Below are 115,343 nucleotides of genomic sequence, written 5' to 3' on the forward strand. Positions count from 1 at the left end.
GGCGTCGGCGCCTCCGTGGTCAACGCGCTCTCGGCGCGTCTGGACGTGGAGGTCGACCGGGGCAGCACCACGCAGGCGATCAGCTTCCGCCGCGGCGTCCCCGGCACGTTCACCGAGCAGGGCCCCGACAGCCCCTTCGACCCGGCCAACGGTCTGCGCAAGGGCAAGCGGATCGCCAAGGGCAAGACGGGCACCCGGATCCGCTACTGGGCCGACCGGCAGATCTTCCTCAAGGACGCCAAGCTCACGCTGGAGACGCTCTACCAGCGCGCCCGCCAGACGGCCTTCCTCGTGCCCGGCCTGACCATCGTGGTCCGCGACGAGCGGGCCCTGGACGGCGCGGGCAAGACCGAGGAGACCTTCCGCTTCGACGGGGGCATCAGCGAGTTCTGCGAGTACCTCGCCCAGGACAAGGCGGCCTGCGACGTCCTGCGCCTGAGTGGCACCGGCACCTTCAAGGAGACCGTCCCGGTCCTCGACGACCGCGGCCACATGACCCCCACCGAGGTCACCCGCGAGCTCGGCGTGGACATCGCCCTGCGCTGGGGCACGGGGTACGAGACGAACGTGAAGTCGTTCGTGAACATCATCGCCACCCCCAAGGGCGGTACCCACGTCTCCGGCTTCGAGCGCTCGGTCACCAAGACCGTGAACGAGGTGCTGCGCTCCGCGAAGCTGCTGCGGGTCGCCGAGGACGACGTGGTCAAGGACGACGCGATGGAGGGCATGACGGCGGTCGTCACCGTCCGCCTCGCCGAGCCGCAGTTCGAGGGGCAGACCAAGGAGGTGCTCGGCACCTCGGCGGCCACCCGGATCGTCGCGGCTGTCGTCGCCAAGGAGCTCAAGGCCTTCCTGACCTCCACCAAGCGCGACGACAAGCAGCAGGCCCGCTCCGTGATGGAGAAGATCGTCGCGGCCGCCCGGACCCGGATCGCGGCCCGCCAGCACAAGGAGGCGCAGCGCCGGAAGACCGCGCTGGAGTCCTCCTCGCTGCCCGCCAAGCTGGCCGACTGCCGCAGCGACGACGTGGAGCGCAGCGAGCTCTTCATCGTCGAGGGCGACTCGGCGCTCGGTACGGCCAAGCTCGCCCGGAACTCCGAGTTCCAGGCCCTGCTGCCCATCCGGGGCAAGATCCTCAACGTCCAGAAGTCCTCGGTCTCGGACATGCTCAAGAACGCCGAGTGCGGGGCGATCATCCAGGTCATAGGAGCCGGCTCGGGCCGGACCTTCGACATCGACGCCGCCCGGTACGGGAAGATCGTCCTGCTCGTGGACGCCGATGTGGACGGCGCGCACATCCGCTGCCTGCTGCTCACGCTCTTCCAGCGCTACATGCGTCCCATGGTCGAGGCGGGCCGGGTCTTCGCCGCGGTGCCGCCGCTGCACCGGATCGAGCTCGTCCAGCCGAAGAAGGGCCAGGACAAGTACGTCTACACGTACTCGGACAACGAGCTGCGCCAGACCCTGCTGGAGTACCAGCGCAAGAACATCCGGTACAAGGACTCGATCCAGCGCTACAAGGGCCTCGGCGAGATGGATGCCGACCAGCTGGCGGAGACCACGATGGATCCCCGGTTCCGCACCCTGCGGCGGATCAACATCGGCGACCTGGACTCGGCCGAGTCGGTGTTCGACCTGCTCATGGGCAACGAGGTGGCTCCGCGCAAGGAGTTCATCACCAGCTCCGCCGCCACTCTGGACCGGTCGCGGATCGACGCCTGACCGGGCACCGACGACGGAAGGGCCACCGGGGGATCTCCGGTGGCACTTCCTCCGCCCTGGCACACCGGTGCTCTTCACTCCATCACCTGATGGAGTGAAGAGCACCGGGACACCAGTCCGGAAACCGGTCCTCCCGCACATCCTTGGGGGCACGCAGCCACTGCGGCGGCGGACAAGGAGAGTTCGGTGGACAAGCACGAAGGTCGTGATGCCGGAACGATCCGGCTGGACGACCCCTGGTACGACGCGCTGGCCGTCGGTTGGGGCGAGGGCGAGGGTGCCGGCGTAGGCGAGGGGCCCGGTGGAGCGGCCGGCGGGGGAGCGGAAACGTCACCGCCGAGTTCCTCCCCCGGTGGCACGCCCCCGCGCGCGGCGTCCGACATCTACCTGGAAGTGCAGCGCAGCGCCGCCTTCCAGGAAGTGCGCGGCCGCTACCGGAGGTTCGTCGTCCCCGCCACCGTCGGCTTCTTCCTCTGGTACGTGGCCTACGTGGTCGTCGCGACCACGGCGCCCGGCATGATGGCCCGGCCGGTGTTCGGGTCCGTCAACGTGGCCCTGCTCGCGGGCCTCGGCCAGTTCCTCAGCACCTTCCTGCTGACCTGGGCCTACGCCCGCCACGCCCGGCTGCGGCGCGACCGCGCGGCGCTGGACCTGCGCTGGACGGTCTTCGAGCAGGAGCAGGTCCGCCGGGCGGACGCCGGGAAGCGCACCCGCGCACGGGGGGCGGGCCGGTGACCACCGAACACCAGACCCTGGCGCTGCTCCTGTTCAGCGTCTTCATCGCCGTCACCCTGGGCATCACCACCTGGGTGAGCCGCAACCGGCACGGTTCGGCAGAGGAGTTCTACGCGGGCGGACGGCTGTTCTCCCCGATGGAGAACGGTTTCGCCATCGCCGGCGACTACATGTCCGCCGCCTCCTTCCTCGGCATCTCCGGCCTCATCGCCCTCTTCGGCTACGACGGCCTGCTGTACTCGGTGGGCTTCCTCGTCGCCTGGCTGGTCGTCCTGTTCCTCGTCGCCGAACTCGTCCGCAACTGCGGCCGGTTCACCCTGGCCGACGTGGTCGCCGCGCGGATGAGCGAGCGGCCCGTGCGGATCGCCGCCGGAACCTCGTCGGTGGTCGTCTCCGTGCTCTACCTCGTCGCGCAGATGGTCGGCGCCGGCAGCCTCGTGGGCCTGCTGCTCGCCGATTCGGGCCGCACCGCACGGACATTGACCGTCATCGGGGTCGGTGCGCTCATGGTGATCTACGTGTCCTTCGGCGGCATGCGGGCCACCACCTGGATCCAGATCGTCAAGGCCGTCCTGCTGATGGGCGGCGCGATCACCCTGACGGTGCTCGTGCTGCTGCGCTTCCACGGGAACTTCGACCAGCTGCTCAGCAGCGCCGCCGAGCGCAGTGGCCACGGCGACCGGTTCCTGGGCCCCGGGCTCAAGTACGGAGGCGACTGGACGGCCCGCTTCGACTTCATGAGCCTCGGGCTCGCCCTGGTCCTGGGCACGGCCGGGCTGCCGCACATCCTGTCCCGCTTCTACACCGTGCCCACGGCTCGGGCGGCCCGCCGGTCGGTGGTGTGGGCGATCGGGCTGATCGGCGGCTTCTACCTGATGACCATCGTGCTCGGCTTCGGTGCGGCGGCGCTGCTCGGGCCGGAGCAGGTCAAGGCCTCCAACGCCTCGGGGAACACCGCGGTGCCGCTGCTCGCCGCCTTCCTGGGCGGCGGGGCCGACACGACCGGCGGCGCGGTGCTGTTCGCCTTCGTGGCGGCCATCGCCTTCGCGACCATCCTCGCGGTGGTCGCGGGGATCACCCTCGCCTCGTCGGCCTCCGTCGCGCACGACCTGTACGCCTCGCTCAAGCGCCGCCACGCCCGGCAGCGCAGCGAGGTGGCGGTGGCCAGGGTGGCGGCGGTCGGGATCGGTGCGGTGGCGATCGCGCTGGGTCTGCTCGCCCAGGACCTGAACGTGGCCTTCCTGGTGGGCCTGGCCTTCGCGGTGGCCGCCTCGGCGAACCTGCCGGTGCTCCTGTACTCGCTGTTCTGGCGCGGGTTCACCACGCGGGGCGCCGTCTGGTCGGTGTACGGCGGGCTGCTGCCCGCGGTGCTGCTGGTGGCCCTGTCCCCGGTGGTCTCCGGCAGCCCCGAATCCCTGTTCCCGGGCGTGGACTTCCAGTTCTTCCCGCTCCAGAACCCGGGCATCGTGTCCATCCCGCTGGGCTTCCTGGCGGGCTGGCTGGGCACCGTGACCTCGGCGGAGGAGCCGGACGAGCGGCGGCACGCGGAGACCGAGGTCCGCGCGTTGACGGGCGCCGGAGCGGTGTAGCGCCGGCCGGTACGGCGGGGAGCGGGACCGGCCGCGGGCCGGAGTCAGCCGGTCGTGGGCGGACGCCAGGCGTAGCGGTGTTCCGGGCGGCCCGTCTCGCCGTACCGGAGGGCGAGGACGACGCGGCCGGCGCGGTCCAGGAGCTTGAGGTAGCGCTGGGCGGTCTGGCGGCTGATGCCCGCGCGGTCGGCGATCTGCTGGGTGGAGAGCGGGCCCTCGGCCGTGCGCAGGATCCCGCGGACCAGGTCGGCGGTGGTGGGGGAGTGGCCCTTGGGGAGGTCGCTCGGGGCGTCGGCGCCGGCCGCGGCGAGGGCTCCGAAGATCCGGTCCACCTCCGCCTGTTCGGCCTCTCCGCCCGTGTCCAGGGTGCGGCGCAGGGCCGCGTAGGCCTCCAGGCGGGTGCGCAGGCCCGCGAAGGTGAAGGGCTTGACCAGGTACTGGAGGGCCCCGAGGCGCATCGCGGCCTGGACGGTGGCCAGGTCGCGGGCGGCCGTCACCATGATCACGTCGGTGTGGTGGCCGCGTTCGCGCAGGCGCCGGACCAGGTCGAGGCCGTTCTCGTCGGGGAGGTAGTGGTCGAGGAGGATCAGGTCCACGGGGCGGGAGTCGAGGAGCGCCAGCGCCTCCGCAGCCGAATGGGCCTGGGCCGACACGCGGAAGCCGGGGACCTTGGCCACGTAGGCCGCGTTGATCCGGGCGACTCTCAGGTCGTCGTCGACGACCAGGACGTCGAAGGTGCTCATCGCAGGGCCTCCGGGAGGACGACGGAGAACTCGGCCCCGCCGTCCGCCGCCTCGCCGGCCCGGACCGTGCCGCCCTGCCGTTCGGCCAGGCGCCGCACCAGGGCGAGGCCGAGTCCGCGGCCGCGGTGGGCGCCGGCCCCGGGCTGCTTGGTCGACCAGCCCTCGGTGAAGATCTCCTCGCGGCGCTCCACCGGGACGCCGGGGCCGCTGTCGCGGACCCGCAGGACCGCCGTGCGGCCGTCGGCCCGGATGTCGACCTCGACCAGCGGTGCGGACGAGCCGACCGCGGCGTCCAGCGCGTTGTCGACCAGGTTCCCGAGGATGGTGACCAGGCCTCCCGGGTCGACGAGGCGGTCGGGAAGCAGTGCGGAGCCGGCCAGCCGCAGGGGGACCCCGCGCTCCGCCGCGACCGTCGCCTTGCCCATCAGCAGGGCGGCGAGCAGCGGGTCGTGCACCTTCTCGGTGACCTGCTCGGCGGTGCTGCGGTGCACCCCGACCACTTCCGTGACGAACTCGACGGCTTCCTCGAACAGGCCCAGTTCCAGCAGACCTAGGAGGGTGTGGAGCCGGTTGGCGTGCTCGTGGTCCTGGGCGCGCAGGGCGTCGATCAGGCCCTTGGTGGAGTCGAGCTCGCGGCCCAGGTGTTCCAGCTCGGTGCGGTCGCGCAGGGTGGCCACGGCCCCGCCGTCCTCGGTGGGCATCCGGTTGGCGACCAGGACCCGGGCGCCCTGGACGGTGACCAGGTCGCGGCCGGTGACCCGGCCGGTGAGGACGTCGGTGGTGCGGCCCGCGCCGAGCACCTCGTCCAGGGCGCGGCCCGTGGCGTCCTCGGCGGCCTCCGGCGCGAGGCCCAGGAGCCGGGCCGCCTCGTCGTTGACCAGCCGGACCCGGCCCGTCCGGTCGAGGGCGATCACGCCTTCGCGGATGGAGTGCAGCATCGCCTCGCGTTCGGCGAGCAGGCCCGCGATATCGGAGAAGGCCAGGTCGCGGGTCTGCCGGTGGATCCGGCGCGAGAGCAGGTAGGCGGCGAGGGCGCCCGCCGCGAGGGCGCCGCCGGCGTACGCGAGCAGGCCCGGGATGGCGCCGAGCAGGCGGTCCTGGACGCTGTCGTAGGAGATGCCGACCGAGACGGCACCGACGATCTCCCCGTCGGCGGCCAGCAGGGGCACCTTGCCGCGCGCCGAGCGGCCCAAGGTGCCCTCGTCGATCTCCATGACCTCGCGGCCGGCCAGGACGTCGCCGGGGTCGGTGGAGACGGGCCGCCCGATGCGGTCGGGGCTCGGGTGCGAGCGGCGGATGCCGTCCAGGTCCATGACCACCACGTACTCGGCGCCGGTGGCCGAGCGGATGCGCTCCGCGGAGACCTGTACCGGGCTGTCCGGCGAGGGAGCCGAGCCGATGAGGCCGGCGGCCAGGGAGGGGTCGGCGGCGGCGCTCTGGGCGATGGCCAGGGCTCGCCGCATGGCCTGGTCGTCGAGCTGCGCGCCCAGCGGGGCCAGGAAGAGGCCGGTGGCCAGGGCGAGGACCCCGGCGGCGATGGCCAGCTGGGTCAGCAGGATCTGCGAGGCGGCCCGTCTGGGCAGCCCGAGGCGCCGAGCGCGCGTGGGGAGGGACCGCAGGGACTGCATAAGTACGAACCGTAGGCCGGTTCGGGTGTAAGCGGAATTCCTCCCCCTCACGCAAGTGGCTTGCGTGATTTGCGCCCAGCTTGCGCAAGTGATGACGACATAAAAGTGCTGTCAGGGATGTAGACGACTCGCCAAAGCTCTGCAACTCTCGCACCGCACACCGCAAATTTCTGTCTCCCATGGTTCAGAAAGTTCATGTCGAGGGACGAGGACATATGAGAAGGCACAACTGGAGATGGCGGACCCTGGCCGCCTTGATCAGCACGGCCCTGCTGATGCTGGGCTGGCCCGCGCTGAGCGCCGTGGCCGCCGGCGGCCCGAGCGTCTCGGCGGGCAGGCCCGCCACCGCGAGCAGTACCAACGGCCAGTACGCGGCCGGCAACGTCACCGACGGCAACCAGTCCTCGTACTGGGAGAGCGCCGGCAGCACCTTCCCGCAATGGGTGCAGACCGACCTCGGAGCCACCACCCGCGTCGACCAGGTGGTGCTCAAGCTCCCCGCCTCCTGGGAGAGCCGCAACCAGACCCTGTCCGTCCAGGGCAGCGCCGACGGCACCAGCTTCAGCACCCTGGTGAGCTCGGCCACCTACACCTTCGGCCAGGGCGCCGGAAACGTGGTCACCATCGGCTTCCCGGCCACCCAGGCCCGGTACGTCCGCATCGATATCACCGCCAACACCGGCTGGCAGGCCGCCCAGCTCTCCGAGCTGGAGGTCCGCGCCCCCGGCGAGTCCGGGACCAACCTGGCCCTCGGCAAGACGCTCACCGCGAGCAGCAACACCCAGGTCTACGTGCCGGGCAACGCCAACGACGGCAACACCGCCAGCTACTGGGAGAGCGTCAACAACGCCATGCCCCAGTGGCTCCAGGCCGACCTGGGCTCCTCCGTGCGCGTGGACCGCGTGGTCCTCAAGCTTCCCGAGAACTGGGGCGCCCGCACCCAGACCCTCAAGATCCAGGGCAGTGCGAACGGCACGGACTACACCGACCTGACGGCGTCCAAGGGGTACGAGTTCAACGCCGCCGGCTCCAACACGGTGAGCATCGCCTTCGACGCCACCACCACCCGCTACGTACGGGTGTGGATCGCGTCCAACTCCGTACAGCCCGGCGGGCAGCTCTCCGAGCTGGAGATCTACGGACCGACCACCGGTGACACCCAGGCCCCGACGGCCCCGGCCGCCCTCGCCTACACGGAGCCCGCGACCGGCCAGATCAAGCTGACCTGGAACGCCTCCACCGACAACACCGGCGTCACCGGCTACGACGTCTACGCCAACAACCAGCTGCGCACCAGCGTCGCGGGCAACGTCACCACCTACACCGACACCCAGCCCGCCTCCGCGAGCGTGACGTACTACGTCCGCGCCAAGGACGCGGCCGGCAACCAGTCGGCCAACAGCAACAGCGTCACCCGCACCGGAGACACCGGTGACACCCAGGCCCCGACCATCCCGGGAGCCCTGGCCTTCACCGAGCCGGCCGCCGGCCAGATCAAGCTGACCTGGCAGGCCTCCACCGACAACACCGGCGTCACCGGATACGAGGTCTTCGCCAACAACGTGCTGCTCACGACGGTCGCGGGCAGCGCCACCAGCTACACCGACACCCAGCCCGCCACCGCCACCGTGAGCTACTTCGTCCGGGCCAAGGACGCGGCGGGCAACCGCTCCGGCGACAGCAACTCCGTGACCCGCAACGGCAGCGGGGGCACGGGCGGCTCCAACCTGGCCGTCGGCAAGCCCATCGAGGGCTCCTCCGTGATCCACACCTTCGTCGCGGAGAACGCCAACGACAACAGCACCTCCACCTACTGGGAGGGGGCGGGCGGCGCCTACCCGAGCACCCTGACCGTCAAGCTCGGCGCCAACGCCGACGTCGACCGCCTGGTCCTCAAGCTCAACCCGGACAGCAGCTGGGGCACCCGCACCCAGAACATCCAGGTCCTCGGCCGCGAACAGAGCGCCTCGGGGGTCACCGGACTGGTGGCCGCCAAGGACTACGTCTTCAACCCGGCCTCCGGCTCCAACACCGTCACCATCCCGCTGAACGCCCGCGTCGCGGACGTGCAGCTGCGCTTCACCTCCAACACCGGTTCCTCCAACGGGCAGATCGCCGAGTTCCAGGTCATCGGCGTCGCGGCGCCCAACCCGGACCTCCAGGTCACCGCGGTGAGCGCCAGCCCGGCCGCCCCGGTCGAGTCGGACTCCGTCACCCTGTCCGCCACCGTCAAGAACAGCGGCCCGGCGCCGGCTCCGGCGACCGCCGTCTCCTTCCAGCTCGGCGGCTCGAAGATCGCCTCCGCCAACGTGCCCGCGCTCGCCGCAGGCGCCTCCGCCACCGTCACCGCCGGCATCGGACCGCGCGACGCGGGCACCTACCCGCTGAGCGCGATCGTCGACGAGGCGAACACGGTCGTCGAGCAGAACGACACCAACAACAGCCTCACCGGCTCGCCGCTGGTGGTCCGCCCGGTCGACAGCTCCGACCTGGTGGCCTCGTCCGTCGGGTGGACGCCGAGCGCACCCTCCGCCGGGCAGACCGTGAACTTCTCCGTCACGGTCCAGAACCAGGGCACCGTCGCCGCCGCCGCAGGCACCCACAACGTCACCCTCACGCTGCTGGACGCGGGCGGCGCGACCGTCCGTACGCAGACGGGCTCCTTCAGCGGCGCGCTCGCGGCCGGTGCCTCCTCGGCGCCGATCCCGCTCGGCAGCTGGACCGCGGCGAACGGCAAGTACACCGTCAAGGTGGTGATCGCCGACGACGCCAACGAACTGCCGGTCAAGCGCGGCAACAACACCTCCGCCAAGCCCTTCTTCGTCGGCCGCGGGGCGAACATGCCCTACGACACCTACGAGGCCGAGGACGGCGTCGTAGGCGGCGGAGCGAACGTCGTCGGCCCCAACCGGACCGTCGGCGACATCGCGGGCGAGGCCTCGGGCCGCAAGGCCGTGAACCTGGACGCGACCGGCGAGTACGTCGAGTTCACCACCCGGGCCGCCACCAACACCCTGGTCACCCGCTTCTCCATCCCGGACGCCCCGGGCGGCGGCGGCATCGACTCCACCATCAACGTCTACGTCAACGGCACCCTCAAGAAGGCCCTGCCGCTGACCTCGAAGTACGCCTGGCTCTACGGGGCCGAGGCGGGCCCGGGCAACTCCCCGAGCGCCGGAGCCCCGCGGCACATCTACGACGAGGCGAACATCCTCCTCGGCGAGACCGTCCCGGCGGGCAGCAAGATCCGCCTCCAGAAGGACGCGGCGAACACCACCACCTACGCGATCGACTTCGTGAGCCTGGAACAGGCCACGGTGATCCCCAACCCCGACCCGGCCACCTACACGGTGCCCGCCGGCTTCACCCACCAGGACGTGCAGAACGCCCTGGACAAGGTCCGCATGGACACCACGGGCAAGCTCGTCGGCGTCTACCTGCCACCGGGCGACTACGCCACGGCGAGCAAGTTCCAGGTGTACGGAAAGGCCGTGCAGGTCGTCGGCGCCGGGCCGTGGTTCACCCGCTTCCTCGCCCCGTCCTCGCAGGACAACACCGACAACGGATGGCGCGCGGAGGGCACCGCCAAGGGCTCGTCCTTCACGGGGTTCGCCTACTTCGGCAACTACACCTCGCGCATCGACGGCCCGGGCAAGGTCTTCGACTTCGCCAACGTGACCGACATGACCATCGACAACATCTGGAACGAACACCAGGTGTGCCTCTACTGGGGCGCCAACACCGACCGGATCACGATCAAGAACTCGCGGATCCGGGACACCTTCGCCGACGGCATCAACATGACCAACGGCAGCACGGACAACCTCGTGACCAACATCGAGGCGCGTTCCACGGGTGACGACAGCTTCGCGCTGTTCTCCGCCATCGACGCGGGCGGCGCGGACATGAAGAACAACGTCTACGAGAACCTGAGCGCCATCCTGACCTGGCGCGCGGCCGGTGTCGCCGTCTACGGCGGCTTCAACAACACCTTCCGCAACATCTACATCGCCGACATCCTGGTCTACTCGGGCATCACCATCAGCTCGCTGGACTTCGGGTATCCGATGAACGGATTCGGGACCGACCCGACGCTCTTCGAGAACATCTCGATCGTCCGGGCCGGAGGCCATTTCTGGGGGGCGCAGACCTTCCCCGGAATCTGGATCTTCTCGGCTTCCAAGGTGTTCCAGGGAATCCGCATCAACAACGTGGACATCGTCGATCCGACCTACAGCGGAATCATGTTCCAGACGCAGTACGTCGGCGGCCAGCCGGTCAATCCCATCAAGGACACCATTCTGAAGGACATCACCATCACGGGGGCGAAGAAGAGCGGGGACGCCTTCGACGCCAAGTCCGGGTTCGGTCTCTGGGCGAACGAGATGCCCGAGGCGGGACAAGGGCCTGCGGTGGGTGAGGTCACCATCCAGAACCTGAGGATGAGCGACAACGCCGTGGACGTGCGGAACACGACCTCGACGTTCAGGATCAACCAGCTGCCGTAGCGGGCGGCGAGCACCGGGAACGAGGGTGGCGGGGCATCCCTTCGGGGTGCCCCGCCACTCGCCGGCATGAGGTCGGCCGGGCCGGTGGGACGCGGGGGGTTCCGCGCCGGTTTCCGATGGGCCAAACTGGCCGTAATCGAACTGCAAGGAACTTGCATTGTTTGCGCTACTCTTGCGTTCATGACGCGACGACTTGCTCAAGTGGCGAAGAAGGTGGGGGTCAGCGAGGCAACGGTCAGCCGGGTGCTCAACGGCAAGCCGGGCGTCTCGGAGACAACCCGCCAGTCCGTGCTCACCGCACTGGACGTCCTCGGCTACGAACGCCCCACCCAGCTGCGCGGCGAACGTGCCCGGCTGGTCGGCCTGGTCCTGCCGGAACTCCAGAACCCGATCTTCCCGGCCTTCGCCGAGGTGATCGGCGGCGCGCTGGCCCAGCAGGGGCTGACCCCGGTGCTCTGCACGCAGACCACCGGCGGGGTCTCCGAGGCGGACTACGTCGAGCTCCTGCTCCAGCAGCAGGTCTCCGGCGTCGTCTTCGCCGGAGGGCTCTTCGCGCAGGCCGACGCCCCGCACGAGCACTACCGGCTGCTCCACGACCGCAAGGTCCCGGTGGTGCTCATCAACGCCTCGATAGAGGACCTCGGCTTCCCGTGCGTCTCCTGCGACGACGCCGTCGCGGTGGAACAGGCCTGGCGCCACCTGGCCTCCCTCGGCCACGAGCGCATCGGGCTGGTGCTGGGCCCGCCCGACCACATCCCCTCCCTGCGCAAGCTGGTGGCCGCCCAGGCGGTCGCCGCGGCGGCCGGCGCCGAGCTGCCCGCGGTGCACGTGGAGCGGGCGCTGTTCTCCCTGGAGGGCGGCCACGCGGCCACGTCGAGGCTGCTGGACCGCGGGGTGACCGGCATCATCTGCGCGAGCGACCCGCTGGCCCTGGGGGCCATCAGGGCGGCCCGCCGGCGCGGGCTGGACGTGCCCGGCCAGGTCTCCGTCGTCGGGTACGACGACTCGGCCTTCATGAACTGCACCGAACCCCCGCTGACCACCGTCCGGCAGCCCATCGAGGCCATGGGCAGGGCGGCCGTGGAGCTGCTCACCGCGCAGATCCAGGGCGCCGCCGTGCAGCCCGGAGAGCTGCTCTTCGAGCCCGAGCTCGTCGTGCGGGGCTCCACCGCGCAGGTTCCGCGCCCCCGTTCGGAGTAGTGCCCCGCCGGGCTCCGCCGAGTCCGCCCCCGGCCACAGGGCCCCGAAGCGTCCCGCTGACGCTTCGGGGCCCTGTTTTGCGTTCAGCCCCCGAGCTCCCCGGCGTTCTGCTGCCAATCTCTTGCGAAATCTGCGCGAGATATTGCGTTCATCTGTCGGTGGTGATTGAGTGTGCCGCGCTCGCCTCCTTACACGCCCCACGCCTCCTGCTCGATGCTCGAAGGGGACCACCGATGAGAACCAACATCCGCCGCACCACCGCGACCGCCCTCGTCTCGGCGCTCGCGCTCACCGTCCTCGCGGCCTGCGGGACGAGCAGCAGCGGGGACGACACCAAGAACCAGCCGTCCGGCGGTTCCACGGACGCCTCCGCCCCGCTCGACCCGAAGACCAAGGTCACCATCTCCATCGACTGCATGCCGCCCGCCGCGAAGGCGCCCGAGCTCAAGCAGTGGAAGGAGGACGTGGCGGCGTTCAACAAGCTCTACCCGAACGTCACGATCGACGGCCGCTCCACCCCCGGCCAGTGCCTGGAGCCCCCGCGCTTCACCGCGATGCTCAAGGCCAAGTCCCAGCCGGACGTGTTCTACGCCTACTTCACCGATCTCCAGCAGGTGCTGGACAACGACGGTGCCGAGGACATCTCGGCGTACGCGACCGCCAAGTCGGTGCCGAGCCTGGACGACATGGACAAGAACGTCACGGGCATCCTCAAGCGCGACGGCAAGGTCTACGGGCTGCCCACCAGCAACTACACGATGGGCCTGCTGATCAACCGCAAGCTCTTCCAGCAGGCGGGGCTCAACCCCGACCAGCCCCCGCGCACCTGGGACGAGGTCCGCGCGGCCGCCAAGAAGATCGCGGCCCTCGGCAACGGCACCGCCGGCTACGGCGAGTACAGCGTCGAGAACACCGGTGGCTGGCACTACACGGCGGCCATGTACGGGATGGGCGGCGACATCGTCGGCGCCGACGGCAAGGCGGCCTTCAACAACCCCACGGGCAAGGCGATCGTCGACAACCTGCACGCCATGCGCTGGGAAGACGACAGCATGGGCAAGACCCAGCTGCTCAAGTGGGGTGACCTGCAGAAGCAGATGGCCTCGGACAAGCTCGGCATGTTCCTGGCCGCGCCCGACGACATCTCCTACATGGTCCAGCAGCTCGGCGCCAAGTACGAGAACTTCGGCATGGGCCCCATCCCGGGCGGCGCGGCCACGCTGGCGGGCGGCAACGGCTACATCATCAAGAAGGGCAGCTCGCCCGACAAGATCAAGGCCGGTATCGCCTGGTTGAACTTCAAGTTCCTCTCCGTCGGCAAGGGCCAGTTCCAGTACGACCGCAACAAGACCGACGGCCTGCCGGTCGGCCTTCCGCAGCCCGCGTTCTTCACCGGCGCCAGCAAGGCCAAGGACGACGAGCTGAAGGCCGCCAGCGCGACGATGCCGGTCGCCAACTTCAAGACCTTCCTGGACAACCCGGTGGCCGGCAAGGGCGAGCCGGCGAAGGCCCAGGAGGTCTACAAGGTCCTCGACAAGGTGATGTCGGGGGTCCTGACCAACAAGGACGCCGACTCGGCGCAGCTCCTCGCAGAGGCCGAGAAGGCCGTCAACCAGGTGCTGGCCAACCAGTAGCGGTCCCGGCCGGGGGAGGTCCGGGCGGCCTCCCCGGCCCGGACCCGCCCGCAGGCCCCGTACCCCGCAAATCGATGGCGACGACCCACCAAGGAGCGAGCGGCGATGTCGGCTCCCACCCTGCCCGGTACCTCTCGTGAGGAATTCCTCCGGGCGTTCAAGCGGAACCTCTCGGCCCACGGCTTTCTGATCGGCGCCGTCCTCTGCTTCTCCTTCTTCTCCTGGTACCCGATGGTCCGGGAGTTCCTGCTGGCCTTCCAGAAGACCGAGGGCGGAGCCGTCCACTGGGTCGGCTGGGACAATTTCCGCTACGTCTTCAACGACCCGACGTTCTGGCAGGCCTGGCGCAACACCCTGCTCTTCAGCGGGCTTGCGCTGGTACTCGGCTTCGCCGTCCCGTTCGTGGTCTCGATCGTGCTCAACGAATTCCGGCACGCACAGGGCTACTTGCGCCTGCTGGTCTACCTCCCGGTGATGCTGCCTCCGGTCGCCTCGATCCTGCTCTTCAAGTACTTCTACGACCCCGGTTACGGGGTCTTCAACAGGATTCTGGAATTCCTGCACCTGCCGGCGCAAGACTGGCTGCAATCCACCGATACCGCGATGCTCTCCGTCGTCATCGCTTCCACGTGGATGAACATGGGCGGCGCGACCCTGATCTACCTGGCAGCCCTCCAGGGCATCCCCGGAGAGCTCTACGAGGCGGCGGAACTCGACGGAGCCGGGGTGCTGCGCAAGATCTGGCACGTCACGATCCCGCAGACCAAGCTCATCCTCTCGCTGATGCTGCTCATGCAGATCATCGCGACGATGCAGGTGTTCGTCGAACCGTTCATGCTCACCGGCGGCGCCGGCCCCGAAGGATCGACCACCACCGTCGTCGTCCTCATCTACCAGTACGCCTTCAGTTTCAACCAGTACGGCGGCGCCGCGGCCCTGGGCCTGTGCCTGCTCGTCCTGCTCGCAGGCTTCTCCGCCGTGTACGTCCGGCTGAGCCGCGACAACGAGAACTGACGGGAGGACCCACATGTCAGAGCGCACGCTGATATCCCCGGCCCAACTCGGCCGCACCCGAGGCAAGATCGCCTACTGGACCGTCCTGGCCGTGGTCGTGATCGGCTTCACGATCGTCTTCCTCGGGCCCCTCTACTGGATGGTGGCCAACGGCCTCAAGACCACCGCGGAGTTCACCCAGGTCCCGCCGACCGTGGTCCCGGGCTCCCTGCACACCGAGAACTACTCGGCCGCCTGGAAGGTCATGGACCTCGCCAAGCTGCTGTTCAACACCCTCTACTACGCGTTCGGCGCCCTGGCCTTCCAGCTCGTCCTCGACGTGGCCGCCGCCTACTCGCTCTCCAAACTCCGGCCGGTCTTCGGCAAGGCCGTCCTCGGCATGATGCTCGCGACGCTGATGATCCCGGCCACCGTCCTCGTCGTACCGCAGTACCTCACGGTCCTGGACATGCCGATCATCGAGCGGAACCTGCTCAACACGCCCTGGGTGATCTGGCTGCCCTCGGTCACGAACGCCTTCAACATCTTCCTTCTGAAACGATTCTTCGACTCCATCCCCGGCGAGATCCTCGATGCCGCCGCCATCGACGGAGCCTCCTCCCTGCGCACCCTGCGCTCCGTGGTCCTGCCGATGTCCCGCCCCGTCCTCGGTGTCGTGTCGATCTTCGCCGTCGTCGGGGTCTGGAAAGACTTCCTCTGGCCCATGCTCACCCTCCCCGACCCGGCCCTGCAGACGCTCAACGTCGGCATCTACTCCCTCGCCAGGGGAGTGCCGGAGAACCATCTCGTCGCCGCGCTCGCCATGGCCTCGGCGCCCACGCTCATCATCTTCCTGATCTTCCAGCGCAACATCATGAGCGGCCTGACGGCAGGCTCCCTCAAGGGGTGAGCACCACCCCGCACCGCCGCCGCACCCGGTCGCCCCCTGCGAAAAGAACGCCGTGAAAGGACCCCTCTCCGTGGCTGACTTTCCCCTGCCCGAAAACGCCGCCGACTGGTGGCGCTCGGCCGCCATCTACCAGGTGTACGTACGGAGCTTCGCCGACGGCGACGGGGACGGCACCGGTGACCTCGCGGGCGTCCGGGCCCGTCTCCCCTACCTCGCCGAACTGGGCGTCGACGCCCTGTGGTTCACCCCCTGGTACCTCTCCCCGCTCGCCGACGGCGGCTACGACGTCGCCGACTACCGCACCATCGACCCCGCCTTCGGCACCCTCGCCGAGGCCGAGAAGCTCATCGCCGAGGCCCGTGAACTGGGCATCCGCACCATTGTCGACATCGTCCCGAACCACGTGTCCGACCAGCACGCCTGGTTCAAGGCCGCCCTCGCCGCCGGCCCCGGCAGCCCCGAACGGGAGCTCTTCCACTTCCGCCCGGGCCGCGGGGAGCACGGCGAACTCCCGCCGGGGGACTGGCCCTCGCAGTTCAACGGAGCCGCCACCTGGACGCAGGTACCGGACGGGGAGTGGTACCTGCACCTCTTCACCCCCGAACAGCCCGACCTCAACTGGGACCACCCCGCCGTCCGCCGGGAGCACGAGGAAGTCCTGCGGTTCTGGTTCGAGCGCGGAGTCTCCGGCGTACGGATCGACTCCGCGGCCCTGCTCGCCAAGGACCCGGCCCTCCCCGACCTGGCAGGCCGCCCGGCCGAACCGTGGCCCGGAGAAGTGCACCCGTACATCGACCGCGACGACCTGCACGCCATCTACCGGTCCTGGCGGGCCATCGCCGACGAGTACGGGGCCGTCTTCGTCGGCGAGGTCTGGCTGCCGGACTCCGAACGGTTCGCACGCTACCTGCGCCCCGACGAGCTGCACACCGCCTTCAACTTCTCCTTCCTCAGCTGCCCGTGGGACGCCGGCCGGCTGCGCACCTCCATCGAGGAGACCCTCGCCGAGCACGCCCCCGTCGGAGCCCCGGCCACCTGGGTGCTGTGCAACCACGACGTGACCCGGACGGTCACCCGCTACGGGCGCGCCGACACCGGCTTCGACTTCGCCACCAAGGCCTTCGGGACCCCCGCGGACCTCGCCCTCGGCACCCGCAGGGCCCGCGCCGCCGCGCTGCTCACCCTCGCCCTCCCCGGCTCCGTCTACGTCTACCAGGGCGAGGAACTGGGGCTTCCCGAGGCCGAGATCCCGCTCGGCCGCATCCAGGACCCCATGCACTTCCGCTCCGGCGGCACCGACCCCGGCCGGGACGGGTGCAGGGTCCCGCTGCCGTGGACCGCCGAGCCGTGGAACGAGCCCTGGCTGCCCCAGCCCGCGGACTGGCCGGCGTACGCCGCGGACCGCCAGGCCGGGGACCCGGACTCGATGCTCACCCTCTACCGGACGGCCCTCGGGCTGCGCCGGGCCGCGGCCGGCTTCGGCGGGGGATCGCTGCAGTGGCTGCCCGCGCCGCCCGGGGTACTCGCCTTCGGCCGCCCCGACGGGCTGGTCTGCGTGGCCAACCTGTCCCCGGAGCCGGTCCCGCTGCCGGCCCACACGAGCCTCCTGCTGAGCAGTTCCGCTCTGGACGCGGACGGGCTGCTCGGACAGGACACGGCGGTCTGGCTGCGGACCTGACGCCGCAGCCGGACCGCCAGGACCACCTGCTTCCCGCGCCCCACCCCGTAGAACCGCCCGTGCACACCCCCCCCGCACCGCATGGAGAGGTCCCACCGTCATGAGCGCAGCAGCACGCATCGCAGCACGCGGGAGGCCGGCCGGCGCACTCGTCGCCGCGCTGGCCACCGCCGCCGTCCTCGGGGCGGCCGCCGCCCTCCCGCTGGTGGCGGCACCGAGCGCGACGGCCGCCCCGGCCGTCCTGTCCCCGCTGGACGTCCCGGGGCGCGGGGCGACGGTGCCCTTCACCGAGCAGGAGGCGGAGCGGGCGGCCACCAACGGCTCGGTGATCGGGCCCGACCGGACCTACACGAGCCTGCCCGCAGAGGCCTCCGGGCGCAGCGCCGTACGGCTGGACGCGGCGGGGGAGTACGTCGAGTTCACGCTGACCAAACCCGCGAACGCGATGAGCGTGCGCTATTCCGTACCGGACAACGCGGCCGGCACGGGAATCAGCGCCCCCGTGGAGCTGAAGCTGGACGGGACCAAGCTGAAGGACCTGGACTTCACCTCCAAGTACAGCTGGTTCTACGGCAGCTACCCCTTCACCAACCAGCCGAACGGCGACAAGCCGCACCACTTCTACGAGGAGACCCGCACCCTCTTCGGGAAGACCCTCCCGGCGGGCTCCAAGGTCCGGCTCACCCTCTCCTCCCTCGGCGCGACCCCGTGGGCGATCGTGGACCTCGCCGACTTCGAGGAGGTCGCACCGCCCGGGACGCGTCCGGCCGGCGCGCTGTCGGTGACCGACTTCGGGGCCGATCCGAACGGCTCCGCCGACTCCACGGCCGCCTTCCAGCAGGCGGTGGACGCGGGCGCGGCGCAGGCGAAGGAGGTGTGGATCCCGCAGGGCACCTTCAAGCTCACCGATCACGTGGTGGTGGACAAGGTGACACTGCGCGGGGCCGGGCCCTGGTACTCCGTCCTCACCGGGCGCCACCCCACCGACCGCAGCCGCGCGGCCGGGATCTACGGGAAGTACGTACAGGGCGGCGGATACGGCGGGCAGATCCGCCCGCACGAGAGCGGCGGGCCGAGCAGAAACGTCACGCTGAAGGACTTCGCGATCATCGGCGAGATCGCCGACCGCATCGACGACGACCAGGTCAACGCCATCGGCGGCGCGATGAGTGACTCCGTCGTCGACAACGTGTGGATGCAGCGGACCAAGGTCGGGGCCTGGATGGACGGCCCGATGGACAACTTCCACATCAGGAACAGCCGGATCCTCGACCAGACGGCGGACGGGGTGAACTTCCACTGGGGCGTCACCCGCTCCTCCGTGGAGAACACCTTCCTGCGCAACCTGGGCGACGACGGCCTCGCCATGTGGGCGGACACCAAGAACAACGTCGCCAACTCCTTCAGCCACAACACCGTCGTCCTGCCGATCCTCGCCAACAACATCGCGATCTACGGCGGCAAGGACATCAGCGTCACCGACAACGTGGCCGCCGAGACCCTGTCCAACGGCGGCGGCCTGCACGTGGGCAACCGCTATCCCGGGGTCACCCCCGGCCAGGGGACGGACGTCTCGGGCACCTTCACGCTGGCCCGCAACACCCTGATCCGGACCGGGAACACCGACTACGGGTGGAACTTCCCGATCGGCGCCGTGTGGTTCGACAGCCGGTCGAGCTCCATCGACAAGGCCACGATCAACGTGACCGACAGCGACATCCTGGACAGCTCCTACGCCGCCATCCACTTCGTGTCCGGCAGCACGAAGGGCGTCCACTTCGACAACGTCACCATCGACAAGACCGGGACGTTCGCGCTCCAGTTCAACGACCCCGCCGAACTGTCCATGAGCAACGTCAGGGCCACCCGCATCGGCTTCGCCGAGCCCGTCTACAGCTGCCTGGGCGCGCAGCTGAAGCTGACGCAGGGCAGCGGGAACTCCGGCTGGAACACCAAGCTGCCGAACACCTACTGCGGGCCGTTCCCCCCGGCGACGGACCAGCCGGGACCGGAACCGACGCCGAGCCCGACGCCCACTCCCACACCCACTCCGAGCCCTACGCCGACTCCGACTCCGACGCCGACTCCGACGCCCACGCCGACCCCGACTCCGGACCCCACCCGCAACCTGGCCCAGGGCCGGCCGGTGTCCGAGTCCTCGCACACCCAGGGCTATGACGCGGCCAAGGCCGTAGACGGAGACCCCCACACTTACTGGGAGAGCCTCAACAACGCCTTCCCGCAGTCGGTGACGGTCGACCTCGGCGCCACCACGGCCGTCAAGCGGCTGGTCCTGAAGCTGCCGCCGCCGGCGGCCTGGGGGGCCAGGACCCAGACCCTGTCGGTCCTGGGGAGCACCGACGGCTCCTCCTTCACCACCGTCGTCGGCCCCCAGGGCCACGTCTTCGACCCGGCGAGCGGGAACAAGGTGACCATCACCCTTCCCGACGGTACGAACCTGCGCCACCTGCGGCTGGCCTTCACCGGCAACACCGGCTGGCCGGCCGGGCAGCTGGGCGAGTTCGAGGCCTACGCCGGCTGAGCCCGGGCACCCCGCCTCGGCGGAGACGGGGAACACCCCGCCCGGTAACACCCCGCCCGTCACGGCAACGGCCGTGGCGGGCGGGGCCCGTGGTACTGCCCGCTCGGTCGCATCCGCAGCGGGCGCTCCTCGTACTCCTCCAGCGCGTGCGCGATCCACCCGGCCGTACGGGCCACCGCGAAGACCGTCTCCCCGGCCTCCGGGGCCATCCCGCAGGAGACCGTCAGCACCGCGAGCGCCAGGTCCACGTTCGGGTACAGGCCGTCGCCGTGCCGGGCCATCACCCCGGCCACCTCGCGCGCCGCGCCCAGCGCCGGACCGGCCTGCGCCAGCGGCTCCAGCCGGGCGAACAGCGCCGTCGCCCGCGGATCCTCGGCCCCGTACAGCCGGTGCCCGAGCCCGGGCACCCTGCGTCCGGCCCGCAGGTACTCCGCCACCACCGGAGCCGCGCCGCCGCGCTCCAGCACCTCCACCAGCATCCGGTGCGCGAGCCGCCCGGCCGCTCCGTGCAGGGGGCCTTCGAGCGCGCCGAGCCCGGCCGAGACCACCGCGTACGGATGTGCGCGCGCCGACGCGGCCACCCGTACGGCCAGGGTCGAGGCGGCCAGGTCGTGGTCCGTCAGCAGGGCCAGGGCCAGGTCCAGGACGGCCAGCGCGTCCGGATCGGGGTCCAGGGCGGAGAGCCGCGGCCACAGCTGCCGGGAGAGGCGGCCGTCCCCGCCCCACTGCGCCGGGCCCACCTCGGGCAGGGCGCCGACCAGGGTGGGGATCAGGGCGCGCGCGGAGCCCAGTACGGAGGGCCCGGACAGGTCGAAGCGCAGCGGGTCCGCGACCGCCGCGGCGGCGACGGCCACCCGCAGCCGGTCGATCGGCCCGCTGTGCTCGGGGAGCGCGGCGACCGCCCGGCGGGCCGCGGCGAGGGACTCCGGGGGAGCGGTGAACCGGGCCCCGCGCACCAGGGTCCCCGTCCAGAGCCACTCGGCGACCTCCTCGTAGCGGTACCGCGAGGCCAGTTCCACGGCGTCCACGCCGCGGAAGTAGTACCGGTCGGACTCGATGAGGGTGAGCGCGGTGCGTACGGAGAGCTCCCCGGCGGAGGCGGCGAACCCGGGGGGACCCGCCGCCTCGCGCCGGCTGCGCCGGGCCAGGGCCTCCACCTCGCGGGCGTCGAAACTGCTGGAGCGTCCGACCGGGTCACGGCGGCTCGTGAGCTGGCCGCGGCTGACGTACGCGTACACGGTCGCGGGCTTCACCCCCAGCAGCCGGGCCGCTTCCCGGGTGCCGATCCTTTGCTCACCGGACTCGTCGTTCATGACGCACACCCTACATATATTGATCCGATCAATATTGACACTGATTCAGTGCATCATGGATGGTCGATCCATGGACACCACCGTCGCACCAGCCGAAACCCCCCGCGGACTCGCGGGAGTCGTGGTCACCGAGACCCAGCTCGGTGACGTGAGAGGCCGTGAGGGCTTCTACCACTACCGCCAGTACTCGGCGGTCGAGCTCGCCGGGAGCCGCACCTTCGAGGACGTGTGGCACCTGATGTTCCGCGGCGCACTGCCCGCCGACACCGCCGAGCGCGCCGCCTTCACCGCCGAGACCGCCCCGCTGCGCCGGCTCCCCGCCGAGGTCCGGGACGCCCTGCCCGCCCTGGCCCGCGCCACCGCCCTGTCCGGCCCGCTCTCCGGGCTGCGCACGGCGCTCTCCCTGCTCGGGGCCTCCGCGGGATTCCGCCCGGTCTACGACCTGACCCCCGAACGCCGCGCCGCCGACGCACTGGCCGCCTGCGCCGCCGTACCGACCCTGCTCACCGCCCTGTACCGGCTCGGCCAGGGTCTGGAGCCGGTGGAGCCGCGGGACGACCTCCCGTACGCGGCCAACTACCTCTACATGCTGACCGGACGGGAACCCGAGCCGGTCAGGGCCCGCGCGGTGGAGCGGTACCTGATCTCCACGATCGACCACGGCTTCAACGCCTCCACCTTCACCGCCCGCGTGATCGCCTCCACCGGCGCCGACGTCGCGGCCTGCCTCACCGGGGCGATCGGCGCACTCTCCGGCCCGCTGCACGGCGGCGCCCCCAGCCGGGCCCTGGACACCCTCGACGCCATCGGAACGGCGGACCGGATCGATCCGTGGATCCGTGAGCGGGTCCTCGCGGGCGACCGGATCATGGGCTTCGGCCACCCCGTCTACCGCACCGAGGACCCGCGCTCGCGGATGCTGCGCGAGATCGCCCTGCAGTTCGGCGGCCCGCTCGTGGACTTCGCCGTGGAGGTGGAGCGGCACGTCGAGGAGATCCTCGCCGAGCTCAAGCCGGGCCGGGAGCTCCACACCAACGTGGAGTTCTACGCGGGCGTGGTCATGGAACTGTGCGGACTGCCGCGCGAGATGTTCACCCCGACCTTCTGCGCGGCCCGCGTGGTCGGCTGGAGCGCGAACGTCCTGGAACAGGCCGCGGACTCGAAGATCATCCGGCCGGCGGCCCGCTACACCGGCCCGACCCCGCCCCGGCCGGTGCCCGCCCTCGGCTGACGCTGGCTACGATCGACCGGGTGAACAGCATCCCCGTCGTCGTCCTCGCCGGATTCCTCGGATCCGGCAAGACGACCGTCCTCAACCACCTCCTCGGCAACCGGGGCGGCACCCGGATCGGGGTCGTCGTCAACGACTTCGGCTCCATCGAGGTCGACGCGATGGCGGTGGCCGGCCAGGTCGGCGACTCGATGGTCTCCCTCGGCGGCGGCTGCCTGTGCTGCGCGGTGGACGGCAGCGAGCTGGACGCCTACCTGGAGAAGCTCGCCGACCCCGTCCACCGCATCGACGTGATCGTCATCGAGGCGAGCGGGCTGGCGGAGCCCCAGGAGATGGTCCGGATGCTCGTCGCCAACGAGAACCCGGCCGTCCGCTACGGCGGCATGGTGCACGTCGTCGACGCGGCGGAGTTCGACGCGACCCGGGCCGCTCACCCCGAGACCGACCGGCACCTGTCCGTCGCCGACCTGGTGGTGCTCAACAAGACCGACCGGGTCGGAACGGGGGAGCGGTCCCGCATCGAGGGCGTACTCGCCACGCTCTGCGCGCCGGGCATCCCGGTGGTGGGCGCGGACCACGGCCGGATCGACCCGGAGCTCCTCTTCGACCGCCGCCCCTGGGCCGAGACGCGCGGCCAGCTGTCCTTCGAGGACCTGCTGTCGGAGGCCGACGACCACGCCCACGACGGCGATCACGCCGGTCACGTGCACGCCGCCTACGCGAGCACCGAGTTCGTGTCCGAGCAGGCGCTCAGCCCGCGCCGCTTCATCGAGTTCCTCGACCGCCGCCCCGCCGGCCTCTACCGGATCAAGGGCTTCGTCTACTTCGGCGTGCCGGGCCACGAGGAGTGCTACGAGATCCACGCGGTCGGCCGCTTCCTCCGCTTCGCCCCGCGGGCCTGGGGCCGGGGCGAGCCGCGCCTCACGCAGCTCGTGATGATCGGCTCCGGCACCGACGGCGAGGCCCTGCTCCGCGAACTGGCCGACTGCCGGGAGGCGGAGCCGGGCCGGGCGGGGCCGGAGACCATGTGGGGCGTCCTGCGGTACGTGCACCGCCCGGCGCAGCCGCCTTCGGACCCCGACCTGGACGCCGACCCCGACCCGGGTCCCGAAGACTTTTAGGGTCAGCAGCCGTACGTGCCCTCAGGCGACCTCGATGCCGAAGTCGGTCAGGAGGGGTTCCAGGCCGCCCGGGTAGCCCTTGCCGCCGAGGACGAAGTCCCAGTCGCCACCGGCACGGCGCCGGAAGGAGCCGAGGACCAGGGCGGTTTCGCCCGCGCGGCCGTCGGAGACCTCCAGCTGTCCCAGCTCCTCGCCGTGCGTGTCCAGCAGCCGGATCCGGGCGTCGGTGAAACCGGTCAGGTCGGCGTGCGGGTCGGCCTCCGGGTCGATCGCGGCGACCAGGACCAGCCGGTCGGCACGGGCCGGCAGCTGCTCGAAGGCGACTGCCAGGGCCGCCTTGTCGGGCGGTGAATGGGGGTGGGTCCGTACCGAACCCTCCGGGGAACTCGGATTGTTGAAGAACACGAAGTGGTCCTCGCTCAGCGCCCGGCCGCCCTCGCAGACCAGCGCGCACACGTCCAGCGCGACCGCTCCCGACCAGGACATGCCGAGTACGTTCCGGTCCTGGTCCGGCTCCGGTTCCCGGGGGGCCGGTACCGGGGCCGCCGGGTCGCCGCCGAGGCGGCCGCGCAGGCCGTGCTGGTGCAGCAGGTCCACGAGCGTGGCCCCGTCGACCAGTTCCAGCGGCTTGCCCTCGGCGAACGCGTACGAGCCGGGGCCGAAGGTCGCGGTGGTGACCAGCACCCCCTTGTTCGCCCCCCGGTCCTGGACCGTTCCGTACAGGTCCCGCACCGCGGTGGGGCTGACCGTCCTGCCGTAGCGCTTGACCTGCACCACGATCCGGCCGCCCCGGATCGGGGCCGGGTCCAGCGCCTCGACGTCCACCCCGCCGTCGCCCGACCGCTGTGTGGTCACCGCCTCCATGCCCATGGCCCGGAACAGCTCGGCCACCAGGTTCTCGAAGGCGATCGGGTCCATCGTGAAGAGGTCCGGGTCCTCGCCGTCGTCCGTCCGGCCGCCGTGGCCGACGACCGTGCCGACCTCGCCGGGCCGGCGTCCGGGGCGTACCGCCGCCAGCTGGTCCGGCTTTGCCGAGAGCTGCCCGCGCAAGCCCTCCACGAGGCAGTCCGCCGCGCTGACCTGGGTCAGCCGGAGCCCCTGGAACGTGGTGCGCGCCGCCGTCACCGTGGCGAGGAAGAACTGCGCCTGCTGTCCCGTCACCGGATCCGGGCAGTCCACGAAGCCGTTCACCAGGACGGAGTCGAGCACCCCGAACTCGTCCGCCGCGTACAGCTCGTGCAGCACCAGCAGTACGCACTGTGCCAGCAGGTCCCGGTACAGTCCCCGCCGCTCCGTGACGGGCCGCGGCTTCACCCGGTACTGGCCGCTGCTCGGCAGGTACTGGACCGACCTGGCCTCCGGTACCACCGGATATCCGGGCAGCTCCCAGTCCAGCACCAGCTGGCGCGCGCCCGGATCGTACGCCGCCGCCACCTGCCTCGGCAGGGACTCGGGCCAGGCCGCGGAGACGTACAGGGCGGCCGAGAAGTACTCGACCACCGCCTCCGGGTCGCCCGCGCGCAGTGCGGCCGTCAGCTCGGCCAGCCCGCCGTTGTGCGCACGGATCCCGGCGAGCTGATCCGCCGCCCAGACGTCGTACTGCTGCCGGTAGGAGGCCAGTTGCTGCTGCCGCTGCAGTTCCGCCGCGTGCGCGGCCTGCCATGCCGCGGTGTACCGGGCGTGCGCGTCCCGCTCCGCCTGTCCCCGCTGTCCCGATCCCAGGGTCCAGCCGCTGCTCTGCTGCTGGAACTGTTCCAGGCGCGGCAGCTCGACCGGGTGCGCCAGGTCTCCCGGGGCGAACGGTTCCAGCTGCTCGGAGCGGACCATGGCCGCCATCCGGAACGCCGGCGCCCGGCATCCCGTGGCCAACAGGACCTGCAGGGCGGCGACCTCGTCGTCGAGCTGTGCGGAACGCCGCTGGGCCTCGGCCTCACGGCGCTGCCGGTCGGCCGCCTGCTGCTCCCGCCGCCCCCGGACCACAGGCTGCGCGGAGTGCTGCGCCTCGCGCTGCTGGACCAGCTGTGTCTGCTGCGTCCGACGCTGGGCCTCGGCCCAGTCCCCGATCGATCCGCCCTGCCGACGACTCATCAGTTCTGTGTCTCCCCAACCCGACCGACGGTGCCACGAGGGAAAACACTAGTCGCCATTCGGGTGGTACGTCCCCGGACGTACCACCCGAATGATCTGCAACCTCCTACAGCGCGGACCCCGCCAGCGCAGCGACCACCGCGGGCAGTGCCGTGCCCGAGCCGTCGCGGCGCGGGTCGACCGCGGGCAGCGCGGCCGGAGTGCCGTTCGCCGCTGCCGCGCGGGCGGGGGAACCGCCCGCCCAGGCCAGCAGCAGGACGTCCTCGCCCTTCAGGAACCGCTGGCAGCGCACGCCGCCGGTGGCCCGGCCCTTGCGCGGGTACTGGTCGAACGGGGTCAGCTTCCCGGACTGCATCGAGTCGTCCAGCGTCCCGTGCGAGCCCGCCACCGTGAACACCACGGCCTCGCGCGCCGGGTCCACCGCCGAGAAATGGATCACCTTGGCGCCGTCCGAGAGCTTGATGCCCGCCATGCCGCCCGCGGGGCGGCCCTGCGGGCGGACCTGGCCCGCCGGGTAGCGCAGCAGCTGGGCGTCGTCGGTGATGAAGACGAGGTCCTCCTCGCCCGTGCGCAGCTCGACCGCGCCGACGATCCGGTCACCGTCCTTGAGGGTGATGACCTCCAGCTCGTCCTTGTTGGCCGGATAGTCCGGCACGACCCGCTTGACCACGCCCTGCTCGGTGCCGAGCGCCAGGCCCTGCCCCGACTCGTCGAGCGAGGTCAGGCAGACGACCTGCTCGTCCGCCTCCAGCCCGGAGAGGAACTCCGAGACCGGGGCGCCGCCCGCCAGGTTCGGCGCGGCGTGGGTGTCCGGCAGCTGCGGCAGGTCGATCACCGACAGCCGCAGGAGCCGCCCGTACGAGGTGACCACGCCGATGTCGGCCCGCGCGGTCGCCGCGACCTGCGAGGCGATCAGGTCGTGCTTGGTGCGTGCTCCGCCCTCCTCCTCGGGGAGCGGCTCAGCGGTGGCGGTGCGGGCGAGCAGGCCGGTGGAGGACAGCAGCACCCGGCACGGGGTGTCCTCGACCTCCAGCGGGACCGCCGCGACGGGCGTCCCCGCCGATTCCAGCAGCACCGTACGGCGCTCCGTGCCGAACTTCTTCGACACCGCGGCCAGTTCCGCCGAGACCAGCTTGCGCAGCTCGCCGTCGGATTCCAGGATCCCGGTCAGCTCGTCGATCTCGCCGGTCAGCCGGTCGCGCTCGGACTCCAGCTCGATCCGGTCGAAGCGGGTGAGCCGGCGCAGCGGGGTGTCCAGGATGTACTGGGTCTGGATCTCGCTCAGCGAGAAACGCTCCATCAGGCGCTCCTTGGCCTGCGCGGAGTTGTCGCTGTCCCGGATGATCCGGATGACCTCGTCGATGTCGAGCAGGGCCACGAGCAGGCCCTCGACGAGGTGCAGCCGGTCGCGCCGCTTGCCGCGGCGGAACTCGCTGCGCCGGCGGACGACCTCGAAGCGGTGGTCGAGGTAGACCTCCAGCAGCTCCTTGAGGCCCAGCGTCAGCGGCTGCCCGTCGACCAGCGCGACGTTGTTGATGCCGAAGGTCTCCTCCATCGGCGTCAGCTTGTACAGCTGCTCCAGCACGGCCTCGGGGTGGAAGCCGTTCTTGATCTCGATGACCAGGCGCAGGCCGTGCGAGCGGTCCGTGAGGTCCTTGACGTCCGCGATGCCCTGGAGCTTCTTCGAGCCGACCAGGTCCTTGATCTTCGCGATGACCTTCTCGGGACCGACCGTGAAGGGCAGTTCGGTGACGACCAGCCCCTTGCGGCGCGGGGTCACGTCCTCCAGGGCCACCGTGGCACGGATCCTGAAGGTTCCGCGGCCGTTCTCGTAGGCGTCCTTGATGCCCGCCAGGCCGACGATCCGGCCGCCCGTGGGCAGGTCGGGACCCGGTACGAAGCGCATCAGCGCCTCCAGGTCCGCCTCGGGGTAGCGGATCAGGTGGCGGGCGGCCGCGATGACCTCGCCGAGGTTGTGCGGGGCCATGTTGGTGGCCATGCCCACCGCGATCCCGGACGCGCCGTTGACCAGCAGGTTCGGGTACGCGGCCGGAAGGACGACCGGTTCGCGCTCCTGGCCGTCGTAGTTCGCGGCGAAGTCGACGGTGTTCTCGTCGATCCCGTCCGTCATCAGCGAGGCGGCGTCGGCCATCCTCGACTCGGTGTACCGCATCGCGGCCGGCGGGTCGTCGTTGCCGAGCGAGCCGAAGTTGCCGTGGCCGTCGACCAGCGGGAGCCGCATGGAGAAGGGCTGCGCCATGCGCACGAGGGCGTCGTAGATCGACGCGTCGCCGTGCGGGTGCAGCTTGCCCATGACCTCGCCGACGACGCGGGCGCACTTCACGTAACCGCGGTCGGGGCGCAGGCCCATCTCGTTCATCTGGTAGACGATGCGCCGGTGCACCGGCTTCATGCCGTCGCGGGCGTCGGGCAGGGCACGGGAGTAGATCACCGAGTACGCGTACTCGAGGAAGGAGCCCTGCATTTCGTCGACGACGTCGATGTCGAGGATCTTCTCCTCGAAATCCTCCGGCGGCGGGGTCTTCGTGCTGCGGCGGGCCATCGCTGCGCGGCTCCTTAACCAAGAATCGGGATGAGCTGAGCTCTCACGGGGTGGGGCGGGGACTGGACTGGGGCGGGGCTGGGGCGGTCGGGCGGGCGGTTTCGGACAAGGGTGCCGCCGACCATTGTGGCCCGAGGCACCGACAACGCCGACTCCGACCCTGGACTGGGCCGGGAACTTCTCCGCGCGCCGACACGCTTGCATACAGTGGCAGGTCTGACAGGAATCTCTGCATCGCGATCGAAGGGACCACATGCCCATGGGTCACACGGCCACCGCTCATGCCGGCTCCGGCGGCCTCACAGCGACCGAGCACCGGCTGGCCAACGGCCTGCGCGTGGTGCTGTCCGAGGACCACCTGACCCCGGTCGCCGCGGTCTGCCTCTGGTACGACGTCGGCTCGCGCCACGAAGTCAAGGGACGTACGGGTCTGGCTCACCTCTTCGAGCACCTGATGTTCCAGGGCTCGAAGAACGTCTCCGGCAACGGCCACTTCGAACTGGTCCAGGGCGCCGGCGGCTCCCTCAACGGGACCACCAGCTTCGAGCGGACCAACTACTTCGAGACGATGCCGACCCACCAGCTGGAGCTCGCGCTGTGGCTGGAAGCGGACCGGATGGGCTCGCTGCTGGCCGCCCTGGACGACGAGTCCATGGAGAACCAGCGCGACGTCGTCAAGAACGAGCGCCGCCAGCGGTACGACAACGTCCCCTACGGCACGGCCTTCGAGAAGCTGACGGCCCTCGCCTACCCGGAGGGCCACCCGTACCACCACACCCCGATCGGGTCCATGGCCGATCTGGACGCCGCGTCCCTGGAGGACGCGCGCGCGTTCTTCCGTACGTACTACGCGCCCAACAACGCGGTGCTCTCGGTCGTCGGCGACATCGACCCCGAGAAGACCCTCGCCTGGGTCGAGAAGTACTTCGGCACCATCCCCGGCCACGACGGCAAGCAGCCGCCGCGCGACGGCTCGCTCCCCGAGATCATGGGCGAGCAGCTGCGCGAAGAGGTCGTCGAGGAGGTGCCGGCCCGCGCGCTGATGGCGGCCTACCGGCTCCCGCACGACGGCACCCGCGAATGCGACGCCGCCGACGTGGCGCTGACCGTCCTGGGCAGCGGCGAGTCCTCCCGGCTCCACAACCGCCTGGTGCGCCGCGACCAGAGCGCCGTCGCCGCGGGCTTCGGCATGCTGCGCCTGGCCGGCGCCCCCTCGCTGGGCTGGCTGGACGTCAAGACCTCCAGCGGTGTCGAGGTGCCCGCCATCGAGGCGGCCGTCGACGAGGAGCTCGCGCGGTTCGCCGCGGAGGGCCCGACGGCCGAGGAGATGGAGCGGGCGCAGGCCCAGCTGGAGCGCGAGTGGCTGGACCGGCTGAGCACGGTGGCCGGCCGCGCCGACGAACTGTGCCGCTTCGCGGTTCTGTTCGGCGACCCGCAGCTCGCCCTGACCGCAGTCCAGCGCGTCCTCGACATCACCGCCGAGGAAGTACAGGCCGTGGCCGCGGCCCGACTGCGCCCGGACAACCGGGCGGTGCTCGTCTACGAGCCGATCGCCGCGGACGACAACGAAGAGACCGACGCGAGCGACGAGAACGAGGGGGCGGAGCAGTGAGCGACACCGCAGCCGTCACGATGACCTTCCACCCGCGCCCCGAGGCCGGCGAGCCGCAGCCGTGGGCCTTCCCGGCCCCCGAGCGCGGGGTCCTGGCCAACGGCCTGACCCTGCTGCGCTGCCACCGTCCGGGCCAGCAGGTGGTCGCGGTCGAGATCAACCTCGCCGCCCCGCTCGACGCGGAGCCCGAGGGCCTCGACGGCGTGGCCACGATCATGGTGCGCGCCCTGTCCGAGGGCACCGACAAGCGCTCCGCCGAGGAGTTCGCCGCCGAGCTGGAGCGCTGCGGCGCCACCCTCGACGCGCACGCCGACCACCCGGGCCTGCGGGTCTCCCTGGAGGTCCCGGCCTCCCGCCTGCACAAGGCGCTGGGACTGGTCGCCGAGGCGCTGCGCACGCCGGCCTTCGCCGACGCCGAGGTCGACCGCCTGGTGCGCAACCGGCTCGACGAGATCCCGCACGAGAGCGCCAACCCGCAGCGCCGCGCCGCCAAGCAGCTCTCGAAGGAGCTCTTCCCGGCCACCCTGCGGATGTCCCGCCCCCGTCAGGGCACCGAGGAGACGGTCGCCCGCATCGACTCGGCGGCCGTACGGGCCTTCTACGAGGCCCACGTGCGCCCCGCGACCGCCACCGCGGTGGTCGTCGGCGACCTGACCGGCATCGACCTGGACGCCGTCCTGGCCGACACCCTGGGCGCGTGGACCGGTGACACCACCGCCCCGCGTCCGGTCCCGCCGATCACCGCCGACGACACGGGCCGCGTGGTCATCGTGGACCGGCCCGGCGCGGTCCAGACGCAGCTGCTGATCGGCCGCATCGGCGCGGACCGGCACGACCGGGTCTGGGCGCCCCAGGTGCTCGGCACGTACTGCCTCGGCGGCACGCTCACCTCCCGGCTGGACAAGGTGCTGCGCGAGGAGAAGGGGTACACCTACGGCGTGCGCGCCTTCGGCCAGGTGCTGCGCTCCACCGCCGACGGCAAGGGCGCCTCGATGCTCGCCATCAGCGGCTCGGTGGACACCCCCAACACCGGCCCGGCCCTGGACGACCTCTGGACGGTGCTGCGCACCCTCGCGGAGGGCGGCCTGACCGACGCCGAACGGGACGTGGCCGTGCAGAACTTGGTGGGGGTTGCCCCGCTGAAGTTCGAGACGGCCGCCTCCGTCGCGGGCACCCTCGCCGACCAGGTCGAGCAGGAGCTGCCGGACGACTACCAGGCGCAGTTGTACGCGCGGCTCGCCGAAACCGGGACGGTGGAGGCCACTTCGGCGGTCGTCAACGCCTTCCCGGTGGACCGTCTGGTCACGGTCCTGGTCGGCGACGCCTCGCAGATCGAGGAGCCGGTGCGGGCCCTCGGGATCGGCGAAGTGACCGTGGTCGGCAACTGATCGTGGTCGTCGACTGACCGTCAGGTGATCTCCGGCGGGCCGTCAACCGGCCTGCCGCCCAAGGGGCTCCGGTGGCTTGTCCATCGGGGCCCCTTTTGTCCTTTATTTGGCCTTTAGTGGTGTGGTTGCTTGTATGCGGTGTGGCGTACGCAACAAAAGGGCGTGTCTGTTTGGCGATTGACTGATGATCCGCCTAGCGTCGGCCGTGCTGTCCGTCAGTTGTAACCGCCGCGTCCGCGGCACCGGGCAGCGATCGCCGAGTCCCCGTCAGGCGCGAGCCTGGGGAGCCGGGGACCCACTTGTGTCCCTGGGGTGAATCGGACCGCCTCGCAAGAGGGGGCCCGTAGGAGACCTTCCTGCTCCGAACCCGTCAGCTAACCCGGTAGGCGAGAGGGAAGGAAAGGATCAGCCCCTTCATGGCGTTTGGCAGTCGCGTTGCCGGCAAGCACCGTGGTTCGAGCCGTCTGAGCCGCAAGACCGCCGGTTATGCCGGTATAGCCGCCCTCGCCACCACCGGTGTCGTCGGCTCCCTGGCCGGTCCCGCGTTCGCCGCGGACCAGTCCCCCTCCATCGAGGACACCGGCAGCCTCAACACCATCGTGGTGGCCGACGAGCTCGCCGGTGACGTCGAGGCCCAGGCCCAGTCCCAGCAGCGGGCCGCCGAGGCCGCCGCCGCCAAGGCGCAGGCCGAGGCCGACGCCAAGCAGCGCGCCGCCGAGGCCAAGGCGAAGGCCGAAGCCCAGGCCAAGGCCGAGCGCGAGGCCGCCGAGCGCGCCGCCCGCGAAGAGGAGCGCAAGCGCCTCAACACCTTCGTGTCCCCGCTCGACGACACCTACGTCAGCACCCAGTACCACGCGGGTGGCGGCATGTGGTCCTCCGGCAGCCACACCGGCATCGACTTCCACGCCGCCTCCGGCACCGAGGTGCACGCCGTGGGCCTCGGCACCGTGGTCGAGGCGGGCTACGGCGGTGCGTACGGCAACAACGTCGTCATCAAGCACGCCGACGGCACGTACACCCAGTACGGCCACATGTCCTCGCTGAGCGTCTCCGTCGGCCAGCAGGTCACCCCGGGCCAGAAGATCGGCCTGTCGGGCTCCACCGGCAACTCCAGCGGCCCGCACCTGCACTTCGAGGCCCGCACCGGCGCCGACTACGGCACGGACATCAACCCGATCACGTACCTGCGCTCGCACGGCGTCACCGTCTGACCCGCTGCGCTGCACGCACCACGCGTCTTCCGCGAAGGCCCCGGCTCTTTGAGAGCCGGGGCCTTCGTCGTGCCACGTGATTCGCGTGTCGCGTTTCGAACTGCGCGATGTGAATGTTTCGCATTCCCGGCCGTCCTCGGAAATTATCGTGTGTTGCAATAGAGTCGCAACGCGCACAGCCATACGAAAAAGGCGGAGGTCCGGTCTTGCGTATTCCCGCGCACACGGTATGCACAGCGATCCGCGACGACATCGTCTCCGGGGTGTTCGGGCCCGGCGCCCGGCTGACCGAGGAGGTGCTGGCCCGCCGGTACGGGGTCTCGCGCGTCCCGGTGCGCGAGGCGCTGCGCACGCTGGAGTCCGAGGGGTTCGTGACCACCCGCCGGCACGCGGGCGCCTGCGTGGCCGAGCCGACCGAGCAGGAGGCCGCCGACCTCCTGGAGGTACGGATGCTCCTGGAGCCCCTCGCGGCGGCCCGGGCGGCCCGGCGGCGCAGCGAGGCCCACCTCAAGGTGCTGCGGGGCCTGGTCCGGCTGGGCCAGGAGCGGGCCAGGAGGGGGCAGGGGGAGGACCTGCGGTCCCTGGGCGGCTGGTTCCACGAGACGCTCTCCCAGGCCTCGGGCAGTCCCGGGCTCATCGCGCTGCTCACCCAGATGCGTCACAAGGTGGCCTGGATGTACGTGGTGGAGGCCCCGGTGCGGCCCGTGGAGTCCTGGGCGGAGCACGGCGCGATCGTGGACGCGGTGGCCCGTGGCGACGCCGAGCGGGCCCGGGCGCTGACCGCGGCGCACGTGGACCGGGCGGCGGGGGCGCACCGGATGCGCGTGAGGACTTTGCAACCTGCCGTAAACACGGCAAGCGTTCAGCATTAACAAACGCCGTATACAAAGGGGGGATATCCGGGGCGGGTAATTCTTTCCGTGTGCCCGGTGTCCCGCACGTCCCGCACGCCATTCCCGCCTGAATTCCGGCTGCCTGAATTCCGGCCGCCTTGATTCCGGCCGCCGGAACGGAGTGTGCCGGAATGGCGTGCGCCGGGAATCGGGTCGCGCCCCGAGGGCGGCGCACGCATGTCCGGCCGGACTCCCGTGCGGAAAGCAGCGAAGCCGTTGCCCCCGACCGTGGTGGTCGGGGGCAACGGCTTCGCCGTGCAAGTCAGGCAAGTCCTGCGGGTCGAACCCGAAGGGATCAGACGGTCTCGGGGAGCTCCTCGAGGCCCTCGGCGACCAGCTTCGCGAGGCGGTCCAGTGCGGCCTCGGCGCCGTCGGCGTCGGACGAGAGGACGATCTCCTCGCCACCCTGGGCGCCCAGGCCCAGGACCGCCAGCATGGAGGCGGCGTTGACGGGGTCGCCGCCGGCCTTCGCGATGGTCACCGGGACGCCGGAAGCGGTCGTCGCGCGGACGAAGATCGAGGCGGGACGAGCGTGCAGGCCCTCGGCCCAGCCGACGTTGACGCGGCGCTCTGCCATGGTGATGCCCTTCAGGTTCTTACGGGTTGTCTAGACCAGTCTCTCACGGCGTCCGGAATGGTCGAACCGACCTTCGGCCCGACTTTCCCGCCGTTCGACCTACCCAGCTTGCCCTGATTCGAGCCAGCTTGCCTGATGCGCCGCGCCCAGGCCACTCGAAGCGTTCGAGCCTTAAGGTGACCCCATGACGACCGCGTCCGACCCCTCGTACCCGGATCACTGGGAAGCCGACGTCGTCCTTCGGGACGGCGGTACCGCCCGGATCCGGCCCATCACGACCGAGGACGCGGGCCGTCTGGTCAGCTTCTACGAGCAGGTCTCGGACGAGTCCAAGTACTACCGGTTCTTCGCCCCCTACCCCCGGCTCTCCGACCGCGACGTCCACCGTTTCACGCACCACGACTACGTGGACCGGGTCGGTCTCGCCGCGATGATCGGCGGCGAGTTCATCGCCACCGTCCGCTACGACCGGATCGGCGCCGACGGCCGCTCGGCCACCGGACCCTCCGACGAGGCCGAGGTCGCCTTCCTCGTCCAGGACGCCCACCAGGGACGCGGGGTCGCCTCCGCCCTCCTCGAACACATCGGGGCGGTCGCCCGCGAACGCGGGATCCGCCGCTTCGCGGCCGAGGTGCTGCCGGCCAACAGCAAGATGATCAAGGTGTTCACCGACGCCGGGTACCAGCAGAAGCGCAGCTTCGAAGACGGCTCCGTCCACCTCACCCTCGACCTCGAACCGACCGCCGAGTCCCTCGCCGTCCAGCGCGCCCGCGAACAGCGCGCCGAGGCCCGCTCCGTCCAGCGACTGCTGTCCCCCGGCTCGGTGGCGGTGATCGGAGTCAGCCGCTCCCTCGCGGGCGTGGGCGCGGCGGCCCTGCGCAACTTGCGCGACAGCGGCTTCCACGGCCACCTCTACGCCGTCAACGAGGCGGTCACCCGAGACCTCCTCGACGGCGTACGGGCCTACCCCTCGCTCGGCGCCGTCGGCGCCCCGGTCGACCTCGCCGTCGTCGCGGTCCCGGCTGACCGGGTCCCGGACGCGGTGGCGGCCTGCGGCGAACACGGGGTGCAGGGGCTGGTCGTGCTCTCCGCCGGATACGGGGAGAGCGGCCCCGAGGGCATGGCCCGCCAGCGCGAACTGGTGCGCCAGGTGCGCTCGTACGGGATGCGGCTGATCGGACCGAACGCCTTCGGGGTGATCAACACGGCCCCCGAGGTGGAGCTGAACGCCTCCCTGGCCCCTGCGCCGGCCCCCGCGCGGGGCAGGGTCGGCCTCTTCACCCAGTCCGGGGCGATCGGCATCGCGCTGCTCTCCGGGCTGCTGCGGCGCGGGGAGGGGCTGTCCTCCTTCGTCTCCGCCGGGAACCGGGCCGACGTCTCCGGCAACGACATCCTCCAGTACTGGTACGACGACGAGGCGACCGACGTCGCGCTCATGTACCTGGAGACCCTGGGCAATCCGAGGAAGTTCACCCGGCTCGCCCGCCGCACCGCGGCCGTCAAGCCCGTGGTCGTCGCCAAGGGAGGCCGGCACACCCCCGCCGGACACGTGGTCCCCGGCACCCGGCTGCCCGAGGCGACGGTCTCGGAGCTGCTGCGGCAGGCCGGCGTCATCCGGGTCGACACGGTGACCGAGCTGGTGGACGTCGGCCTGCTCCTGGCCTCGCAGCCCGTACCGGCCGGCCCGCGGGTGGCCATCCTCGGCAACTCCGAATCGCTGGGAGTCCTCACCTACGACGCCTGCCTGACCGAGGGGCTGCGGCCGCTGCCGCCGCTCGACCTGACGACGGCCGCCTCGCCCGAGGACTTCCGTACGGCCGTCTGCGCCGCGCTGGCCTCGCCGGACACCGACGCCGTCGTCGTCACCGCGATCCCCTGGGTGAGCGAGCACGCACTCGCCGACGACCTCGCGGAGGCCCTGCGGGCGGCCGCCGCCGCGCACCCCGGCAAGCCGGTGGCGGTGGTCCACGTGGAGCTGGGCGCCCTCGCGGAGGCGCTCTCGGCGGCCACGGCACCGGCCGTCGCGGCGGACCTCGCGGACGCACTGCCCGCCACGCTGCCGACGCCCGCGACGGCCCTGGCGGCCCTGGGCTCCGTGCCGGCCGCCGACGCGGAGCCCGCCGCCGAAGCCGCGCCCTCCTCCGATGCGGAGCCCGCCGCCGAAGCCGCGCCCTCCTCCGATGCGGAGCCCGCCGCCGAAGCCGCGCCCGCCGCGGCGGCGCCCTTCCGGCCGGAGCAGGCGGCCGAGGGTCCGGGAGGCGCGGCCGTACCCGCTCCCGGAGCCGCCCGGATCCCGAGCTACCCCGCCGCCGAGCGGGCGGTCAAGGCCGTCGCCGAAGCCGTCCGGTACGGGCAGTGGCGCCGGGGCGTCGCCGAGGTCGGGCAGGTGCCCGAGTTCGAGGACATCGACGAGAGCGGGACCGCCGGGCAGCTCTCCCGCCTGCTGGCCGGCGTAGGGGAGGAGGAGGTGGCCACCCTGGACGACCCCGATGCCCGCGAGCTGCTCGCCCGGTACGGGATCCGGGTGCTCTCCACGCTCCCGGCCCCCAGCGCCGACGCCGCGGTCCGCGCCGCCGGGGTGCTCGGCTACCCCGTGGCGCTCAAGACCACCGCCCCGCACCTGCGCCACCGCGCCGACCTCGGCGGGGTCCGCCTCGACCTCACCACCGAGGCCGAGCTGCGCCGCTCGTACGAGGAGCTCACCCACGTGCTGGGCAAACCGCACGAGCTGCTCCCCGTGGTCCAGTCGATGGTCCCGCGGGGCGTCGACACCGTCATCCGCTCCGTCATCGACCCCGCCGCCGGAGCCGTCCTGTCCTTCGGGCTCTCCGGGGTCGCCTCCGAACTCCTCGGCGACACCGCCCACCGGCTGGTTCCCGCCACGGACAAGGACGCGGCGAGCCTGATCCGCTCGATCCGCACCGCCCCGCTGCTCTTCGGCTGGCGCGGCAGCGACCCCGTGGACACCCACGCCCTGGAGGAACTGCTCCTGCGCCTCTCCCGCCTCGTCGACGACCACCCCGAGGTCGTCGGCGTCGCCCTGGAGCCCGTCGTCGTCGCCACCGAGGGGCTGTCCGTGCTCAGCGCGACGGTCCGCGTCGCCCACCCGCCCGCCCGCGGCGACCTCGGCCCGCGGACCCTGCCCAGCTACTGAGGTCCCGGGCGCGGGTCCCGGGGGCGCGGGTCCCGAGTCGACGGGTCCCGGGGGCGGCCGAGGTGCCCCTTACGGGCCTTAGGATGGACCTCATGGCGAAATCCGGTACGACGACCCAGGGGCTGCGCACGGCGATCGAGCGCAGCGGCTACTACCCGGCCCTCGTGGCCGAGGCCGTGGAGGCCGCGGTGGGCGGCGAGCCGATTTCGTCGTACCTGGTCCACCAGGAGACGACCTTCGACTCCAACGAGGTGCGCCGGCACGTCACCGTGCTGGTCCTGACCGGCAACCGCTTCATCGTCAGCCACACCGACGAGCAGGCCGCCGACGCCGGTTCCCCGTCGCCGTACGCGACCACCTCCACCGAGTCGGTCAAGCTGGCCAGCATCTCCTCCGTCGTCCTCAGCCGCGTCGTGGCCAACCCGGAGTCCTACACCCCCGGCACCCTGCCCCGCGAGGTCGTCCTGACCATCGGCTGGGGCGCGGTCTCGCGCATCGACCTGGAGCCCGCCGCCTGCGGCGACGCCAACTGCGACGCCGACCACGGCTACACCGGCAACTCCACCGCCGACGACCTCAGCCTGCGCGTGAGCGAGGCCGGCGACGGCCCGGAGGCGGTCCGCCAGACCCTGGTCTTCGCGCAGGCACTCAGCGAAGCGACCGCGGCCACGTCCACCCCCGCCCGCTGATGGCGTACTCCGCCGCGCAGGGCTGGCAGGACGAGCCCGAGCTGCTGGACCTGGCCGGTGCCCCGGTGCCGCACTACGGCACCGGCTCGCTCGCCGACCTGCTGCCCACCCTCGTGGCAGGCCAGGGCGTACCCGGCTTCGAGGCCTCCATCGCCGAGCTGACCCCGGCCGACCGGAACTGCGTGTTCCTGGTCGACGGCATGGGCTGGGAACAGATCAAGGCCCACCCGGACGAAGCCCCGTACCTCACCTCCCTCCTCTCCAGCTCGCGCGGCGGCACCGGCCGCCCGATCACCGCGGGCTTCCCGGCGACCACCGCCACCTCGCTGGCCTCCGTCGGCACCGGCCTGCCGCCCGCGCGGCACGGCCTGCCCGGCTACACCGTGCGCAACCCGGCCACAGGCGAACTGATGAACCAGCTCCGCTGGCACCCCTGGACCTCGCCCAAGCCCTGGCAGCCGTACCCGACGGTCTTCCAGCAGGCCGACGCGGCCGGAGTGGCCACGGCGCAGGTGTCCTCGCCCGCCTTCCAGACCACCCCGCTCACCAAGGTCGCGCTGAGCGGCGGTACCTTCCTCGGCCGGATGACCGGCGAGGAGCGCATGGACCTCGCGGCCGAGCGCCTCGCGGCCGGCGACCGCTCGCTCGTGTACACGTACTACAGCGAGCTCGACGGGGCCGGCCACCGGCACGGCGTCGACTCCGACGCCTGGCGCGGCCAGCTCATGTACGTCGACCGCCTCGTGCAGCGCCTCGCCGAACAGCTCCCGCCGCGCACGGCCCTGTACGTGACGGCCGACCACGGCATGGTGGACGTCCCCTTCGACGAGGACTCCCGCATCGACTACGACGACGACTGGGAACTCGGCGCGGGCGTGGCCCTGCTGGGCGGCGAGGGCCGGGCCCGGCACGTGTACGCCGTACCGGGCGCCGAGGCCGACGTCCTGACCGTCTGGCGCGAGGTGCTCGGCGACCGCTTCTGGGTGGCGAGCCGCGAGGAAGCCCTGGAACTGGGCTGGTTCGGGGCACCGGGCGCATGCGACGAGCGGGTCCTCGGCCGCATCGGGGACGTGATCGCGGCCGCCCAGGCCGACGTGGCGATCACCGCCTCGCGCGCCGAGCCCAACGAGTCGGCCCTCGCGGGCATGCACGGCTCGATGACCCCGGCCGAGCAGCTCGTCCCGCTGCTCGAAATCCGCTCCTGACCCACCCGCCGCCGCCCCCACCTCCCCGCACCCTCGCTTCGAAAGGCGCTGTACTCCCCATGCCCGAGCTGGTGTTCTTCTCCGGAACGATGGACTGCGGAAAGAGCACCCTGGCTCTCCAGATCGCCCACAACCGTGACGCGCGGGGCCTGCAGGGCGTGATCTTCACCCGTGACGACCGTGCGGGGGAGGGCAAGCTGTCCTCCCGCCTGGGCCTGGTGACGGAGGCGGTGGAGGCGCCGGAGGGCATGGACCTGTACGCGTACGTGGTGGCCCGGCTCTCGGCGGGCGGCAAGGCGGACTACGTGATCGTGGACGAGGCGCAGTTCCTGGAGCCCGCCCAGATCGACCAGCTGGCGCGCATCGTGGACGACCTCGGCATGGACGTCTTCGCCTTCGGCATCACCACGGACTTCCGCACGAAGCTCTTTCCCGGCTCGCAGCGCCTGATCGAGCTGGCGGACCGCCTGGAGCAGCTCCAGGTGGAGGCCCTGTGCTGGTGCGGGGCCCGCGCCACCCACAACGCCCGCACGGTCGGCGGGGAGATGGTCGTCGAAGGCGCCCAGGTGGTGGTCGGTGACGTGAACCGCCCGGCGGAGGAGATCGGCTACGAGGTCCTGTGCCGCCGCCACCACCGCAAACTGATGACGTCGGCCTCCGCCCACGCGGGCGCGCTGTCCCCGGACGTCCTCCCGGTCAACCACGGCTGATCGTCCGGTGACGTCGGTGACGCTCCTCGTCATCTCGGTCGAGAGCGCTGAAGCCTCACGGGCCGTGTGCGTGGTGCGGAGCCTGTACGGCTCCGCACGCATCTGCCTCGTCGGGTCCGGCGCCGGTGCGCTGAGGGCCGGGCAAGCCCTGGCGGCGCAGGAACCGAGCTGACCGGACCTCCGGATCGGCCGCTCCCGGGAGTCGGCGGATGGCCCACGCGACCTCGTCGTGAGAGGCAGGGAGACTCGGGGGGCCCGGGGGAACCGAAGGCGCTCCCGATAACGTGTTTCTCCAGGACGCTGCCCGGCGCTGGAGGGATGCACGCCATGGAACTGACCGGAGAAATCGCCGCAATACGGGACGGTCGGGGCGATCCGGCCCGGCTGCTCGGTGAGTTCCGTCGGGCGGTGCTGCTCGTTCCGATCCCGGACGGCCCCGGGGGAGGGCTGATGTCAGGCCTGTCGGGCGGCATTCGCTGGATCTACGCGTTCACGGACGAGGAGTCCATGGCGCGGTTCGCGCACGCACGCGGGGAACTCGACCGGGACTGGCCGTACCTGTCGGTACTCGGTGCACGCCTTGTGGACGCGGTGGTTCCCGAGGTGCAGGAGCCGGCAGGGGTGGTGGTGAACGTGGCGGACGATGACGGTTCGATGTTCTTCCCGCCGGTCGGGGGAATCGTTCCGGACGCTGCTGCGGTGGATCTCGTACCTGGTGACGGGGAGGCCGTCTGATGGCGGGTGACGGGGATCTCGAGGTCTCGCCGGCGGCGGTCAAGAACATCCGGGACGGTCTGCGGGCGGCGATCGGGGAGCTGCGGGAGTCCTCGGACGCGGCGGGTGCGTCGCAGGGCGCCGGCTTCTCCGATCTGTCGATGACGGGGATGGAAGCCGGGCACGCGGGCCTGGCCACCGACTTCGAGGACTTCTGCGAGCGCTGGGAGTGGGGCGTGCGGAGCCTGGTGCAGAACGCGAGCGCCCTGGCCGGGAACCTGGGGATCGCTGCGGGCACGGTGTGGGAGGAGGAGCAGTACGTCGAGGGCGCGTTCAAGGTGGTGGCGAACGCGGCGTACGGCAATCCGCACGCGAGCGAGGACGAGATCGAGCAGAAGGGCTGGGGGGACATCTTCTCCGCGGACGTCTACAAGCCCGACTACAGCGCCGAGTCCTTCGAGAAGGGCGCCGAGCAGATGAAGCAGACCTGGTCGGACACGGGGGACCAGCTGACGTCGACGGGGAAGATCGGTTCGTTGAACGACCTGCTGGAGCAGGCGAAGCGTGACGCGGGGGAGCGCTGATGGGCCTGGGGGACTTCGTACCGGATTTCATCGAGGACGGGATCGAGAAGGGCACCGAGAAGGTCGGTGACTTCGTCGAGTGGGCCGGTGACAAGACGGCCGACCTCGCCGAGAACGTCGGTCTGGACGACGCCGGGGACTGGATCCGCGACAAGAGCCGCTCGGCGGCGAACCAGCTCGGTGCGGACGTCTCCGAGATGGAGCTGGGGCAGACCGAGGACCCGAACAAGCTGGTCTACGGCAGTGTGTCGAAGATCCGTGCGCAGGTGTCCCACCTGAACGACTTCAAGGCCTCCTTCGACAAGGTCGGCAACGGTCTGAAGGGGATGGGCGAGCCGGACGGCCTGAAGGGCGCGACGGCGGACTCCTTCCGGGAGGCGGTGTCGAAGGAGCCGCCGCGCTGGTTCAAGGCGGCCGAGGCCTTCGGGAAGGCCGCCGACGCGATGGGCCGGTTCGCGGAGACGGTGGAGTGGGCGCAGGGCCAGGCCAAGGAGGCCCTGGAGGAGTACAACCGGGCGAAGAAGGTCTCCACCGAGGCCCGCAACGCGCACAACAAGCTGGTCGACACCTACAACGACGCACTGAAGGCGAAGCAGGATCCGCTGCCGCCCCGCCCCTCGGAGAAGTTCACCGACCCGGGGACGGCGATCGCGACGGCCGCGCAGGACAAGCTCGACAGCGCCCGCAAGCAGCGCAACGACGTCGCGGAGACGGTCCGTACGGCGGTGCGTGCGGCGCGGGACGCGGCTCCGCCGAAGCCCTCGTACGCGAAGCAGCTCGGCGACGGCATGGACTATCTGGACCTCGCCAAGACGCACCTGGCGGGCGGTGTCCTCAAGGGCACGGCCGGCCTGGCGAACTTCGCGCGTGCGCTGAACCCGATGGACCCGTACAACCTGACGCACCCGGCCGAGTACGTGACCAACCTGAACTCGACGGCCGCGGGCCTGGTCACGATGGTCAACGACCCGCTCGGTGCGGGCAAGCAGATGCTCGACGAGTTCATGAAGGACCCCTCCGAGGGCATCGGCAAGATGATCCCGGAACTCGTCGGCTCCAAGGGGCTGGGAGGTTTGAAGAAGGTCGGCTCGGCCGCCAGGCACGCCGACGACCTCAAGGGTCCGGGCCGCACCGGTCTGGACAAGGACGGGCCGCACCAGCGGGAGAAGCCGGACTGTGAGAAGCGGTGCGACGGTACGGACCCGGTGGACCTGGCGACCGGCCGGATGTTCCTGCCGCAGACCGACATCGTCCTGCCGGGGACCCTGCCCCTGGTCTTCACCCGCCGTGCCGAGTCCGGGTACACGGCCGGCCGCTGGTTCGGCCCGAGCTGGTCCTCCACCGTCGACGAACACCTGGAGATCGACCCCGAGGGCGTCGTCCTGGTCACCGCCGACGGTTTGGTCGTTCCGTACCCGCATCCCGCCCCGGGGGTCCCGGTGTTCGCGACCAGCGGTCCCCGGTGGTCGCTGGACCGCACCCCGGAGGGCGACTACGCCGTCACCGACCCGGCCACGGGGCGTACCCGGTTCTTCACCGTTCCCGTTCCCGCTCCCGCCGACGTCGTGGATCTCGGTGACGTCGGCGGAGACGGACGTGCGGTCATCGACCGCATCGAGGACCGCAACGGCAACACGATCACCTTCGAGTACGACGCCGAGGGCACCCCGCTGGGCATCGCCCACAGCGGCGGCTACCACCTGCGCCTGGACACCGCCGATGGCCGGGTCACTGCCCTCCACCTGACCGGCGGCCCACGCGTGCTCGCGTACGGCTACACCGACGGGAACCTCACCGAAGTCGTCAACTCCTCCGGCCTGCCGCTGCGCCTCGCCTACGACGAGCGCGGCCGCATCACCTCCTGGACCGACACCAACGACCGCCGCTTCACCTACGCGTACGACGACCGGGACCGGTGTGTCGCCGAAGGCGGCGCCGACGGGCAGCTGGCCCTCACCCTCACCTACGACACGGTCGACCCGGGGACCGGGCTGCGCGTCACCACGACCACCACGGGTGAGGGCCACGTCCGCCGGTACCTGATCGACGACGCCTACCGTGTGGTCGCATCGATCGACGCGCTCGGCGCGGTCGCGCGCCATGCGTACGACCGGCGTGGCCTGCCGGTCATGGAGACGGACGCGCTGGGCCGCACCACGCGGCGCTCGTACGACGAGCGCGGTCTGCTCACGGCCCTGGAGCGGCCGGACGGGCGAGTGGGCAGGATGGAGTACAACGACCTCGGTCTCCCCACACGGGTGGTGAACCCGGACGGCCGGGTGTTCCGCCAGACCTACGACGAGCGGGGCAATCGCACGTCGATGACCTCGCCGACCGGTTCGACGACCGTGCTGGAGCACGACGAACGGGGCTCTCTGGTCACGCAGACGAACCCGCTGGGAGCCGTCGTCCGCATCGAATCCGATGCCGCGGGCCTGCCGTACCGGGTGACGGACCCGCTCGGTGCGGTCACTCGCTTCGAACGGGACGCTTTCGGGCGGGTCGTGCGCTTCACGGACCCGCTGGGCACGGTCACCCGGATGGAGTGGACGGTGGAAGGCAAGCCGTCCCGCCGGATCGCCCCGGACGGCACCGAGCAGTCCTGGACGTACGACGGCGAGGGCAACTGCCTCACCCACACGGACGCGGCAGGTGGAACGACGGCGTACGAGTACACCGACTTCGACTTGATGTCGGCGCGCACCACCCAGGACGGGGCGCGGTACGAGTTCGCCTACGACGCCGAACTGCGGCCGGTGCGGGTGACCGCCCCGCACGGTGCCGAGTGGACCTACTCCTACGATGCCGCGGGCCGGCTGGTGTCGGAGACGGACTTCGACGGCCGGACCGTGGGCTCCGTCCACGACGCCGCCGGGCAGCTCTCGTCCCGGACGGACAGCCGCGGCCAGGTGGTGTCCTTCGAGCGCAACGCACTGGGGCAGGTGATCCGCAAGGAGACCTCGGACGGCGTCACGACGTACGAGTTCGACGTCTTCGACGAGGTGGCCGCGGTCACCTCCCCGGACGGTTCCACCCTGGCCAGGCTGCGGGACCGGCACGGCAAACTGCTCTCGGAGACCGTGGACGGCCGGACGCTCTCGTACACCTACGACGAGCTCGGCAGGCGTGTGGGACGCACGACACCCACGGGTTCCCGGAGCCTTTGGACGTTCACCGCCGACGGCCGCCGCGGGGAACTCACCACGTCCGGCCGGACCCTCGCCTTCACGCGCGATGCGGCGGGCCGCGAGGTGAGCCGTACCGTCGGATCGGCCCTCACGGTGGCTCAGCGGTTCGACGAGCAGGGGCGGTTGACCGGACAGCACGTCCTCGGCGGGGACGGCGCCCTCCTCCAGCGCCGTGGGTACGCCTACCGGGGCGACGGGTTCGTGACGGGGATCGAGGACGCCCTGAACGGCGACCGGGCGTTCACCCTCGACGCGACCGGCCGGGTCACGGCGGTGGACGCGGAGGGCTGGTCGGAGCGCTACGCCTACGACGAAGCGGGCAATCAGACCTCGGCGTCCTGGCCGGATGCCCATCCCGGAGAAGAGGCGCGGGGCGACCGCGTGTACACGGGCACCCGGATCACCCGGGCGGGCCGGGTGCGCTACGAGCACGACGAGCGGGGCCGGGTGGTTCTCCGGCAGCGGACCCGGCTGTCCCGCAAGCCGGACACCTGGCGCTACGAGTGGGATGCGGAGGACCGGCTCGCGGCCGTCGTGACCCCGGACGGCACGCGCTGGCGCTACCGCTACGACGCTCTGGGCCGGCGCACGGCCAAGCAGCGCCTCGCGGTGACCGGCGGGGTGCCACACGTCGTGGAGGAGACCCTCTTCACCTGGGACGGAACGACGCTGTGCGAGCAGACGACGGTCGTCGGCGGCCCGGGAACGCCGGCGGTGACCCTTACCTGGAACCACGACGGCCACCACCCGCTCACCCAGACGGAACGCGTGGGAGACGCCTCGCAGGAGGTGGTGGACGAGCGGTTCTTCGCGATCGTCACCGACCTGATCGGCACCCCGAAGGAGCTGGTCGGGGAGGACGGGAAGATCGCCTGGCGCACCCGTGCGACGGTGTGGGGCGCCACCACGTGGAACCGCGACGCGCAGGCCTACACGCCGCTGCGTTTCCCGGGGCAGTACTTCGACGCGGAATCCGGTCTGCACCACAATTTCTTCCGGACGTACGATCCGGAAACCGCCCGCTACCTCTCCCCGGACCCCCTCGGCCTCCGGCCGGCCCCCAATCCCGTCGCCTACGTCGGCAATCCCTTCACCCGCTTCGACCTTCTGGGCCTCGCTCCGGATCCGGATTGCGAAGAGCTCGACGCACAGATCAAGAAGGCGCGCGAGAGCTGGACCAGCCCGGCGAGCCTGAGCCGGCACTACGGTGACCACGGCCGGGACCTGAACATCTACGACGAGGACGACTACGCGATGGCGGCCGACGACTTGATGTCCGGATCGAAGCCGCCGGGCGTCAGGGAGAAGGAGTCCTTGATGGAGGGCAAGGTGTACCGCTGGAATCCGGAGACCAACGAATTCGGAACCAAGGACTTGAAGACCGGAAAGATCATCACCTATTTCGACAGTTCCATCCGGCGTGACGGCACGTCCTCGGACGCCAATGCCAGACGGTACTGGGACGATCAACCAGGACTGGAGTGAGAGTGGCGACAGGCGCATCACCCTGCATCGTCTGCGGGAACCTGACCGTGGGGGTGCAGGGCAACCACGAGATCTGTCCCGTCTGCGGATGGCAGGACGACGGCGGAGACTACCGGGATCCCGACCTGTACGTGGGGGGACCGAACCACGTCACGCTGCGCGAGGCCCGGCGGAACTACGAGGAGTTCGGAGCCAGCGAACGGCGGCGCGTCGGGCGGGTCCGGCCGCCGATGCCCGAGGAGGTCCCTCCCCCGGAGGCCGAGGGTGCCGGGACGCCATCGAGTTGGCTCGACTTCGTCGACAACCCCGAGATCATCCGGGAGGTCTACGGGGAGCAGCCCGTGCCGGAACTCGACGGGGTCACAGTCCGCGAAGTCAGCTGGCACGGGGAGGGGTCGCCGTCGCTCCTCGTCCGCTTCGACCTGGCGACGTACCCCGAGGCTCCGCCCCTCGCATGGGTCCGGAGCCGCTTCGACACGGCCCAGGTGGAACTCCGTCTCCTCGATGCGGCAGCCGCGTTCGAGGCCGGCCAGGACAGCGGTCCCGTCGGGAGCATCACCTTCGACAGGGGGGAGGCGGCCCCGGTCCGTTTCACGCTGGACGCGGAACGGTTCCGTGCCAGGGCGAACGCCCGGCGTGCGGTCATCCACCGCGTGTCCGGGCACCTGGGGAGCGGACCTCGCGAAGAGTAGCCCGCGGCCTTCCCGGGCTTGGCGGTGGATGCCCGCGTGCGCGAGGGAGACGTACGGTGGCGGGAAGTAGTCCGGAAAAGCATCCCGGTTCGGCGGTCCCCACAGCCACACTGACCCCATGACCCGTCGCGACTTCGACGAACTGCCGGACCCGGAGCGGCAGCCGCAGGCAGTCCAGCCGGGCTACGGCTCGGTCTACCGGACGCCACGGCCCGGATCGGGTCCCGTGCCGGGCAATCCCTACGCGCAACCGCCGGTGCAGGCGGCGGACTTCGTACGCCCGCCCGGCCGCGGCCTGCGGGGGAGGACCGGCGTGCTGGTGGCGACCCTGGTCGCGGCCCTGCTCGCCCTCGGCGGCGGCTCGTACGTCCTGCTGCGCGACGGCTCCGGCGACGCCGGGGACGGTGACACCGCCGCCCCCGCCCCCGCCGCGTCCGTGGACCAGGGGGACGGCCAGGGCCCCGGCGGTCCCCCGTTCGTCTTCGACCCCAACGCCGGGATCCAGCCGGGCGAGGGACGGGTCTGGCTGGTGTCGAACCGGACCGAACTGGGCGGCTCCGGTGCCCCGCAGCACGGCCCCTGGCGCGTGGGGGACGCCGTGGTCAAGGCGATGTACAAGGAGGTCACCGCCTACACCGCGACCGACGGCAAGGAGAAGTGGAAGCTTGCCCTCACCACACCGCTGTGCGGAGTCCCGGAGGGTCCCGCCCCGAACGGGAAGATCGTCGTCGGGGTCCGCGAGAAGGACAGCACGACCTCCCAGTGCACCCACCTCCAGCAGGTCGACCTCGCCACGGGCCAGACGGGCTGGAAGCTGGAGATACCGAAGGAGAAGGCCTTCGACCGGGCTCAGGACCTGCGGCTGGCCATCTCGGGGGACACCGTCGCGGTGGCGCGTGCCGCGGTCGTGAGCGGCTTCTCGGTCACCGACGGGCACAAGCTCTTCGGTACGCCGAGCAGCGGCTGCGCCCCCGCGACGGTCGGCGGCGGCGCTGCCAGGCTGGTGCTCGTACGCGACTGCTTCGGCCAGAGCACGGCCGACCGGCAGTCGGTGATCGAGGAGATCGACCCGGCGACCGGCGCCGCCAAGTGGAGCCACACCTACGCGAAGGGCTCGAACCTCGGCCAGATCCTGTCCGTGGACCCGCTCGTCGTCAGCACCTACGCCACACAGGAGAAGGTCTGGAGCATCACGGCCTTCGCCGCTGACGGCACGGTCCGCTCGCAGACCAATGCCGCCTTCGGAGTCGGCAAACGGTGCAACGGCTGGGGCAGCGGCAGCGGCGACCTGCACGACTGCAACGCGGCCGTGGCCGATGCGGACACCCTCTACATCGCGGGCGGCACACCCGACACCACGTACCCGCTGGACGTCGACAAACCCGACGAGGTGATCGCGGTCGACCTCGCCACCGGCCAGGTGAAGTGGCGCACGAAGGAGCCCGACGGCCGCGTCATGTTCCCGCTGGCCATCGAGGAGGGGAAGGTCGTCGTCTACGTCGACACGGGCAAGGGCCTGTCCGCCGCGATGGCGGCCATCCCGACGGGCGGGGGCCCGCCCCAGACGTTCCTGCAGAGCCCGCGGATCGCCAAGGGGCCCGAATCCGCCTTCTACGCCTCCAGCATGCGGCTGTCCTGGGTCGAGGGACGCGTCTTCCTGCTCAACGGGTCCGTCCACAGCCCGGAGCCGAGGAAGGTGGACCACTCACTGCTGTCCTTCGGGAAGTAGGCCGGGGGACACCGGCGGAAGGGGTGGCCGGATCCGCGCACTCCCCGCCCCCGAAGCGTGACGAGCGGCGGCCGCCGCCCTAGTGTTGCGCGCCATGTGGCCAGGACAGCAGACGCCCGCTGGAGACCAGAGCGGCCAGAACCCGGGGCAGAACCCGTACCGGCAGCCGGTTCCCGGACAGCAGGGCGCCCCCACCGGCCCCTACGGACCGGGCGTATCCGGCCGGCCCTGGCAGAGCGCCGCGCCCGGTACGCACCAGCCGTACCCGTCCGGCGCGCCGACTCCGCCTCCCGGACCGGCACCGCGTTCCGCGCCCCGGCGCAAGGCAGTCGTCGCGATGTCGGTGACGGTGGCTGCGGCGGTGGCCGTCGCGGTGACCGCCGCGGTCCTCGTCCGGGACGGCGACGGGCCGGACGGCGCCGGGGGGCCGGCTTCCCCCGTACCCGGCTCCGGTTCCCCGTCCGGCTCCGTGTCTCCGGGAGCCCCGGGCACCGTGAAGCCGACGGTCAAGGGCTGGAAGGCCGTGGTGAATCCGGCGCACGGCACCGCCTTCGACGTACCGCCGGACTGGGAGGTCCTGGAGCCGCAGGTCTTCAGCGGCTTCTCGGACGACAAGGACCCCGACAAGCCGGCGATCGGGCACACCGCGCCCGCCTTCTTCAAGAAGAAGTGGTGCAGCCTGGATGCCAACGGCGACGGCTACGTCAACGACATCGCGCTCGCGTCCACCGGTACGAAGGGCGCCGACGGCGCGAAGACCACCGACGAGGTCGCGGAGAAGACGGCCACGGCCTGGGCGTACTCCGCGTTCGCATCCCCGGACAAGGACGCCGTCACGTGGGACGAGCCCGTGGCCTACACGACCAAGGCCGGGGTCAAGGGGAGTTACGTGAAGGCCCGCACCGAGGGCGCCAAGAAGGACCACAAGTGCGCGGGGGACGGTTGGGCGATCGCCTTCGGATTCAAGAACTCCAAGGGAGACTTCGTCGCCTGGGACTTCTACGGCCGGTCGGGCGTCCCGGGAGCCATCCGCGACGACCTGGTCATGCGCATCCTCAGCACGGTCCGCCTCTCCGGCGATCCGGTCGAGGAAACCGCCCCTTCGTCTCCGTGAACGGGCCCGGCCCGCAGTGCGTACGGGATGCGGCAGCGGCCCCCGGCGGGGATGCCGGGGGCCGCGCGTGCGGAAGTGGTGCGGTCAGAACTTCAGGGTCCAGTGGTCGAGCGTCCCGGAGGAACCGGCCGAGATGTCCTCGACCCGGAGCTTCCAGACCCCGCTCGCCGGGGAAGCGGAGGCGTCCACCGTGTAGATCTGCTGGATCACGCCCTGGCCCTCGTCCTCGACGGACTCCTTGACCGCGTACACCTTGCCGTCCGGGGCGACCAGGTTGACGTCCAGGTCACCGCGCCAGGCGTGGGTGGCGTGCACGTACACCTGGAGGTTCTTCGGCGCGTTGCCCGCGATGCCGGCGACGGTCACCGGGACCTCGACGGTGCCCGGGTCGGGGACCGAGTGCGGGGTCTGCACCTCGTACGCGGGGAACGTCATCGACCAGGCGTTGAGGGTGCCGACGGAGCCGGTGTACGGGTCGGAGACCTTCAGCATCCATGCGCCGTCCGCCGGCGAGGCGGAGGCGTCCACCCGGTAGGTCTCGCGGAGCACCCCGCCGTTCTCGGTGGCGGCGGTGGAGTCGGAACGCAGCGGGTAGGTCCGGCCGTCCGGGGAGAGCAGGTCGATCCGGACGTCGCCGCGCCACTCGTGGGTGATGTCCACGGCGACCTGCAGGGCGGCCGGGGCCTGGCCGCCGATGCCGGCCACCGTGAGGCCGGAGGTGACCGAACCGCCGTCCGGGACACTGAGGTTGCCGGTCATCGCGAAGGGCGTGGGGAAGTCCAGCGACCAGCCGAGGAGGGTGCCCGTGGAGCCGGCCGAGGTGTCCTGCACCTGCAGCTTCCACGTGCCGGAGGCGGGGGAGGCGGAGGCGTCGACGGTGAAGCCGCCGAGCGCGCCGGCCCCCTCGGTGCCGGAGGTGGACTTCAGGCGGTACAGCTTCCCGTCGGGGGCCACCAGGTCGATCTTGAGGTCACCGCGCCAGGGGTGGGTGCCCTCCAGCTCGACCCGGAGCGCCTTGGGCGCGTTGCCGGGTACTCCGGTGACGGTCAGCGGGGCCTCCACGGTGCCCGGGTCCGGGATCGGGCGGTCGGTGTCGTCGAAGACCCGGGAGGGGCGCGGCCGGGCGGCCGGCGCCGGCTCCGGGGCGGGCGTACCGGCGACGGCCTTGCCGAGGTCGGTCCGGGGGGTCACGGCCCCGGTGTACGTGATCGGCGTACCGGTGGTGCCCAGCGTCGCCACCAGGTCCCCGATGCTCTTCGCCGGGTACTTCTGGCGCAGCACCGCGAGGGAACCCGCCACGTGCGGGGCCGCCATCGAGGTGCCGCTCTTCGCCGCGTAGCCGCCGCCCGGGACCGAGGACACCACGGCCGCGCCGGGCGCCATCACGTCGAGCAGCGGGCCGCGGTTGCTGAACGTGGCCACCTGGTCGTCGTTGGTCGTCGCGCCCACCGTCACCGCCGACGGGACGCAGCCGGGGGCGTTGACCGCGTCGCCGTAGCCGTTGTTGCCGGCCGCGACCACCGTCGCCACGCCCACCGCGTACAGGCCGTCGATCGCGGCCTTGCGGGGGTCGGCGGTGCAGGCCGTGGTCCAACGGCCCGCGCCCAGGGACATGTTGGCCGCGACGATGTCCATGCCGGACTGCTTCAGTGCGTAGACCTTCTCCAGCGCCTTGATCTGCGAGCTGGTGAAGCTCAGCACGCAGGGGCTCTTGCCGGCGCCGCAGTAGGCGTCGGAGTTGACGCGGGAGAAGACCTGCATCGCCACGATGTTCGCGCCCGGGGCCACCCCGCGCTTCGGGGCGCCGCTCAAGCCCGTCCCGTTGCCGGCGGCTATGCCCGCCACGTGCGTGCCGTGCGAGCAGCCCGCGCCCAGTTCCGCGCAGCTTCCGGCATCGGCGTCGGCGCTGCCGGCGCCCTCCTGGGCGGCCGTGCCGTTCGGGCAGAGGCTGGTCGCGCCGTAACTCTCGTCGTTCACCGAGAAGCAGGCCTCGGCCGTCACCCGGCCGCTCAGGAAGGGGTGGTTCTTCGCGACACCGGTGTCGATCACCGCGACCGCGGTGCCCGCCCCGGTGGCACCGGCGGCGAACGCCTTGTCCGCGCCGATCCGGACCGTCGAGTCGTCCAGCATCGGGGGCACCGGGACGTCCTCCGTCACGCTCACCACGTCGGGGTTGGAGCGGAGCGCGGTGAGTCCCGCCCGGTCCACCGTGAGGGTGACCATCGGCAGCCGGTCGTACGCCACCTCCGTCTCGCCCGCCGCGGCGGCCGCGGCCACGTCGGAGCGGGTCTGGGTGACCACGTTCACCCGGACCGTGCCGGTGCCGTCGGTCCCGGCCTCCAACGCCGGGTCCACCGGGACCTCTTCGGCCGCTGCCGGGGCCGCCCCGACCAGGGGCACCAGGCCCGCCGGCAGGGCGCCGAGCAGGAGGCCCGCGGCCATCGCGACGGCCACAGCAGATCTCTTCACGACAGGCTCCAGGAAGTAGGCACCGAGCGGGCGGTGCCGCGGCGGCAATGAGGGGGAGAACGGGCAACCCGCCTCGGTCCGCCGTCCCCCGGGGTGGGGGACGGGGCGCGGGCGCCGGTTGCTCGATCAGATTGCCGCAGGTGAAAGGGGTGTTCCAGGGTTCCTGGGTGTCCTGGAATCGACATGTCCTACACAGGACAGAGCGTGCTCGGACGCGTCCGCCGTGGCCTGCCCCGCCCCTTCGTCAGCCCCCTGGCCCGTCCCTTCGCCTGCCCCCTGCCCCGCCCGTTCGCCCGCCCCCGTGCCCGCGCCCGTTCCTACCGTACGGACCTGAGCAGGCCGGCGATCTGCGCGAATCCGCGGCGTTCCGCGTGCTCTAGCGCGGTCACGCCGTCGCCGTCCGGAAGGTGCGGCGCGGCGCCTGCGGTGATGAGCAGTTCCACGATCTCCTGATGCGCGCGGCCGCCGTCGCCGAGGATGACGGCTTCGAGCAGTGCGGTCCAGCCGAGCCGGTTGACGTGGTCGACGTCGATGTCGGTTTCCCGGAGCAGGGCCCGGACGTAGTCGACGTGGCCGCGTTCGGCGGCGGGGATCAGGGCGATGCCGCCGAAGCGGTTGCGCAGGGTGAGGTCGGGGCGGGCCGGGAGCAGGGTGCGCATCATGCGGACGCTGCCGGTGACACCGGTGACCAGCCAGGCGCTGTCGTCGCGGTCGTCCTGGGCGTCCGGGTCGGCGCCGGCGGCGACGAGGATCTCGGCCACCGCCACGTGGTCGTCGAGGGCCGCGAGCAGCAGCGGGGTGCGGCGGTGTTCGTCGCGGGCCTCTATGTCGGCGCCGGCGGCGAGCGCCGCGCTCACGGCATCGGCGTCGCCCTCGGCGGCGGCGGCCAACAGGCCTTTGTCGGCAGCGGGCATGGGGTCCTCCTCGGATGGGTCGGGTCGAGTTGCGCCGTCAGGCTCGCACGGCTACTTGTTCAGCGCCGCGACACCGGCCAGGGCGAACTTCTCGTCCAGGTCGCCGGAGGGCGCGCCCGCGACACCGATGCCCGCGACGGGGGCGTTCTTCGCGGTGACCGGGGCGCCGCCGCCGAGGAAGAGGGTGCCGGGGATGTCCTTCAGGGCCGGCGTCTGGGCGAGGCGGCCGGCGAGCACCGAGGTCGGGGCGTTCCAGGACACGGCGGTGTAGGCCTTGCGCTGGGCGGCGTCGTAGGACTGCGGGCCGGCTCCGTCGCCGCGGAGCGTGACGATGGTGTTGCCGTTGCGGTCCACCACCGCGACGGTGACGCGCTGGTTCTCCTTCTTCGCGGCATCGAGCGCCGTCCGGGCGGCCTTCGTGGCGGCGTCGATGGTCAGGTGCGTCGACTCGGTCAGGTTCTTGTTCTTGGCGTCCGTCTTCGCGTTCGTCTTCGCGTCCGTCGTCGCATCGGCCTGGGCGGCCGGGGCAGGGGCCGCGGCGGGGGCCTGGACCGGGGCCGCGCTGGCGGCGTAGGCACCGAAGCCGCCGAGGGCGAGGGCCGCGACCAGGGCGCCGCCGGTGATCGCACGGGTGCGCTGGGAGACCTTCTTGACCTGCTTCATGGGGACCGGCTCCTCGATGGGGGTGGGGGCCGTCCGTTCCGGTTGCCCCGCTCTGACACCAATCCTGGGTCCGGAGGCGGCCCCGGACCGTCGACTGGGCGGCTGTGCGCGGCGGGCAGGAGGGGGACACGCGGGTCATCCGATCGGTCGACCCCGGCACGGTTCCGCTCGGCGACAATGTCGCTGTTTGCCCAGTTCCGGGACCCTATGTCAAGAGGTGTACGTGCGGCCCGACCCCAGCGCCCCCTCCGGCAGCGATCCTGACGACCGGTGGCTGGCGCTGGTCATGCGCGTCACCTTCTTCGTGCTGATCGGCACCTCGATGGCCCGGTTCGTCCAGCGCCACACCCAGGAAGCCCGCGCCCCCTGGGTGATCGCCCTCGCCGTCGCGCTCGCCGTCCTCTACCTGCTGGGCCCCGCCACCGAGGCCAAGGCGCACCCCGCCCGCGGCCGCGCCCCGTGGCCTGCGGCCCCGCGGCTGGCCTGGCTGGGCATGGTCGTCACCGTGTGGGCCGTCCTCGTCCTCCTCGCGCCCAGCTTCGCGTGGGTCGCGGTCCCCCTCTTCTATTCCGTGCTGCGCACCCTGCCGCCCGTGGCCGCGTACGTCCTCGTCGCCTTCCTCACGCTCCTCGTGATCTTCGCGCAGCTGACGCTGGCCCCCCGCTTCAACCTCGACCTGGTGATCGGACCGGCCGCCGTTTCCGCGCTCACCACCGCCGTCTTCCTCCACATGCAGCGGCAGGCCGCCCGCCAGCACGCCCTCATCGACGACCTGGTCCGCACCCGCCGCGAGCTCGCCGCCACCGAGCGCCGCGAAGGCACCCTCGCCGAACGCCAACGGCTGTCCATGGAGATCCACGACACGCTCGCCCAGGGCCTGTCCAGCCAGCAGATGCTGCTCCAGGCCGCCGACCGGACCTGGGACGCCGACCCGGCCAAGGCCCGCGGCCATGTCCGTGCCGCCGCGTCCATCGCCGAGCTCAACCTCGCCGAGGCCCGCCGCTTCGTGCACGACCTCGCACCCGCCGACCTCGCCCACGGCGGTGGCCTCGACGCCGCGCTGCACGCCCTCGCGGAACGGGAATCCGGAGCCGGACTCACGGTACGGGTCCACATCGACGCGGGCGGGCGGACCGTCCCGCTGCCCGAGCGCGTGCAGTCCGCACTGCTCCGCATCGCCCAGGGCGCGCTGGCCAACGTACGGGAGCACTCCGGCGCCACCGCTGCGGCGCTCACCCTCACCCGGCTGGACGACCAGGTCGTCCTCGACGTGGCCGACAACGGGCACGGGTTCGACCCCACCGCCCTCCCCGAGGCCCCTTCGGGCGTGCGCGGACACGGAGTTCCGGCGATGCGGGCCCGGATGCACCAGCTCGGCGGAACCCTGGCCATCGAGTCGGCCCCCGGAGAGGGCGCCGTCCTGACCGCCGTCGTCCCGCTCCCCGGCCCCTGAGAAGCGAACGGCACCGGCTGGCCGGGAGCTACGGCTCCGCATGCATCGGGACGCTCCGCCTGCGAGGTCGGCCCCGTCGGGTCCGCCCTTTCAGTGGGCGAACACCGGCCCGGCCGAGGGGTCGGGCCGCCCCTCGGGGAGCAGCGTCAGGCCGGCCGCGGCCGCCGTGGCGGCGATGACCGCGCAGGCGGTGAAGGCGCTGCCGAAACCGTCGACCGACGGGGTGGCGCCCTCGAGGCTCGCGCCCGCCACGGCCGCGACCACGGCGATGCCCAGGGAGGCGCCCAGTTCGTGGCAGGTGTTGACCAGGCCGGAGCCCAGCCCCGCGTCCTCGTGCTCGACGCCGTGCAGGGAGCTGGTGACGGCGCAGACGAAGCCGATGCCCAGCCCGAACGAGAGCAGGACGAAGCCGGGCATGACCTGGGTCCACGCGTTGCCGTCCCGCTCCAGGCCGGTCAGCAGGAGCGCCCCGGTCACGGCGCCCGCCATGCCGCCGCCGGCGGTCGCCCGCCATCCCAGCCGTGCCACGGCCTGCGAGCCGAGGTGTGCGCCGACGAGGGTGGCCAGGGCGGCCGGCAGGAACATCAGGCCGGTGCGCAGTGCGCTGAAGCCGAGGACCTGTTGGAGGTAGAGCGAGCAGAGGAAGAACGCCGAGATCAGGACCCCGGACGCGGCGAGCATCAGCAGGCAGCCGCCGATGAGCGAGCGCCGGGCCAGGAACGCAAGCCGTACCAGGGGCGCGGCGGCGGAGCGCTCCGCGACGAAGAACAGCACGGCTCCGGCGAGCGCGCCCAGGAGCGGGAGCCATGCGCCGATGTCGCCGAACCCGTGGTCCCGGGCCTGGGCGAGACCGTAGATGAGCAGGGCGGGGGTGGCCGTCATCGTCAGTGCGCCCGGCAGATCGAATCCGGTGGGGGCCGAGGCGTGCCCGCGCCCATGTCCGTGCCCTCGGCTGGTTCCGTATCCGGCGGCCGTCGTCTCCTTGACGAGGGCGGGAACCGCCACCAGGACGGCAAGGCCGATCGGCACGTTGACGAAGAAGATCGACTCCCAGCCCGGACCGGACACCAGCACCCCGCCCAGCAGGACTCCGACGGCCGCGCCGGTGGCGCCGATCGCGGCCCAGACCCCGAGCGCCCGGTTGCGTTCGGGCCCTTGGAACACCGTCATGACCAGCGCCATGGCCGCGGGCGACAGCACGGCCGCGCCGATGCCCTGCACGGCCCTCGCGGTGATCAGTACGCCACCGCTCTCGGCCAGCCCGGAAGCCAGCGAGGCCGCGGTGAAGAGCGTGAGGCCCAGCAGGAACATCCGGCGGCGGCCGAGCAGGTCGCCGAGTCGGCCACCGAGCAGCAACAGGCTGCCGAAGAACAGCGTGTAGGCGGTGACGACCCAGGTCAGTTCACCGGCGGTCAGACCCAGTTCGCCGCCGATGGTGGGCAGAGCGACGTTCACCACGGTGACGTCGACGATGAGCATGAACTGTGCCGTGCACAGCAGCGCGAGGATCAGCCACCGGCGCGCGGTCGCGGCGCGGGCATGACGTTCCACATTCACCGCACACTCCCTTAAGTTGAACAGTGTTGTCAGGGTTAACGTAGAGCACGTCGCCCGTATTCTGTACAGTGCTGTTCAAGTTGATGGGCATTCAGGGACGTGGAGGCGGTCGGCCGGCACGGAGGAGGGAGGGCGTGACCTGGCGTGCCGCGAAGGAGGTGGCATACCCTCCCACCCATGTCCACGCCGTCGCAGAAAGCCCGCCGCACCCCTGCAGCAGGCCGGGAGGAACCCCGCCGCCGCGCGGATGCGGAGCGGAGCATCGCGGCCATCGTCGCCGCCGCGATCGACTGCTTCCGGCAGGACCCCGGCGTGAGCCTGACCGCCGTCGCCAGTGCGGCCGGGGTCAGCCGGGTCACGCTGTACGCGCACTTCCCGTCCCGCGAGGCCCTGCTCGACGCGGTACTGGACCACTCCGTCGGGCAGGCGGACGCCGCCCTCCAGGCCCAGGGGCTCGACGAGGGCCCGGCGGACGAGGCGTTCTCCCGTCTCGTCCGGTCCGGCTGGCGGATCCTGGAGCGCCACGCGTTCCTGCTCGCCGCCTCCGAGGGGGTCATCACGCCGGCCCGCCGCCGTGCACACCACGAGAGGGTCCTCGCGCGCGTGGAACGGGTCCTGGTCCGCGGCCAGGCGGAGGGCGTGTTCCGTACCGACCTCCCGCTTCCCTGGCTGGTCACCACCTTCTACAGCCTGCTGCACGCGGCGGGCGCCGAGACCGACGCGCGGCACCTCAAGGTCAAGGAGGTCCCCGACATCCTGGACCGCACCCTGTCGTCCATCCTGCGGACGACCCCGCCCTCCTGACGCTCCGTACGGGGCGTCGTCCCGTACGAATCCCAGTTCGTCAGCACCGTGACGGCGCGCGACGCACGTCCGGGTGGTCCTTCCCCGTGCGGGCCCGATCCGGCCGATCGGGCCCGCACGGACGGCGAAGGTGGGGCCATGATCATGGATCCCGATGCCCACGCCGAAACCCCCGAACCGTCCGGAACCCCGGACGGCGGCGCACCGGCGGCCTCCCGCCGGTCTTCCCACCGCCCCTCCCGCCGGACCGTCATCGCCGGCGCTGCCGCCGTCGCCGCGGCCGGCGGGCTGACGGTCGCCGTCACCTCCGCCGAGACCTCGCAGGCCGTCCCCGGCGCCGCGGTCGCCGACTGGGGCACCTGTCTGACGATCGCGCGGGCCGTCCTCGTCCGGGACGAGGAGGACCGGCCGCTCGTACCGCGCTACGCCGACATCCTCCTGAAGAACGGCCTGCCCCGCTCGGGCCGGCCCGGGAAGAAGGTGCTGATCATCGGCGCCGGACCGGCCGGCCTCACCGCCGCACACCTCCTGCGCGAAGCCGGCCACCAGGTCACCGTCATCGAGGCGAACGGCAACCGGGTGGGCGGCCGCATCAAGACCTTCCGTACCGGCGGCCACGAGAAGGCCGCCCAGCCCTTCGCCGACCCGAAGCAGTACGCCGAGGCCGGCGCGATGCGCATCCCCGACAGCCACCCGCTGGTCACCGGCCTGATGGACGACCTCGGCCTCAAGCGCCGGCGCTTCCACCTGGTCGACGTGGACGCCACCGGCCGCCCCGCCTACCGGACGTGGATCTACGTCAACGGCATCCGCGTCCGCCGCGCCGACTACGCGCGCGCCCCGCAGACGCTCAACCGTTCCTTCGGAGTGCCGCAGGCGTACGAGTCCGTACCCGCCTCGAAAATCGTCCGCGAGGCCTTCGCGCCCGTACGCAAGGAGATCGAGGGCAAGAAGGACAAGGAACTCGTCGAGGGCTGGGCACGCGTCATCCAGCGCTTCGGCCACATGTCGATGTACCGCTTCCTCACCGAGGAGGCGGGGCTCGACGAGCGGACCATCGACCTGATCGGAACCGTCGAGAACCTCACCTCCCGCCTGCACCTCGCCTTCGTGCACAGTTTCATCGGCGCCTCCCTGATCAGCCCCGACACCGCCTTCTACGAACTGCCGGGCGGCACCGCCACCTTGGCCGACGCCATGTACGCCCGGGTCAAGGACCTCGTACGGCTCGACCGCCGCGCCACCCGCATCACCCACGGCGAGGGCGAGGTCACCGTCGAGACCGTCTCCGAGGGCCGCGGCGGCAGCCCCGTACGCCGCGAGACCTTCACCGCGGACACCGCCGTCATCACCGTCCCCTTCTCCGGGCTGCGCCACATCCCCATCACCCCCGCGCTCTCCTACGGCAAGCGGCGGGCGGTCACCGAGCTGCACTACGACGCCGCCACCAAGGTGCTGCTCGAATTCAGCCGCCGCTGGTGGGAGTTCGACGAGGACGACTGGAAGCGCGAACTGGAGGCCGTGAAGCCCGGCCTCTACCGGAGCTACCAGGTCGCGAAGACCCCGGCGGACGGGGCCCTGCTCGGAGCCCACCCCTCCGTACCCGACGGCCACATCTCCGAGGCCCAGCGCGCCCATTACGCCGCCAGCCGCGCCGTCACCCGCGACCAGCCCGAGGCGGCCGGAGTCATCGGCGGCGGCTCGGCCACCGACAACCCCAACCGCTTCATGTTCCAGCCCTCCTACCCCGTCGAGGGCAGCGCCGGCGGAGTCGTCCTCGCCTCCTACAGCTGGTCGGACGACGCCCTGAAGTGGGACTCCCTGGACGACGAGGAGCGCTACCCGCGCGCCCTCGCGGGCGTCCAGGAGGTGTTCGGCCAGCGCATCGAGGTGTTCTACACCGGCGTCGGCCGCACCCAGTCCTGGATGCGCGACCCGTACGCCTACGGGGAGGCTTCCGTCCTCCTGCCCGGCCAGCACACCGAGCTCTTCCCCCACGTCCGGAAGGCCGAGGGCAGCCTCCACTTCGCCGGCTGCCACACGTCCATCAAGCCCGCATGGATCGAGGGCGCCCTCGAATCGGCGGTCCGCACCGCCCTGGAAGTCCACACCGCCTAGCGACCGCCCGTGCTACGCCGGCGACTCCGGCGCAGCCCTCAGTACTCGGCCCTCAGTCCTCGGCCCTCAGCTCTCGGCGAGCACGATCACCCAGTCCTCCTCGGAGAACCGGATGCGGTGCCGCTTGTCGGGGTTGATCCGGACCCCGTGGTCGGGGGCCGTGGCGCTCCGAGCGCGCAGGCGGTAGCCGACCGCGCAGGCGCGGCGCCTTCGCGCCGACTCGACGACCGTGGCGAACGAGACCTCGCAGCCGGTCCGGACGTAGTCCGCGGCCGGCTTGAGGTGAAACTCGTGCCCCTCCGCCTTGAACAGCTCCTCGAAGACCTCGGCCAGATAGGGGCTTTCCGAGATCTGGGTCATCAGCAGACTGATCAGCCGGCCGCTCACGATGAAGTCCGCGCCGCCCCGGGCGGGTGCGAGGAGCCGGTTGCCGTCGTCGGACATCTCGGTGGTGAGCGCGAGTTCCCGCTGCGCGGCGTCCCCAATGGCCCGCAGGTGCAGCAGGGTCACCAGGGTCCTGTCGTCCGCCCGTCCCTCAGGATCCGGATCCGGTGCCGGAGGGGGCAGGGCGCCGGGCGTGTCCGGGTCCGCCTGCTCCGTCTCGCCGATCACGATCACACCGTCGTACGAGGGCACGTCCAGCTTGGCCAGGGTGAGCGGGTCGGTGATGTCGCCGGTGTGGAGGGAGACGTCGAGACAGGACCGCGCGGCGGTGACGGACCGGGCGCCGTACGTGGCCGCGTACCCGCCGAGCGCCACGACGTCCAGGGTCGTCCCCGGGCTCACGTACTGGTCGAGCTGCTCGATGACGAGCGGGGCGCGGCGGTTCCAGCCGAGCAGGAGGAGGCGTTCGGCCGGGGCGGGTCCGGGCTCGGCCGACACGATCGCCTCCTCGTCCACCAGGGAGGCCAGGGCGGCCGCGTCCGTCCGTACGGCCGTGTCGTCGTCCCGGGAGATGACGATGATCCGGTCCGCCGGGCCGATCACGGCCTCCGGACCGGGATTGAGGGTGACGCTCCCGTCGGCGTGCAGCAGGCCGACCGCGCAGGACGTGGCGAACGACAGCAGCGCCTCGCCGAAGGTCCGTCCCACGAGGTCCCCGGCGTCGACCGGGTAGAACTCGTCTCCCGCGAAGTCCAGCAACTCCGAGTAGACGAGGGAGAGTCCGGGCTGCCGGGCGGTCTGGACGAGCAGCCGCGCGACGATGTCGTCTACGCACAGGACGTGCCCGGTGGGCCCGGCGGCCAGCCTGGCGGTGACGTGGTTGCGGGAGTCGCGGACGGCGGCGACCACCACCGCATCCCCCTCACCGGAACCGGAACCGGGACCTGGATCGGGCACGGCCGCGTCGAGGGCGAGAAGAGTTTTCACCACGTGGGCGTCGCCGCTGTCCCCGGTGGGAGGCAGCACCAGCACGGCCTTCGCGGTGTGCGGACTCACCCGGCACAGCTCGGTGGGGTCGGTGGTGCTCCCGTTGCGGCAGATGATCCGGGTCCGGCCACTGTCGCCGACGCGGGTGGAGATCTCGGTCTCCATGCCCACCTTGTCCTGCGGGGCGAGCACGGCGATGGCGGACCTGCGCTGGTTCGCGTTCGCGGCCACCAGCTCCCCGATCACCGGGAAGACCTGGTCCGACCAGCCCAGTACGACGGTGTGCCCCGTCTCCACCACGGTGGAGTGGCCGAGGCGCAGCAGCATGATGCGCCGGTTGATGCCCGTGGTGATCAGACTGACCAGCGTCGACACGAAGAGCAGCGCCACGAGTGCGAGGGACACGGAGGCCAGTACGTAGAGCGGGGAGCCCACGGCGCCCCCGATCTTCAGGGTCTGGCCGACGCTGACCCACACGGCGGTGAGCCGGCCGGAGAGCGTGGCCGGAGCGGACCGGTCGGACCAGACCAGGACCGTGCTGGCCGGAACGACGACGATCAGGCAGGCCAGCGCGAACCAGCCGATGAGCGCCGTCGTGCCGCCCGAGACCAGATGGTCGAAGCGGTACCGGAGCCGGAGCCGCAGTGACGTCGTGTGGTGCTGCGCCACGCAAGCTCCCGTACATGAATGAGTCGACACGCCGGTCGGGGCGGCCGCCCGACCACCGGGAGCCACCCTAGGCAGACGGCGGCTCGCCCTCCCTGCGAACCTCACCGACCTCACTCAGAGGTATGAACCGAACCTGCCGGTGAACGCGCCGCCGGGCGCCCCCCGGTCCGCCGCCCCGGGGGCGGCGGACCGGAAAGGACGCCCGGTGCGGGTCGTTCAGGAAGCGGTGGAGCGGGACGAGCCCTTCTCCGTGCAGAGGGCCCAGATGATGAAGACGCCGATGGCGATCGAGATGAGGCCCCAGAGCGGCGTGTAGGGCAGCCACAGGAAGTTGAGGATGATGTCCAGCGCGACGATCACCACACCCGTGGCCCTGGCCCAGAGCGCACCCTTGAGGATGCCGGCGCCGACGACCACGAGCACGATGCCCAGGATCAGGTGGATCCAGCCCCAGGCGGTCGAGTCGAACTTGAAGGTGTAGTCGCCGACCTGCGCGTAGACGTCGTCGTCCGCGATGCCGACGATGCCCTTCAGGATGCCGAGGACGCCTTCCACGAGCATCAGTACGGCGGCGAACACGGCGCCGCTCGCCGCCCACGGGTTCTCGTCGGTGTATCTGCTGCTGGGGGCCCTGCTGGGGGGCGTTGCCTGTGCCACGAGAGGCTCCTTGGTCGGGCGGGACGCCGGAGGTCCTGCGCTGCGCCCAGCGTCCGTGGCGGGGGACCGATGGGACATTCGAGCGCCGCCATTCGGGTGAATCGCATCGGCGGCCCGGCTCAGCCGTGGGCGGCGTGCAGTTCGTCCGTGAAGTGGTGGTGGCTGTGCCGCCACCCCGCACCGGCCCGGCGCGCCCCGCGGAGGTGCGGATGGCCGGGGCTCAGCCCGCGGTGCTCGTGCTCGTGTACGTGGCCCCGGGCCTCCTCGGGCGCCGCCCCGGCCGGCCAGAGGCGGGCGGCGAGGGCCGCGGCGGCGAGCGCGATCGCGCCCAGGGCCGCCGTCGCCCACCCGAGCCCGGCCCTCGCGCCGACCCAGCCCGCGAGCGGATAGGTCAGCAGCCAGGCGGCGTGCGACAGGGAGAACTGGGCGGCGAACACCGCGGTGCGGTCCCCCTCCGGCGCGGCCCGCCGGAGCACCCGGCCGGCGGGCGTGAGCACCATCGAGCATGCGGCCCCGAACACCGCCCACGTGCCCAGCAGCGCGGGCCACCGCCAACCGCCTCCGTGCGCCGAGGTGATGACGCCGAGGGCGCCGAACGCCGCGGGGAGCAGCAGGACACCGGTGAGCATCACCCGCCGGTCCGGGCGGTTCTCCAGGATCCGCGGGAGGGCCAGGGCCACGGACATGGAGCCGGCTCCGTACGCGCCGAGGGCGAGGGCGACGGACTCGGGGGACAGGCCCAGGAAATCCCGTACGTACACGACGGAGTTGACCGTGACCACGGCTCCGGCGGCCGCCACCGCGAGGTTCATGGCCAGCAGGGACCGCAGCTGCGGAGCACCGAGGAACAGGCGCGTCCCCGCGGTGGCCTTGGCGTACGCACCCGGCCCGGCCCCGGCGGCGACCCGTGCCGCCCGGCGGGGCAGGACGGCGGACAGCACGAGCGCGGAGGAGCCGAGGAATCCGGCGGCCGTACCGAGGAACAGCCGGTCGTAGGTGACCACCGACAGCAGTGCGGCCGCGAGCGCCGGGCTGAAGAGGCTCTCCAGGTCGTAGGCGAGCCGGGACAGGGACAGGGCCCGCGTGTAGTCGCGTTCCTCGGGCAGGACCTCGGGGATCAGGGCCTGGAAGGCAGGCGTGAAGGCGGCCGAGGCGGTTTGCAGCAGGAAGATCAGGACGTAGACCTGCCACACCTGGCCCACGAACGGCAGGGAGAGCGCGACCCCCGCCCGGACCAGATCGGAGCCGGCCAGGAGGGCCCGGCGCGGCAGCCGGTCGGCCACCGCGGCGACCGCCGGGGCGATGACCACGTACGCCACCATCTTGATCGCGAGCGCCGTGCCGAGCACCGAACCGGCGTCGGCGCCGGCGAGCTCGTACGCGAGCAGTCCCAGGGCCACGGTGGCCAGGCCCGTACCCGTCAGGGCGACGACCTGGGCGCCGAACAGGAGGCGGTAGGTGCGGTCGCGCAACACGCTCGGCATGCGATCCCTCTCCGGGCGGGTGACGGGGCGGACGGTGGGGCAGGCTTTCAATGTATCCACACATGCGCACTTGCGCACATGTCTGATGGATGTCGACTCGGCCCCCGCCCGAACCCTCCCCGGAGCGGCCTACTCTGTGGGGTATGTCCGCTCGCGAACCCCAGCCACCTGCACCCGATGCGCACCTACGGGATCCCGACAGGGCGCGCCTCGTCGAGGCGACCGAGGTCTTCGCGATGCTGTCGGACGTCACCCGGCTGCACCTCCTGTGGCTGCTCGCCCAGGAGGAGTCGGACGTCGGCTCGCTCGCCGAGCGGTGCGAGGCGTCGAGGACCGCGGTGAGCCAACACCTGGCGAAACTGCGGCTGGCGGGCCTCGTGGACACCCGCCGCGAGGGCCGGCGCATCCACTACAGCCTGCGCGACGGGCATCTGCGGCGACTCGTCCTGGAAGCCCTCAGCCACGCCGACCACCGCGTCAGCGGAACGGCCCCGCACAACTGACCCCCGCGCCGACGGCCGTCCCCGTCGCATCCATCGATTCGATCGATGGGCTCCCGCGTGTCGGACGGCTCCCCTATCCTCAGCGCGTGGATCAGCTGATCGTCGAAGACCCGACCCGTATCGGCCCGTACCGTCTGATCGCCCGGCTGGGGGCCGGCGGCATGGGCCTGGTCTACCTGGGCCGGTCGGAGGGCGGGCGGACCGTCGCCGTGAAGGTCGTCCAGGCCGAGTACGCCGGCAACCCGGAGTTCCGCAGGCGCTTCGCCCGGGAGGTGGCCGCCGCCCGTCGGGTGGACGGGAGTTGGACCGCGGCCGTGCTCGATGCCGACCCCGAGGCCGCCGTGCCCTGGGTGGCGACCCGGTACATCCCGGGGCCCGATCTGCACGCCGTGGTCGCCAGGGACTTCGGGCCGCTGCCCGAGCACTCCGTGCGCACCCTCGCCAACCGGCTCGCCCTCGCCCTGCAGGCCGTGCACGGGGCGGGCCTGATCCACCGCGACCTCAAGCCCTCCAACGTCCTGATCACCGTCGACGGCCCGCGCGTCATCGACTTTGGCATCGCCCGCGCGATGGACAGCCTCGCCGGGGACAGCCTGCTGACCCATACCGGCATGCTGATCGGATCGGCCGGGTTCATGTCGCCGGAGCAGGTCCGCGGCCGCGAACTCACCCCCGCCAGCGACGTCTTCTGCCTCGGAGCCGTCCTCGTCTACGCCGCCACCGGACGGCTCCTCTTCGGCGCCGCGGACGCCGGCCTGAACGCCCACCTCTTCCGGGTCGCGGAGGAGGAGCCGGACCTGACCGGCGTGCCGGAGAGCCTGGTCGGCCTCGTCGGTGCCTGCCTGCACAAGGACCCGGCCCGGCGGCCCACCCCCGAGCAGGTCGCCGAGCGCACGGCCGCCGACCAGCCCGGCGAATGGCTGCCCGGCCAGGTCCTGGCGCAACTCGGCCGCCACGCCGCCCAGTTGCTGGACTTTTCCCCCGAGGTCCGCGAGGAGCCCGCCGAGCCCGCCCCCGAACCGGCGGACCCCCGGATCCCCACGCCCCGACCCCACCCGCTGCCGCCCGCCTACGCCCCGACGGCGGGGGCCGACGCGGCCGGCTTCGGGCCTCCTCCCGGCCGCTCTCCGGAAGCGCCGCAGGACCGTACCGCGAGGGCGGAGCCCGCGCGGGGCCCCGCGCGCCCGGCGTCCCGGCCCGGGCGGGCTCTCGCGGTGGTCTGCCTCGTCCAGCTGATGCTGGCGCTCGTGGTGACGGTCTCCGAACGGTCGTTCTCGGCGGTGCAGAGCGACTTGGGCGTCGAGGCCCTTGCCCTGCATCTGATGATCGTCCTCTACTGGGTCGCCTTCGGGGCCCTGCTGCCGCTCGGCGGGCACCTCGCGGACCTCGTCGGACGCAAGAAGGTCCTGTTCATCGGCCTGGCCGGCTTCGGGGCGGCGTCCGTGCTCGGCGCACTGGCCTGGGGCCCGGGCGCGCTGGTCACGGCCCGCGGCCTGCAAGGAGCCTTCGCGGCGCTGCTGGCCCCGGCGACGCTGTCCCTCCTCGCCACCGGCCACACCGACCCGCGGAAGCGCGGTACGGCCTTCGGGGTCTACGTCGCGCTCACGTGCGGCGGCTCCGCCCTCGGGCTGCTCCTGGGCGGCCCCCTCGTCGAGAACCTCGACTGGCGCGTCGGCCTGTTCGCCCTCGTGGCCTTCGCCGTCGTCGGCCTGCTCCTGACGGCGGCCCTGCCCGCAGACCCCGCGCACCCCGGCGCCCGCTCCGGCCTGCCGGGCGCCCTGCTCGGATCCGGGGGACTGGCGCTCCTGCTCTACGGGCTCTTCCACGGGGGCCTGGCCGACACCTTCACCCCCCTGGACCTGCTCCTGCTCGCCACCGGAGCCCCGCTGACCGGCACGTACCTGTGGCAGCTGAGCCGGGCGTCCGGGCAGGCACCCGCCACCTCCGGCCCCACGGCCCGGGCGCGGGCGGGCTCCTTCCTGACCCTGCTCCTGGCGGGCTGCGCCACGCTGATCCTGTCCGCGTTCCTGACGTTCTCCTTCGTGGACTGGATGGGGTACGGCCCGGCCCAGGCCGGGCTCATGCTCCTCCCGATGGTCGCCGCGATGCTCGTCGGCTCCACCCTCGTGGCCCCCCGGCTCGTCTCCCGGGGCACCCCGGGAGTGCCGGCCGCCGCGGGCCTGGTGGTCCTGGCCGCGGGCCTGATCTTCCTGTTCAACACCCACCAGGGCTTCAACTACGCGGAGGGCGTGCTCCCCGGCACCCTCCTCGCCGGACTCGGCGCCGGCACGGCGCTCGGCTCGCTGCTCGTCACCGCGACGGCCGGCTCCGCCCTGCGCGGAGCCGGGGCCCTCGCGGCGGGCGTGCTCGGCGCCCAGCAGGTGGGCGAGACCCTGACCGTCCTGCCCCTGCTGCGGTCCGCGCAGCCCGAGGGGCTGTGGTGGGGCTTGGGGGCGGCCCTGCTCGCGGCGGTGGCCGCGGCGCTGACCCTCGGCCTCCGGCCGGCCCGGCCGCGCACCGACGCCGTATGAGTGCAGGGGTGCGGGCCCTCCGGCGCACCGGACCGTTGACGCCGGCGGGCCGTGCGCTCAGCCCCGGCCGCACACCAGCGTGAACACCGAGCCCTCCGGGTCCGTGACCACGGCCAGCCGGCCGCTGAGGCCGTCGCGCGGCGGCTGGACGATCCCGCCGCCGAGCCGCTGGACCCGGGCGGCGGCCGCGTCGGTGTCCTCCACCTCGAAGTACGTCATCCAGTGCGGCCCCCGGTCGTGGGGCAGGGAGCGGCCGACCCCGTGCACGGCGGCCACCGGGCGGCCCTGCAGGGACAGGGTGAGGTAGTCGAAGTCTTCACAGGCGTCCGCGTGCGTGCGGGCCTCGTGACCGAAGACGTGCTCGTAGAACTTGCCCACCGTCGAGGTGTCCTGCGTGACCAGCTCGTGCCACACCGGGGTGCCCGGCCCTCCGGCCAGCCGGGTCCCGAGGTGGGACGCCGTCTGCCAGAGCCCGAAGATGGCGCCCAGCGGGTCCGAGCAGATCGCCACCCGTCCCGCGACCCCGGCATCGAGCGGGCCCACCGCGACGGTGCCGCCGCAGGAGCGGATGGACTCGGCCGTCGCGTCGGCGTCGTCCGTGGCGAGGTACGTGGTCCAGGCCACCGGGAGCTGCCGGTCCGGCGGCATCTCGCCGATGCCGGCCACCTCCCGCCCGCCGAGCATGGCCCGGACGTACGGGCCGAGCTGTTCGGGGCCGGGCTCGTACTCCCAGCCGAACAGGTCCGCGTAGAACTCCTCGGTGCTGCCGAGGCCGTGCACCATCAGGCTCGCCCAGCACGGCGTGCCGGGCGTGCGCCGCGTTGCTTCCGATGCCTCGGTCATGTCAGCCGTCTCCTCCGTCGTCACGCTCGTGACCCTTCCCGGAGCTGATGCTTCCACTCCGAAGGGCCCGGCGCGCCCCGACCGGCCGGGTTTTCCGGCAGCCGGGAGAGATGACCGGATCAGTGCGGCCCGGCGGGCCCCGGCGCTGTCCGGCTTGTTACGCGAGGTGCGTGGCGGAGAGCAAAATGGCCCGCATGACTGCGAACCCGCCCCGCTCACCGCTCGTCTCCGCCGCCGACCTGAAGGAGGAGCTGGCCGGCCCGCTGCCCCCGGTGCTCCTCGACGTCCGCTGGCAGCTCGGCGGCCCGAACCTGCGGCCCGCGTACGAGGCCGGACACCTCCCGAACGCGGTCTACGTCGACCTCGACACGGAACTGGCAGGCCGGCCGGGCTCCGGCGGCCGGCACCCGCTGCCGGATCCGGAGGAGTTCGGGGCGGTGATGCGGCGGGCCGGCGTCTCGTCGGACACGCCCGTGGTCGTGTACGACGGCGGGCAGGGCTGGGCGGCGGCGCGCGCGTGGTGGCTGTTGCGCTGGACGGGGCACCCGCGGGTGCGGGTCCTGGACGGGGGACTGGCCGCATGGCAGGCCGGTGACGGTGCGCTGTCGGCCGAGGTCACTCCTGTGAGCGAGGGTGATTTCAAGCCAAATCCGGGTGCCATCGGACTGCTGGACGCGGACGGAGCGGCGGCGCTGGCCCGGACGGGTGTGCTGCTGGACGCACGGGCGGGCGAACGGTACCGGGGCGAGGTCGAGCCGATCGATCCGGTCGGCGGCCACATCCCGGGGGCGCTGTCGGCGCCGACCACCGAGAACACGGGACCGGACGGCCTGCTCCTGGACCGCGACGCCCTGCGGGCCCGCTTCGAAGGCCTGGGCGTGCACGCCGACACCGCCACCCCGGTCGGGGTGTACTGCGGCTCGGGCGTCTCCGGAGCCCACGAGGTCCTCGCGCTGGCGGCGGCGGGAATCCCGGCGGCGCTGTACGCGGGCAGCTGGTCGGAATGGTCGGCGGACCCGGCGCGCGAGGTGGCGGTCGGAGAGCTGCCGGGCTAGGCCGTGCCGGATCCGGTCCGCGGCAGCGGTGTCCGCAGCCGCAGACCGGGGTCCGGAGGTCCGGGGCCCGGAGCTCCGGGGTTACTCCTGCTTCTTGCGGCGGGTGCCGAAGACGATCTCGTCCCAGCTCGGCACCGCCGCGCGGCGCCCGGGGCGGACCCCGTCGGCTTCCGCCTGCCGGTCGGTCGTGCCCGTCAGCCGGTCCCGGTGGCCCGCCACGGTCCGCGGCATCAGGACGTCCGCGTACGCGGAACCCGCGCCGGCCGACGCCGAAGCGGCGGGCGGCTCCTCCACCTCCGGTTCCGCCACCGGCTCCGGGACCACCAGGTCGCCGCGGAAGCTCGGTACCGCCTCCAGCAGTGCCGTCAGCGTGTCCCGCTCTTCCTCCGGCTCCGGCTCCGGCGGGGGAGCGGGCGCGGCATGGCTGGGGGGCCGCTCGATCTGCCGGTCGAGCGCCCGGTCCAGCGGTCGGTCGCGGGGCAGCCGCGCGATCCTCGGCACGAACGGGAAGCTCGGCTCCGGGGTCGCCGGCAGGTCGTCCGATTCGCCGATCAGCGAGCGGGCCTCGTCGTCCACGGCCACGACCAGCCGGCGCGGCGGGTCGTACGTCCAGCTCGCCGAGTGCGGTTCGCCCGCGACCCGGTAGACCAGCAGGACCTCCCAGGTGCCGTCGTCGCGGCGCCAGGAGTCCCACTGGACGGATTCCTTCTCGGCGCCGCGCAGCGAGAGCCGTTCCTGCACGGCCTCGCCGAGCTGGGGTCCGGTGTTCTCGCCGGGCCGGCGCACGGGGGTCTTGCGGGCCCGCTCCGCCATGAACGCGCGCTCGGCGAGCACGGGGCCCTCGAAGCGGCGTACGCGGTCGACGGGGATGCCCGCGAGCTGGGCGACCTCCTCGGCGGAGGCACCGGCTCGTATGCGGGCCTGGATGTCGCGGGGGCGGAGGTGGCTCTCCACCTCGATCTCGATCTGGTTCAGGCGCGCACGGTCGTTGCGCACGGCAGCCCGGAGACGCTCGTCGATCGGAAGCGTGTACTCCGTGCTGTCCGCAGCCTTGAGCACCAGTCGTGTGCCGTCATTGGAGACGGCCACGACACGCAGTTCGGGCATGGGGACCTCCCGGGTGGTGCCTGCCGACGTCACGTGCGTCGCTGCTTCCGCTAGTCGAGTGTGGCCTGCCCGGGTGCAGCCTGCCACTACCTTGCCGAGTTAAACCGGCGTGTCGGGCATGCGCCCTTGATCGCTGTTATGGCACGGTTACCTGTTGGGCACGCACAGTGACCGAATGATTACTGTGCGCAGCAGGATCCCGTGCAATACCGCGGCATCGCCGGTCTCGAGTGCCGTTTTTCCATCAGCCGGCCCCCTCTCCCGAGTCCGGACATCCGAAAGGAAGGACGGCCCCAGGGCTCGCCACAGTACTCCATTCGGGCCACCTGGGTGGACCGCCGCGCCGCCGAACTTGTCCCGGACGGCGGGAGTTGGGCTGCCCGGAATCGGGTCCACATCCGGCCGGACCTGCGCACGCGCCCGTTTTCAGGTGTCTTGCTTCACAGAATCTCCGGAAACGGAACTATCCGTTTCGCTGGTGGGTCAGTAACGGGAGAAGGCGTTGGAGCGCAAGGGGCAGGACACGCAGGGGATGGCGATGGGTCAGAAGACGTTGCTGGACGTGGGACCGGAGCAGGAGAAGGAGAAGAAGAAGCTCGATCTGAGTGCCGCTCAGGTCGCGGGCTCCTCCCTCGCCACGGTCGCCGCGGCCCTGCTCGCCTCGCAGATGGGCGTCTACGGGACCATCCTCGGCGCCGGCGTGGTGAGCGTGGTGGCCACCGCGGGCGGACCCGTGATCCAGCACTTCTTCCGCCGCACCGGCGACCAGCTCCGCGAGACGGCCCGGCCGAAGGCCCGTCAGGTCCCGGTGGACGGGCCCCGGGACACCCCCGCCGGGCGGGCGCCGGACGGAACCATGCTGCTGGGCACCGTGTCCGCCGGCGGGCCGCGGCCCGACGAGGAGTTCAGCGAGGGCACGGTCCACGGCACCCGGATGCGGGGCTGGAAGAGGACGGCGGTGGCCTCGGGCGCGGCCTTCGCCATAGCGCTCGGCGGCCTGGGGACCTACGAGGCGGTGGCCGGGACCTCGGTCAGTGCCGGCGGCGGCACCATCCTCACCGGCGGAGTCGGCAAGGCCCGCGACTACAAGCCCGACCCGCCGCAGGAGCACTCGGGCACGGGCACGGGTGAGAAGGGCGGGAAGACCCCGGGCGCCGGGAACTCCCCGAGCCCTTCGCACTCGAACGGCAAGCAGAGCCCGGAGCCCGACCCGGACCCCTCGGGGTCCCCGGACCCCACTCCGAAGCCGAAGCCGACGCCGACTCCGACGCCCACCCCGAAGCCGACCCCGACCCCCACACCCACGCCGACCCCGACCCCCACGCCGGACACCGGCAAGCACACGCCGGGCCCCGGCGGGGAGTCGCAGGCCCCCTGAGGGCTCAGTCCCCCAGGACCCGCCGCAGGTAGTCGTTGCCGAAGACCCGGTCCGGGTCCAGCCGGTCCCGCAGGGCGGTGAACTCCCCGAAGCGCGGGTACACCCCGGCGAAGTACTCCGCGTCCCGCGTGTGCACCTTGCCCCAGTGCGGACGCCCGCCGTGCTCGGTGAAGATCCGCTCGGCGGCCGTGAAGTAGGCCTGGTACGGGGTGCCCTTGTACATGTGCACCGCGATGTACGCGCTCTCGCGGCCCGAGGCGGTCGACAGGGTGATGTCGTCCGCGGGAGCCGTCCGCACCTCCACCGGGAAGCTGATCCGCAGCGCGGAGCGGTCCACCATGGCCTTCAGCTCCCGCAGCGCCTCGACGACGCGCTCGCGCGGAAGGGCGTACTCCATCTCCACGAACCGCACCCGGCGCGGGCTGGTGAACACCTTGTACGGGATGTCCGTGTAGGTGCGCGCCGACAGGGCGCGGCTCGCGATCCGGGCGATGGAGGGGATGGCCGCCGGGACGGCGCGGCCGAAGGAGTTGACGGCCTGGAAGAGGCCGTTGGACAGCAGCTCGTCCTCGACCCAGGCGGAGACCGCTCCGGGCGGGGCGGCCGGGCCCTGGCTGCGGTTGTTGCGCTTGGTGTTGCAGTTGCCGGTGTGCGGGAACCAGTAGAACTCGAAGTGCTCGTTCTCCGCGTGCAGCTGGTCGAACTCCGCGGTCACCCGGTCGAAGGCCATCGGCTCCTCACGGGCGGTCAGGAAGAAGAGCGGCTCCACGGCGAAGGTGAGGGCGGTGACGACGCCGAGCGCGCCGATGCCCAGCCGGGCCGCCGCGAAGACCTCGGGATTCTCCTTCTCGGAGCAGGACAGAAGCTGTCCGTCGGCCGTGACCAGCTCCAGGCCGCGGATCTGGGCGGCGATGGAGGCCGAGTCGCGGCCGGTGCCGTGGGTGCCGGTGCTGGTGGCGCCCGAGACCGTCTGCTCCATGATGTCGCCCATGTTGGTGAGCGACAGGCCCTCCTGGGCGAGGGCCAGGTTGAGGTCCTTGAGGACCGTGCCCGCCGCCACCGTGACGGTGCCCGCGTCCCGGTCGATCGCCTGTATCCCGGCGAGTGCCTGCGGGCGGATCAGTACGCCGTCGGTCGCGGCGGCCGCGGTGAAGGAGTGGCCGGTACCGACCGCCTTCACCTTCAGCCCGTCCCCGGCGGCCCGGCGGACCGCCTCCTGAAGCTCCCCGACCGATGCCGGGGTGACCACGCGCGCGGGCGTGGCGCTGATGTTGCCCGCCCAGTTATGCCACGCGGCGGTCCGTGTCCCGCCGCTGCCTGCTGTCCCCGTCGTCGCCATCGTCGGTCGGCTCCTCCCCTTGCGCCGGCCTCGTCAGCCGGCGGTAACCCGCGAACGCAACCGCCGCCGCGGCGGCCCCCGCCGAGATGGAGACGACGTACCCGGTCCTCGCGCCGGCGGCGTCGATGACCCAGCCGGCCACGGAGGACCCGAGCGCGACCCCGACCGCGAGCCCGGTGCCCGTCCAGGTCATCCCCTCGGTCAGCTTCGCGCGTGGTACGTGCGCCTCGATCAGGGCCATCGTGGTGATCATCGTGGGAGCGATGGCGAGGCCCGAAACGAAGAGCGCCACGGCCAGAAACGGAAGGTTCCCGGCCAGTAGGAGGGGGATCATACTCACGGCCATCGCACAGATGCCCAGCACCCACCTGCGTTCGGCCCTTCCCTTGAGGTGGAGCAGGCCGAAGACGATGCCGGCGAGGCAGGACCCGACCGCCCAGATCGCCAGGATGAAGCTGGCCCACGCCTTGTGCCCCTGCTCCTCGGCGAAGGCCAGCGTGACCACGTCGATGGAGCCGAAGATGGCCCCGGTGGCCACGAAGGTGGCCACCAGCACCTGGAGTCCGGGGGAGCGCAAGGCCGTGGTCCGGTCGGAGTCCTTGTCGCGCGGGTGCGGGGCGGGCTCGGTGGCGCGCTGAGCGGTCAGCCACCACACGCCCACGAGCAGGCAGACTCCGGCGACCAGCGGGCCCGCCTCGGGGAACCAGGTGGTGGACAGCCCGATGGCGAGGATCGGCCCGAAGATGAAGCAGACCTCGTCCAGGACGGATTCCAGGGAGTACGCCGTGTGCAGTTCGCGCGGAGAGTTCCGGTAGATGGCCGTCCACCGGGCCCGGATCATCGCGCCCACGCTGGGTACGCAGCCCGCGAGCGTGGCGAAGACGAACAGGGTCCAGTCGGGCGCGTTGTTGGCCGCGCACAGCAGCAGCCCGGAGATGGCCGCGGCCGCGAGCAGGCTCGCCGGGCGCAGGACGCGGCGCTGGCCGTACTGGTCGACCAGACGGGAGACCTGCGGGCCGATCCCGGCGGCGGAGAGCGCGAGGGTGGCGGTGAGGGCGCCGGCCAGCGAGTACCGGTCGGTGAGCTCGGAGATCATGGTCAGGATGCCGATGCCGACCATGGAGAGCGGCAGTCGGCCTATGAGGCCGGCCGCGCTGAATCCCCGGCTCCCGGGGGCGGCGAAGATCGCGCGGTAGGGACTGGGCAAGGGGTGCCCTCCGTAAGGGACGTCATTGGCCCATACAGGTTACGACCGCGCACAAGCCGCCCGCGCGGGGAGGAACCGGACAGCGGCCGCAGGCTCCCGCGCCCCGGGCCGGACGGTCGTCGGGCGGTCTCGCGGGCCGGGCCCGTTTTCCGCGGGGCGGCGTCGGGTGGCAGGATTCGAAGCATGTCTGACCAGCTCCGCGCCACCGCCGCCGGCTCGGCCGAAGGCCCCGCCGCCCCCTACGACGCCCTCCTGCTGCTGTCCTTCGGCGGCCCCGAGGGGCCCGACGACGTCGTGCCGTTCCTGGAGAACGTCACGCGCGGCCGCGGCATCCCGCGCGAGCGGCTCAAGGAGGTCGGGCAGCACTACTTCGGCTTCGGCGGCGTCAGCCCGATCAACGGCCAGAACCGCGAGCTGCTGGACGCCCTGCGCAAGGAGTTCGCCGGGCACGGGCTGGACCTGCCGGTCTACTGGGGCAACCGCAACTGGGCGCCGTACCTGAACGACGTGATGCGCGAGATGGCCGCCGACGGGCGCCGCCGCATCGCGGTGCTCGCGACCAGCGCGTACGCCTCGTACTCGGGCTGCCGGCAGTACCGAGAGAACCTCGCGGACGCGCTCGCGCTGCTGGTCGAGGACGGCGTGGCCGAGGCCGACCTCCCGAAGGTCGACAAGCTGCGCCACTACTTCAACCACCCCGGCTTCGTGCAGCCCATGATCGACGGGGTGCTGGCCTCGCTGGCCTCGCTGCCCGAGGAGGTCCGCGCCGGAGCGCACCTGGCCTTCACCACGCACTCCATCCCGAACGCGGCCGCGGACACCTCCGGCCCGGTCGAGGAGCACACGGCGGACGGCGAGGGCGGGGCCTACGTCAAGCAGCACCTGGACGTCGCGAAGGTGATCGCCGACGCGGTCCGCGCCGAGACCGGCACCGAGCTGCCCTGGGAGCTCGTCTACCAGTCGCGCAGCGGCGCCCCGCACATCCCGTGGCTGGAGCCGGACATCTGCGACCACCTGGAGGCCCTGCACACCGCGGGCGCCCCCGCGGTGGTCATGGTGCCGATCGGCTTCGTCTCGGACCACATGGAGGTGCTGTACGACCTCGACACGGAGGCGACGGCGAAGGCCGCCGAGCTGGGCCTGCCCGTCGCCCGCTCGGCCACGGTCGGCGCCGACCCCCGGTTCGCGGCGGCGGTACGGGACCTCGTGCTGGAGCGGGCCGCGGCGGAGCGCGGGGAGACCGTGGAGCGCTGCGCGCTCGGCCTGCTCGGAGCCGGCCACGACCTGTGCGCCGTGGGCTGCTGCCCGGCGCGCGGGCCCCGGCCGGCGGCGGCGGGCGTGGACAGCCCGTACGCGTAGCCCGGTGCGCCCGGTCTGGTGAGCGCAGTCCGGTGTGTGCAGTCCGGTGTGTGCAGTGAAGTCCGCAGAAGTCGATGAACGGGAGCCCGGCGTGATCTCCGAAGAGCTGAAGACCGAACTGCTGGACGTGGCCATGGAGGCGGCCGGCCGGGCGGGCGCGCTGCTGCGGGACGGGCGGCCCGCCGATCTGGCGGTCGCCTCGACCAAGACGAGCCCGATCGACGTGGTGACCGAGATGGACATCGCCGCCGAGAAGCTGATCACCGGCCTCCTCGCGGAGCGGCGCCCCGAGGACGGCCTGCTGGGCGAGGAGGGCTCGGAGTCGGCCGGCACCAGTGGCGTGCGGTGGGTCATCGACCCGCTGGACGGCACGGTGAACTACCTCTACGGACTGCCGACCTGGGGCGTGTCCATCGCGGCCGAGTACCGCGGGGAGACGGTGGCCGGGGTCGTGGCGGCGCCGATGCGCGGGGAGACGTACCACGCGGTGCTGGGGCGCGGCGCCTGGCTGGGCGGGTCCCGCCTCGCCTGCCGGCCGGCCGCGCCGCTGGACCAGGCGCTGATCGGCACCGGTTTCGCATACGTCCAGAGCCGGCGCGCGCACCAGGCGGACGTCGCGCAGCGGATCATCCCGCTGGTACGGGACGTCCGGCGCGGCGGATCGGCGGCCATCGACCTGTGCGACGTGGCCGCCGGAAGGCTGGACGGGTACTGGGAGCGCGGGCTGAACCCCTGGGACCTGGCGGCGGGCGAGCTGATCGCCCGGGAGGCGGGCGCGGTCACGGGCGGCCGTCCCGGCGAGCCCGCCTCGGGCGAGCTGGCGATCGCCGCGACCCCCGCGGTGTTCGCCTCGCTGCGGCCGCTGCTGGAGGAAGCCGGGGCCTGGCACGACTGAGCGGGCGCGTCCGCTCGGCCCGGACGTGAAGGAACCCCGGCGGCCGCATGGCGGCCACCGGGGTCCGGGGTGTGTGCGCGGGCCGGTGGAGGGCCACCGGCGGCTGGAGTCAGCAGGCGGAGACGGTGACCGGAACGCCGTGATCGGCAGCGATGCGCTGGAGGTCTTCCAGCTCCGCCTGTTCCACTTCCACGAGGAAGTCGTCGCCGGTCTCGCGAGCCTGCCTGAGGTCCGACTGCGTGCTCCTGATGCGCTGCAGGAGACCCGCGGTGAATGCGTCCATGGTGGGTTCGCCCCCTCTTCGTGGGTCGGCGGCGGCACGTGGCAGTGCGCCGTCTAGGGAGGTGTTCGGGGTGTGAAGTCGTCCTCCCCGCCGCGTTGGACCCAGAAACCTCGTGAGGCGAGGGAATCCTCACCTCCGTCCCCGCAGTCACCGCCCGAGCACCCGCGCACGGTGCCGCGTGCGGCGTCTTACAGCCGGTTTACCGGCGAAAGGGGCAGGATGGAGGCCACATGACACACCTGCCCTGACGGGCTCTGAGGAAGGAAACGACGTGCGCGTACTCGTCGTCGAGGACGAGCAGCTGCTCGCCGATGCGGTGGCCACCGGACTGCGCCGGGAGGCCATGGCCGTGGACGTCGTGTACGACGGTGCCGCGGCCCTGGAGCGCGTCGGAGTGAACGACTACGACGTGGTCGTGCTCGACCGGGACCTCCCGCTCGTGCACGGCGACGACGTGTGCCGGAAGATCGTCGAGCTCGGCATGCCCACCCGCGTGCTCATGCTGACGGCCTCCGGCGACGTGAGCGACCGGGTCGAGGGCCTGGAGATCGGGGCGGACGACTACCTGCCCAAGCCCTTCGCGTTCACCGAGCTGACCGCCCGGGTACGGGCCCTCGGCCGGCGCACCACGGTCGCGCTGCCCCCCGTGCTGGAGCGTGCGGGGATCAAGCTGGACCCGAACCGGCGCGAGGTGTTCCGCGAGGGCAAGGAGGTGCAGCTGGCGCCGAAGGAGTTCGCGGTGCTGGAGGTCCTCATGCGCAGCGAGGGCACGGTCGTGTCCGCCGAGCAGCTCCTGGAGAAGGCGTGGGACGAGAACACGGATCCCTTCACCAACGTGGTGCGCGTGACGGTGATGACGTTGCGCCGCAAGCTCGGGGAGCCGCCGGTCATCGTGACCGTTCCCGGTTCCGGATACCGGATCTGACGCGGGTGGCCTCGACTCCGGCGCCACCAGCGGCGCCACCGAAACCGACCTGGGACCCCGGCCAGCCCGAGGGTCCTTTCCCTTGGCTGCGGCCGACCATCCGGATACGTCTGACGCTGCTGTACGGCGGGATGTTCCTGATCGCGGGGATCCTGCTGCTGTCGATCATCTACCTGCTGGCGGCCCAGGCGCTGCGGCAGGGGAACGCGCTGCCGTTCACGATCGTGGGCGGCGGCCCGATCCAGGTCACGAGCAGCTGCCCCGGCGTGAGCGGGACGGGCCAGATGCCCGACCAGTTCAACGCCGCGATCAACACCTGCATCCTCGAACAGCGCCGGCACGCGCTGGACGACCTGCTGAGCCGTTCGCTGATGGCGCTGATGGGGCTGAGCATCATCGCCTTCGCCTTCGGCTACGCGATGGCCGGCCGGGTGCTCTCGCCGCTCGGCAAGATCACCCGTACCGCCCGCCGGGTGGTCGGCTCCGACCTGACCCGGCGGATCGAGCTGGACGGTCCGGACGACGAGCTCAAGGAGCTCGCCGACACCTTCGACGAGATGCTCGACCGGCTGGAGCGGGCCTTCACGGCCCAGCAGCGGTTCGTGGCCAACGCCTCGCACGAGCTGAGGACCCCGCTGGCCATCAACCGGACGCTGCTGGAGGTGCACCTGTCCGATCCCGGGGCACCGGTCGAGCTCCAGCAGCTCGGCAAGACCCTGCTCGCCACCAACGAACGCAGCGAGCAGCTGGTCGAGGGCCTGCTGCTGCTGGCCCGCAGCGACAACCAGATCATCGAGCGCAAGCCCGTGGACCTGGCCGAGGTGGCCTCGCGCGCCCTCGACCAGGCGCGCGGGGAGGCGCAGGCCAAGGGCGTGGAGATCCGCGGAGAGCGCGCGCTCGCCGTGGTCCAGGGCAACGGCGTGCTGCTGGAGCGGATCGCGCTCAACCTGGTGCAGAACGCCGTCCGCTACAACGTGCCCGAGGGCGGCTGGGTGGAGGTCACCACCGAGGCCGTGCACGGGCAGGCCGTCCTGCTGGTATCGAACACGGGTCCCGTGGTTCCCGCGTACGAGGTGGACAACCTCTTCGAGCCCTTCAGACGGCTGCGTACGGAGCGCACGGGCAGCGACAAGGGTGTCGGGCTCGGCCTCTCCATCGCGCGCTCCGTGGCGCGCGCACACGGCGGGAGGATCCAGGCGGTCCCGCGCGAGGGCGGTGGCCTCGTGATGCGCGTCACTCTGCCCTTGTGAGGGCGGCCACCCCGTGTTCGCTGTTGGCTGAATGCTTGGGTAATGAAGACAGTGACTTCTGTGCGATCGATCACAGTGTCGAGTGTCCGTCCCTATGCGCTCAGTGACCTTGGCGGGGCCGGAAAGCCCGGGAAGTCCGGGTTTCCGGCCCCCCTAGCGGCGGGAAATACATGGGGTGGCGTTTGTGCAAGACGGCCCCCGGACCGTGTACGGTCCCGGTCGTCATCCCAGCCAATCGCTCTTCCGAATGTGCGGCTGGGTGTCGATTGAGTAACAGACCTTGATGTGAGGCAAAATCTCCGCCTCAGGTCGGGCACAAGTCCGGCCTCTCGCGCGTTACGTGCGCTGAGACACCCGCTAAATCCCAGAGGGGGAGAGCGAACTATGGCAACGGACTACGACACCCCGCGCAAGACCGACGACGACGTAGACAACGACAGCATCGAAGAGCTGAAGGCTCGTCGGAACGAGAAGTCGTCTTCGAACGTCGACCTGGACGAAATCGACAACGCGGAGGGCCTCGACCTGCCCGGCGCAGACCTCTCCAACGAGGAACTGGCCGTACGGGTCCTGCCGAAGCAGGCCGACGAGTTCACCTGCACGAGCTGCTTCCTGGTGCACCACCGCAGCCAGCTGGCGCGCGAGAAGAACGGTCAGCCGATCTGCCGCGAATGCGACTGAGAGGCGTCGGCCGTGACTGGCTCGACACCCTTTCGGAAGCGGCGCTTCCGAAAAGCTGGTGATCCGGCGGTGACGCAGGAGGGAACCGAGGGCCTGGAAACAGGCCCTGGAGCCCCCGGCGTACCCGCCGTGCTCCCCGACACCGCCCCGGCGGTGCCGTCGGCCTCCGAGGCCGGCGAGGGGCCCCGGAAGCACTCCGGGGTCCGTCGGCTGCAAGCCGTCAAGAACGGTGTGCGCAAGGGCGGCGAAAGTGCCAGGGCCGCCGCCCTTTACCTCACCGACCGAGTCATCGAGAACGCACCGCGCGTTCCGGTTCGGGACCTCGCGACCCTGCGCGCGCAGTTCCCGGGCCTCGGGCCCGATCAGCTGGCCGACAAGCTGATCTCGGGCGCCGCCAACGCCACTTCGACGGTCGGCGCCGGGATCGGCGCGGCCGCCATGCTGCCGGTGCCTCCCGCCATGCCGGCCGAACTCGCCGCCGAGATCACCGGGGTCGCCGCGATCGAGCTGAAGCTCATCGCCGAACTCCACGAGGTCTACGGCCTGCGACCGCACGGCAACCTCAAGGAACGCAGCGTCGCCTACCTCACGTCCTGGACGGAGGAGCGCGGGGTCGACCTGACCAAGCCGACCACGCTGAACGCGGCGCTCGGCGGCCAGATGAAGCGCGAACTGCGCCAGCAGATCATGAAGCGGATGTTCCGCAACCTGCCCAACCTGATGCCGTTCATGGTCGGCGCCGCGGTCGGAGCGGTCATGAACCGCCGGGACACCCGCAAACTCGCCGAGAAGGTGCGTGCGGACCTGCGGGCCCGCGCCGTGCCCTGGAACGCGCTGCCGCAGCTCCCGCCCCTGGAGCGGCCCGCCGAGGCCCTTCCCGAGGCCACCAGGGCCGCCGTCGAGGGCCGGGTGTTCGACCCGCGGGCCATCGACCCGAGCGTCGCCGACCCGCGGGCCGTCGACCCCCGCGTCGATCCCCGCGCCGCCGATCCGCGGGACTGAGCCCGGCCGGGGTCAGTCCCGGCCCTGCGCCGCGCGGATGGCCGCCGCCAGGGCCTGCGGCTCGCGGGTGGAGACGTAGACGTACGGGGTCGGGTCGGCCGGGTCGGTGATCTCGACGCGCACCGCCGTCGGCACGTAGCCGCGCAACAGCATGAAGGCGCGGGTGTCGGCCTTGTACGTGCGCCAGGCGCGGGCCTCCTCGGCGTCCAGCACCTCCGGGTCGCCGAGCGCCGCCACCGGGATCCGGGCCTCTCCGGCAGCCAGCGCGCCGCCCACCACGCGCACGCGCTGGGAACCGTACGAACTCACCATCAGCCCCGTCAGCGCGGTGCCCCCGACCAGCCCGGCCAGCAGCGGCAGCGTGCCCAGCGGGAACAGCATGAGCGCGCAGGCCAGGCCGGTGAGGACGGCGATGGCCCACCAGGAACGGGGGGCTGTCAGGCGTTCGTCGTGGTGCGCGGGGGAGAGCTGCATGCGGCCAAGCCTGCCACGAGGCGACCGGCGGGTAGCCGCGCGGGTAAGGTCTGCGGCTGTGAGTGGACGAAACACAGCGTTGACGCCCCCCGCCGATGCCACGGCGCCGGTGCGGCACCCCGATGCCCCGGCCCCCGGCGAACTCCTCGGCGCGCACTACGAGCACTGCTTCGGCTGCGGCGGCGGCCAGCCGCACGGACTCCATCTGGAGGCCCGCGCGGGGGAGGGCGTGCGCGTCACCGCAGAGTTCACCGTCAAGGCGGCCCACCAGGGCGCGCCCGGCCTCGCGCACGGCGGCGTCCTCGCCACGGCGCTCGACGAGACCCTGGGCTCCCTGAACTGGCTGCTGCGCGTCATCGCCGTCACCGGCCGGCTGGAGACGGACTTCGTCCGCCCCGTGCCCGTGGACACCGTGCTGTACCTGGAGGCCGAGGTCACCGCCGTCGCCGGCCGGAAGATCTACTCCAGCGCGGTCGGCCGAATAGGCGGCCCCGAGGGCCCGGTCGCGCTGCGCGCCGACGCCCTCTTCATCGAGGTGAAGGTCGACCACTTCATCGACAACGGACGGCCCGAGGAGATCCGGGCGGCAATGGCCGACCCGGACCAGGTCAGGCGCGCACGCGCCTTCGAGGTGAACCCCTGATGTCTGAGAACAACACCGGCTTGGACGTGGCCATCCGGCGCGTCGACCCGGAGGTGCCGATTCCGGCCTACGGGCACCCCGGCGACGCCGGCTGCGATCTGGTCACCACCGTGGCCGCGGAGCTGGAGCCGGGGGAGCGGGCGGTCCTGCCCACCGGGATCTCCATCGCACTGCCCGAGGGGTACGCGGCGTTCGTGCACCCGCGCTCGGGCCTGGCCGCCCGCTGCGGGATCGCACTCGTGAATGCCCCGGGGACGGTGGATGCCGGGTACCGTGGGGAGATCAAGGTGATCGTGGTCAATCTCGACCCGCGCGAGAGCGTCAGGTTCGAGCGTTTCGACCGCATTGCCCAGCTGGTTGTCCAGCGAGTCGAGCAGGTGCGCTTCCGCGAGGTGGCGCAGCTTCCCGACTCGGCGCGGGCCGAGGGGGGTTTCGGCTCCACCGGTGGTCATGCGGCCGTGGCCGGATCCGGCGCTGGTCAGCAGGGTGGGAATGGCTACGCTTCGGTCGTATCCGACCGGGAAGGACAGTGACGTGTTCGGACGTCGCAAGAAGAACGACTCCGTCAAGGACGGTGGCGCGGCCGAGCAGGTCGTCGACGGCGTCGGTGCCGATGAGCAGGACGGCACGGAGGAGACGGACGCGGCCGCGCCGCGCAGGGTGAACCTGCCGCCGGCTCCGCGTCCCGACGGCCCGTGGGACATCTCCGAGGTCCCCGGCAACCCCGAGGAGGGCCGGGTCGACCTCGGCGGCATCCTCGTACCGGGTGTCGAGGGCATGGAGCTGCGGGTCGAGGTCGCCGGGGACGCGATCGTCGCCGCGACCGTGGTGCTCGGCGACAGTGCCGTGCAGCTGCAGGCCTTCGCGGCCCCCCGCAAGGAGGGCATCTGGGGCGAGGTCCGCGAGGAGATCGCCGAGGGCATCACCAAGCAGGGCGGCATCATCGACGAGGCCGAGGGTCCGCTGGGCTGGGAGCTGCGCGCGCAGGTCCCCGTACCGCTCCCGGACGGGCAGACCGGCGCCCAGCTGGTCCGCTTCGTCGGGGTGGACGGCCCGCGCTGGTTCCTGCGCGGTGTCATCTCCGGCCAGGGCGCGGTGCGTCCCGAGTCGGCCGGGGTGCTCGAGCGGATCTTCCTGGACACCGTCGTGGTCCGCGGCGAGGGCCCGATGGCCCCGCGCGACCCGATCGTCCTGAAGCTGCCGAACGACGCGCAGATGGTGCCGGACGGCGTGCAGACCGACGACGCCGCGGACCAGGAAGGCTCCCGCTTCGGCGGGGGCATGGGCCAGCTGGAGCGCGGCCCGGAGATCACCGAGGTCCGCTGACCCCGGCACGATCCCGTACGCCGGCCGTGGGCCGCACTCCTCCGGGGGTGCGGCCCGCTGCCGTACCCGGCGGCGGTACGTCCCGGCGGGGGGCGTCAGGGAACCGTCAGGGATCGGTCCGCAGCAGGTCATCGGCGCGTGAACGGGCCGGACGTCCCGGAGAATGGCGCCATGGGACGCGGCAAGCTACGGATCTATCTCGGCTCGGCCCCCGGCGTGGGCAAGACGTACGCCATGCTCTCGGAGGGCCACCGCCGGGTCGAGCGCGGCACCGACTGCGTCGTGGGCTTCGTCGAGCACCACGGACGGCCGCGCACCGAGGTCATGCTGCACGGCCTGGAGCAGGTGGAGCGCAAGGAGCTCGTCTACCGGGGCGCAGCCTTCACCGAAATGGACGTGGACTCCCTGCTGGCCCGCAAGCCCGCCATAGCCCTGGTGGACGAACTGGCCCACACCAACGTGCCGGGCTCGCGCAACGCAAAGCGCTGGCAGGACGTGGAGGAGCTGCTGCGGGCCGGGATCGACGTGATCTCCACGGTCAACATCCAGCACCTCGAGTCCCTGGGCGACGTGGTGGAGTCGATCACCGGCGTGCGGCAGCGGGAGACCGTCCCCGACGAGGTGGTGCGCCGCGCCGACCAGGTCGAGCTGGTCGACATGTCCCCGCAGGCCCTGCGCCGGCGCATGGCGCACGGCAACATCTACAAGTCCGACAAGGTCGACGCGGCCCTGTCCAACTACTTCCGCCCCGGGAACCTGACCGCGCTGCGCGAGCTCGCGCTGCTCTGGGTCGCCGACCGGGCCGACGAGTACCTCCAGCAGTACCGCGGCGAGCACAACATCCGCTCCACCTGGCAGGCGCGCGAGCGGATCGTGGTCGGCCTCACCGGCGGCCCCGAGGGGCGCACTCTCATCCGGCGCGCCTCCAGGGTGGCGGCCAAGGGCTCCGGCAGCGAGATCCTGGCCGTCTACATCGCCCGCAGCGACGGGCTGACCGCTGCCTCGCCCAAGGAGCTCGCGGTCCAGCGGACGCTGGTCGAGGACCTCGGCGGAACGTTTCACCATGTGATCGGCGACAACGTCCCCGAGGCGCTCCTCGAATTCGCCCGCGGGGTCAACGCCACCCAGATCGTGCTCGGCTCCAGCCGCCACCGCTCCTGGCGGTACGTGTTCGGCCCCGGGGTCGGCGCCACCGTCGCCCGTGACTCGGGCCCCGACCTCGACGTGCACATCGTCACACACGAGGAGGTCGCCAAGGGCCGCGGCCTGCGGCCCGTGACCCGCTCGGCGTCCCGGCTCGGCCGGACCCGGCTGATCGCCGGCTGGGTGGTCGGGGTGGCCCTGCCGCTGGCCCTGGCGACCCTGCTGACGCACATCGACAACGACCCCGGCCTCGCCAACGAGATGCTCCTGTTCCTGGCGCTGACCGTGGCCGCCGCCCTGCTCGGCGGGCTCTGGCCGGCGCTCGCCTCCGCCGCCGTCGGCTCCCTCCTCCTGAACTACTACTTCGCCCCGCCGCTGCACCGCTTCACCGTCTCGGACCCGAAGAACATCGTGGCCATCGTGGTCTTCTTCGGCGTCGCGGGCTCCGTGGCCTCCGTCGTCGACGCCGCCGCCCGCCGCACCCACCAGGCCGCCCGGCTGCGCGCCGAGTCCGAGATCCTCTCCTTCCTCGCGGGCAGCGTGCTGCGCGGCGAGACCACCCTGGACGCGCTGCTCGAACGGGTCCGCGAGACCTTCGCCATGGAATCCGTGGCCCTGCTGGAACGCGAGAGCGACGTCGAACCCTGGCAGCCGGCCGGCAGCGTCGGCCCGAACCCGGTCACCCGCCCCGAGGACGCCGACGTGGACATGCCGATCGGCGACCACATGGCGCTGGCCCTGTCCGGACGGGTGCTGCCCGCCGAGGACCGGCGCGTGCTCGGCGCCTTCGCCGCCCAGGCCGCCGTCGTGCTCGACCGGCAGCGGCTGGTCGGGGAGGCGGAGGAGGCCCGCCGGATGGCGGAGGGCAACCGGATCCGGACCGCGCTGCTGGCCGCCGTCAGCCATGACCTCCGTACGCCCCTGGCCTCCATCAAGGCCTCCGTGAGCTCCCTGCGCTCCGACGACGTGGAATGGTCCGAGGAGGACCGGGCCGAGCTCCTGGAGGGCATCGAGGACGGCGCCGACCGGCTCGACCACCTGGTGGGGAACCTGCTCGACATGTCGCGGCTCCAGACCGGCACCGTCACCCCGCTGATCCGCGAGATCGACCTCGACGAGGTGGTCCCGATGGCACTGGGCGGCGTACCCGAGGGCAGCGTGCTGCTCGACGTCCCGGAGACCCTGCCCATGGTGGCCGTGGATCCGGGGCTGCTGGAGCGGACCGTGGCCAACGTGGTGGAGAACGCGGTGAAGTACAGCCCGCCGCAGGAACAGGTGCTGGTGGCGGCCAGCTTCCTCGGCGACCGGGTCGAGGTACGGGTCGTGGACCGCGGACCGGGCGTGCCCGACGAGGCCAAGGACCGGATCTTCGCCCCCTTCCAGCGGCACGGCGACGCGCCGCGCGGCGCCGGGGTCGGGCTCGGGCTGGCCGTCGCACGCGGCTTCGCCGAGGCCATGGACGGCACCCTGGAGGCCGAGGACACCCCCGGGGGCGGGCTCACGATGGTGCTCACCCTCCGGGCCCCGACCGGCGGGCGGCCGCAGGTCCCCGTGAGCGTGGACGGCGAGGGGCGCAGCGCGCCCAGTGCACCCAGTGCGCCCAGTGCGCCCGGCGGGTCCCGGGGGCCGGAGCCGGGCGGGGCCGGGGCCGTGGGCCACCCGGCGGACTTCGATCTCGATCCGATACGACAGAAGGCAGGACCTCAATGATGACCCGGGTGCTCGTGGTCGACGACGAACCCCAGATCGTCCGGGCCCTCGTGATCAACCTGAAGGCGCGCAAGTACGAGGTCGACGCGGCCGCCGACGGGGCGAGCGCCCTGGAACTGGCGGCCGCCCGCCACCCCGACGTGGTCGTCCTCGACCTGGGCCTGCCCGACATGGACGGGGTCGAGGTGATCAGGGGGCTGCGCGGCTGGACCCGGGTCCCGATCCTGGTCCTCTCCGCCCGGCACAGCTCCGACGAGAAGGTCGAGGCGCTCGACGCGGGCGCCGACGACTACGTCACCAAGCCCTTCGGCATGGACGAGCTGCTCGCCCGGCTGCGCGCCGCCGTCCGCCGGGCGGAACCGGGCGCCGGGGCCGGCGAGGACGAGGTGGTCGTGGAGACCGAGACCTTCACGGTGGACCTCGCGGCGAAGAAGGCGGTGCGCGACGGCCGGGACGTACGCCTCACGCCCACCGAGTGGCACCTGCTGGAGGTGCTGGTGCGCAACGGCGGCAAACTGGTCAGCCAGAAGCAGCTCCTCCAGGAGGTCTGGGGGCCCTCGTACGGGACCGAGACCAACTACCTGCGGGTCTACATGGCCCAGTTGCGGCGCAAGCTGGAGACCGACCCCTCGCACCCGAGGCACTTCATCACCGAACCGGGCATGGGATACCGCTTCGAGAGGTAGCGGGGGCGCCGGTACGCTTCCTGTATGAGTGCTGAACCGCGTCCCGAGAAGCCCGCGAAGCCGGCGAAGCCCGCCAGGCCGGCGGGCCGGTTCCGCCGGATGATAGAGCGGCTGTCCACCTCGCAGGAGGAGCTGCATTCGGCGGAGCTGCAGGAGGACGCAGAAGCCGCGGGATGCACGCGGATCTGCGACTGCCACGACCGTCAGATAGTGAAGGTGACCGGGACGCTGCGAACCGTCACCCTGCGGCCGCGCGCGGGCGTCCCCGCCCTGGAGGCCGAGCTGTTCGACGGCTCGGCCGCGCTGGACGTCGTCTGGCTCGGACGTCGCTCGATCGTGGGAATCGAACCCGGCCGTCGCATGATCGCCTCCGGGCGGATCTCGATGAGCCACGGCCGTCGGGTGCTCTTCAACCCGAAGTACGAACTCCGACCGCTCGGACAGGAGCACTGACGGTGACGTCACTCGACAAACCGACCACGCCCGCGACGGATCCCGCCACGGAACCGACCGCGGACCAGAAGGCCGTCACGCAGGCCGCCCTCTTCGACGCCTTCGGCGGCATCCGGGGCACCGTGGAGACGATGCTCCCCGGCCTGCTCTTCGTCATGATCTACACGATCAACAAGGACGTGAAGCTGTCCGCCATCGCGGCGGGCGCGGTCGCGGTCCTGCTGGTGATCGTGCGGCTGGCGCGCAAGGACACCGTCAAGCACGCCTTCAGCGGGGTCTTCGGCGTGGGCGTGGGCGTGGCCTTCGCCCTGTTCACGGGCAGCGCGAAGGGCTTCTACCTGCCCGGCATGATCTACGGCGCCGGTCTCGGCGTGGCCTTCACGCTCTCCGCGCTGGTCGGCTTCCCGCTGCTGGGCGTGATCCTGGGACCGGTCTTCAAGGAGAACCTGTCCTGGCGCACGCGCAACCCCGGGCGCAAGAAGGCGTACATCAAGGCCAGCCTGGCCTGGGGCCTGATCTTCCTCGCCAAGTACGCGATCCTCTTCCCGCTGTACTGGTGGGGCGACGCGACGCAGCTCGGCTGGGTGCTGATCGCACTGAAGCTGCCGCCGATGGTGCTCGCCGTGTACTTCACGTGGCTCTTCCTGGCGCAAGCGCCGCCGCCGATCAACGTGATCGCGGAGTGGGAGGCCGAGGAGGCGGCGGAGAAGGCCGCGAAGGCGGCCGCGAAGCGCCAGGGCGCCTGACCCCGCAGCCACCAGGGGCCGCAGCCGCCACGAGCGCGCTGCGGCCCTTCGCGTTACCCGGCCGGCCCTTGGCCTTTCAGCCGTCCGGCGCCCATCCAGCCCCGCCGGCGTTTGAGGCGCGGGGTCTGGGGCGGAGCCCCAGGGGGCTCCGGGCGCAGCCCGGGACCCCCTTCAGCCCGTCCGGCGTTTGAGGACCGGGGTCCGGGCAGAGCCCGGGGAACGGTGGAAGGGCGGGTAGGGGACAGCCCCGTACGGCGGCCCCGCAGGGCCCGGCGCCCGCGCAGCAGGGCCGCGCGCGGAGCCTCGTACACCGGTCGCGACCGGGGCAGGGGGCCGGGACCCCGGATGCGCGAAGGGCGCCGACCAGCCGGTCGGCGCCCTTCGGACGTTCAGCGGGACCGCAGGTCAGTCCGCGGCCTGGAGGAGGTCCTCCAGCTGCTCCTCACGGGCCTGGGCGGCCACGAAGAGGAGCTCGTCGCCCGGCTCCAGGGTCTCCTCGCCGTGCGGCGTGAGCACCCGGTTGCCCCGGATGATCGTGACCAGCGAGGTGTCCTCGGGCCAGCTGATCTCGCTGATCTGCTTGCCCGCGACCTGGGAGTCGGCGGGCAGGGTCAGCTCGACGAGGTTGGCGTCGCCGTGGCTGAAGCGCAGCAGCCGGACCAGGTCGCCGACGCTGACGGCCTCCTCGACCAGCGCCGACATCAGGCGCGGCGTGGACACGGCCACGTCGACGCCCCAGGACTCGTTGAAGAGCCACTCGTTCTTCGGGTTGTTCACGCGGGCCACGACCCGGGGAACTCCGTACTCGGTCTTGGCCAGCAGCGAGACGACCAGGTTCACCTTGTCGTCGCCGGTCGCGGCGATGACCACGTTGCAGCGCTGGAGCGCCGCCTCGTCGAGCGAGGTGATCTCGCAGGCGTCGGCCAGCAGCCACTCGGCCTGCGGGACCCGCTCCACCGAGATGGCGGTCGGGGCCTTGTCGACGAGGAGCACCTCGTGACCGTTCTCCAGGAGCTCGCCCGCGATGGAACGCCCCACCGCGCCGGCTCCGGCGATCGCGACCCTCATGCGTGTGCCTCCTCGGGGCCCTCGGCGAAGGCGGCCTCCACCTTGTCGATCTCGTCCGTGCGCATCATCACGTGGACGAGGTCGCCCTCCTGGAGGACGGTCGCCGACGTCGGCAGCATGGCCTCGCCCAGCCGGGTGAGGAAGGCGACGCGGACGCCGGTCTCCTCCTGCAGCCGGCTGACCTTCTGGCCGATCCAGGCGGTGGAGGTGTGCACCTCCGCGAGCTGGACACCGCCGCTCGGGTCGCGCCACAGCGGCTCGGCGCCCGAGGGCAGCAGCCGGCGGAGCATCTGGTCGGCCGTCCAGCGGACGGTGGCGACGGTGGGGATGCCCAGGCGCTGGTAGACCTCGGCGCGCTTGGGGTCGTAGATGCGGGCGGCGACGTTCTCGACGCCGAACATCTCGCGGGCCACCCGGGCGGCGATGATGTTGGAATTGTCACCACTGCTGACCGCGGCGAAGGCGCCCGCGTCCTCGATGCCGGCCTCGCGCAGCGTGTCCTGGTCGAAGCCGACCCCGGTGACGCGACGGCCGCCGAATCCGGCTCCCAGCCGACGGAATGCGGTGGGGTCCTGGTCGATGACCGCGACCGTATGCCCCTGCTGTTCCAGGGTCTGCGCGAGGGCGGAGCCCACTCTTCCGCAGCCCATAATGACGATGTGCACGGCCGTCCTTCCGGCTGTCAGCGACTCGCTTGGTTCCAGCCTCATTGCTGCTCTGGCTTAACAGGGTCTCAGACCATGGCCCAAGCTACACACGGGCGGTCACCAGTGTGACCATTTGGGCGGCCGCCTGCGTTCCTTTGCCCTGGATGCGGCGCTCCTTGGCCCCGGATGCGGTGGGACTTCACGCCCCATGGGGGTGGGGGGTTCGTCAGGCCGATTTCGAACGCTTACGATCCTCTGCGTGTCCAAACTGACCGACGTGCCCAAACGGATCCTGATCGGCCGGGCGCTACGCAGCGACCGCCTCGGGGAAACACTCCTTCCCAAGCGGATCGCCCTCCCTGTCTTCGCGTCCGACCCGCTCTCCTCGGTGGCATATGCCCCTGGCGAGGTCCTGCTGGTCCTGTCGATCGCAGGCGTGTCGGCGTATCACTTCAGCCCCTGGATCGCCGTCGCGGTCGTCGTGCTGATGTTCACCGTGGTCGCCTCCTACCGGCAGAACGTCCACGCGTACCCCAGCGGCGGCGGCGACTACGAGGTCGCCAACACCAATCTCGGACCCCGGGCCGGTCTCACCGTCGCGAGCGCCCTGCTCGTCGACTACGTCCTCACGGTCGCCGTATCGATCTCCTCCGGGGTCGAGAATCTCGGCTCCGCCGTCGATTTCGTCATCGAGCACAAAGTGCTCTCCGCGATGATCATGATTCTGCTGCTCACGCTGATGAATCTGCGCGGAGTGAAGGAATCCGGGAATCTCTTCGCGATCCCGACCTATGTGTTCGTCGGCGCCGTCTTCGTGATGATCGCCTGGGGCGCCTGGCGCGGACTGGTCATGGGCGACACCATGGAGGCCCCGACGGCCGGCCTGGAGATCAAACCCGAACACCAGGGACTGGCCGGCTTCGCGCTGGTCTTCCTGCTGCTGCGGGCCTTCTCCTCAGGCTGTGCGGCCCTCACGGGCGTCGAGGCCATCAGCAACGGCGTACCCGCCTTCCGCAAGCCCAAGAGCAAGAACGCGGCCACCACGCTCGCCCTCATGGGCGCCCTGGCCGTCACCATGTTCTGCGGGATCATCGGTCTGGCCATGGCCACCGACGTCAAGATGGCCGAGAAGCCGGCCGTCGACCTGCTGGAGAACGGGGTCCCCGTCGGCCCCGGCTACGTCCAGCACCCGGTCATCTCCCAGGTCGCCGAGGCCGTCTTCGGCAACGGCAGTTTCCTCTTCATCGTGCTCGCCGCGGCCACCGCGCTCGTCCTGTTCCTCGCCGCGAACACCGCGTACAACGGCTTCCCGCTGCTCGGCTCGATCCTCGCCCAGGACCGCTACCTGCCGCGCCAGCTGCACACCCGCGGAGACCGCCTCGCCTTCTCCAACGGCATCGTGCTGCTCGCGGGCGCCGCGATGCTGCTGGTGTGGATCTACGACGCCGACTCGACGAAGCTGATCCAGCTCTACATCGTCGGCGTCTTCGTCTCCTTCACGCTGAGCCAGATCGGCATGGTCCGGCACTGGAACCGCCACCTGCGCAAGGAACGCGACCCGGCCGCCCGACGCCGGATGCACCGGTCCCGGGCGATCAACACCTTCGGCGCCTTCTTCACCGGCATGGTGCTGGTGGTCGTCCTGGCCACCAAGTTCACCCACGGCGCCTGGGTCGCCCTGCTCGGCATGGTCATCTTCTACGGAACGATGTCCGCGATCCGCAAGCACTACGACCGGGTCGCCGAGGAGATCGCCGCCGCGGAGGGCCCGAGCGACGACAGCGTGCGCCCCTCCCGGGTCCACTCCATCGTCCTGGTCTCCAAGGTCCACAAGCCCACCCTGCGCGCCCTGGCCTTCGCGAAGCTGACCCGCTCGGACCGGCTGGAGGCGCTCAGCATCAGCGTCGACCCCGTCGAGACCAAGGCCCTGCGCGAGGAGTGGGAGCGGCGCGGCATCAACGTCCCGCTCAAGATCCTCGACTCCCCGTACCGCGAGATCACCCGCCCGGTCGTCGAGTACGTGAAGGGCCTGCGCAGCGAGAACCCGCGCGACGCCGTCAGCGTGTACATCCCCGAGTACGTCGTCGGCCGCTGGTACGAACACCTCCTCCACAACCAGAGCGCACTGCGCCTCAAGGGCCGCCTGCTCTTCACGCCCGGCGTGATGGTCACCTCGGTGCCCTACCAGCTGGAGTCCTCGGAGCTCGCCAAGAAGCGGGCGAAGAAGCGCGCCGAGTGGAACGCCCCGGGCGCCGTGCGCCGCGGACCGGTGGACGCCCCGCGGCCGAAGGACCCGGCGGGGAAGTAGGCCCCGCTCCGGCGTGGTGAACGGCCGGACGAGATCCACGTAAACTGGTGGGTCGGTCGTCCGGCCGTTCCTCTTGCTTTTCCTTTTACCTTCCCCTTGGAGTCTCCCCACCATGACGAGCGTGCAGAACGAGAAGCAGTCACTGGTCGGGGAGGAGTACGAGGTCGAGGTCGGCCCCGTCGCGCACGGCGGGCACTGCATCGCCCGCAACGCCGAGGGCCGCGTCCTGTTCGTCCGGCACACCCTGCCGGGCGAGAAGGTCATCGCCAAGGTCACCGAGGGCGACGTCGACTCCCGCTTCCTGCGCGCCGACGCCATCACCGTCCTGGACCCCTCCAAGGACCGCGTCGAGGCCCCCTGCCCGTACGCGGGACCGGGCGCCTGCGGCGGCTGCGACTGGCAGCACGCCAAGCCGGGCGCCCAGCGCCGGCTCAAGGGCGAGGTCATCGCCGAGCAGCTGCTGCGACTCGCCGGGCTCACCCCGGAGCAGGCCGGCTGGGACGGTACGGTCATGCCGGCCGAGGGCGACAAGGTGCCCGCCGGGCAGGTCCCGCAGTGGCGCACCCGCGTGCAGTACGCGATCGACACGGACGGCGTCGCGGGCCTGCGCAAGCACCGCTCGCACGACATCCAGCCCGTCGACCACTGCATGATCGCGGCCCCCGGCGTCTCGGAACTCGGCATCGAGCAGCAGGACTGGCCCCAGATGGCCACCGTCGAGGCCATCGCCGCCACCGGCTCGGGCGACCGCCAGGTGGTCTTGACCCCCCGCCCGGGCGGCCGCCTGCCCCTCGTCGAGCTCGACAAGCCGGTCTCGGTCCTGCGCGTCGAGGAGAAGGACGGCGGAGTCCACCGCGTCCACGGCCGCCCCTTCGTGCGCGAGCGCGCGGACGGCCGTACGTACCGCGTCGGCATGGGCGGCTTCTGGCAGGTCCACCCCCAGGCCGCCGACACCCTGATCAAGGCCGTCATGCAGGGCCTGATGCCGCGCAAGGGCGAAATGGCCCTCGACCTCTACTGCGGCGTCGGCATCTTCGCGGGCGCCCTGGCGGAGCGCCTCGGCGAAACGGGCGCCGTCCTCGGCATCGAGTCCACGAAGCGCGCGGTCGAGGACGCCCGCCACAACCTCGCCGACTTCCCCCGCGTCCGCATCGAGCAGGGCAAGGTCGAGGCGATCCTCCCGAAGACCGGCATCACCGAATGCGACCTGGTCGTCCTGGACCCGCCCCGCGCGGGCGCGGGCAAGCAGGCGGTCCGCCAGGTGGCCGGCCTCACCCCGCGCCGCATCGCCTACGTCGCCTGCGACCCGGCAGCCCTGGCCCGAGACCTGGGCTACTTCCAGGAGGCCGGCTACAAGCCCCGCACCCTCCGCGCCTTCGACCTCTTCCCGATGACGCACCACGTGGAGTGCGTGGCGATCCTGGAGCCGGTGACGAAGGGCGCCTGACCTGTAGGACGATTCCCTGTTCTCCGAGGTGTCGGACGCCTCGGAGAACGGGTCGTCATTTCTTGAATGTCCGCGCGAGTGGTCGGCCAACGGGCCTGAGTGGGCCCGCCTGGACACGGAGTAGCCGATCGCGGCACTCGCGCAGCGGAACGAGCGCTACGCGCCGGGCGTCTGCGCCGAGGAGCACCTCGCGCCTTGCACGCGTCAAGGCCTGCGGAAGGACGTCGAGCGAACCGCTCGACCAATCGGCGATACCGACACTGTCGACAGGCTCGACGCATCGGAGATCCCAACAGGTCGTGACATCGGGGCCGCTGTGACCCAAACGGCCAGGGGATGCTGCTGGTCGCGCCAAAGGACCATTCGGCCACGACAGCCGGATTCCGGCCGATGCCGGGCCGGTGTTTCTCGTCAGGCGGCCCGTTCCTTAAGATCACCGGTACCGATTGCGGCCCGACGGGCTTCCCTGCGAGGACATGCCCCCACCCGCACGAGTTACTCGTGCCCTGGGGGAACCACCCGTGTCCATGCTTCTGCTGAAGCTTTCGGCGCAAGACCTGCTCACTCTGCATGCACGCCGCCGCATGGTGCCGCACCTCGCGGAGCGCTGGCGGCACTTCCGGGGCTCCGACGCCTCGGTGGGGGAACGCACCGCGTGGGCGGAGAGCCTGATCAGTCTCGCGAACGATCTGGTCGCGGCCGATCGCGGGAACGTGGAGATGGTGGTCGAGTGCGCCGCCTCGCTGGCCAAGGCGGACGGCCCGAACACCTTGCTCGTCGACGTCGTCCTGGTCGGACGGCATCCGCGCGAACACCGACCGTCGGTGCAGCTCGTCGAGCTGAAGCGCTGGTCGACGGTGACCAGGATCGAACGGGCCACCGCGGATCTGGTGCACGTGCCGGACTTCGGCGACAAGAAGCACCCGGCGCTGCAACTGCGTCAGTGCTACGAGGCGTTCACGAGCAGCAAGGGACCTTTCGGGGACGCGGAATTCGAGTGTGGGGGCTTCGCATACCTCCACAACGCCACGGACGACTCCGTGCGTCCGTTGATCGGGGTGGATGCGCCGACAGGTGCTTATGCCCGGGTGTACACGGCCGACCGGCGCGCCCAGTTCCTCGCTGATCTCCGAGGGAACTTCGCCGCCGAGGGAGGGGCCTCGGAGGCGGAGACGATGCTGCGGACCATGGGGCTGCGGAACACATCGCTGCTCGACGCCATGAACTGGTCCCGGGGCGACGACACCGTCTTCGCCTTGCGTGAACGCCAGGAGGATGTCGCCAAGCAGATCCTGGAGGCTGCGGCCAAGGTTCTTCCAGACGCTCACGAGCCCGCGCTGATCCCCGACGAGAGGCGCGTGATCTTCCTGGTGACAGGTGGCGCCGGTACGGGCAAGAGCGCCATCGGCCTGGAGCTCAAGGCACGGTTCGAGGCGCAGGGCCGAACCGTGAAGTACGCCAGCGGGAGCAGGGCCTTCAACGCGGCCATTCAGGAACACGTCGGTTACGGCAACAGGGAGTTCAAGGAGAGCTTCGTCTACTTCAGCAACTTCGTCGAAACCCCGGAACCGCCCCTGGACGTCCTGATCTGCGACGAGGCGCACCGGCTTCGTGACCGTTCGACGAATCGGTTCTGGTCACCGGAGGAGCGGGAGAGGTACGGGAAGGGGCCGCAGGTGGACGAGCTCCTCGACGCATCCCGACTGACGGTGTTCTTCCTGGACGAAGGGCAGTCAGTGCGACCCAAGGAAGTCGGAACCGTCGCGCTGATCAAGGACGCGGCCGATCGCTATGGCGCCGAGCTCCTCGAGTACGGCCTGCGCGAGCAGTACCGGTGTGGCGGTAGTGACGCCTACATCCGCTGGGTCCACACCGTACTTCGTGCTACGGACGAGGAGCCGGAGCCCTGGCGGTCGGATGGGCTGATGCACGTCGAGGTCGTGGACACCCCCGAGGAGCTCGAAGAGATCATCCGGACGGAGGCCCTGACCGGCGCGTCCGCGCGCATGGTCGCCGGCTACTGCTGGCCCTGGACGGATCCGGTGGGCCAGGACAAGCGGCTCGAAGCCGATGTCAGGATCGGCGAGTGGCATCGGCCGTGGAACGCGAAGAGCGAGAGTGTCTGTGCGGACGGGGTGCCGCCGTCGGACATCTGGTCCGTCCACCCCAACGGCCTCGGGCAGATCGGCTGCGTCTACACGGCACAGGGCCTGGAGTGGGACTGGTGCGGTGTGATCCTTGGCGAGGACATGGTGCGGCGAGGCGACAAGTGGGTGTTCCAGCGGGGCAAGGAGCGTAAGGAAGGCCCGGACTCCGACGTCAAGCGTGTCGACCGGCCCGGGTCGTTCGATCCGAAGGTCAGTGCCTCGGGTGTGGGCGATGACGACTTCGCGCGGCTCGTCCGCCAGGCCTATCAGGTGCTACTGACCAGGGCGAGTCGTGCCACGGTGCTGTACTCCCCGGACGAGGAGACCCGCACCTACCTGAAGAAGTGGGCGGGAGAGGTGGAGATCCTCGGGCTCCGTCCCACCTACGCCAACCTTCCGCAGGAGGCCCGTTCCCGGCACCTGCCGCGGGCCAACGGGAGGCGCAACCGCAGGCGACCGAAGGGCGGCTCCGAGCTACGGCTCTTCTAGTACGGAGCCACTGGCGCGGGTAGTGAAGTGGCGGGCTCTCCGGGCCCGCCACACACCTGCGTCAGAAGAGCAGGTTCGCCAGCGCCGTCAGGGCCGTCACCAGAAGACTGGAGACTGCTCCGACGGCGATGTCGATCAGGATCTCGCGAATCCGTTCACGACGCGCAGACTTGTACTCGACCGTGTTCATATGGGCCTTTCAGGTTGGTGAGATCTGAATGGCAGGGGGCGCCCTGCGGGCAGCCACGCTCACGTCGTGTGTCACCACACGACGGGCACAACCATTCGTCGCTCACGGCCTGTTCGGCGTCATGCATGAACCGCAGCCTCGTACCCTCCGGGAAGGTGCGCAGCGAGATCATGGTAACGGGACGGCCGGTGCCATTGCTCAGGAAATGAGCGAGCGGAGCTTCTCGCGGGTTTCGGGATCCGTCGAGTAGACGACCGTTCCGATCATGCCGCGGGTCAGCAGCACCTTGTAGGTGTTGCGGACGAGGCGGTCGATGTCCTCGTCCGGCGTCGCCTTGGTGAACGACGGATCCTTCGAAGCCGCTCGGTCGACCACCCAGCGGTCCGTCCGCCAGACCAGGTCGGGTCCCATGACCACTCCCGACCAGTCGTACTCGAAGCCCTGCGCCGTGTACACGCAGCCGACTTGGCCGAAGCCTGCGGGGTCGGTGGCCCAGAGCGGAGCCGGCGGTGCGCCCAGGAGGGAGCGGTCCCCGAAAAGGTTCCATGGCTTCGACCAGTCGCCGATCACCACGTCGGCGGGCAGTGCCGTCATCGCCGGAGTGACCTTCTTGGTCCACGGCCAGCAGTAGCCGGCGGACAGCCTGGCGCCGTAGCCCTGAGCACGCTTCCCGTCGAGGAAGTCCTCCAGCTCCTGGGGGCTGTCGACCGTCAGCAGCTGCACCTTGCCGTCCGGTTCCCAGCCGATCGGCCCGGCGTCCTCCAGGGACAGGAATCGGGTCACCCAGCGCAGGTAGGCGTCGCTTCCTCCGCATCGGAACTGGCTGTCGAGCTCCACCAGGGTGAAGTCCACCTCCTGCTCCTCCGCGGCCCGGCGGATCTGCTCGACCGTACCCATCTCGCCCGGACGCACCACCTGGTGCTGGTCGAGCAGGAACACCGGAACCCGGGCGGCGTCGATCAGCTCGGCCACCTGTGGGCGCCCGGTGCGCAGGGCGGCTGCGGTGTACCGGTTGGCCGAGGTCTTGCGGAGCCGGTGCGCCTCGTCGCACACCAGCACGTCGATGTCGTTCGGCTCGGCTTCCATGAAGCTGTTGAAGTAGCGGAACAGGCTCTGCACCTCGGGCTTGCGCGCGCCCGCGACCTTGCGCATCGTCTTGGTGAACGACTGCGACCCGGTGGCGTGCAGGGCCGGCACACCTCGCCGGTACAGGTCACCGAGCACGGACAGGGCGATCACGCTCTTGCCGGATCCGGGCCCGCCGGTCACGACGACCACCTGCTTGCGCTTGGACCTGCGGGCCTTGCGCACCGCCGCCATCACTGTCTCGTAGGCGAGCCGCTGCTCGTCGAGCAGGACGAACTGCTCCCGGTTGCGGACCTCGTCGGATGCGACGGCCATCAGTTGCATGGACGGCTTCACCCTGGCCTGCAGGAGGTCGTCCGCCGCAGCGGCGCCGGGCTTCGGGGCCAGCCTCGAGCGCAGGTAGTCCAGGAACGCGCCGCGCTGGTCGCCGGTGAACATCCGGCCCCGGTTGTCCTCCTCGACCTCGCGCAGTCCCGTGACTCCGAACTCGGTCGCGTTGTGGAGGAAGGCCACGCCGACGACGGACTCGGGATTGCGCTCGAGAGCGCCGTTGAACGAGACCAGGTAGTCGCAATAGCCCCTCACCTGCTCGATCGGGTTGAGGACGGGATGCCCGTACGAGGGCACGCGGCACAACAGCGGATCGTCCTCCTCGGGGTGGGCTTCGCTCCACTGCTTGAGTTCCACGACGACGTACGACGGCTCGCCCGAGGCCGGATGGACGCCGGCCAGGACCACGTCCGCGCGCTTGCTGGTCAGCGGCAGCCCGTACTCCAGCAACATCTCGACCTCGCCGAGACCCGCTTCGACCAATGCGTTCGTGAGGGCCGGGACGCTGCGCTCCCAGGACCGGACCTCCGAGGAATGCGGCCGGTGGCCGTGCCTGTGGAGGAAGTTCTCGGCCAGGATTTCCGTCAGCCGTCCCTCGAGACGGGTGCGGTCGGCCAAGGACGCCGCGGACTCACGGAACAGCAAGGAATTGCCCCCAGGCAGCACGGAGTGACTCGTGCGGGTGGGGGCATGTCCTTCGGTCCCTTTGCAGTGGGACGGAAGCCCGGCGGGCCGCTGAGATGGTCCTGGTCATCCTATGGCAGCGCGTGGATCATGCGGCAGGGCGATCGGCTGCCTCAGGGCTGCAGGCCCCAACGGCCGCAGTGGTGCGCGGGCGCTCCTTGGAGGCAGGCCAATCGGATCCGGAGGTTCTGATGCCACTCGGAGACATGGCCGAAAGGGCGCTCTTTCCAGGCCCGGCACGCCTGCCCACCCTGATGGGCGATGGGGTGGGGCGGGCAGTGCCAAAGGGGGAGCTGTCATGTCCGGACTGCTGTACGTTCCCGTCCTACCGGCCCTGCCCCACGCGGCAAACGCCTACGTCCGGCTTCGGCCCGACGTGCAAAACGCACTGGCGCCGGTCTGGAACCTGCTACCGCGCCCTGGTCTCCCGCCGGCCGAACTGGCTGCGAAGATGCGTCAGGATGTGGCTGTGGTGTCCAAAGCCCAGCGGCACCGTCCAGCCTGGTTGGACGCACCCTTCGCGGGCGCGGAGGACGTGGCCGTCCTTGCGGGGTTGATACCGGAAGCCACTGAATACGGGATGCTGCGTCCGGTAACAGGGCCCGGCAGGCCCGAGGCCTTGCAGGCCGTGACGCTGGCGGCTGCCCGGAAGTCCCGCGGCGGGCTCGGCATTCGAGTAGGTGTGCCGGGGGAGTGGGACAGCCGCACCGCCTCTGATGTGCGGAATCTGCTCGAGCGGGTCGACCCTGTCGTCCGGGTCGACCTCCTCCTCGACCTGGGCATGGTGGCCGACGGCAGGCCCGATGCGGGCAAGGAGGCCCTGCGAGCCCCCGTCCGCCGCGCTCCGGCGGTGGGGGTCCCTCGTGGGGCGTTCTGCGTTACACACTCGAAGGAGCCTTCGTACTGGGCAAGATGCGAGCGACGGGCGACGACAGGACCGTGACCAATCGTGCAACGGCCCGGGAGTTCTTGGCGCATCCGGGTTTCCGCGGGCCGGCATTCAGTGGTGGCGAAGGCTGGTTGCGCGACTGTGCGCAAGCCCTGGGCCGCGGCGGAACGGGCAACTTCGGCACGTGGCTGTGGGTCGGCAACGTTCAGCACATGACCTACTCCGTGCGATATCCCTGATCGGTACTTCATCCCGATGGCGCACCACGTGGAGTGCGTGGTGATCCTTGACGCGGCCGCGAAGGGCGCCTGACCTGCAGGTCTAGTGGTGAGTAGCGGATGCCCTGCCCCGCGGGGCCTGGTTGTCGGTCAGGGCCGGCCTCGGCCTCAGGGTCAGTGGCGGGCGGTGGCGACGGTTACGTCGGCAGTGAAGACGAGGGCGCCGTTCTGTTCCGCGCGGATGCGCAGGGTGTCAGTGGAGAGCGGCTCGGCGTGGAGACGGCAGGGCGCGTCGAGTTCGGCGTAGCGGGCGAAGGCCAGGTCCATGGCGACGGGTACGACGGGGCGGGGCGACTTCACCGCCTGTGCGGCCTGGCGTACGGCTTCGATCAGCAGCATGCCGGGGGCGTGGTCCACGGGGTGGTCGAAAAGGATGGGGTGGCCGGTGTCGGCGCGCAGTTCCCAGCAACCGGTGCTGTCGGTCGGGGAGAGCGCCACGTCCCGGTCGCTCTCGCGGCCGACCCGGTGCGGGGCCATCGGGCGGGCAGGGGAGAGGGCGCGGGCGTTGGCCGCGACCATGTCGCCGTACGGGCCGCGCAGGCGCTGGTAGACGGTGGGGTCCTGGATGGTGAACCGGGTCCGTGCGGTGCCCAGCAGAATGCCGTCGCGCAGGGCCTCCACCTCCATGGCGATCGCGGCGGCGCGGTTCTTGCGGTACGTGACCTCGGGGCAGACGATCCGCAGCTCGATCGCGGCGTCCGATCCCTCGGCCCGCAGTGCCGTGGGGTTGAGCTCCCAGGCGAAGGACTGCCAGAGCAGCTGGTGGCCGAGGGGCACCTCGTAGGCGGCGTGGGACAGGAAGGGCAGCGTCTGGCGGATCGTCTCGCTCAGCAGGAGAGGGTCGTGCAGCCCGTTCCGGTCGCGGTAGAAGCTGTGGGAGGCGGGCCAGCGCGCGGTTATCGTGAAGGCGTCGGCGCCCGTCTGCCACCAGGTGGTGAGGAGCACTTCTCCGGGGTTCGATTTGTGCGTGTACGCCTGAGGCACTGCGAGGGGCAGCGGACGGTCGAGTGTGGCAGTCAGGTGCGACAGCATATGAGATCTTCCCTGGTCAGGCAGCAAGCTTGAGGCAGCATGGCTAACATAAAGGGCGTTCTGTTTATTTGTCGACCGAGTTGAGGATCACACTCCCATGGCGCGTCCGCAGCAAGAACGGGCAGTAAGTACACGCGAGACGATCTTGCGTGCAGCCGCACAAGTGTTCGATGAGTGTGGATACTCCGGAGCGGGGATCAACAGCATCCTCGAGCGTGCGGGCACCACCGCGGGCGCGCTCTACTTCCACTTCAAGTCCAAGGAGGGCCTGGCCCGCGCCGTGGTCCTGGAGCAGGCGGCCGACCTGGCCTTCCCCGACGGCGAGGCGGGACTCCAGCAGCTGCTGGACATGACCATGTACCTGGCGACTGAGCTGCAGAACAACATCCTGCTGCGCGCCGGGGTCAAGCTCGCGGTCGAGCAGGGCGAGTCGGGGCTGCGGGAGTTCGCCGTCTATGAGTACTGGGTCGACCAGTTCGCAGCGGAACTCCGCACTGCGCGCGAGATGGGCCAGTTGCTTCCGGACGTGGAGGAGGGGCAGTTCGCCCGGGTCCTCGTGGCCTCGTTCACCGGCACTCAGGTCATGTCCAAGATCTCCACGGGGCACGCGGACCTGCCCGAGCAGATCGCTCTGATGTGGCGCTATCTGCTGCCTGGCGTCGCCACGCCCCAGGCGCTCGCCGAGCTGATCATCGTCCGGGAGGGCGTCGACGCGACGGGCGACGGGGCTGCGCGTGGCGAGGCCGTGGGGCCGGCGTGACGCCGTACCGCATCCTGCTGACGGGGGCGACCGGATTCGTCGGTACGGCGGTCCTCCGCGCACTGCACGGTTCCGTGGCCGAGGACGGGCGCGGCGTCGTCGTACGGGCTCTGACTCGCACCCCGGCACGCAGGGCCCCGGATCCGTCGGGCACGGAGTGGGCCTCCGTGGATGTCACGGACCCGGCTTCCCTGGACGGTGTGGTCGAGGGGGTGGACGCGGTGGTCCACCTCGCATCGCGCATCGACGGAAGCGAGGCCCAGTGCGAGGCCGTCAACGTCCACGGCACACGGACACTGATGCGCGAGGCGCTGCGGGTGGGAGTCGGGCGCATCGTCCACCTCTCCACCTCGGCCGTCTACGGTCCCGGGCCGCACGACGGCATCCGAGAGAACGAGATCGTCCCCGCGCCCGTGTCGCAGGCCAGCCGGACCCGGCTGGTCGGGGAGGCGTACGCCCTCGCGGCCGACGGCGTGGTCCTGCGCCCCGGGCTGATCCTTGGGGCCGGCGACCGGTGGGTGGTGCCGGCGCTGGCCGAACTCCGGCAACGGGTACCGGGCCGGTGGGGCGACGGGCCCGCACGGCTGTCCGTCGTGGACGTCGCCGACCTGGCCCGGCTGATCGCCGCACTGGCGCGCGCGCCCCGAGCCGTCGCCTCCGGCATCTACCACGCGAGCCATCCGGTGCCGGTGCACAGTGCGGAACTGCTGGCGGAGCTCACTGTGTTGGGCGTATTGCCGCCCGTTTCCCGGGAATGGACGTGGGAGCAGTGTCTGGGCCGCCTGCGAGAGACGCCGGGAAGGATGAGCGAGCGGCAGTTCGCCCTGCTCGCCACCGACCACTGGTATCGCAGCGAAGCGATCTGGCGGCTCGCGGAATGCCCTGCCGGGCCCGGCCCGCTGGCCCGGCTGGCCGACTCGGCCCCCTGGTACCGGGCGCATCTCGACGCCCTCGCCGATGCGTAGCACCGAGATACTGCCAAAGTCTTCACGAAATCCCAGTTTTCCTTCCACCCGGACTGTCCCGTGGGTACCTTCCGGTCTGTGGCAAGGCAAGACAGGGCTGAGCTGACGCGGCGTGCCCTCATTGCCGCGGCCTCGGCGGAATTCGACAAGCACGGCTATGCGGGCACCTCGCTGTCCCGGGTCAGCCGCGCGGCCGGGGTCTCCATGGGCGCGCTGACCTTTCACTTCGCAGCCAAGGACGAACTCGCGGCTGTGGTCCAGGCCTGGGGTACGGCCAAGACGAACGCGGCGCTACGGGATCTCCACAAGGAACGCGTTCCCCCGCTACAGGCGGCGATCGACCTGACGCACACGCTGGCGAAGCTGCTGGAGGAGGAGGTCGGTGTCCGGGCGGCAGCCCGCCTCGCCCGGGACGGTGCGAGTACCTCCGGGGATTGGAACGCGGTGTGGATCCCCACCCTCCGGGAGATCCTCTCCCGTGCCGCGGCCGAGGGGGCGCTCGGAGCCGACCCGAAGGACTTCGAGGTCCTGGTCGCTCTGCTCGTCGCGGGAGTGGAGGCGGCGGCTCACACGTACCCGCTGGTCAGTGGGACGTCGCTTGGTCACAGCCTGCGGCAGCAGCTCACCCTGGCGTGGCAGGTGCTGGCCGGCATGTACGGGGTCGCCCGGCCGAACGACGCAGAGCTTCTGCCCGCCGGTACTGCTTGAGGCGAGCCCCCGTGGGGCCCGCCGCCCGCTGGTCGCCTGCCGGTGGCCCCCCTCCCCGCAAAACATAGAGAGCGTTCTGTATTATTGACTGGTCAGCTACGGACCAGCTCACAGGGGGAACCATGTCCGCGCTCCACGCCGAAGCCCGGCACACCCAGGCGACCACCCCGTCTGAAGAAGTGATCGAGGCTCTCTGCGCGGAGCTGTTCTCCTCCTTCCGTAGAGCCGACCACCACGTGAAGGGCCAGCAGTACCTGCGAGGGCTGCTCACCGCTTCCGGACGCAAGTCCATCCAGAACATCGCGCGTTCCCTCGGTGACGAGAGCGCCGCCCAGAGGCTGCACCACTTCATCTGCAACGCACCGTGGAGCTGGAAGCTCGTCAGGCGAGCCCTGGCGCGGCATCTGACGGACCGTGCCCAGCCTGAGGCCTGGGTGGTGCGACGCATGCTCATCCCCAAGACGGGTACCAGCTCCGTCGGGGTGCACCGGCGCTTCGTGCCCGAGAGCGGCCGGGTGGAGAGCGGTCAGCGGGCGCACGGCCTCTGGTACGCCGGGCGAGAGCTGAACACCCCGGTCGACTGGAGTCTGAGCCCGGGCACCATCAGGGCCACTCCGAATTCCCGGGCCGGCCGGCACCCCATCACGGAACAGCTGGACGAAGACGCGCCCCTTCCGGCGCTGCCCGGGGCACCCCTGGTGTGGGACAGCCCCGTGCGCGACGTGGCGGGTCTGCTGCGACTGCTGCCCGTGGAGCGGATGCAGGCCGTGGTGCGGCTCACGCCTGACGCGGTGTTCCGGCCGTTCACGCCTTCGGGGCGGTTCAGTGAGGCCGTCACGCTGCCGGCCGAACGCATCCTGGCCGCCCGTCAGGCTCCCTGGCTCTCCGACGCGGAACCGGCTCCGGGCATGCGGACGGCCACCGCGCGCGTGGCTCTGCCGCCGGCGGGCCGGGCACCGGACGGGTCACCGGTTCAGCCAGGCGGAGGCGCAGGCGCTGAGGGGCAGGGGCTGACTCTCTTCGCGCAATGGCCGAAGCGAAAGCCCGACGCGGTGGAGTTCTGGGTCACTACGAAGCCGTGGGCGGCCCCCACCGACCTGCACCGGCTCACCGTCATCGCCCAGTCGGTCGACCACGACAGCGTACGGACCGGCGCGAAGGTCGGGCTGCGCGATTTCGAAGGGCGGTCCTACGAGGGCTGGCACCGCCACATGACGCTGGCCTCGGCGGCGTACGCGGCACTGATGCTCGGGGACGTCTGAGCAGCCTGGGGCGGGCGGGCCTCAGTTCTCCCGCGGCATCTCATGCGGAGCCGTCAGGATGCACTGTACGTAGAGGGATTCCGCCGCCGACAGGGCATCGTCGTAGGGACCCGTCGAATGAGCTGTGCCCTTCATCAGAGCGAACCAGCCCTCTTCCTGCTGTTGGCGCACTCTTCCGAGGTGCCGCCCGCTGTAGCAGACGACTTGTATCACCTGAGAGGGCGGGCAAAGGGCTTCCAGGGCAAGACCTTCGACGTGGGTGAGGCGGGCCAGGGCAGCTTCTTCCAAGAACTTGAGCTTCGCCCGGTAGATGATTCGCTCGGCCAATTCGATGATCCTGGACAACCAGGGGTCCTTTCTGTGATGGACCCACCAGCGCGGCACCAGACGAACCGAGCCCCGCAGATGAGATACGGGGCTCGGATTCTTCGTGTCAGGTGGACATTTCAGAGCCTAGTCGCGGGTGAGCTTCTTGTAGGTGGCACGGTGCGGACGGGTCGCGTCCGCACCGAGGCGCTCGACCTTGTTCTTCTCGTACGACTCGAAGTTGCCCTCGAACCAGTACCACTTGGACTCGCCCTCGTACGCCAGGATGTGCGTGGCGACTCGGTCCAGGAACCAGCGGTCGTGGGAGATGACCACGGCCGCACCGGGGAATTCGAGGAGCGCGTTCTCGAGCGAGGACAGGGTCTCGACGTCGAGGTCGTTGGTGGGTTCGTCGAGGAGCAGCAGGTTGCCGCCCTCCTTGAGCGTCAGCGCCAGGTTCAGGCGGTTGCGCTCACCACCGGACAGGACCCCGGCCGGCTTCTGCTGGTCCGGGCCCTTGAAGCCGAAGGCGCTGACGTAGGCGCGGGACGGCATCTCGACCTGGCCGACGTTGATGTAGTCCAGCTCGTCCGACACGACGGCCCAGAGGGTCTTCTTGGGGTCGATGTTGGCGCGGCTCTGGTCGACGTACGAGATCTTGACGGTGTCGCCGATCTTGACGGAGCCGGAGTCCGGCTTCTCCAGGCCCTGGATCATCTTGAAGAGCGTGGTCTTGCCGGCGCCGTTGGGGCCGATGATGCCCACGATGCCGTTGCGCGGCAGCGTGAAGGACAGGTCGTCGACGAGGACCTTGTCGCCGAAGGCCTTGGAGAGGTTGTTGACCTCGACCACGATCGAGCCCAGGCGCGGGCCCGGCGGGATCTGGATCTCCTCGAAGTCGAGCTTGCGCATCTTGTCCGCCTCGGCGGCCATCTCCTCGTAGCGGGCGAGGCGGGCCTTGGACTTGGTCTGGCGCCCCTTGGCGTTCGACCGCACCCACTCCAGCTCTTCCTTGAGGCGCTTCTGGCGCTTCTCGTCCTTGCGGCCCTCGACCTTGAGACGCGTGGCCTTCTTCTCCAGGTAGGTGGAGTAGTTGCCCTCGTAGGAGATGGCGCGGCCGCGGTCGAGCTCGAGGATCCACTCGGCGACGTTGTTCAGGAAGTAGCGGTCGTGCGTGACGGCGACGACGGCACCCTTGTACTGCGAAAGGTGCTGCTCCAGCCAGTTCACCGACTCGGCGTCGAGGTGGTTGGTGGGCTCGTCGAGGAGGAGCAGGTCCGGGGCCTCGATCAGCAGCTTGCAGAGCGCGACGCGGCGCTTCTCACCACCGGAGAGGTTGGTGACGGGCCAGTCGCCGGGCGGGCAGCCCAGGGCGTCCATGGCCTGCTCCAGCTGGGCGTCGAGATCCCAGGCGTTGGAGTGGTCCAGGTCGTCCTGGAGCTTGCCCATCTCGTCCATGAGGGCTTCGGTGTACTCGACGCCCATCTGCTCGGCGACCTCGTTGTACCGCCGAACCTTCTTCATGATGTCGGCGGCGCCGTCCTGGACGTTCTCCAGGACCGTCTTCGACTCGTCGAGCTTGGGCTCCTGCATGAGGATGCCGACGGTGAAGCCGGAGGTGAGGTAGGCGTCGCCGTTGGACGGCTGCTCCAAGCCGGCCATGATCTTGAGGACGGTGGACTTGCCGGCCCCGTTGGGGCCGACCACACCGATCTTCGCTCCCGGGAGAAAGGAGAGCGTCGCGTTGTCGAGAATTACCTTGTCGCCGTGCGCCTTGCGAACGTTGCGCATTGCGTAAATCAACTCTGCCATGGTGCAAGCCTATTGGGTGAGTACGGCCGGTTCTACGAGGATGTCGACCGGCGATGGGATTCAGCCAGTTTTCGTCGTCCGGTATTCATTCCCCTGAGAGGAATCGGGATCACCCCGTGCGCAGGGCCCAGCTGTCGCTGACGACGGCGTCCGGAGTGCTGCCGGGCAACGCGATGAGTTCGGGCTTGAACAGCGGGGCGGAGTCCATGGCGGGTTCCCAGGTGGCGAGTTCGTCGTCCTGTGGCACTTCGACCCGACGGCCCTGTGCTAGGTCGTTCACCACGCGCAGGAGCAGGTGCACACCGAGAGGGGCCAGTTGTTCGCGCCACAGGCTCCGGGCGGTGGAGCCGGGAGGGACGAGGACGTGTTCCTGGGCGGCGATCGGGCCGCCGTCGGTGCGTTCCGTGAGGTGGTAGACGGTTCCACCGGCCGCTTTGTCGCCGTCGCGGATGGTCCAGCGGATCGCGTCCCGGCCGCGGTGCAGGGGCAGCAGGCTGGGGTGGTATCCGATGGCGGCCACCTTGGCCCGGGCCCGCGTCTCGCGGCCGATGAACGCGTGGGAATGGGCGGCGAGAATGACGTCGACCGATTCGGGCACGTGACGGGCCCGCAGGGCCTTCGAATCCGTCCAGGGAACGTCCCGGGGAAAGGCCCACGAGCGGAGTCGGTCCCATGACAGGGCGCTGCTCTCGTCGGAGTGCCCGTCACGGAGCGCCGGAGAGGCGACGCCGACCACCTCGTGGCCGGCGTCCACCAGGGCCTCCGCCACCTCCACCGCGAAGAATCCGCGTCCTGATATGTAAATGTTCACTCGTTCCCCTAAGCGCGCGGTGCCGAAGGTGGCAGAACCGAAAGTCATCGTCGTCGATGGGCGGAAAAGAACTTCACCATCCGGGAATTGACCTCCCCGGGTTGCTCCAGATAGCCCAGATGTCCGCTGTCCGCCACCTCCGTGTACTGGCTTCCGGGGATGGCGTCGGCTACCTCCCGCCCGAGGTGGGGCGGGCAGATGACGTCATCGCGGAAGGACATCACGAGCGTGGGGGTCCGGATGCCCGCGTATGCGGAACGGCGGTCCGGGATCCTGTCCAGGGCCAACTGGGCCCGCGCGTCCGGGTGGTACTGCGGTGACATCTCGAAGAGGTCCAGCCAGTCCTTGACCAGAACGTCGTTGTCCTGCGTGCGGGGCGAGAGGTTCTGCAGGACCCGGCTGACCGCATCCTGTTTCGACGGGCGGGTGTGCGCTTCGCACGCGGCGAGATCCGCCTCCGACATCGCCGCTCGCAGCACATCGGTGCGACCGCGCGTGGCGATCAGGACGGCCTGCTCAACCCATTCCGAGTGGGTGGTGAGGAGTTCCTGTGTGATGAACGCCCCGAGCGATACGCCGACCATCCGGCAAGGTGCCAGATCCAGCTTTTCGATGAGCGCCACAGTGTCCCCGACCATATCGTCGAGAGTGAATCGATCGGGTGTCGAAGAAGGAGATATTCCGCGATTGTCGAAGGTGATGGTCCGATATCCGGCCGCATGCAGGGCCGGAACCTGGTGGAGATTCCATACGTGACCGCGGGCGCCCGTGCCCATCACCAACAGGACAGGGTCCCCGGATCCGGATTCCGTGTAGCTGAGATCAATTCCGTTGGCGGATATTACAGCCATTCGATCCTCGTGTGCTCCGGTGGGCGTACTTGCCGAGTCCCGGCCCGGTGCCGGCGGCCGGTGATGCACCTCAACCGACCCGCTGTTGCGGGAGCCGGACCTGCCGACGGGGATATAGAGAAGCCTGTCCGGCGGCTCCTGTCAATTTCATTCGTCGACCACTTCCGCTGCGAGAGAGTGGTCGATTTGCCCCTTATCCGACGTATCTTGCGACCGAAAAAACGTGAATGTTCGTATTGTCGGGAAGATTAGTGACAGAGTGTTCGGCCATGCTGGCCTGATTGTGTGCAGCGGGTTAGATTCTGGACGATCTTGCCCGGTGGGTGCTTTCCCGATGATGCGGTACCCCACCCGTCGGCCTGTTCTCGGCCAATAGGTCAATCATTCGTCCAGTAAGGGGTTGGGGCATTGCCGTCTCCTGTCGGCTATCCGTTCGGTTCGGCGTTCACGGATCACATGGTCATGGCGAACTGGCGCGAGGGGAGTGGTTGGGAATCCCTGAAGCTGTTGCCTCATGCCTCGATACCCATGAGTCCGGCGATGGTCGGCCTGCACTACGGCCAGGTCATCTTCGAAGGGCTCAAGGCATTCCGCCGATCCGACGGCGGACTGGCCGTGTTCCGTCCCGAGGATCACGCTCGTCGATTCCGTGCGTCGGCGCGCCGCATGATGATGCCGGAGATCCCCGATGAGATGTTCCTCGACGCGCTCGACGAGCTGGTGCGTCAGGACCGGGATTTCGTTCCCGCTGAATCTTCGGCCAGTCTCTATCTGCGTCCGCTCATGTTCGCCAGCGAGCCGGACCTGGCCGTACGTCCGGCCCGCGCGTACCAGTTCCTCCTCATCGCCTTCGTCACCGACGGGCTCTTCGGCTCCGAGCCCCGGCCCTTGAAGGTGTGGGTGAACGAGGACCACCCCCGCGCCGCCGCCGGGGGAACCGGAAACGTCAAGTGCGCCGGCAACTACGCGGGGGCCCTTCGTGCCCAGTCCCTGGCTCAGGAAAACGGATGCGATCAAGTGGTGTGGCTGGACCCCGCCGAGCTTCGGTGGGTCGAGGAACTCGGTGCCACGAACCTCTTCTTCGTCCGAAAGTCAGGGGAGTCCCACGAGCTCGTCACCCCGCCGCTGTCGGGAAGTCTGCTGCCCGGGGTGACCCGGGATTCCCTGACCGTCCTGGCCCGGGACATGGGAATGAGCGTCCTGGAAGACCGTGTGTCGGTCGGCGAGTGGCAGGACGACTGCCGGAGCGGGCGGATCACCGAAGTCTTCGCCTCCGGCACCGCCGCAGGCGTCAGGGCCGTCGGACAGGTCCGCTCGGCCGGCGCCTCCTGGCAGATCGGAGACGGGTCCGTCGGTCCGGTCGCCACCGCACTGTCCGAGGCGCTCCAGGGAATTCAGTACGGCCGTCGGCCGGATTCCCACCGATGGCTGCACCTCGTCGACTGACCTCCTGCTGAAGCCCTCGCAGTTCTACGACTCCACTTCTCCGTCCCTTAGTTGACCTCACGTACGACCGGAAGGCGATCTACCGTGTCTGCCCCCGTGGACGGCCACTGGCCGTTGTCCGCTGCCCAGTCCGGCATGTGGTTCGCCCAGCAGCTGGATCCCGACAACCCCATCTTCACGTGGGGCGAGTACCTCGAGATCCGGGGCGAATTCGACACCGAACTCTTCGAGAAGGCGCTTCGGGCCGTCATCGGGGAGGCGGAGACGATGCGGGCGCGCGTGGTCACCGGCTCCGGTGCGGTGGGGCAGGCGGTTCGGCCCGACACGGTCCTGACGCTCCGGCACATAGACGTCAGCGAGGAGGCCGACCCGGCGCTCGCCGCGGAGCAGTGGATGCGCGCGGACCTTTCCTGCCCCATGGACCTCGAGAGTGAAGCCGCTTTCACGCAGGTCCTGTTCAGGGCGGCTCCGGACCGGGTCCTGTGGTACCAGCGCATCCACCACGTGATGATCGACGGCTTCGGTCTCTCCCTGATCGTGCGCCGGGTCGCCGAGGTGTACACCGCGCTGGTTGCCGGAACTCCCTACGAAGACGGGGAGTTCGGCCCGCTCCGGCTGCTGCTCGACGAGGACCGGGACTACCGTGGCTCCGGGGAGCACGAGGCGGACCGGGAGTTCTGGCTGGACCGCGTCGGCGACCTGCCCGAGGTGCCGGTGCTGGCCGAGGGGCCGGCGGTCACGGCGTCCACGTTCATCAGGCGAAGTGCGCATCTCGACGCGGCAGCCGTGGAGGCCCTGGGTGACGCGGCACGCGGGATCGGTGCGAGCTGGCCCAGGCTGGTGATCGCGGCAACGGCGGCCTATATGCACCGGGTGACCGGGGCGACCGACGTCGTCCTGGGGCTCCCGGTGACGGGGCGGGTGAGCGATTCCGCGCGAGCCATTCCCGGCATGGCCTCGAACATCATGCCGTTCCGTCTGACGGTACGGCCGCAGGACACGGTCGCCGAGCTGGTCGCCGCGGTGTCCGCGGAAGTCCGTCAGGTGATGGCCCATCAGCGCTACCGCTACGAGGACCTCCGGCGCGACCTCAAGCAGGTCGGTGACGGCCGTCGGCTGTTCGGCACGATCATCAACGTGATGCGGTTCGGCTACGACCTCCGCTTCGGCGACTGCACGTCGGTCGCGCACAACCTCTCCACCGGGCCCGTTCCCGACCTCTCCGTGGTCGTGCACGACCGCATGGACGGCCGGGGCATACGGATCGACTTCGATGCAAACCCGGAGATGTACACGGCCGACGAGGTCGAGACCCACCGTCGCCGCTTCCTCGCCGTACTGCACGCCATGGCGGCCGACCCGAGCGGCCGCGTCGGTCGCATCGGCCTGCTCGACGAACGGGAACGCGAGCAGGTCCTGGTCGCTGACAACACGACGAGCCGGGATACGGCGGGCCACGCCCGGACCATCGTCGAACGGTTCGCCGAGTTCGTGGCCGCACGTCCGGACGCGCCGGCGCTGCGCTCCCGGGAGGAGCGGCTCAGCTACCGGGAGCTGGACACGCGCGCCAACCGTCTGGCACGGCAGCTCCTGACGATGGGAGTACGAGCCGAGACACCCGTAGCGGTGCTCATGGAGCGCTCGGCCGACCTCGTCGTCGCCACGCTCGCCGTGCTCAAGGCCGGCGGGACGTACGTACCCATCCATCCGAGCTACCCGGCCGCCCGGCGGGAAGTGATCATGGAGGAGACCGCAGCCCCGGTCCTGCTCACCGACCGGGCCCTGCGCGAGGACCGTTTCACGCACGGGGCGAGCGTCCTCGTAGTGGACGAGGACCACCTCTGGGCCGGCACGGACGCGACCGACCCCGGAGTCGTGGTCCACCCCGACCAGCTGGCCTGCGTGATGTACACCTCAGGCTCCACCGGCCGTCCCAAGGGCGCGGCGATAACCCACCTCGACATCGCGCAGCTCTCCCACGACAGCTGGTGGGAGACGGGTGCCACCGCGCGCGTCCTGCTGCACTCACCGCACGCGTGGGACGCTTACACCCTCGAAGCCTGGGTGCCCCTGCTCACGGGCGGAGAGGTCGTCCTGGCGCCTGCCGGAGACCTGGACCTGCCCACCCTGCGCGCGCTCATCGTCGACGAGCGCATCACCGCGCTCTGGCTCACGGCCGGTCTGTTCCACCTGCTGGTCGAGCAGAGCCCGGAATGCTTCCGCGGCGTCCGGGAGGTGTGGACCGGCGGCGACGTGGTCTCGCCGGCGGCGGTACGGGCCGCCCTGGGCGAGAACCCGGAACTGACGGTCGTCAACGGCTACGGCCCCACCGAGACCACGGTCTTCGCCACCCGCAACCCGATCTCGGCGGGCGAGGTACTGGGCGCGGCCGTCCCCATCGGCCGGCCGTTGGACAACATGCGGCTCTACGTCCTCGACGGCGCGATGCTGCCCGTCCCTCCGGGAACCACCGGTGAGCTCTACGTGGCCGGGGCCGGACTGGCACGCGGCTACGCCGGGCGGGCCGGGCTGACCGCCGAGCGGTTCGTCGCCGACCCCTTCGGCGCGGCGGGCTCCCGGATGTACCGCACCGGCGACCTCGTCCGCCGCTGCGACGACGGGGAGCTGGAGTTCGTCGGCCGCTCCGACGACCAGGTCAAGCTGCGCGGCTTCCGCATCGAGCTGGCCGAGATCGAGGAGGCCCTGACCCGACACCCCGGGGTGACCCGGGCCGCCGTCCTCGTGCGGCGCTACCGGGCGGGGGACGACCGGCTGATCGCGTACGTGGTACCGGCGTCGGGTCCCGAGGCGCCCGACGAGGACCGGTTGCGTGAGCACGCCGCCGGCATCCTGCCCGCGTACATGGTCCCGGCCGCCTTCGTACTGCTCGACGGCCTGCCGCTCACGAGCCACGGCAAACTGGACCGTGCCGCGCTGCCGAACCCGGAGTTCGGGCCGACGAGGGTCTCGCGCGGGCCGTCGAATTCCCGCGAAGAGGCGCTGTGTGTGCTCTTCGCGGAGGAACTGGGCCTGCCGTCCGTGGGGGTGGACGACCACTTCTTCGAGATGGGCGGCCATTCGCTCCTGGCGATCCGGCTGATCAACCGGATCCGTACGCAGCTGGGCCTCGAGTTCACACTGCGCTCCTTCTTCGACCAGCCCACCGTCGGCCAGCTCGCGGCGCTGCCTCAGGAGGCCGCCCCCGCCGACCGGCCGGCGCTCGTGGCCCGGCCCCGGCCCGACCTCGTCCCGCTGTCGTACGCACAGCACCGCCTGTGGTTCCTCAACGAGGTGCAGGAGGCGGCGCCCGCCTACAACGTGCCCCTCGTCTTCCGGATCTCCGGCGCGTTCGACCCCGCTGTCCTGCATGCGGCCCTCGGTGATCTCGTGGACCGCCACGAGGTCCTGCGCACCGTGTACCCGGTCCTGGCGGGTGAGCCGTACCAGCGGATCCTGGCTCCCGGCGAGGCCCAGGTGGACGTGCGTCTAGTGGAGACGGACGAGACGGACGAGACCGGCGAGACACGCGCGTCCGGGGCGGCGACGACCGCCGTACTCGCAGAAGCGGCCCGCGCCGCCTTCGAGCTGACCGGCGATCTCCCGTTGCGCGCGACCGTGGCGCGCCGGGGTCCCTCGGAGCACGTCCTGATGCTCCTCTTCCACCACATCGCCGCCGACGGCTGGTCGCTCGGCCCCATCGTGCGCGACCTGTCCGAGGCCTACACCGCGCGCGCCGCCGGCCGCGCGCCGCAGTGGACGGCACTGCCCGTGCAGTATGCCGACTACACCCTCTGGCAGCGGGCCGTCCTCGGCGACATCGACGACCAGGCAAGCCTGGCGGCACGACAGACCGACTTCTGGCGCAAGGAGCTCGAAGGCCTCCCGCACGAACTGGTGCTGCCGAGCGACCGCGGGCGCCCCTCACAGCCGACCCACGGGGTGGAAACCGTCCCCCTGCGGCTGCCGGGAGAACTCCACCAGGAACTCGTGGCCCTCGCCGCCCGGACCGACACCAGTGTCTTCATGGTGCTCCAGGCCGCGCTGGCCGCCCTCCTCACCAGGCTGGGGGCGGGTACGGACATACCGATCGGCACCCCGGTCGCCGGCCGGGGCGACGAGAACCTCCAGGACCTGGTCGGATTCTTCGTCAACACCCTCGTGCTGCGAACCGACACCTCCGGACACCCGACCTTCGAGGACCTGCTCGTCCGCGTCCGCGAAGGCACGCTCGCGGCCTATTCCCACCAGGACGTTCCGTTCGAGCACCTGGTGGAGACCCTCAAGCCGCCGCGCTCCCTGGGCCGCCACCCGCTCTTCCAGGTCATGCTGGCGCTCCAGGGGAACGAGGACGACACGCTCCGCCTCCCCGGCGCGACGAGCCGTTTCGAGCCCATCGAGGCGCAGGCCGCGAAGTTCGACCTCCTCCTCAACCTCACCGAGCGGTACGAGGGCAACGGCACGCCGAGCGGGCTTGTCGGCGGCCTGGAGTACAGCACCGACCTGTTCGAGCGCGGGACGGCCCAGTCCGTCGCCGAGCGGTTCACGCGCCTCCTGCAGGCGGCCGTGGCCGATCCCGCGCGCCGGGTCGCGACCATCGACGTACTGACCGACACCGAGCACCTCCTCCTGGCGACGGCGACGGCGACGGCGACCGAGACGGGGGCGGCGGCGCCCGGCCGCACCCTGACCGAGCTCTTCGAGGCGCAGGTCCGGCGGGCCCCGGATGCCGTCGCGGTCTCGTTCGGCGAGGTCTCCGTGACCTACCGCGAGCTCGACGAGCGGGCCAACCGGCTGGCCCGGCTCCTTGCGGCCCGGGGCGCCCGCCCCGAGCGGGTCGTCGCACTGCTGATGCCGCGCTCGCCCGAGATGATCGTGGCGATCCTGGCGGTGCTGAAGTCCGGAGCCGCTTACCTGCCGATGGACCCCGACTATCCGGCGCAGCGCCTTGCCCTCATGGTCGACGACGCCGTTCCGCTGTGCGCGGTGACGACCTCCGCCGTCGCGCACGCCCTGCCTGACGGAATCGCGGCGATCGTGCTGGACGACGCCGCGGTGGTGGACGAGCTCGCGGGCCAGGCGCCGTGCGACCTCGGGCCCGCGCACCCGTCCGATCCGGCCCGACCGGACAACGCCGCGTACATCATCTACACCTCGGGCTCCACGGGCACGCCCAAGGGGGTCGTGGTCCCGCACCACAACGTCGTCCGCCTGTTCGAGACCACCGAGAGCTCGTTCCGTTTCGACGCGCAGGACGTCTGGCCCCTGTGCCACTCCTACGCGTTCGACTTCTCCGTCTGGGAGATCTGGGGACCGCTCCTGCACGGCGGACGCCTCGTCGTCATCCCACGCGAGATCGTCCGTTCGCCCGCGGACCTCCTCGCCCTGCTGGTCGAGGAGGGGGTCACGATCCTCAACCAGACCCCTTCGGCGTTCTACGAGCTGATGCGCAGCGACCGCGAGAACCCCGGGCTGGGCAGCCGACTCACCCTGCGCCGCGTCGTCTTCGGCGGCGAACAGCTGGACCTGGGGCAGCTCGCGGACTGGTACGGACGCCATGCCGACGACGCCCCGGTCCTGGTCAACATGTACGGCATCACCGAGACCACCGTGCACGTCAGCCACCTCGCCCTCGGGCAGGAGGCCCCCGCCGCCCAGCGCAGCCTGATCGGCGAGGGCCTGCCCGACCTTCGGGTACGACTGCTCGACGAGGCCCTGCAGCCGCTTCCCGCCGGCGTCATCGGAGAGATGTACGTCAGTGGCCCGGGAGTGTCCCGCGGCTACCTCAACAAGCCGGACGTGACCTCCGAACGCTTCGTCGCCGACCCGTTCGGTCCGCCCGGCTCCCGGATGTACCGCACCGGCGACCTGGCCCGCCTGCTCCCCGGCGGCGGATTCGAATTCCTCGGCCGCGCCGATCACCAGGTCCAGGTCCGGGGCTTCCGGATCGAGCCCGGTGAGATCGAGACGGCGCTCACCGAGCACCCGGCCGTCCTGCGCGCGGCAGTCGTGCTGCGGGAGTTCGGCGAGGGCGACCGGCGCCTGGTCGCCTATGTGGTCGCCGACCGGGACGACGAAGCCCCCGGCGCCGGCGAGCTGCGCCGGCACCTGGCCGGCAGACTGCCCGAACACATGGTGCCCGCCGCCTTCGTGACCGTGGACGCCATGCCGATGACGGCCAACGGAAAACTGGACCAGTCGGCGCTGCCCCACCCCGCCCTCGGACAGAGCGCCGAAGCCGGGGACGAGGCCCCCCGCACCCACGAGGAGGAGGTGCTCCTCACCCTCTTCCGGGACGTCCTCGGCGTCAGCGGGACCGGCATTCACGACAGCTTCTTCGAACTGGGCGGCCATTCCCTGCTGGTCACCCGCCTGGTCGGCCGCGTCCGGTCGGCTCTGGGCGTGGAGCTGCCGATGCGGGCGCTCTTCGAGACGCCGACCGTGGCCGGACTGGCCACCCGCATCGCCGGCACACCGCAGGCCCTCCCGGCCCTGCGCCCGGCGGAGCGCCCGGCGGAGCTGCCGCTCTCGTACGCCCAGCGCCGGCTGTGGGTCGTACAGAACCTCGAAGGACCCAGTGCGACCTACAACATCTCCCTCGCGCTCCGGCTGTGCGGAGATCTGGACGTCCCGGCGCTGCGGGCGGCGGTCCAGGACGTGATCGGCCGCCACGAGTCCCTGCGCACGGTTTTCCCAGCACACGACGGGGTGCCGTACCAGAAGGTGCTGCCGGCGACGGACCTGCCGCCGGTCTTCCGGCTCGCCGACGTCGCGGAGGCCGACCTGCCGGCTGCCCTGACCGCGTCTGCGGGGCACGCCTTCGACCTCGCCACCGAACCGCCGCTGCGCGTCGACACGTTCCGCCTGGACGGCGACACCCACGTCCTGCACCTCGTGCTCCACCACATCGCGGGCGACGGCTGGTCCCTCGCACCGCTGGCCGACGACCTGGGCGCCGCCTACCGGGCCCGGACCGCGGGGCAGGAACC

Annotated in this window: 86 protein-coding genes and 1 riboswitch (2 of these 87 only partly in view); of the genes, 58 read left to right on the top strand and 28 right to left on the bottom strand. The window is 71.2% G+C overall.

Going from position 1 to position 115,343, the window contains the following annotated elements; all coding sequences use genetic code 11:
* From ACZ60J_RS27125 to ACZ60J_RS27135, 3 genes are all read left to right on the top strand, one after another.
* Window positions 1–1,722, top strand: partial view of a DNA gyrase/topoisomerase IV subunit B gene (locus ACZ60J_RS27125; protein WP_469685748.1) — the 3' portion only. It extends 399 nt beyond the left edge of the window; the window shows 1,722 of its 2,121 coding nt (coding positions 400–2,121); its start codon lies off the left edge, out of view; the stop codon is at window positions 1,720–1,722.
* Window positions 1,723–1,908: 186 nt separating this feature from the next.
* Window positions 1,909–2,457 (top strand): DUF485 domain-containing protein, encoded by a 549-nt coding sequence (locus ACZ60J_RS27130; protein WP_469685750.1) that lies wholly within the window; start codon window positions 1,909–1,911, stop codon window positions 2,455–2,457.
* Entirely contained in the window at window positions 2,454–4,046 is a 1,593-nt protein-coding gene (locus tag ACZ60J_RS27135) for a solute symporter family protein (RefSeq protein WP_469685752.1), read from the top strand. Before ACZ60J_RS27130 ends, ACZ60J_RS27135 begins: the two co-directional genes overlap by 4 nt.
* 44 nt (window positions 4,047–4,090) lie before the next feature.
* Here ACZ60J_RS27135 and ACZ60J_RS27140 read toward each other — a convergent pair whose 3' ends face one another.
* Window positions 4,091–4,789 carry a response regulator gene (locus ACZ60J_RS27140; protein WP_469685753.1) on the bottom strand — a complete coding sequence of 233 codons (699 nt, stop codon included), beginning with the start codon at window positions 4,787–4,789 and terminating at the stop codon, window positions 4,091–4,093.
* Window positions 4,786–6,417 carry a sensor histidine kinase gene (locus ACZ60J_RS27145; protein ID WP_469685755.1) on the bottom strand — a complete coding sequence of 544 codons (1,632 nt, stop codon included), beginning with the start codon at window positions 6,415–6,417 and terminating at the stop codon, window positions 4,786–4,788. The genes ACZ60J_RS27140 and ACZ60J_RS27145 overlap by 4 nt, the downstream gene beginning before the upstream one ends.
* A 215-nt stretch (window positions 6,418–6,632) precedes the next feature.
* On the opposite strand from ACZ60J_RS27145, the gene ACZ60J_RS27150 reads away from it, so the two are divergent.
* The 7 genes from ACZ60J_RS27150 to ACZ60J_RS27180 all read left to right on the top strand — a co-directional run bounded on the left by ACZ60J_RS27150 (window position 6,633) and on the right by ACZ60J_RS27180 (window position 19,882).
* The gene (locus ACZ60J_RS27150) at window positions 6,633–10,925 is read left to right on the top strand and encodes a galactose-binding domain-containing protein (RefSeq protein ID WP_469685757.1); all 4,293 of its coding nucleotides are present in this window, start codon (window positions 6,633–6,635) and stop codon (window positions 10,923–10,925) included.
* A gap of 180 nt (window positions 10,926–11,105) precedes the next feature.
* Entirely contained in the window at window positions 11,106–12,125 is a 1,020-nt protein-coding gene (locus tag ACZ60J_RS27155) for a LacI family DNA-binding transcriptional regulator (protein WP_469685758.1), read from the top strand.
* Window positions 12,126–12,358: 233 nt separating this feature from the next.
* Complete coding sequence (locus ACZ60J_RS27160) at window positions 12,359–13,759, top strand: ABC transporter substrate-binding protein (RefSeq protein WP_469685759.1); 1,401 nt, start codon at window positions 12,359–12,361, stop codon at window positions 13,757–13,759.
* A 105-nt stretch (window positions 13,760–13,864) separates the two neighbouring features.
* Window positions 13,865–14,773 carry a carbohydrate ABC transporter permease gene (locus ACZ60J_RS27165; RefSeq protein ID WP_469685760.1) on the top strand — a complete coding sequence of 303 codons (909 nt, stop codon included), beginning with the start codon at window positions 13,865–13,867 and terminating at the stop codon, window positions 14,771–14,773.
* Window positions 14,774–14,786: 13 nt separating this feature from the next.
* Entirely contained in the window at window positions 14,787–15,662 is an 876-nt protein-coding gene (locus ACZ60J_RS27170; RefSeq protein ID WP_469685761.1) for a carbohydrate ABC transporter permease, read from the top strand.
* A gap of 70 nt (window positions 15,663–15,732) precedes the next feature.
* Complete coding sequence (locus ACZ60J_RS27175; RefSeq protein ID WP_469685763.1) at window positions 15,733–17,340, top strand: glycoside hydrolase family 13 protein; 1,608 nt, start codon at window positions 15,733–15,735, stop codon at window positions 17,338–17,340.
* 100 nt (window positions 17,341–17,440) lie between these two features.
* Window positions 17,441–19,882 (top strand): discoidin domain-containing protein, encoded by a 2,442-nt coding sequence (locus ACZ60J_RS27180; RefSeq protein ID WP_469685764.1) that lies wholly within the window; start codon window positions 17,441–17,443, stop codon window positions 19,880–19,882.
* 59 nt (window positions 19,883–19,941) lie between these two features.
* Here ACZ60J_RS27180 and ACZ60J_RS27185 read toward each other — a convergent pair whose 3' ends face one another.
* A complete protein-coding gene (locus ACZ60J_RS27185) occupies window positions 19,942–21,195 on the bottom strand; it encodes a citrate synthase (protein WP_469685766.1) in 1,254 nt (417 codons plus the stop codon).
* A 55-nt stretch (window positions 21,196–21,250) separates the two neighbouring features.
* Between ACZ60J_RS27185 and ACZ60J_RS27190 the strand changes: the two genes are divergently transcribed.
* Window positions 21,251–22,426, top strand: coding sequence for a citrate synthase (locus tag ACZ60J_RS27190; RefSeq protein ID WP_469685767.1), 1,176 nt, complete (start codon window positions 21,251–21,253; stop codon window positions 22,424–22,426).
* A gap of 20 nt (window positions 22,427–22,446) precedes the next feature.
* Window positions 22,447–23,547 (top strand): CobW family GTP-binding protein, encoded by a 1,101-nt coding sequence (locus ACZ60J_RS27195; RefSeq protein ID WP_469685768.1) that lies wholly within the window; start codon window positions 22,447–22,449, stop codon window positions 23,545–23,547.
* 21 nt (window positions 23,548–23,568) lie between these two features.
* On the opposite strand, the gene ACZ60J_RS27200 is transcribed toward ACZ60J_RS27195, so the two are convergent.
* Both ACZ60J_RS27200 and ACZ60J_RS27205 read right to left on the bottom strand, forming a co-directional pair.
* Window positions 23,569–25,635, bottom strand: a complete 2,067-nt coding sequence (locus ACZ60J_RS27200; RefSeq protein WP_469685770.1) for a restriction endonuclease — start codon at window positions 25,633–25,635, stop codon at window positions 23,569–23,571.
* A gap of 106 nt (window positions 25,636–25,741) precedes the next feature.
* The gene (locus ACZ60J_RS27205) at window positions 25,742–28,198 is read right to left on the bottom strand and encodes a DNA gyrase/topoisomerase IV subunit A (protein WP_469685772.1); all 2,457 of its coding nucleotides are present in this window, start codon (window positions 28,196–28,198) and stop codon (window positions 25,742–25,744) included.
* A 259-nt stretch (window positions 28,199–28,457) separates the two neighbouring features.
* On the opposite strand from ACZ60J_RS27205, the gene ACZ60J_RS27210 reads away from it, so the two are divergent.
* From ACZ60J_RS27210 to ACZ60J_RS27225, 4 genes are all read left to right on the top strand, one after another.
* Window positions 28,458–29,810 (top strand): M16 family metallopeptidase, encoded by a 1,353-nt coding sequence (locus ACZ60J_RS27210; protein WP_469685774.1) that lies wholly within the window; start codon window positions 28,458–28,460, stop codon window positions 29,808–29,810.
* 20 nt (window positions 29,811–29,830) lie between these two features.
* Window positions 29,831–31,198 carry a M16 family metallopeptidase gene (locus ACZ60J_RS27215; RefSeq protein WP_469686163.1) on the top strand — a complete coding sequence of 456 codons (1,368 nt, stop codon included), beginning with the start codon at window positions 29,831–29,833 and terminating at the stop codon, window positions 31,196–31,198.
* Between the two features lie 244 nt (window positions 31,199–31,442).
* A riboswitch (cyclic di-AMP (ydaO/yuaA leader) is annotated at window positions 31,443–31,602 on the top strand.
* A gap of 12 nt (window positions 31,603–31,614) precedes the next feature.
* Entirely contained in the window at window positions 31,615–32,409 is a 795-nt protein-coding gene (locus tag ACZ60J_RS27220; RefSeq protein WP_469685776.1) for a M23 family metallopeptidase, read from the top strand.
* A gap of 206 nt (window positions 32,410–32,615) precedes the next feature.
* Window positions 32,616–33,281, top strand: coding sequence for a GntR family transcriptional regulator (locus ACZ60J_RS27225; protein WP_469685778.1), 666 nt, complete (start codon window positions 32,616–32,618; stop codon window positions 33,279–33,281).
* A 316-nt stretch (window positions 33,282–33,597) separates the two neighbouring features.
* On the opposite strand, the gene ACZ60J_RS27230 is transcribed toward ACZ60J_RS27225, so the two are convergent.
* Window positions 33,598–33,879 (bottom strand): HPr family phosphocarrier protein, encoded by a 282-nt coding sequence (locus ACZ60J_RS27230; RefSeq protein ID WP_383938072.1) that lies wholly within the window; start codon window positions 33,877–33,879, stop codon window positions 33,598–33,600.
* Window positions 33,880–34,063: 184 nt separating this feature from the next.
* Between ACZ60J_RS27230 and ACZ60J_RS27235 the strand changes: the two genes are divergently transcribed.
* From ACZ60J_RS27235 to ACZ60J_RS27285, 11 genes are all read left to right on the top strand, one after another.
* The gene (locus tag ACZ60J_RS27235; protein WP_469685779.1) at window positions 34,064–37,033 is read left to right on the top strand and encodes a bifunctional acetate--CoA ligase family protein/GNAT family N-acetyltransferase; all 2,970 of its coding nucleotides are present in this window, start codon (window positions 34,064–34,066) and stop codon (window positions 37,031–37,033) included.
* Window positions 37,034–37,125: 92 nt separating this feature from the next.
* Window positions 37,126–37,722 (top strand): DUF5998 family protein, encoded by a 597-nt coding sequence (locus tag ACZ60J_RS27240; protein WP_250746479.1) that lies wholly within the window; start codon window positions 37,126–37,128, stop codon window positions 37,720–37,722.
* On the top strand, window positions 37,722–38,927 hold the full coding sequence (locus ACZ60J_RS27245) for an alkaline phosphatase family protein (protein ID WP_469685781.1): 1,206 nt from the start codon (window positions 37,722–37,724) through the stop codon (window positions 38,925–38,927). The genes ACZ60J_RS27240 and ACZ60J_RS27245 overlap by 1 nt, the downstream gene beginning before the upstream one ends.
* A gap of 59 nt (window positions 38,928–38,986) precedes the next feature.
* Window positions 38,987–39,637, top strand: coding sequence for a thymidine kinase (locus ACZ60J_RS27250; protein ID WP_469685783.1), 651 nt, complete (start codon window positions 38,987–38,989; stop codon window positions 39,635–39,637).
* A gap of 7 nt (window positions 39,638–39,644) precedes the next feature.
* Entirely contained in the window at window positions 39,645–39,809 is a 165-nt protein-coding gene (locus ACZ60J_RS27255) for a hypothetical protein (RefSeq protein ID WP_469685784.1), read from the top strand.
* Window positions 39,810–39,964: 155 nt separating this feature from the next.
* A complete protein-coding gene (locus tag ACZ60J_RS27260; protein WP_469685786.1) occupies window positions 39,965–40,372 on the top strand; it encodes a hypothetical protein in 408 nt (135 codons plus the stop codon).
* Window positions 40,372–40,935: a hypothetical protein gene (locus ACZ60J_RS27265; protein ID WP_469685787.1), complete on the top strand. Its 564-nt coding sequence runs from the start codon at window positions 40,372–40,374 to the stop codon at window positions 40,933–40,935. The genes ACZ60J_RS27260 and ACZ60J_RS27265 overlap by 1 nt, the downstream gene beginning before the upstream one ends.
* Window positions 40,935–45,608, top strand: coding sequence for a putative T7SS-secreted protein (locus ACZ60J_RS27270; protein WP_469685789.1), 4,674 nt, complete (start codon window positions 40,935–40,937; stop codon window positions 45,606–45,608). Before ACZ60J_RS27265 ends, ACZ60J_RS27270 begins: the two co-directional genes overlap by 1 nt.
* A gap of 2 nt (window positions 45,609–45,610) precedes the next feature.
* On the top strand, window positions 45,611–46,300 hold the full coding sequence (locus ACZ60J_RS27275) for a CPCC family cysteine-rich protein (RefSeq protein WP_469685791.1): 690 nt from the start codon (window positions 45,611–45,613) through the stop codon (window positions 46,298–46,300).
* Between the two features lie 118 nt (window positions 46,301–46,418).
* Complete coding sequence (locus ACZ60J_RS27280) at window positions 46,419–48,029, top strand: outer membrane protein assembly factor BamB family protein (RefSeq protein ID WP_469685792.1); 1,611 nt, start codon at window positions 46,419–46,421, stop codon at window positions 48,027–48,029.
* A 94-nt stretch (window positions 48,030–48,123) separates the two neighbouring features.
* Window positions 48,124–49,143, top strand: a complete 1,020-nt coding sequence (locus tag ACZ60J_RS27285; protein WP_469685794.1) for a DUF8017 domain-containing protein — start codon at window positions 48,124–48,126, stop codon at window positions 49,141–49,143.
* A gap of 84 nt (window positions 49,144–49,227) precedes the next feature.
* On the opposite strand, the gene ACZ60J_RS27290 is transcribed toward ACZ60J_RS27285, so the two are convergent.
* The 3 genes from ACZ60J_RS27290 to ACZ60J_RS27300 form a co-directional block, all read right to left on the bottom strand.
* Window positions 49,228–51,612, bottom strand: coding sequence for a proprotein convertase P-domain-containing protein (locus ACZ60J_RS27290; RefSeq protein WP_469685795.1), 2,385 nt, complete (start codon window positions 51,610–51,612; stop codon window positions 49,228–49,230).
* A 317-nt stretch (window positions 51,613–51,929) separates the two neighbouring features.
* A complete protein-coding gene (locus ACZ60J_RS27295) occupies window positions 51,930–52,526 on the bottom strand; it encodes an ankyrin repeat domain-containing protein (protein WP_469685797.1) in 597 nt (198 codons plus the stop codon).
* A 51-nt stretch (window positions 52,527–52,577) separates the two neighbouring features.
* A complete protein-coding gene (locus tag ACZ60J_RS27300; protein WP_469685799.1) occupies window positions 52,578–53,189 on the bottom strand; it encodes a GlcG/HbpS family heme-binding protein in 612 nt (203 codons plus the stop codon).
* Window positions 53,190–53,475: 286 nt separating this feature from the next.
* On the opposite strand from ACZ60J_RS27300, the gene ACZ60J_RS27305 reads away from it, so the two are divergent.
* Window positions 53,476–54,642 carry a sensor histidine kinase gene (locus ACZ60J_RS27305; RefSeq protein WP_469686165.1) on the top strand — a complete coding sequence of 389 codons (1,167 nt, stop codon included), beginning with the start codon at window positions 53,476–53,478 and terminating at the stop codon, window positions 54,640–54,642.
* A gap of 90 nt (window positions 54,643–54,732) precedes the next feature.
* On the opposite strand, the gene ACZ60J_RS27310 is transcribed toward ACZ60J_RS27305, so the two are convergent.
* The gene (locus tag ACZ60J_RS27310; protein WP_469685801.1) at window positions 54,733–56,199 is read right to left on the bottom strand and encodes an MFS transporter; all 1,467 of its coding nucleotides are present in this window, start codon (window positions 56,197–56,199) and stop codon (window positions 54,733–54,735) included.
* A gap of 177 nt (window positions 56,200–56,376) precedes the next feature.
* On the opposite strand from ACZ60J_RS27310, the gene ACZ60J_RS27315 reads away from it, so the two are divergent.
* Entirely contained in the window at window positions 56,377–57,003 is a 627-nt protein-coding gene (locus ACZ60J_RS27315; RefSeq protein WP_469685803.1) for a TetR/AcrR family transcriptional regulator, read from the top strand.
* Window positions 57,004–57,141: 138 nt separating this feature from the next.
* Window positions 57,142–59,121 (top strand): flavin monoamine oxidase family protein, encoded by a 1,980-nt coding sequence (locus ACZ60J_RS27320; RefSeq protein ID WP_469685805.1) that lies wholly within the window; start codon window positions 57,142–57,144, stop codon window positions 59,119–59,121.
* 66 nt (window positions 59,122–59,187) lie between these two features.
* Here the strand turns inward: ACZ60J_RS27320 and ACZ60J_RS27325 are convergent, their stop codons facing one another.
* The 3 genes from ACZ60J_RS27325 to ACZ60J_RS27335 form a co-directional block, all read right to left on the bottom strand.
* Window positions 59,188–61,161 (bottom strand): CASTOR/POLLUX-related putative ion channel, encoded by a 1,974-nt coding sequence (locus tag ACZ60J_RS27325; protein ID WP_469685807.1) that lies wholly within the window; start codon window positions 61,159–61,161, stop codon window positions 59,188–59,190.
* 216 nt (window positions 61,162–61,377) lie between these two features.
* Window positions 61,378–61,818 carry a DUF7144 family membrane protein gene (locus ACZ60J_RS27330; RefSeq protein WP_469685809.1) on the bottom strand — a complete coding sequence of 147 codons (441 nt, stop codon included), beginning with the start codon at window positions 61,816–61,818 and terminating at the stop codon, window positions 61,378–61,380.
* 119 nt (window positions 61,819–61,937) lie between these two features.
* Window positions 61,938–63,302: an MFS transporter gene (locus tag ACZ60J_RS27335; protein ID WP_469685810.1), complete on the bottom strand. Its 1,365-nt coding sequence runs from the start codon at window positions 63,300–63,302 to the stop codon at window positions 61,938–61,940.
* A 143-nt stretch (window positions 63,303–63,445) separates the two neighbouring features.
* On the opposite strand from ACZ60J_RS27335, the gene ACZ60J_RS27340 reads away from it, so the two are divergent.
* A complete protein-coding gene (locus ACZ60J_RS27340) occupies window positions 63,446–63,805 on the top strand; it encodes an ArsR/SmtB family transcription factor (RefSeq protein WP_469685811.1) in 360 nt (119 codons plus the stop codon).
* A gap of 86 nt (window positions 63,806–63,891) precedes the next feature.
* Window positions 63,892–66,336, top strand: coding sequence for a bifunctional serine/threonine protein kinase/MFS transporter (locus ACZ60J_RS27345; protein WP_469685813.1), 2,445 nt, complete (start codon window positions 63,892–63,894; stop codon window positions 66,334–66,336).
* A 57-nt stretch (window positions 66,337–66,393) separates the two neighbouring features.
* On the opposite strand, the gene ACZ60J_RS27350 is transcribed toward ACZ60J_RS27345, so the two are convergent.
* Window positions 66,394–67,179, bottom strand: coding sequence for a VOC family protein (locus ACZ60J_RS27350; RefSeq protein ID WP_469685815.1), 786 nt, complete (start codon window positions 67,177–67,179; stop codon window positions 66,394–66,396).
* 185 nt (window positions 67,180–67,364) lie between these two features.
* On the opposite strand from ACZ60J_RS27350, the gene ACZ60J_RS27355 reads away from it, so the two are divergent.
* Window positions 67,365–68,234, top strand: a complete 870-nt coding sequence (locus tag ACZ60J_RS27355) for a sulfurtransferase (protein WP_469685816.1) — start codon at window positions 67,365–67,367, stop codon at window positions 68,232–68,234.
* Window positions 68,235–68,315: 81 nt separating this feature from the next.
* Here ACZ60J_RS27355 and sepH read toward each other — a convergent pair whose 3' ends face one another.
* Window positions 68,316–69,341, bottom strand: a complete 1,026-nt coding sequence (gene sepH / locus ACZ60J_RS27360; protein WP_469685817.1) for a septation protein SepH — start codon at window positions 69,339–69,341, stop codon at window positions 68,316–68,318.
* 538 nt (window positions 69,342–69,879) lie between these two features.
* On the opposite strand from sepH, the gene ACZ60J_RS27365 reads away from it, so the two are divergent.
* Complete coding sequence (locus ACZ60J_RS27365) at window positions 69,880–70,719, top strand: hypothetical protein (protein ID WP_469685819.1); 840 nt, start codon at window positions 69,880–69,882, stop codon at window positions 70,717–70,719.
* Between the two features lie 4 nt (window positions 70,720–70,723).
* On the opposite strand, the gene ACZ60J_RS27370 is transcribed toward ACZ60J_RS27365, so the two are convergent.
* Together ACZ60J_RS27370 and ACZ60J_RS27375 are read right to left on the bottom strand one after the other, a co-directional pair.
* A complete protein-coding gene (locus ACZ60J_RS27370) occupies window positions 70,724–72,058 on the bottom strand; it encodes a D-arabinono-1,4-lactone oxidase (protein ID WP_469685821.1) in 1,335 nt (444 codons plus the stop codon).
* Window positions 72,003–73,265 (bottom strand): MFS transporter, encoded by a 1,263-nt coding sequence (locus ACZ60J_RS27375; RefSeq protein ID WP_469685823.1) that lies wholly within the window; start codon window positions 73,263–73,265, stop codon window positions 72,003–72,005. Before ACZ60J_RS27375 ends, ACZ60J_RS27370 begins: the two co-directional genes overlap by 56 nt.
* Before the next feature lie 183 nt (window positions 73,266–73,448).
* Between ACZ60J_RS27375 and ACZ60J_RS27380 the strand changes: the two genes are divergently transcribed.
* Together ACZ60J_RS27380 and ACZ60J_RS27385 are read left to right on the top strand one after the other, a co-directional pair.
* Window positions 73,449–74,624, top strand: coding sequence for a ferrochelatase (locus ACZ60J_RS27380; protein WP_469685825.1), 1,176 nt, complete (start codon window positions 73,449–73,451; stop codon window positions 74,622–74,624).
* 133 nt (window positions 74,625–74,757) lie between these two features.
* The gene (locus tag ACZ60J_RS27385) at window positions 74,758–75,519 is read left to right on the top strand and encodes an inositol monophosphatase family protein (RefSeq protein ID WP_469686167.1); all 762 of its coding nucleotides are present in this window, start codon (window positions 74,758–74,760) and stop codon (window positions 75,517–75,519) included.
* A 109-nt stretch (window positions 75,520–75,628) separates the two neighbouring features.
* Here ACZ60J_RS27385 and ACZ60J_RS27390 read toward each other — a convergent pair whose 3' ends face one another.
* Window positions 75,629–75,802: a hypothetical protein gene (locus ACZ60J_RS27390; RefSeq protein WP_204357838.1), complete on the bottom strand. Its 174-nt coding sequence runs from the start codon at window positions 75,800–75,802 to the stop codon at window positions 75,629–75,631.
* Window positions 75,803–76,073: 271 nt separating this feature from the next.
* Between ACZ60J_RS27390 and ACZ60J_RS27395 the strand changes: the two genes are divergently transcribed.
* The 4 genes from ACZ60J_RS27395 to ACZ60J_RS27410 all read left to right on the top strand — a co-directional run bounded on the left by ACZ60J_RS27395 (window position 76,074) and on the right by ACZ60J_RS27410 (window position 79,660).
* Window positions 76,074–76,727 (top strand): response regulator transcription factor, encoded by a 654-nt coding sequence (locus ACZ60J_RS27395; RefSeq protein WP_112451148.1) that lies wholly within the window; start codon window positions 76,074–76,076, stop codon window positions 76,725–76,727.
* Window positions 76,728–76,732: 5 nt separating this feature from the next.
* Window positions 76,733–77,977, top strand: a complete 1,245-nt coding sequence (locus tag ACZ60J_RS27400) for a sensor histidine kinase (protein WP_469685827.1) — start codon at window positions 76,733–76,735, stop codon at window positions 77,975–77,977.
* A 384-nt stretch (window positions 77,978–78,361) separates the two neighbouring features.
* Window positions 78,362–78,658, top strand: a complete 297-nt coding sequence (locus ACZ60J_RS27405; protein ID WP_112451146.1) for a DUF4193 domain-containing protein — start codon at window positions 78,362–78,364, stop codon at window positions 78,656–78,658.
* A 12-nt stretch (window positions 78,659–78,670) separates the two neighbouring features.
* Entirely contained in the window at window positions 78,671–79,660 is a 990-nt protein-coding gene (locus ACZ60J_RS27410; protein ID WP_469685828.1) for a hypothetical protein, read from the top strand.
* 12 nt (window positions 79,661–79,672) lie between these two features.
* On the opposite strand, the gene ACZ60J_RS27415 is transcribed toward ACZ60J_RS27410, so the two are convergent.
* Window positions 79,673–80,134 (bottom strand): DUF3093 domain-containing protein, encoded by a 462-nt coding sequence (locus ACZ60J_RS27415; protein WP_469685829.1) that lies wholly within the window; start codon window positions 80,132–80,134, stop codon window positions 79,673–79,675.
* 58 nt (window positions 80,135–80,192) lie between these two features.
* Between ACZ60J_RS27415 and ACZ60J_RS27420 the strand changes: the two genes are divergently transcribed.
* From ACZ60J_RS27420 to ACZ60J_RS27450, 7 genes are all read left to right on the top strand, one after another.
* Window positions 80,193–80,777 carry a PaaI family thioesterase gene (locus ACZ60J_RS27420; protein ID WP_469685831.1) on the top strand — a complete coding sequence of 195 codons (585 nt, stop codon included), beginning with the start codon at window positions 80,193–80,195 and terminating at the stop codon, window positions 80,775–80,777.
* Window positions 80,777–81,310: a dUTP diphosphatase gene (gene dut / locus ACZ60J_RS27425; RefSeq protein WP_469685833.1), complete on the top strand. Its 534-nt coding sequence runs from the start codon at window positions 80,777–80,779 to the stop codon at window positions 81,308–81,310. The genes ACZ60J_RS27420 and dut overlap by 1 nt, the downstream gene beginning before the upstream one ends.
* 1 nt (window position 81,311) lies before the next feature.
* Window positions 81,312–82,103, top strand: a complete 792-nt coding sequence (locus ACZ60J_RS27430; protein WP_469685835.1) for a DUF3710 domain-containing protein — start codon at window positions 81,312–81,314, stop codon at window positions 82,101–82,103.
* Window positions 82,104–82,274: 171 nt separating this feature from the next.
* Window positions 82,275–84,956: a DUF4118 domain-containing protein gene (locus ACZ60J_RS27435; RefSeq protein ID WP_469685836.1), complete on the top strand. Its 2,682-nt coding sequence runs from the start codon at window positions 82,275–82,277 to the stop codon at window positions 84,954–84,956.
* On the top strand, window positions 84,956–85,642 hold the full coding sequence (locus ACZ60J_RS27440) for a response regulator (RefSeq protein ID WP_469686168.1): 687 nt from the start codon (window positions 84,956–84,958) through the stop codon (window positions 85,640–85,642). The genes ACZ60J_RS27435 and ACZ60J_RS27440 overlap by 1 nt, the downstream gene beginning before the upstream one ends.
* A gap of 24 nt (window positions 85,643–85,666) precedes the next feature.
* On the top strand, window positions 85,667–86,095 hold the full coding sequence (locus tag ACZ60J_RS27445; protein WP_112451269.1) for an OB-fold nucleic acid binding domain-containing protein: 429 nt from the start codon (window positions 85,667–85,669) through the stop codon (window positions 86,093–86,095).
* Between the two features lie 2 nt (window positions 86,096–86,097).
* The gene (locus ACZ60J_RS27450; protein ID WP_469685838.1) at window positions 86,098–86,841 is read left to right on the top strand and encodes a DUF3159 domain-containing protein; all 744 of its coding nucleotides are present in this window, start codon (window positions 86,098–86,100) and stop codon (window positions 86,839–86,841) included.
* Window positions 86,842–87,246: 405 nt separating this feature from the next.
* Here the strand turns inward: ACZ60J_RS27450 and ACZ60J_RS27455 are convergent, their stop codons facing one another.
* Window positions 87,247–87,909, bottom strand: a complete 663-nt coding sequence (locus ACZ60J_RS27455) for a potassium channel family protein (protein ID WP_469685840.1) — start codon at window positions 87,907–87,909, stop codon at window positions 87,247–87,249.
* Window positions 87,906–88,574, bottom strand: coding sequence for a potassium channel family protein (locus tag ACZ60J_RS27460; protein ID WP_274549945.1), 669 nt, complete (start codon window positions 88,572–88,574; stop codon window positions 87,906–87,908). The genes ACZ60J_RS27455 and ACZ60J_RS27460 overlap by 4 nt, the downstream gene beginning before the upstream one ends.
* A gap of 241 nt (window positions 88,575–88,815) precedes the next feature.
* Here ACZ60J_RS27460 and ACZ60J_RS27465 point away from each other — a divergent pair, with 241 nt between their 5' ends.
* The 3 genes from ACZ60J_RS27465 (at window position 88,816) to ACZ60J_RS27475 (ending at window position 94,947) form a co-directional block, all read left to right on the top strand.
* Entirely contained in the window at window positions 88,816–90,864 is a 2,049-nt protein-coding gene (locus ACZ60J_RS27465) for an APC family permease (protein WP_469685842.1), read from the top strand.
* A gap of 121 nt (window positions 90,865–90,985) precedes the next feature.
* Window positions 90,986–92,311 (top strand): class I SAM-dependent RNA methyltransferase, encoded by a 1,326-nt coding sequence (locus tag ACZ60J_RS27470; protein WP_469686169.1) that lies wholly within the window; start codon window positions 90,986–90,988, stop codon window positions 92,309–92,311.
* 527 nt (window positions 92,312–92,838) lie between these two features.
* Window positions 92,839–94,947 (top strand): DUF2075 domain-containing protein, encoded by a 2,109-nt coding sequence (locus tag ACZ60J_RS27475; protein WP_469686171.1) that lies wholly within the window; start codon window positions 92,839–92,841, stop codon window positions 94,945–94,947.
* Between the two features lie 61 nt (window positions 94,948–95,008).
* Here ACZ60J_RS27475 and ACZ60J_RS27480 read toward each other — a convergent pair whose 3' ends face one another.
* Both ACZ60J_RS27480 and ACZ60J_RS27485 read right to left on the bottom strand, forming a co-directional pair.
* On the bottom strand, window positions 95,009–95,137 hold the full coding sequence (locus ACZ60J_RS27480; protein ID WP_469685844.1) for a DUF6408 family protein: 129 nt from the start codon (window positions 95,135–95,137) through the stop codon (window positions 95,009–95,011).
* A 198-nt stretch (window positions 95,138–95,335) separates the two neighbouring features.
* Window positions 95,336–97,198, bottom strand: a complete 1,863-nt coding sequence (locus ACZ60J_RS27485) for a DNA/RNA helicase domain-containing protein (protein ID WP_469685846.1) — start codon at window positions 97,196–97,198, stop codon at window positions 95,336–95,338.
* A 337-nt stretch (window positions 97,199–97,535) separates the two neighbouring features.
* Between ACZ60J_RS27485 and ACZ60J_RS27490 the strand changes: the two genes are divergently transcribed.
* Both ACZ60J_RS27490 and ACZ60J_RS27495 read left to right on the top strand, forming a co-directional pair.
* The gene (locus tag ACZ60J_RS27490) at window positions 97,536–98,180 is read left to right on the top strand and encodes a beta family protein (protein WP_469685848.1); all 645 of its coding nucleotides are present in this window, start codon (window positions 97,536–97,538) and stop codon (window positions 98,178–98,180) included.
* Window positions 98,111–98,365, top strand: coding sequence for a beta family protein (locus ACZ60J_RS27495; RefSeq protein ID WP_469686173.1), 255 nt, complete (start codon window positions 98,111–98,113; stop codon window positions 98,363–98,365). Before ACZ60J_RS27490 ends, ACZ60J_RS27495 begins: the two co-directional genes overlap by 70 nt.
* Window positions 98,366–98,518: 153 nt before the next feature.
* Here ACZ60J_RS27495 and ACZ60J_RS27500 read toward each other — a convergent pair whose 3' ends face one another.
* On the bottom strand, window positions 98,519–99,436 hold the full coding sequence (locus ACZ60J_RS27500; RefSeq protein ID WP_469685849.1) for a ScbA/BarX family gamma-butyrolactone biosynthesis protein: 918 nt from the start codon (window positions 99,434–99,436) through the stop codon (window positions 98,519–98,521).
* A 97-nt stretch (window positions 99,437–99,533) separates the two neighbouring features.
* On the opposite strand from ACZ60J_RS27500, the gene ACZ60J_RS27505 reads away from it, so the two are divergent.
* The 4 genes from ACZ60J_RS27505 (at window position 99,534) to ACZ60J_RS27520 (ending at window position 103,131) form a co-directional block, all read left to right on the top strand.
* Window positions 99,534–100,196, top strand: coding sequence for a ScbR family autoregulator-binding transcription factor (locus ACZ60J_RS27505; protein ID WP_469685851.1), 663 nt, complete (start codon window positions 99,534–99,536; stop codon window positions 100,194–100,196).
* On the top strand, window positions 100,193–101,161 hold the full coding sequence (locus tag ACZ60J_RS27510) for an NAD-dependent epimerase/dehydratase family protein (RefSeq protein WP_469685853.1): 969 nt from the start codon (window positions 100,193–100,195) through the stop codon (window positions 101,159–101,161). The genes ACZ60J_RS27505 and ACZ60J_RS27510 overlap by 4 nt, the downstream gene beginning before the upstream one ends.
* Window positions 101,162–101,239: 78 nt before the next feature.
* On the top strand, window positions 101,240–101,869 hold the full coding sequence (locus ACZ60J_RS27515) for a TetR family transcriptional regulator (RefSeq protein ID WP_469685855.1): 630 nt from the start codon (window positions 101,240–101,242) through the stop codon (window positions 101,867–101,869).
* Between the two features lie 122 nt (window positions 101,870–101,991).
* Window positions 101,992–103,131: an IS701 family transposase gene (locus tag ACZ60J_RS27520; protein ID WP_469685857.1), complete on the top strand. Its 1,140-nt coding sequence runs from the start codon at window positions 101,992–101,994 to the stop codon at window positions 103,129–103,131.
* 21 nt (window positions 103,132–103,152) lie between these two features.
* Here ACZ60J_RS27520 and ACZ60J_RS27525 read toward each other — a convergent pair whose 3' ends face one another.
* From ACZ60J_RS27525 to ACZ60J_RS27540, 4 genes are all read right to left on the bottom strand, one after another.
* Window positions 103,153–103,476, bottom strand: a complete 324-nt coding sequence (locus ACZ60J_RS27525) for a hypothetical protein (protein WP_469685859.1) — start codon at window positions 103,474–103,476, stop codon at window positions 103,153–103,155.
* Window positions 103,477–103,584: 108 nt separating this feature from the next.
* Window positions 103,585–105,249, bottom strand: coding sequence for an energy-dependent translational throttle protein EttA (gene ettA, locus ACZ60J_RS27530; protein ID WP_469685861.1), 1,665 nt, complete (start codon window positions 105,247–105,249; stop codon window positions 103,585–103,587).
* 109 nt (window positions 105,250–105,358) lie between these two features.
* Window positions 105,359–106,060, bottom strand: coding sequence for a formyltransferase family protein (locus ACZ60J_RS27535; protein WP_469685862.1), 702 nt, complete (start codon window positions 106,058–106,060; stop codon window positions 105,359–105,361).
* A gap of 44 nt (window positions 106,061–106,104) precedes the next feature.
* Window positions 106,105–106,911 carry an alpha/beta fold hydrolase gene (locus ACZ60J_RS27540; protein WP_469685864.1) on the bottom strand — a complete coding sequence of 269 codons (807 nt, stop codon included), beginning with the start codon at window positions 106,909–106,911 and terminating at the stop codon, window positions 106,105–106,107.
* Between the two features lie 408 nt (window positions 106,912–107,319).
* Here ACZ60J_RS27540 and ACZ60J_RS27545 point away from each other — a divergent pair, with 408 nt between their 5' ends.
* A complete protein-coding gene (locus ACZ60J_RS27545; RefSeq protein ID WP_469685866.1) occupies window positions 107,320–108,357 on the top strand; it encodes a branched-chain amino acid aminotransferase in 1,038 nt (345 codons plus the stop codon).
* An 84-nt stretch (window positions 108,358–108,441) separates the two neighbouring features.
* Window positions 108,442–115,343, top strand: the 5' portion of a protein-coding gene (locus ACZ60J_RS27550; protein WP_469685868.1) for an amino acid adenylation domain-containing protein. 4,162 nt of this gene lie beyond the right edge of the window; 6,902 of the gene's 11,064 nt are visible here — the first part of the coding sequence; the start codon lies at window positions 108,442–108,444; its stop codon lies off the right edge, out of view.

This window comes from Streptomyces sp. NPDC104226 (assembly GCF_055584085.1).

Coding starts and splice junctions, on each gene's coding strand:
- ACZ60J_RS27140 (WP_469685753.1), bottom strand. CDS start 4,789: ATGAGCACCTTCGACGTCCTGGTCGTCGACGACGACCTGAGAGTCGCC.
- ACZ60J_RS27145 (WP_469685755.1), bottom strand. CDS start 6,417: ATGCAGTCCCTGCGGTCCCTCCCCACGCGCGCTCGGCGCCTCGGGCTG.
- ACZ60J_RS27150 (WP_469685757.1), top strand. CDS start 6,633: ATGAGAAGGCACAACTGGAGATGGCGGACCCTGGCCGCCTTGATCAGC.
- ACZ60J_RS27155 (WP_469685758.1), top strand. CDS start 11,106: ATGACGCGACGACTTGCTCAAGTGGCGAAGAAGGTGGGGGTCAGCGAG.
- ACZ60J_RS27160 (WP_469685759.1), top strand. CDS start 12,359: ATGAGAACCAACATCCGCCGCACCACCGCGACCGCCCTCGTCTCGGCG.
- ACZ60J_RS27165 (WP_469685760.1), top strand. CDS start 13,865: ATGTCGGCTCCCACCCTGCCCGGTACCTCTCGTGAGGAATTCCTCCGG.
- ACZ60J_RS27170 (WP_469685761.1), top strand. CDS start 14,787: ATGTCAGAGCGCACGCTGATATCCCCGGCCCAACTCGGCCGCACCCGA.
- ACZ60J_RS27180 (WP_469685764.1), top strand. CDS start 17,441: ATGAGCGCAGCAGCACGCATCGCAGCACGCGGGAGGCCGGCCGGCGCA.
- ACZ60J_RS27185 (WP_469685766.1), bottom strand. CDS start 21,195: ATGAACGACGAGTCCGGTGAGCAAAGGATCGGCACCCGGGAAGCGGCC.
- ACZ60J_RS27190 (WP_469685767.1), top strand. CDS start 21,251: ATGGATGGTCGATCCATGGACACCACCGTCGCACCAGCCGAAACCCCC.
- ACZ60J_RS27200 (WP_469685770.1), bottom strand. CDS start 25,635: ATGAGTCGTCGGCAGGGCGGATCGATCGGGGACTGGGCCGAGGCCCAG.
- ACZ60J_RS27205 (WP_469685772.1), bottom strand. CDS start 28,198: ATGGCCCGCCGCAGCACGAAGACCCCGCCGCCGGAGGATTTCGAGGAG.
- ACZ60J_RS27210 (WP_469685774.1), top strand. CDS start 28,458: ATGGGTCACACGGCCACCGCTCATGCCGGCTCCGGCGGCCTCACAGCG.
- ACZ60J_RS27215 (WP_469686163.1), top strand. CDS start 29,831: ATGACCTTCCACCCGCGCCCCGAGGCCGGCGAGCCGCAGCCGTGGGCC.
- ACZ60J_RS27220 (WP_469685776.1), top strand. CDS start 31,615: ATGGCGTTTGGCAGTCGCGTTGCCGGCAAGCACCGTGGTTCGAGCCGT.
- ACZ60J_RS27230 (WP_383938072.1), bottom strand. CDS start 33,879: ATGGCAGAGCGCCGCGTCAACGTCGGCTGGGCCGAGGGCCTGCACGCT.
- ACZ60J_RS27235 (WP_469685779.1), top strand. CDS start 34,064: ATGACGACCGCGTCCGACCCCTCGTACCCGGATCACTGGGAAGCCGAC.
- ACZ60J_RS27240 (WP_250746479.1), top strand. CDS start 37,126: ATGGCGAAATCCGGTACGACGACCCAGGGGCTGCGCACGGCGATCGAG.
- ACZ60J_RS27245 (WP_469685781.1), top strand. CDS start 37,722: ATGGCGTACTCCGCCGCGCAGGGCTGGCAGGACGAGCCCGAGCTGCTG.
- ACZ60J_RS27250 (WP_469685783.1), top strand. CDS start 38,987: ATGCCCGAGCTGGTGTTCTTCTCCGGAACGATGGACTGCGGAAAGAGC.
- ACZ60J_RS27260 (WP_469685786.1), top strand. CDS start 39,965: ATGGAACTGACCGGAGAAATCGCCGCAATACGGGACGGTCGGGGCGAT.
- ACZ60J_RS27265 (WP_469685787.1), top strand. CDS start 40,372: ATGGCGGGTGACGGGGATCTCGAGGTCTCGCCGGCGGCGGTCAAGAAC.
- ACZ60J_RS27270 (WP_469685789.1), top strand. CDS start 40,935: ATGGGCCTGGGGGACTTCGTACCGGATTTCATCGAGGACGGGATCGAG.
- ACZ60J_RS27280 (WP_469685792.1), top strand. CDS start 46,419: ATGACCCGTCGCGACTTCGACGAACTGCCGGACCCGGAGCGGCAGCCG.
- ACZ60J_RS27285 (WP_469685794.1), top strand. CDS start 48,124: ATGTGGCCAGGACAGCAGACGCCCGCTGGAGACCAGAGCGGCCAGAAC.
- ACZ60J_RS27295 (WP_469685797.1), bottom strand. CDS start 52,526: ATGCCCGCTGCCGACAAAGGCCTGTTGGCCGCCGCCGCCGAGGGCGAC.
- ACZ60J_RS27300 (WP_469685799.1), bottom strand. CDS start 53,189: ATGAAGCAGGTCAAGAAGGTCTCCCAGCGCACCCGTGCGATCACCGGC.
- ACZ60J_RS27305 (WP_469686165.1), top strand. CDS start 53,476: ATGCGCGTCACCTTCTTCGTGCTGATCGGCACCTCGATGGCCCGGTTC.
- ACZ60J_RS27315 (WP_469685803.1), top strand. CDS start 56,377: ATGTCCACGCCGTCGCAGAAAGCCCGCCGCACCCCTGCAGCAGGCCGG.
- ACZ60J_RS27320 (WP_469685805.1), top strand. CDS start 57,142: ATGATCATGGATCCCGATGCCCACGCCGAAACCCCCGAACCGTCCGGA.
- ACZ60J_RS27335 (WP_469685810.1), bottom strand. CDS start 63,302: ATGCCGAGCGTGTTGCGCGACCGCACCTACCGCCTCCTGTTCGGCGCC.
- ACZ60J_RS27340 (WP_469685811.1), top strand. CDS start 63,446: ATGTCCGCTCGCGAACCCCAGCCACCTGCACCCGATGCGCACCTACGG.
- ACZ60J_RS27350 (WP_469685815.1), bottom strand. CDS start 67,179: ATGACCGAGGCATCGGAAGCAACGCGGCGCACGCCCGGCACGCCGTGC.
- ACZ60J_RS27355 (WP_469685816.1), top strand. CDS start 67,365: ATGGCCCGCATGACTGCGAACCCGCCCCGCTCACCGCTCGTCTCCGCC.
- sepH (WP_469685817.1), bottom strand. CDS start 69,341: ATGCCCGAACTGCGTGTCGTGGCCGTCTCCAATGACGGCACACGACTG.
- ACZ60J_RS27365 (WP_469685819.1), top strand. CDS start 69,880: ATGGGTCAGAAGACGTTGCTGGACGTGGGACCGGAGCAGGAGAAGGAG.
- ACZ60J_RS27370 (WP_469685821.1), bottom strand. CDS start 72,058: ATGGCGACGACGGGGACAGCAGGCAGCGGCGGGACACGGACCGCCGCG.
- ACZ60J_RS27380 (WP_469685825.1), top strand. CDS start 73,449: ATGTCTGACCAGCTCCGCGCCACCGCCGCCGGCTCGGCCGAAGGCCCC.
- ACZ60J_RS27385 (WP_469686167.1), top strand. CDS start 74,758: ATGGAGGCGGCCGGCCGGGCGGGCGCGCTGCTGCGGGACGGGCGGCCC.
- ACZ60J_RS27390 (WP_204357838.1), bottom strand. CDS start 75,802: ATGGACGCATTCACCGCGGGTCTCCTGCAGCGCATCAGGAGCACGCAG.
- ACZ60J_RS27405 (WP_112451146.1), top strand. CDS start 78,362: ATGGCAACGGACTACGACACCCCGCGCAAGACCGACGACGACGTAGAC.
- ACZ60J_RS27415 (WP_469685829.1), bottom strand. CDS start 80,134: ATGCAGCTCTCCCCCGCGCACCACGACGAACGCCTGACAGCCCCCCGT.
- dut (WP_469685833.1), top strand. CDS start 80,777: ATGTCTGAGAACAACACCGGCTTGGACGTGGCCATCCGGCGCGTCGAC.
- ACZ60J_RS27435 (WP_469685836.1), top strand. CDS start 82,275: ATGGGACGCGGCAAGCTACGGATCTATCTCGGCTCGGCCCCCGGCGTG.
- ACZ60J_RS27440 (WP_469686168.1), top strand. CDS start 84,956: ATGACCCGGGTGCTCGTGGTCGACGACGAACCCCAGATCGTCCGGGCC.
- ACZ60J_RS27445 (WP_112451269.1), top strand. CDS start 85,667: ATGAGTGCTGAACCGCGTCCCGAGAAGCCCGCGAAGCCGGCGAAGCCC.
- ACZ60J_RS27455 (WP_469685840.1), bottom strand. CDS start 87,909: ATGAGGGTCGCGATCGCCGGAGCCGGCGCGGTGGGGCGTTCCATCGCG.
- ACZ60J_RS27475 (WP_469686171.1), top strand. CDS start 92,839: ATGCTTCTGCTGAAGCTTTCGGCGCAAGACCTGCTCACTCTGCATGCA.
- ACZ60J_RS27480 (WP_469685844.1), bottom strand. CDS start 95,137: ATGAACACGGTCGAGTACAAGTCTGCGCGTCGTGAACGGATTCGCGAG.
- ACZ60J_RS27490 (WP_469685848.1), top strand. CDS start 97,536: ATGTCCGGACTGCTGTACGTTCCCGTCCTACCGGCCCTGCCCCACGCG.
- ACZ60J_RS27500 (WP_469685849.1), bottom strand. CDS start 99,436: ATGCTGTCGCACCTGACTGCCACACTCGACCGTCCGCTGCCCCTCGCA.
- ACZ60J_RS27505 (WP_469685851.1), top strand. CDS start 99,534: ATGGCGCGTCCGCAGCAAGAACGGGCAGTAAGTACACGCGAGACGATC.
- ACZ60J_RS27520 (WP_469685857.1), top strand. CDS start 101,992: ATGTCCGCGCTCCACGCCGAAGCCCGGCACACCCAGGCGACCACCCCG.
- ettA (WP_469685861.1), bottom strand. CDS start 105,249: ATGGCAGAGTTGATTTACGCAATGCGCAACGTTCGCAAGGCGCACGGC.
- ACZ60J_RS27540 (WP_469685864.1), bottom strand. CDS start 106,911: ATGGCTGTAATATCCGCCAACGGAATTGATCTCAGCTACACGGAATCC.